The sequence below is a fragment of the Affinirhizobium capsici genome, assembly GCF_977018625.1.
The window spans coordinates 5,001-119,771 of record NZ_CDRNXD010000007.1; the positions used below are offsets into that span (position 1 = coordinate 5,001).

The window sequence follows — 114,771 nt, forward strand, 5'->3', positions numbered from 1 at the left end:
AGATTTCTCTAGAACGAGAAGCTTCGTCGCTAGCAGCGCCGCCGCCCTCGTCAGTGAGCGGACTTATACGCACCACCCCGTAAACCGTCAACTCCCCAAAATACAAAAAATCAGAAAATCATACAACATATTGAAAAGAAACACAAAATTCAGACACACAAACGTCACAAGGGGGAAAACACCACAAGGCGCCGATCAATCCTTATAGAGCAGCAGGCTGTAGGAGGATTGAAATGGGTCAGGAACGCTCATCACGGACTCATCCTCACAATCTCCACATTCGGCCCGTACCGGGGCAGTCCTCACATATGCCGCAGCCGCTTTTTTTGACAGAAGGCCGGGAATTTGGCACACCACTGAAACTGCCGCGATAGACGGCTTGGTAACTGGGGATAGTTCAACATCAATGACTCCGCCTCGTAACATGGCACCGACGCTGGGGAACGATGCACCGATCCTGGCAGACGGTCGCCGCGCACCTGATCGGCGTGAGATTTCGTTGCGGTGGCTATCCGGTACATTCCTGACCGGTATCACCTCTTCAATCTTAATGGGGGTCGCCCTGTTTGCTGCACTTGATGGCAGGCAACAGCTTGCTATCCCTGCAGAGGCGTTCGCTTCCATTCCCTCGCACATCAACGAAGCCGTCACGCGCGGTAAACGGCTCCTGGGCAATAATGTTATTGCCATGCCGACAGACCGGAAGGTCATGGAAGTTTCGACCATGGTGAAAGAGGGCAATAAGGAGGTCGTTCGCCGACAGCCATTTTCCCACGTCCGCATGGTTCTTGCCGCAAACCACGTCGCACAGGAAGACTATCCCTCCTTCGACCCTTTGACGATCTTCTCGACCGGTGAGAAGGAGGCAAGCGGCGCAAGCACCGGTGTCATCTATGGTTCCCAAGTGGAGTCAGAAGTGAGCCTTCAATCACTCCCCTTCCCGACTGCCAAAGCGAGCCTTGACTTTGCCCCGGGCATGACGACGGAAGAGGTTGAGGAAAATGTGCGGTCAAACGGTTCGATCCTAACGGATGGCACTTCGCAGATTGCGGCAATGTATTACGTCGATCCGCAGCGATTTGATGGGGACGAGGACGTTCTTTCGCTTGGCTCCCAGCTTTCGGCACGTATCGTCGAACAGAATATGACAGTTTCCGAGCCAGAGCCGGTCACCAAAAATACACGCGATTACGCGGATGACGTTATCCCCATCCGCCGGCCCACTACAATTGCGGACGCATTGATGAATGTCGGCTATCCGAAGGAGAAAGCCTCAGAGGTTTCAACACAGCTTGCGGCGCAGCTTTCAAAGCCAGATCTGGAACAGGGTGACGTTCTTCGCGTCGGCCTGATTCAGGAAGGAGAGATGGTGTCCGTTGTGCGAACCAGTCTGTACAGAGGTGGCCGACATGTCGCCACGATCGCCCTCGATGACAAAGGCCGCTACACGACAGGCACTGAGCCGACGCATTTGGACGCCGTGGACAGTGCATTTTCCAGCGATACGCCGGTTATCCTGTCCGGTCGGGATCTACCCAGCGTCTATGATGGAATTTATCGTGCCGCCCTATCCTATGGCATGACTCAGGATATGACTTCGCTGTTGGTGAAACTGTTGGCAAGCTCTGTCGATTTGCAGGCGCAGTTGAAACCAAGCGATACGATCGAAGCATTTTTCTCGGCGGCCGACAGCAAAGGAAGTGCCGGACCAAACTCCGAGCTACTCTACGTTAGTGCAAAGTTTGGTGACACTCTCACGCGTTTCTATCGCTTCCAGAACCCGGAAGACAATTCGGTTGATTATTTCGATCAGGACGGAAAGAGCATTCGGCAATTTCTGCTTCGCAACCCAGTACCAAATGGACGCTTGACCTCTGGTTTTGGCATGCGCCGCCACCCCATTCTCGGTTATTCCCGCATGCATACTGGTACGGACTGGGCAGCCCCACGCGGCACCCCGATTATTGCAACGGGCAACGGCGTAGTCGAAAAATCTGGATGGGCTTCAGGTTATGGAAACCAGACCATCATTCGCCATACCAATGGTTACGAGACATCGTACAATCACCAAAGCGCCATTGCGAAAGGCGTGCGTGAAGGTGCACGCATTACCCAAGGGCAAGTCATAGGTTATGTGGGGTCCACAGGATCTTCCACTGGCGCCCACCTGCATTACGAGCTCATCGTAAATGGCACGAAGGTTGACGCGATGAAGGTTCGTCTGCCGGGTGGCAAATCCCTTAACGGGCAATCGCTGGCGAAATTTGAGGATGAGCGCAAACGTATTGATGCTCTACTCGTCTCGAACAATGGCGAACAGGTCGCAAGCCGCTGAACATTCAGATCGATAGTGAAAGGGCCGCCTGATGAAGCGGCCCTTTCGCTTTTTAAGCTGCTTCAGCAACAGCCTTTCGAACATTGAACAACAGCCTGTCGGAACCTGACGATACCTTGACTCGGGAACCATCCGGAACCTGACCGCCCAGTATCTGTTCGGCCAGCGGGTCTTGCACGTATTTCTGAATGACGCGCTTCAGGGGACGAGCGCCGTAAACTGGGTCGTATCCCTTATCCGCCAACCATTCGCGAGCATCTTCGCCAAGCTCGATCGCAATCTTTCGCTCAGCCAGCAGGGACAGAAGCCGCTTCATCTGGATATCCACGATGGCGCCCATTTCACTACGTGCCAGGCGGTGGAACAGAATGATTTCGTCCACACGGTTGAGGAATTCCGGACGGAACGAGGCCTTCACGACATCCATCACCTGTTCGCGAACGCTATCCACATCCTGATGCTCTCCCAAATTGGTGAGATATTCCGCACCCAGATTGGAGGTCATGATGATGATCGTGTTTTTGAAGTCCACCGTGCGGCCCTGACCATCGGTCAGGCGGCCATCATCGAGAACCTGCAGAAGCACGTTGAAGACATCCGGATGCGCCTTTTCGATCTCATCAAAAAGAACAACCTGGTAAGGCTTGCGTCGAATTGCCTCCGTCAGAGCGCCGCCCTCATCATAGCCTACATAGCCAGGAGGTGCGCCGATCAGACGAGATACGGAGTGCTTCTCCATATATTCCGACATATCCAGACGAACCATCGCGGTTTCATCATCGAAGAGGAAGCGCGCCAGTGATTTGGTCAGTTCTGTTTTGCCAACGCCCGTGGGACCGAGGAAGATGAAGGAGCCTATCGGACGGTTTGGGTCCTGCAAGCCAGCCCTTGAGCGTCGAACCGCGCGCGAAACGGCTTGAACAGCATCCCCCTGCCCGACAACAGATTTCGCAAGCTCGTCTTCCATGCGAAGCAGTTTGTCGCGTTCGCCTTCCAACATCTTGTCAACAGGGATACCCGTCCAGCGCGAAACCACATGGGCAATCGCATCGGGCGTTACCACCTCTTGAACCATAGATGTACCGCTGGCATCGCGTTCTTCCGCTTCCTTCAACTCTTTCTCGAGATCAGGAATAACACCGTAAGTCAGTTCACCCGCACGTTGGTACTCGCCTTTTCGCTGGGCAATGGCCAGATCATTGCGAGCTTCATCAAGCTGGCGCTTCAGATCCGCGGCAAGGCCAAGCTTCTGCTTTTCCGCCTGCCAACGCGCCGTCAAGGCATCCGCCTGTTCTTCAAGACCAGTGAGTTCCGTTTCCAGACGCGACAAACGATCAGCAGAAGCCGTGTCTGTCTCCTTCTTCAAGGCTTCCCGCTCAATCTTCAGCTGAATGATTCGCCGATCCAGCTCATCCAATTCTTCCGGCTTAGAATCAACCTGCATGCGCAGGCGGGAAGCCGCCTCGTCCATGAGGTCGATTGCTTTATCCGGTAAAAACCGATCGGTAATGTATCTGTTGGAGAGGGTTGCAGCGGCAACAAGAGCAGAGTCGGAAATCCGAACCTTATGGTGCTGCTCATATTTCTCCTTCAAGCCGCGAAGGATCGAGATCGTATCCTCCACCGTCGGCTCATCAACCACGACAGGCTGGAAACGACGGGCAAGAGCCGGATCTTTTTCAACATGCTTGCGGTACTCATCGAGTGTCGTTGCACCCACGCAGTGCAATTCACCCCGCGCAAGGGCAGGCTTCAGCAGGTTGGAGGCATCCATGGCTCCATCGGCCTTGCCTGCGCCAACCAAGGTGTGCATCTCATCGATGAAGAGAATGATTTCACCGTTTTCCGACTGCACTTCGGACAGCACGCTCTTCAAGCGTTCCTCGAACTCGCCGCGATATTTTGCACCGGCAATCAAGGCCCCCATATCCAGGGCCATAAGCCGCTTGTCCTTCAGGCTTTCCGGAACGTCGCCGTTGACGATGCGGAGCGCCAAGCCTTCCGCGATCGCGGTTTTGCCGACACCTGGCTCACCGATCAGAACTGGGTTGTTCTTGGTGCGGCGGGAAAGAACCTGAATGGTGCGGCGAATTTCATCGTCACGTCCGATCACCGGATCAAGCCTGCCCTCGCGTGCCTCCTGCGTCAGGTCGCGCGCGAACTTCTTAAGCGCATCGAAGCCTTGTTCCGCATTGGCAGAGTCGGCGGTTCGGCCTTTCCGAATATCGTTGATCACTTGATTGAGCGCTTGGGCGGAAACGCCTGCCTTCTTCAAGGTTGAAGAGGTTGAGGCTGTGCCTTCAATGGCGAGTGCCAGTAAAAGCCGCTCCACCGTAACGAAACTGTCGCCAGCTTTTTTCGCAGCATCTTCCGCCGTGGAAAACACACGAGCCAAGGGTTGCGACAGATAAACCTGGCCATTGCCGCCAGAGACCTTAGGCAGTTTAGCAAGCGCTGCATCATTGGCGAGACGGGCTTCCTTGGCATTGCCACCAGCCCGTTCAATCAGGGAGGATGCCATACCCTGATCATCATCCAGCAAGACCTTCAAAACATGTTCAGGCGTGAATTGCTGGTGCCCTTCCGAAAGAGCATGAGTTTGCGCAGATTGAAGAAATCCGCGAACGCGCTCGGAATATTTCTCGATATTCATAACAAGACCTCCATGAGTCGCCCTGCCCTTATAAGGCACAGGCCGACGGTTGGGTTTGAGCTCCCTCAAAAGGCGAGCCCGCTGCATCCGATTTTACCGTCACAGCCACTTTCAGGATAAATATGGGAGGTGATTTTTTGAGTTTAAAGACGGCGCAAACGAAAAACCCCGGTGCAAGCACCGGGGTTGAACTCGAAAGCAGTCCTGCCTCAAACGGTTATGCCATTACTCGGAGGCAACATCCGCAAGAGTTGGTGCGTCACCACCGGTTGCTTCACCCTCACCGCCTTCAGCGGAACGACGAGGACGACGCGGACGGCTGCCCGGAGCACGCCGGCGCGGCTGACGCTCGCGTGGCTGTGCGGCGGTGCTTGCGCCTTCTTCCTCAAGAGCCACTTCTGCGGGCGTTCCATCAATGACGGGTTGAGGGCCGCTGCCATCCACTACAGGTGCCGCTTCCACAACACGCGTTGGAGCAGGGGCAGGAGCCGGAGCCGGAGCCGGAGCAACATGCGCCACAGGTGCAGGCGCTACAGCCGCATCATCCTGTTCCACATTATCGGAATCATCCTGGTCACGCTCATGATAATCATTCCGCTCATCGCGCTGGAAGCGTTCCTGCATCTGAGCTTGGGCCGATGCAATGATGCGGTTGTAATGTTCGGCGTGCTGCAGATAGTTTTCTGCCATGACCCGATCACCAGAGCTCTGCGCGTCACGTGCAAGCGTTGCGTATTTTTCAGCAATATGTTGGGCTGTGCCACGAATTTTGATGTCCGGGCCGGAGCTATCATAGGTCCGGGTCAGCGGGTTAGAGCCCTTGCGGTTGAAATTGTTTCCACCGCCGCCACCGCCGCCATTGTTATTATTGTTGTTGCCGCGCCCCCGACCACGCTTATTCTGCTGCTGTCCTGGCCTCATCGATCTTTCACCTGAATTCTCTGTACTTTTGCTGATTAAGGGCCACGCGACTGTACGGCCATGCCGAAACAAGCCTTCACGTGCCGCAAGCAGGGGGATCATCCATCCTGCTGCTAGTGGAAGTCAGTTTATCTGATGCACGCACTAGGTATTGTTCAACCCGGTAAGCACTCTATCAAAAGAGTAGCTTTGCGATTGAGCTTAACCTGAACGAATCTCCGTCCATTCCCAGCCGCCCAGCGCGTGCCCGCAAACTATCCCGCTTCATCGCCGATTCCAAGCCTTTTCTTTCGCGTGTGCAAAACACTGCTAAGGAGTGGCAAAATCATCGCTTTTTCGCTTGAAAAGCAATGCCCGGTCATTCCCCGCGAGATCGGAAATTTCCTGAAGCAAAGTATATCCATGCTTGCTAAATATATCCGTTACGGATTGCTTTTGATCGTAACCCATCTCCACCGCAAGAACGCCACCTTCCGCCAGGAAGGCATCACAATCGCGGGCGATGATACGATAAGGCTGCAGCCCATCCGGGCCACCATCAAGTGCCGCCAAAGGATCAAAATCCCTGACTTCCGGCTCCAAAGTGTCGATTACACTCGTTCTGATATAGGGCGGGTTTGACACGATTATGTCAAAGGAACCGCAAATATTAGCAAACCAGTCGCTTTGTTGCGTTTCAAAGCGTTCGCCTATCCCATTGAGATCGGCATTGTGCCTCGCCGTTTCAAGGGCATCCGCAGATATATCAACGCCAAGCCCTGAGAAAGGCGGCAACTCATGTAAAAGCGCGAGCGCGATGGCACCTGTTCCCGTACCAAGGTCTAACAGCAGAGGGCGCTCTTTTCTTTGTGCAATGCGCTTGCCATGGGCAATCAGCGCATCCACCAGAACTTCCGTGTCCGGCCTCGGCTCCAGCGTTTCCGGCGAGAGTTCGAGCGTTAGGCCATAAAATTCACGCGCACCCAAAATGCGGTGAACCGGCTCGCGCAATTTGCGCCGTTGGATGGCATCATGCACCTTCCGTCGTTTCTCTGCATCCACTACGCTATCGGGGTTCAACACCAGATCCGTGGGTGTCAGTTGAAGAAGACCAAGCACAAGGGTTCTCGCATCGGTCGCACTATCGGCAATTCCGGCCGCAGCAAGTTCACTTCGGCATTCCGCCAGGAGTTGCGCCAGGCTCTGCGTCAAGTTTGCTCGCCCAATTGTGCGAGCTGACCCGCCTGATAATCGGAAATCAGCGCATCGACCATTTCATCGATTTCCCCTTCTATCATGCGGTCCAGCTTATAAAGCGTGAGGTTAATGCGGTGGTCTGTCACGCGCCCTTGCGGAAAATTGTAAGTGCGAATGCGCTCGGATCGGTCGCCTGAACCGACCTGGCTTTTGCGGTCGGCAGAGCGTTCACTATCCGCCTTTTGTCGCTCGATATCATAGAGGCGCGAACGAAGAACCTGCATGGCTTTCGCGCGGTTCTGGTGCTGCGATTTCTCAGAACTCGTCACGATCAGACCGGTCGGCAAGTGGGTGATTCGCACAGCAGAATCCGTCGTGTTGACGTGCTGGCCGCCAGCGCCGGAAGACCGCATCGTATCGATTCGTATATCCTCAGGCCGAATTTCGATGTCGATATCTTCCGCCTCCGGCAAAACCGCAACGGTTGCAGCAGAGGTGTGGATACGTCCGCCCGCTTCCGTTTCAGGCACACGCTGAACACGATGAACACCCGATTCAAATTTCAGCTTGGCGAAGGCACCCCGCCCGGTCACGGTCGCAATGATTTCCTTGAAGCCACCTGCTTCGCCTTCACTGGAAGAAAGAACTTCGACCTTCCAGCCCTTTGTGCTGGAAAAGCGCTCGTACATACGAAACAGGTCGCCCGCAAAAAGTGCCGCCTCGGAACCACCGGTGCCCGCACGGATTTCTAGAATAGCGCTCTTCTCATCGGCTGCATCCTTTGGCAGCAAGAGAATTTGCATATCCTTTTCAAGCGTCTCAACGCGCTCTTGCGCATCCGGCAGTTCCAGTTCCGCCAGTTCACGCATCTCTCGATCGGTTGCCTTGTCGGCCAAAAGAGTTCGCAGGTCAGCCTCTTCCGCCACCGCCTTCTGATAATCACGAATTTTCACCACAACAGGCTGCAATTCCGAATATTCCGAAGCCAGTTTTACATACACATCCGCGGCAGGGCCCTCAGCCATGCGCGCTTCAATCTCGCTGAAGCGGCGCTCCAACTCGCGCATCTTTTCGACAGGAAGCTTCGCCACCTTACTTAACTCCACATTTTCATGTTCAAGAGCGCCATGCGGACGATCCATGCCCGGCAGGCGCTCTCGTGAATTATTCCATTTTGTAACGGTTCCGAACGGCCGCGCTGGCTTTGCAGCATGACCTCAAAGCGGAATATTATGCGCGGTGGCAAAACTGGTCAGCAATTCGCGAACGGAAACATCCGAGCGCGTGTCATCCAGCACCTGATTGAGTTCTTCGGCCAGCAAATCCACATCAAGCCCCAGCAACATCGCCTTGACCGGTCCGATAGCAGTGGGGGTCATTGAAACAGAGCGAAAGCCGATTGCCAAAAGCGCCATGGCCGAAAGCGGCTTACCGGCCATCTCACCGCAAAGCGTCAGCGAGGTCTTGTTGCGATCGGCTGCACGCACGATATCACGAAGGATGCGAAGGAAAGGCTTGCCGAGAATATCGAAGCGATCCGACACGCGCGCATTGCCACGATCCGCAGCCATGGAAAACTGGAAGAGATCGTTGGACCCGACCGATACAAAGTCAACTTCCGTCATCAGTTCGTCCAGCTGCCACATCAAGGCAGGCACTTCCAACATGGCACCGAATTGCAGCTTGCGTGGCAATCCGTGTCCAAATTTGGAAAGGTGCTGAACTTCCTTCTGCATCAAGTCGCGCACGGCGCGGATCTCCGATACTTCCGTCACCATCGGCAGCATCATTTTCAACTCAGAACCAGATGCTGCTCGTAGCAGCGCCCGCATCTGGGTCCGCAGCAGACCGGGACGATCAAGAGAGAGGCGGATAGCCCGCCATCCAAGCGCTGGATTTTCTTCCTCTTGAGCGCGGAAGTAGGAAACAACCTTGTCGCCACCGATATCGAGCGTGCGGAAAGTGACGGGATGCCCTGCCGCCTGCCGCAAAACGTTGCGGTAAAACGCCTCCTGCTCTTCAAGCTTTGGCATTTGCGAGGCAATCATGAACTGCAGCTCTGTCCGGAACAGGCCAATCCCATCCGCACCTGATTCGGCAAGCTGCGGCAAATCAACCATCAGCCCGGCATTCATGAGAAGCGTGATTCGCTTGCCGTCACGTGTCACGGGATCGACATCACGCAGCGCCCGGAACTGCTCCTGGCGGCGAGCGCGCAGCTTGACCTTTTCCTCGTAGGCTTTGACGAGATCGGCCATTGGGCGAAGATGAACCTGTCCCTCATCGCCATCGATAATGACCGAATCACCGTTCTCCGCCAGCGCCACAACGCCTGCGGCCTGGCCGATAACAGGAATTCCCATGGCTCGCGCAACGATAACGACGTGGCTGGTTACGGCACCGTCTTCCAAAACCAATCCACGCAAGTTGACGCGTGGGTAATCCAGAAGTTCCGCCGCTCCCATGGCGCGGGCAAAGACAATGGCATCCGTCGGAAAGCCCTGATCCATCGCACGGCCTGAAAAGCCTGTCAGCTGGCGCAGTAGCCTGTTCGCGAGGTCGTCGAAATCATGCATCCGCTCGCGCAGATAAGGATCTGTCAGGCGCATCATGCGCGCCTTGGTGTCGCTCTGCACCTTCTCCACTGCTGCTTCGGCGGTCAGGCCGTTGCGAATGGCTTCCTCCATGCGGCGCACCCAGCCCTGGTCGTGCGCAAACATGCGGTAGGTTTCCAGAACCTCGCGGTGCTCACCCTCCTGCGACACTTCGCGGCGGGAAAGCATATCATCGATCGACAGGCGCAAGGAGCCGATCGCCTCTGCCAGGCGCTCGATTTCCTTGTCGGCATCTTCGTTCAAAAGATTGGTCACCACCACGCGAGGTTCGTGCAGAACAACGTGGCCCAGACCTATTCCTTCGTTGTAGCCGTCGGCATCCAGTGTAATGGCGCGGGTGAGGTCAAGCTCCAGACCCGGTTGGGTAATCTTCTTCAATTCTCCGGTCGCAATCATTTCGGCGATCACCATTGCGGTGGTTTCCATCGCCTCTACCTCGTCTTCGCGGTAGTTGCGTTGCGCCTTGTTCTGGACGACCAGAACGCCCAAAGTGCGACCAGCGCGCAATATCGGCACACCAAGGAACGAGTGATAAATTTCTTCACCAGTTTCAGGGAGATAGCGGAAGGCGGGATGCGCCTGAGCATCGGAAAGATTGAGCGGTTGGGCCGAAGCGGCAATGGTGCCGACAAGACCTTGCCCCATTTTCAGCTGCGCAAGGTGAACTGCGTCTTTATTGAGACCTTCAGTCGCGTATAGCTCCAGCACGCCATCGGAACGCAACACATAGACCGAGCAAACCTCGGCCACCATATTGCTGGCAATTTGACGGACAATCCGGTCAAGCCGCTCCTGCGGCTCCAGCGGTTCGGCCATCAATTCCCGCAATCGCTTAAGCAGGACGCGCGGGCCTGCCGACAGGTCTCTCATCGGCATTCATACTCCCGAATCTAAAATCACCATAATCCGGAAGATGATGCGCCGCCCGCAAGAGCGACGCAACCGTGCCGGTTGATTTTCAACTCTTATCGAGACCGTAAGCAGAATGCAAAGTGCGAACTGCCAATTCCGAATAGGCGCCGTCGATGAGAATGGAAATCTTGATCTCGGACGTGGTAATAGCGCGAATATTGATGCCCTTATCAGCCAAGGCCTTGAAAGCTGTGGCGGCAACACCGGCGTGGCTGCGCATGCCGATACCAACAACGGATACCTTGCACATGCCGGTTTCGTTCTGAACAACGTCAAAACCAATGGTGCCCTTGTTCTGGTCAAGAACCTGCATTGCTTTTTCAACGTCGCCGGATGGGACCGTGAACGTCATGTCCGTCTTGGAGCCATCTTCGGAAATGTTCTGCACGATCATGTCGACATTGATGTGCGCTTCAGCCAATGGGCCGAAGATAGCGGCGGAAACACCGGGGCGATCTGCCACGCGTCGCAGAGAAATTTGCGCTTCATCCTTGGCATAGGCGATGCCGGTTACGACTTCCTGTTCCACGATTTCTTCCTCGTCGCAAATCAATGTACCGGGTGGATTGATGAGGTCGCCCATGCCCGGCGCGTCGGGGTCCTCGAAACTGGAGCGAACAAAGGTGCGCACCTTGTGCACCATGGCAAGCTCGACGGAGCGAACCTGCAGCACCTTTGCGCCGAGGGATGCCATTTCCAGCATTTCCTCGAAGGAAATTTTCTTCATGCGTCGGGCCTTTGGCACGATGCGCGGATCGGTCGTGTAAACGCCATCGACATCCGTGTAGATGTCGCAACGGTCTGCCTTCACAGCGGCAGCAATGGCAACGGCAGAGGTATCGGAACCACCACGGCCAAGCGTTGCGATACGGTTATCAGGGCCAAGGCCCTGGAAGCCTGCGACCACAGCCACTTGCCCCTCACCCATGCGGCGGATGATCTCGCTACCGTCGATATCGAGAATGCGGGCTGCGCCATGTGCGTTGTCGGTGCGGATCGGGATCTGCCAACCCTGCCAGGACCGGGCGTTGATACCCATGGATTGAAGCGCAATGGCCAGCAGACCGGAAGTCACCTGCTCGCCCGACGCAACAACAGCATCATACTCGCGCGCATCGTAAAAAGGTGAGCTAGCAGCCGCCACTTTCGGCGTATCCTGCACCCAGCCCACCAATTCATTGGTTTTGCCAGACATCGCGGAAACGACAACGGCCACTTCATGGCCAGCATCGACTTCACGTTTCACATGGCGCGCGACATTATGGATGCGCTCGAGATTGGCGACCGAAGTGCCGCCGAACTTCATGACAATGCGTGCCATCGCTAATCAAAACCACCTTTTCATGCCCCAAACGGACATGGCTTTACATTCCGCCACCCTCAGGTGCCCAAAGCCCCTTTGGCTTGCGGCGTCCTATTAGCGAAAAGCGGAATTGCACGCAATGGAAAAGCGCTTTGTTGCTATCGCTAAAGCGTCTACGCAACAAATGAAAAGGCGTTTCCCAACGGGTATCGCTCCCGCCCGTGGCGGGAGCGGTTTGTAACCTCAATCGCGCGGAAGCGAACAAGGTGCGCCACCTGGAACACAACCGCCTAGATTCCGGTCGAGGTCAGGTGCCGTTCTGTAGCCACCATCATCACCTCGCGGCGGCGGTGGTGCGCGACGCTCATAGTCGGGAGCGCGGCGGTCACGCCAGTTTCCATCATCTGGACGGCCATCGCGCCACTCGCGGTTCTGGTCACGCCATCTGCGCTCTTCCTCAAAGCGGCGGTCGTCACGATAACGTTGTTCTTCCCGCCAACGCTGCTCGTCCCGGTAACGATCTCTGCCCCAATCACGGTCGGGCTCACGCCAGCCCGGAGGCGGTGGAGGCGGCAGATCGCGGCGATAATCCCAGCTTCTCCATCGATCCCGCTCGCGGTAGAAATCGCGGTCGCGGTAGTAGCGGCCCCAATAGGTGTCCACATCGAAGGTGATCGTCGGGATACCGAGCGAGCGATAGTAATTGGGCGCGACATAGACGCGGTTTTGACGATAGGTCGTCTGGATATAGTTTCCAGAAACCCAGCCGCGACCGCGGGCGAATGTCACATCGCACCAGTTAACGTTGCTCAGGCACCCATTGACCGTGATTGGTGCCCCGGCGGGAATGACCACAACGGCTGGGTAACGAGTGCTGGGGCCAGACCGCATGTTCACATTGGCGGTGGCAATGCCGCTGGTTGCCGCCGATGCAACGGCTGGCAAAGCGCAGAAGGCGGTGATTGCCAGAGCCTTCCAAATTTGACGTTTCACAGGTTTCCTCCTGGGGAAAACATTTTTGTCATGCTCAACGTCCCTTCTGCCGCCAAAGGCCAATTTGATTTTGGTTTTTTTAAGTCTCGCGCAGCCGCAAGATGAGTTAGCAGGAGCAGATGGAACTGGATGGACACGAGATATCATCTGCGGCGTAACGACGGACTTGACAAGTGGGCCGCCGCAACCGACTTCAATTGTCGACAGATGAAGGAGCCGACCGATGACCGACACCGCCACAACGATCGACCAGAGTGAAGTGGATCGTTTTTCCGCAATGGCTGCGGAATGGTGGAATCCGACCGGCAAATTCAAACCGCTGCACAAGTTCAACCCGGTGCGCCTTGCATTCATTCGCGATAGGGTGTGCGAGAATTTTGGCCGCGACCCCCGCAGCGCCCGTCCGTTCGAAGGCCTTCGTTTTCTCGATATCGGCTGCGGTGGCGGGCTCCTGTCTGAGCCGATGGCGCGAATGGGCGCAGAAGTGGTGGGCGCGGACGCCTCGGAAAAGAACATCCGCATTGCCCAGACCCATGCGGCAGAAAGCGGTGTCACGGTTGATTATCGCGCTGTGCCTGCCGAAACCCTTGCTGAAGCTGGAGAAACCTTCGATGTCATCCTCAACATGGAAGTTGTGGAGCATGTTTCAGATGTCGACCTCTTTATCAGCAGTTGCGCTTCAATGGTGCGCCCCGGCGGCCTGATGTTCATCGCCACCATCAACCGCACATTCAAAGCCAATGCGCTCGCCATTTTCGCAGCAGAGAATATTTTGCGCTGGCTGCCGAAGGGGACACACTCCTATGACAAGCTGGTTCGCCCGGAAGAACTTGAACGTCCCCTGCAGCGTAGCGGCCTGGACGTGATCGACCGTACCGGCGTCTTCTACAATGTCTTGCAGGATCGCTGGAACCTGTCCCGCGATATGGACGTCAACTACATGCTGCTGTCGAAGCGCCCAGCCTGAACGAATAGGGCGCTTTAGTTGGTATCGTCCGGCAACACCGGCAGCGGTGCCACCTCAATTCCCTCGTCAATCAGTTCGCGAACCTCGTCCGCACTGGCTTGGCCAATGATGCCGCGTGCATCCGTTTCGCCGTAGTGGATTTTTCGCGCCTCTTCGGGAAAGCGCTCGCCGACATCCTCTGAACTTTCCCGGATGGCTTGGACAGCTTCTTTCAACTTGGCCATTGCCTCGCGTCGAACTGTATCCATGGCAACCTGCTGACGTTTCTCTTGAACACGCGACGTCGAAACGGCAGGTGCCATCAGGGCTTTATGGATCGACGTCGAACCACAGGTGGGACAACTCAGAAAACCTGCTGACAATTGCATCTCATAGTCGGCACTCGTTGAGAACCAGCCCTCAAATTCATGGCCCTTATCGCAGTGGAGAGAATAGCGGATCAAGCGAGGTTGCCTCCCGCCAGGTTCGGGCCTTCGCTCAAGCGAAACTCACGCGCATTTTTCAGGTTCGGGATTTTACGGCGCGCGGCGTGGACCTCGCTCACATCCACATCTGCCACCAGAACGGCCTCACCCTCACCACCTGCTTCAGCCAGAATGCGCCCCCACGGATCGATGATCATGGAGTGACCATAAGTCTCGCGACCGTCCTCATGCGTTCCCCCTTGTGCGGCAGCCAAAAGGAAAGCCCCGTTCTCGATGGCGCGAGCACGAAGCAGGATTTCCCAATGCGCTTCGCCGGTTTGCCGCGTAAACGCCGCAGGTACCGTTAGGATTTCAGCACCGGCCAAGGCTTCGGAACGAAAGAGCTGCGGAAAACGCACGTCGTAGCAGATTGCAAAACCAAGCTTGCCAAAAGGCAGCACCTCGACACGAGCCTCTGTGCCCGCCTCATAAGCAGAGCTTTCACGCCAGCTTTCGCCATTGTCCAAATCCACATCGAACATATGGATCTTGTCATAGGCACAAATCTTGGACCCATCGGGTGCAGACAGAAATCCACGGTTGGCAATCTTGCCGTCCGGCCGGGATATGGCGGTGGAGCCCACATGGACATAGATACCGAGTTCGGCAGCCAAAACCTTAGCGCGTGCGATGACGAGATCACTCTCCTCGTCGCGCAGGGCGGCGCGCAGAGCCATGCGATCCCGTTGAAGAGCGCCCGTCATTTCTGGCGTCTGCACATAGATGGCTCCTTGCGCAGCTGCATCCCGAACAAGACGTTCCATCGCATCCGCGTTGCGCTCCACAGATGTGCCAGAGCACATCTGCACCACTGCCAGCTTTGTCATGTCAGAACCTCAAGCGGCCAGAAGCGGGTCCAGCTTTCCATCACGGTCTAGCGCATGAATATCGTCGCAACCGCCAACATGCTGACCATTAATAAAGATCTGCGGGAAGGTGGATTTGCCGTTTGCCTTCTCAATCATTTCCTGGCGCAGTTCCTGCGAGAAGGTTGCGTCATGCTCAGTAAAATCCACCCCTTTCGATTGAAGAAGGGATTTTGCCCGTGCGCAATAACCGCACATCTGCCTGGTATAGATTACGACTTCAGCCATCATCATCTCCTGGAACGCCAATGCTTTCAGCGTTCGCTGTTATCGCCGTCATATAGGATCTGGCAAGGCCATTGCAAAGCTCAAAACAGTGATGTCCGCAGCGCCTGCCCGCCTTAAAGTTTGTGCTGCGGATGATACCGTCGCACCAGTGGTAAACACATCATCGACCAAAATGATCCTCTTGCCGAAGACATCGTTCTCATGACCCGAGACAATGCGAAAGGCGGCGCGCAGATTATCTTCGCGCCTGTTTGCTGTCAGGCCCACCTGCCGTCTCGTGCGTTTTGCGCGACGAAGAGTCGTCGCCAGCATGGGCTTGTCCGCGATCTTCGAGAGATGCCGCCCCAGTTCCGCCGACTGGTTGAAACGACGCCAGAACAATCTCGTCCAATGCAGAGGAATGGGGATAATAGCGTCGCATTCTTTAAGCTCGACCGCACCTGCCCGCGCCATCCATTGCGCCATCATGCGAGCAAGGTCCGTTCGGTCCCTATATTTTAGCGAATGAACAAGACTTCGTGCAGGGCCTTCATGCAGCGCGACGGAGCGTAGCCTGTCGAAAATCGGAGGCTCAGCGATTGCCTCGGCAGAAAGCGCGCCAACGCCTTGGTCCTCCTTGAACGGAATACCCAGAATTTCGCAGTAAGGCCGCTCAATGAACCGCATGCGGCTCCAGCAGTCCGGGCAGATGGCAAAGTGGCGCTGTGTGTAGACGCCGCAAACTGAACAGGCCGGAGGATAAAGAGTGTCCAACAGCGGACGCACCAGCTGAGCTGCTCCCGTTCGCAAACCACCACCCTCGATTTTTTCTGAAACCCATCCCATCTTCTTGACATTACCGCCTTAAACCGCCCCATGCGAGCGACTAAAGCATCTCGTGCAAACTGTTCAGCAGTTTTGCAGCAACGACATGCGCCAGAACAGGGAATTGAAGCGCAGATCGCGAATCAAAACAGTCGCGATTGGCTTTGGATTTTGCAGGATCATATTATGGATATCCTTTTCGACCTTAATCTCGCCACGGCCCGCCGGGAAAAGGCGGCGGGAAATCCTGAATCAGGCGGAGACTTTCTGCTGGACATCGTGGCGCAGGAATTGGCTGATCGCCTGTCCGTCGTGGAAAGACAGTTCGAAAAGGCCGTGGAGTTGCATGGTGCAACAGGCTCCACAGCCCGCCTTGTCGCCCAAACGGGCCGTGTCGGCTCCATGCAGAGAATTGAGACCAGCCAGACCTTCGGCTCTGATGTCCTGGTGGGTGCGCTGGAGGATGTTCCTTTAGAGGAACAATCCGTCAATCTCATCCTTTCGCCGCTCACCCTGCACCTGACCAATGATACCCCTGGCATGCTCATCCGCATCAAGCGAGCCTTGAAGCCGGATGGGTTGCTTCTGGCAGCCATCCCAGGTGCCGGGACGCTACAGGAGCTGCGGGAGGTTCTCCTTGCGACTGAGGCCGAAATGCTTGGGGGTGCCAGCCCCCGCGTCATTCCCTTTGCCGATGTGCGGGATGTCGGTGCCTTGATGCAGCGGGCTGGCTTTGCGCTTCCTGTTGTCGATGCCGAAGCCTATACTGTTCGCTACGACAACCTCTTTGCCTTAATGCGCGATTTGCGCGCCATGGGCATGACAAACCCTCTCGTCAATCGCAGCCGCAAGCCATTGACGCGCCAATTCTTCCTGCGCGCCGCTCAAATTTATGCGGAACGATTCGCGGACCCCGATGGCCGTATCAGAGCGACGTTTTCAATCGTCTACGCCTCAGGTTGGGCACCGCATGAGAGCCAGCAGAAGCCTCTCAAGCCAGGCTCCGCAAAAATGCGTCTGGCCGATGCTTTAAAGATTGCGCCCGAGGAACAATGAGCAGGTCAGCCGGTCAGATAGCTGGCAAGAAGCTCAAAGACCGCCTGAAGCTTATCGGACAGCAATTGGAAGGCGACGATCATCACGCCGCCGATAATGGCCGCGAGCAGGCCGTATTCCACTGCGGTCGCACCTTGTTCGTCTTTGTAAAGCTTGCGTATCAGAGACATTCGCAATCCTGCTTCGGCGCGGTTCAGGGAGTCGAGAAGTAAAGAGCGAAAGCCGAAGCGAACAGATCGCTCCGGCTTGGCCGTTTCTCAACTTATACGCACAACTGCGTTAACATTTCCTCATAGACAATGCTTCAAAGCGAGGAAATGAGTTCTTTATCAGCACGGCGATGATGCGCCGTAACCCTGAACGATGCAGACCGACCCGGGGGTCTCCTGCAATACACTGCGCCGAATCGTATAGTGCTTCGGCGCCTTCTCTTCCGTGCTGATCGAACCGGTCGTGATCTGATCGAACTCTTCCTGCACGTGGGCGAGTTTGCGCGTATCCTGCCGGTTTGCCAGCATGGGTGTCACAATCAATGACAAGGCAATCGCTGCCGTGCCGAAAAGAAGCGCAATGTTCAGAACGCCGGTCTTGCCAGACCTGGTCGATGCCCTCTGCTGGGCACGAACAGTCTTCCAGAATTCCTCTTCCATCAAAGCCTCATGCAAGATCATTAAAGGAAGCGTCATTTTGTCTGAATCCGTTAAAGGATCTGTTAACGCCGTTGGGTCCGGCGCGCATTATCAGACAAAGATTGTGGATAATTTAACGAAAATAAAAACTATCCGGTAAGTCAGCCTGCTCTTCAAACTGACAGGAAGGCCATCGGAATCAGAGAAGATCTTGCAGGAAGGGGATCAGAGGCTCATCCGCAGGCGGCATTGGGTAATCCCGCAACTGCGATGTGCGCACCCACTTGATCGCCTGACCTTCGCGACCTGACGGAATGCCTTCAAAACGACGGCACACATAAAGCGGCATCAAGAGATGAAAATCGTCATAGGTGTGGCTGGCGAAGGTCAAAGGCGCAAGGCAAGGAATCTTCGTTTGAATGCCTAGCTCTTCTTCCAGTTCGCGGATCAGTGTCTCTTCCGGCGTCTCGCCCGCCTCCACCTTGCCGCCCGGAAATTCCCAGAGCCCCGCAAGGCTTTTGCCCTCTGGACGCTGCGCCAGCAGGATTCGGCCATCGGCATCGACCAAAGCACAGGCAGCGACAAGGACGATTCGGCGTGAGACTTGCGTCATGAGACGTCCTTATCGAGAGCCCAGTAATGATAGTCGTAGGCGCGCCGGAAGCCGAACTTGGTGTAGAGGGCCACGGCAGGCGCATTTGTCGCTTCAACCTGAAGCCAGGCCGTGCGCGCTCCGTTAATTCGGGCCCAACGCAATGCAGCCGTCAAGAGCTCCGTTCCGAAACCTTGACGGCGCATACGCTCGATCACCGCGAAAGACAAAATACCAGCCAGATCATTATCCTGCACGCAAAGGGCTGCTGCCATCGGCCCCTCGTCCAGATGTTCAGCGGTAAAAAAGCCGCAGGCTGGTTTGATAGTCGACAAAATTTCCGCCATTGCGGGCTTTAAGCCAGGATCTTCCTGCTGCACGGTCAGATAGACATCAATGAACCGGCCAATATCGTGCGTCGGGATATGATCCAGCGTATCAGGCAGTTCCAGGCCGGTCAGGTCCGCAGTCATTACCAGCACTGTTTCGAAACGCGTCCAACCAGCTCGCGCCAGACCTTCAAGCAAAGGCTGCGGCGCAAGCGGCGTCTCTCGAACCAACAATTGACGACCATAGTGCTCAAAGCGTTTGCGCGCCTTCTCGATACGGATATCCGCATCGCGATAATCCGAAGGATCAAGCGGAACCACGCAATTTAAACGCTTGGAGGGATGAGCGCCGGTCAGGCGAACCTGCCAGCTGCCATCATAAACCACGGAAGCCGCAGGCCATGCCCGGAAGCCAACGGCCTCCAGACGCCTTACCAGCGGCAGATTTCCATGGGGAGAACTTGCCTGCATCAATCCATCAGCTCCGGTAATCGCCATTGATGGCGACATATTCCTTCGTGAGGTCGCATGTCCAGACGGTTGCCGTGCCTTGGCCCAGCCCGATATCGACGCGCACCGGAATATCTTCCTTTTGCATGACGGCGGTTGCCGCAGCTTCGGAATATTCGGGGTCGCGCTCACCCTCAACGGCCACGCGTACGTCACCGAACCAGATTGCCAGACGGTCGCGGTCCGCCATCTCACCGGATTTGCCAACGGCCATGACCACCCGGCCCCAGTTGGCGTCCTCGCCAGCAACAGCCGTCTTCACCAAGGGTGAGTTGGCAATCGAAAGAGCAATGCGCTTGGCAGCGGCATCGCTTTCAGCACCCGTTACCGTAACCGCCACCATCTTGCGGGCGCCCTCGCCATCACGCACCACTTGCAACGCCAGATCCTTGAGCAGATCGTTCAGCGCTTCCCGGAAAGAGGCCAGACGGGAATCGGCAGCATCAGTCACTTCGGCCTGGCCCGCAGCCTTCCCCGTTGCAAACAGGAGAAGCGTATCGGAGGTGGAGGTGTCGCTATCCACAGTCACTGAATTGAATGTCGGACCTACGCCGTCGGAAAGCAGTGTTTGCAGAACCGCTGGCGCAATCGCCGCATCTGTTACCACAAAGGAAAGCATGGTCGCCATGTCCGGCGCAATCATGCCTGCACCCTTGGCGATACCGTTCAGCGTAACCGTCACGCCGCCAATCTCTGCGGTGCGGGTTGCTACCTTCGGATAAGTGTCCGTGGTCATGATGGCCTTGGCTGCTTCTAGCCAGAAATCACCCTTTGCGCTGGAATGCATATCGCCCAGCACGCCTGCAAATTTCGTCGCATCAAGCGGTTCGCCAATAACGCCTGTTGAGGCGAGATAAACCTCGTTGGTAGCGCAGCCCACAGCCTTGGAAGCCGAATCAGCGGTGAGTTCCGTGGCGGCACGGCCCTTCTTGCCGGTGAATGCATTCGCATTGCCGGAGTTGACGACAACCGCTCTCGCCTTGCCGTTCGAGAGGTTCGCACGGCAGAAATCCACCGGAGCCGAAGGGCATTTGGAGCGCGTGAAAACACCCGCCACAGAAGCAGGCTCATCGAACACCATCAGCAACACGTCTGTTCGGTTCTTATACTTGATACCGGCTGCGGCTGTCGCCATGCGCACGCCTTCAACGACCGGCATTTCAGGATAGGATTTAGGAGCAAGTGGAGAAACGGCTGCAGACATGATTTCGGGTTCCGGACAAGAAAAGGCCCGCAGAAGCGGGCCGGGATTGGCTTTTGAACGCTATTACTCGCTCTTGGTCAGCTCGTCATAGCCCTTGCGAAGGTTTTCATCGGTGATTTCGACCTTCTGATCCTTCTTGGCTTCGTCGATGATGGAAGAATACTTCTCCTGCATGACGATCTGGCGAACCTGTGGCTCGACCTGATCGAATGCCGGAGGCTGCGCATCACGCTTATCTTCCAACTTGATGACATGATAGCCAAACTGAGACTTCACAGGGGTCTTCGTGTAAGCACCCTTTTCAAGCGCGAATGCAGCCTGTTCGAACTCAGGCACCATGCGGCCCTTCGTGAAGTAACCGAGATCTCCGCCGTCAGACTTGCTGGAATCCTCGGACTTTTCCTTGGCCAGCTCCGTGAAGTCCTTGCCAGCGTCGAGCTGCTTGATGATGTCTTTCGCTTCGTCTTCTGTCTTGACCAGGATGTGACGCGCGTGAATTTCTTCTTCCTTCGGCATGGCTGCGACTTCCTTGTCGTAGCGAGCCTTAACTTCTTCCGGCTTCAGCTTGTCGAACTGGTCGCGCAGGTAGGCATTGTGCAGCTCACGCTCCTGCAGGAAGGCCATGCGCTTCTTGAAATCGTCGCTGTTCTGCAAGCCAGCCGCTTCGGCTTTCTTGGCAACGAGCTTGATGTCGATAACCTGCGAAAGTGCGGCAACCTTCTTCTGGTCTTCCGGCAGCTGCTGGTATTGCGGGCTCAGGTTGGCCATCGCAGTATCCAGGTCTGACTGGTGAATTTCCACGCCACCAACCTTTGCCACGACAGCATCGTCCTGAGCAAACAGCGGCGTGTGGAAGGTAAACGCTGCAGCCAGAGTCACGGCGGCGACGAATTTGGAACGAAACATAAGGTACGACCTCTTGAGTTTAACACCGGTCTCAGTCTGTCCGATTCCGGCCATAACACCTTCACAAACACCGGATTGTGGCCATTCTGTATCGGCCAGAACCGTTGACATCATTCAACCCCCCTCTTATCTGTCACGCTACTTCGCGTCCAGAACAGTTTCCGGGCGGGCACTGTAATTTGTCTGTGAAAAACCAGAACAGATGTCACAGTAAACCCAAGCCGGTCGCCTGATGCCTTATCTTTAGAAAGGACCATTTGAATGGTCAGCTTCGGTGCTATCGCACGCAAATTTTTCGGCTCCGCCAACGACCGCCGGGTAAAGGGCTATCGTTCGCGCGTGGAAGCCATCGGCGCCCTTGAGGAAAGCATCAAGGCGCTGAGCGACGAACAGCTTGCCGCAAAGACGGTTGAGTTTCGCCAGCAGCTTGCAGATGGCAAGACGGTGGATGATCTTCTGATCCCTGCTTTCGCCGTGGTGCGGGAAGCGGCGCGGCGCGTTCTTGGTATGCGGCCCTTCGATGTGCAGCTGACAGGCGGCATGATCCTGACCCAGGGTGCCATCGCCGAAATGAAAACAGGCGAAGGTAAAACGCTGGTTGCTACGCTGCCGGTCTACCTGAATGCCCTGACTGGACGCGGCGTCCACGTGGTCACAGTCAACGATTATCTGGCCAGCCGCGATGCCGGGATCATGAGCAAGCTCTACGGCTTTCTCGGCCTGACCACAGGTGTTATCGTCCACGGTCTGGACGATGAGCAGCGCCGTGCGGCTTACGCCTGCGATATTACCTATGCCACGAACAACGAGCTAGGCTTCGATTATCTGCGCGACAACATGAAGTACGATCGCGGCCAGATGGTGCAGCGCGGCCATTACTTCGCCATCGTCGACGAAGTGGATTCGATCCTCATCGACGAAGCACGTACGCCGCTGATCATTTCTGGACCGCTGGACGACCGCTCCGATCTTTACACCACGATCGATGGCTTCATTCCCATGCTGTCGGCGGAAGACTACGAAATCGACGAAAAGCAGCGCTCGGCGAACTTCTCTGAAGTTGGAACCGAGAAGCTGGAAAACCTTCTCCGTCAGGCAGGCCTCCTCAAGGGTGAATCGCTTTATGACGTGGAGAACGTTGCAATCGTTCACCACATCAACAACGCGCTCAAGGCCCACAAGCTGTTCCAGCGTGACAAGGACTACATCGTCCGCAACGACGAAATCGTCATCATCGACGAATTCACGGGCCGCATGATGCCAGGCCGCCGTTATTCGGAAGGCCAACATCAGGCACTTGAAGCCAAGGAAAAGGTTCAGATCCAGCCGGAAAACCAGACCCTTGCTTCAATCACGTTCCAGAACTACTTCCGTATGTATGAAAAGCTGGCCGGCATGACCGGTACGGCTTCGACGGAAGCGGAAGAATTCGCCAATATTTACGGCCTCGACGTCGTCGAAGTTCCGACAAATCTGCCCATCCAGCGCATTGACGAGGATGATGAGGTCTACCGCACAGTCGAAGAGAAGTACAAGGCGATCATCGAAGAGATTCGCACGGCCCAGGATCGTGGCCAGCCTGTTCTCGTTGGCACAACTTCGATTGAAAAGTCGGAACTGCTTGCAGCCATGATGAAGCAGGCAGGCTTCACGAACTTCAATGTGTTGAACGCCCGCTATCACGAGCAGGAAGCCTATATCGTCAGCCAGGCTGGTGTACCGGGTGCGGTGACCATCGCCACCAACATGGCCGGCCGCGGTACCGATATCCAGCTCGGTGGCAATATCGAGATGCGTCTCGAGCGCGAGCTGGAGGGCATGGAGCCGGGTCCTGAGCGCGATGCAAAGGAAGCAGCCATTCGTGCGGAAGTGAAGGAACTGAAGCAGAAGGCGCTTGCCGCTGGTGGTCTTTTCGTTCTTGCCACCGAACGTCACGAAAGCCGCCGTATCGACAATCAGTTGCGCGGCCGCTCAGGCCGTCAGGGTGACCCGGGTCGCTCGAAATTCTACCTGTCGCTTCAGGATGACCTGATGCGCATCTTCGGTTCAGACCGAATGGATGGAATGCTGCAAAAGCTGGGCCTGAAAGAAGGCGAGGCCATTGTTCATCCGTGGATCAACAAGGCGCTTGAGCGCGCCCAGAAGAAGGTCGAAGCCCGCAATTTCGACACCCGCAAGAATCTTCTTAAATATGATGACGTGACCAATGACCAGCGTAAGGTCATCTTTGAACAGCGCATCGAATTGATGGATGCAACCGATCTCAGCGAGACGGTTGAAGACATGCGCCACGAAGTGGTGGAAATGCTGGTGACCAAGCATATTCCTGAGCGCGCCTATGCGGAGCAGTGGGATGCGGCTGGCCTGAAGACTGCTGTCGAACAGCTACTCAACCTCGACCTGCCCATCGAAGCCTGGGTGCAGGAAGAAGGCATTGCGGAAGACGATATTCGCGAGCGCATAATGCAGGCAGCTGATGCCGCCGCCAAGGATCGCGCCGAACGGTTTGGCCCCGAGATCATGACATATGTCGAGCGCTCGGTCCTGCTTCAGACGCTCGATCATCTGTGGCGCGAACACATCGTCAATCTCGACCATCTTCGGTCTGTTGTTGGCTTCCGGGGTTACGCCCAGCGCGATCCTTTGCAGGAATACAAGGCTGAAGCCTTTGAACTGTTCCAAGCCTTGCTTGCAAATCTGCGAGAAGGCGTCACCGCACAATTGATGCGTGTGGAGTTGGTGCAGGATAGTGCGCAGACGCCAGAGCCTCCTGTGATGGAGGCGCACCATATCAATGCCACCACAGGCGAAGATGAGTTTGCTTCGGCTGGTTATCAGGCAGTTGCCGCGCCGGAAAACCGCGATCCGAACGATCCGCAGACATGGGGTCGCGTTGGCCGCAACGAGCCGTGCCCCTGCGGTTCCGGCAAAAAGTACAAGCACTGCCACGGCGCATTCGAGCAGGCTTAAACAGCTGCAACTGAATATTGATTCCAAAAAGGGGATGTTCGCTTGAACATCCCCTTTTTACTGCCTTGGCATACGCTTCCTTAACTGTCCGTCATGCAAATTTGGCTAGATCTGATAGCTTACCGTGAGCATCGCCCACCCATGACGGTCATCGAAACAGCGGAGAGATTGCTTCCGCTCAGCGTCAGGCTTCGGCTCATTCCGAAGTTGCGGCGGCTGGGACCGATGCTGCATGGGAGCGATGAGGCAAGTGTGGCACAGCGCATGGCGCTGATCGCCTTCGTCATTCGTATCGTCAGCGCGGGGATAGCTTTCCTTGCCCAGATCATCCAGGCCCGCCTCATGGGCGAGTTTGAGTATGGCATTTTTGCCTTCGTCTGGGTTCTCGTCGTCGTCTTTGGCAATTTATCCTGTCTGGGTTTTCACACGGCCGTTATCCGCTTCCTGCCACAGCATCACAATCGGGGCGAACAGGAACTGGTGCGTGGCCTGCATTGGTCCGCTCGGGTTATTGCGATGGCTTCGGCCACCATTCTGGCCGTTCTTGGTCTCCTGTTTCTTAAATTCTTCAATCATATCGTGCCTGACTACTGGTTGGTGCCGCTATTCCTTGGCCTGTTCACGCTGCCGATGATTGCCCTCGGCGATGTGCTGGATGGAACAGCCAGAGCCAATGGCTGGATCTTCACGGCCCTCACTCCGACTTTCATTATTCGGCCAGTGCTTATTCTTGGCTTCATGTTGCTAGCGGTATGGCTTGGAGAAGATCGCTCAGCCCGCACAGCCATGGTTGCAGCGCTGGCAGCGACCTATCTCACGTCCGTCATGCAGTTCATTCGGGTCAAGATTCGGCTGCATACGCGCTTCGGCGCGGGACCCATGGCCCATACCCTTTCTCCGTGGCTGCGGTTCTCGCTGCCGCTCTTTCTGGTGGATGGGATTGGTTTCCTGCTCACCAATTCGGATGTCGTCGTCGTCGGCCTCTACCTGCCGCCAGATCAAGTCGCGGTCTATTTTGCCGCAGCCAAGACAATTGCGCTGGTTCAGTTCGTTTATTTTTCGGTGAAAGCTGCCGCCGCTCCACGCTTTTCCGCCATCATGGCAAGAGATGATTCGCAGGAACTCGCCACGTTTGCGGGCGAAGCAGCAAGGTGGTCGTTCTGGCCAGCACTTGGCGTCGGTCTTTGCGTGCTCGCTCTCGGTCATGTGCTGCTCGGCTTTTTCGGCGCTGGCTTCACAAGCGGCCATTCCCTCATGGCAATCCTGTTCCTCGGCATTCTTGCAAAAGCATCCGTCGGACCCGGCGAAGTGCTGCTGAACATGGCGGGTAAGCAGAAACTATGCGTTACGCTCTATGCTTGCATTCTCGCCGCGAATATCTGCCTCAACGTCACGCTCATTCCGCTTTATGGTCTTTACGGTGCGGCAAGTGCGACAGCAGGCGCAATGGTGATTGAAGCAATTTTGCTCCATATTGCTGTCCGTCGAACTCTGGGCATAAAGCTATTTGCCTTCGCATCCCCCGCCATGGGGTCCTCCAGACATGAAGGGCAGGATCACAATGGTTGAGATGCCAACACCAAGCCCTTTCCTGACTGAGCTAGAGATAAAGCCAAAGCCGGTGCGACCCGCCATTCCCGATGCGCCACTGAAGGCACAGGTCGGCAGGGATGGCAGAACGCTGTCCATCTATCCAGCGGCCATGGGTTATGACCTGCAAGAGGAGCTGGATTTCCTTTCCAACCGCGCTCTTGAACCGAATGTCTTTTTTGCCGGGCGCCTGCTGGCCCCCGCTATGCCGCGCGTCGAGGATAAGCAGGTTCAACTCGCTCTCATTCGCGATGTCACGGAGCGTTCCAGCCGTATGCGGCTCTTGATGCCGTTCACCACCGAGAAACCAGGTTTTGCCATTGGCGCGTCCATTATTCGCGCCTGGGCAAACCCCTTCGGCCCATTGGGGACACCGCTTCTGGATGCAGAAGATGCCGCGCAGACGCTGGATAATATGCTGGAAGCACTTTCCCGCAGAGATTTGCGCTTGCCCAACATATTGGTGCTGCCAGACCTTAAATTGAACGGCCGGTTTGCCCAATTGATGCGCGCGGTCGCCGTGGGTCGAAACCTTCCCATCACGACCACCAATACTTTCCAGCGGCCTATACTTAAAAGCGATCTGGATGGAGAAACCTATCTTCGCCAAGCCATCACACCTCATCACGTGCGAGAAATGCGCAGACAATGGCGACAGCTGGAGGCCCAAGGCACGCTGACGTATGAAGTTGCCCGCCAGCCAGCAGACATCCGCCGTCGCACCGAAGAATTCCTGAGCTTGGAAGCCAGCGGCTGGAAGGGCCGCAAGCGCTCCGCGCTGATCAGCGACCGTTTTCGTGCCGCCTTTGCTCGCGAAGCCATTTCCAACCTTTCAGAGGCGGATGCTGTTCGCATTCATACGATAGATCTCAACGGCAAGGCGATTGCCTCTCTGGTGGTCTTCGTGATGGGCGGAGAGGCCTATACCTGGAAGACAGCTTATAACGAAGCCTATGCCCGTTTTTCGCCAGGAAAGCTTTTGATGATGAAGCTGACGGAATGGCATCTGGACGACCTGAATATTCAGCGCTCGGATTCCTGCGCCGTGCCTGACCACCCGATCATGAGCCGCTTCTGGATGGAGCGGGAGGATATGGGAACGCTCGTCATCGGACTATCTGAAACAAGCGACCGCGATGTTCGCCAAGTCGGCACACAGCTTCACCTCTACCGCAACACGCGCAACATGGCCCGCATTCTGCGGCAAAAGATCCTGGGACTTGCCGGACGAGATGGCTGATGCTGGATAATGTTTCCTGCAGGCAGGCAAGGCGCTGAAAAACCTTATAAAGTGACGGTCAGAGCAGGATGTAATTCAATCCACTTCCGCGTTCTTTCAGCATGAATCTATCTTTTCTACTACCAGAGCCTGTGCCACAACTAGGAAAAGGAGAAGTTGGAGCATGAAAGCTTGGTCCATCGTCGGTATAATGGTGTATCTGTTGTCGGCGTACAATAGTGCGGCTCAAGATACCATAGACTACGCTCCTTTCCGCCTAATTGATGAGTCTGAGCACATCATAGCTCTCAATGGCATCATAGATTTCCGCGCGCCATTGGCCTTTCGCCGTATTCTCACGGCACGCAAAGATGTAAAGGCTATTTTTTTGAACAGCGCAGGCGGATCCGTTCAAGCGGCGTTACTGATAGCCGAAGAAATTCACGAACGTAAAATAGCTACCATCATTCCACCGGGAGCTAATTGTATGTCTGCCTGCGCTTTTATCTTTTTGGCAGGAGACGCTAGATTAGCTACGGGAAGCCTAGGGGTGCATCAGATTTCAGGCGGCAGCGACCTCAAGGATGCCCAACTTAATTTGTCGGATATACTCGAAACTTTAGATAAGTATGACGTGAGGCAAAGTGTTATAACTAGGATGCTGCGTACCCCGCCTGAGTCAATGTACGTATTTTCCAAACAAGAAGTGATCGACTTCGGAATTAACCGAAAAGAGCAAGAGCATAGGGATACGTCGCGGCCAGATTATAAGCTGGGAGAGGAAGCGTCATCTCCGACATCGCTTTCGCCATCCAATCCGGCAGGGAAGCTGGAATTACAGGAAGAAGCCCAGAAATTCATCTTGACCTTGATTACCGCGTCCGGCTCCCTCCCGAAAAGCGAACTCTTAAAAGTTTCAAATCACATCTACGGTGAAAATGTAGCCTTTTACGGTCGGCAATTAACAAAGCGGGAAGTTCTACAGGACAAAGCAAAATACGCAGATCGGTGGCCCGTTCGTTCAAGCATTACGCGACCTGGCACCGTAAGTACACAATGCAGTGAAGAGCTATGCAGAGTGACCGGCGTCTACGATTGGATGGTATCCGATCCAAAGCGCAACAAGTCTTCCCGAGGGAGCGCCACATTCGAATATCAAATTCGAATGGTCGAAGGCTCAACTATTATTATTAGTGAAGACGGAAAGATTTTGGATCGTAATCCCGCGATTTCGAAGCCTTAGATGATAAAACTCGAAAACACTTTAAGCATTTTCCAAAACAGTGGTGCCCCGTGCCGGAATCGAACCAGCACTCCTTTCGGAACCTGATTTTGAGTCAGGCGCGTCTACCAATTCCGCCAACGGGGCTTCGAAAATGGTGAGAGGCCTCTAGCACAGCCCGAATGGAAAGCGCAAGCCATTTGCCAAGACTTCGTGCTGAAGCCGCTCACGTTTTTTTGGTGTGTCAGTCCCGGAGAAGTAAAGAGTTCTCATTTACAGGCGCCCTCGTCTCACCTAATCAGATGGCAAAGATTTGGTCCTCCCGGAGAGACTTGGCATGAGCGCTGCACCATCCACTGAGACCCGTCGCTTCCTGATGGGCCATTCGCTCATCCTTGCGCTTGGCATGGCAGCAACTGTCGGCACTGCACTGGGTTTCCAGCATATCGGCGGCTACATCCCCTGCGCACTCTGCCTTCTGCAGCGTGAACCCTATTATTGGGCCATTCCTGTCGCTCTGGGTGCTCTGGTCACAGCAGCTTTTCGCCTTCCGCCAGCCGTTACGCGTGTTCTTCTGGGACTCGTGGGCATCATGATGCTGGTTGGCGCTGGGATGGGTGTCTATCACGCCGGTGTGGAATGGCATTTCTGGGCAGGTCCGGCTACGTGCTCGACCACTGCCAATGGCATGACGACCAACGCCGGCAACCTGCTCGGTGATCTGAACAGCGTCCACGGCCCATCCTGCACCGAAGCTGCCCTTCGCGTGCTAGGTCTTTCCTTTGCTGGATGGAATGTCATCGCCAGCGTGATCCTGGCGGGAATTGCCTTTCGCGCCGTTTTCAAGCGCACCTGATCATCAGGGCTGTAGCTCGGTATCCCAGTAGAGATAGTCCATCCAGCTTTCATGCAGATAGTTGGGTGGAAACAGGCGGCCGTTGTTGTGAAGATCCTGCACGGTGGGCGGATAGGGCTTCTGCGCCGGGAACATGCCTGCTTGCTTGGGAAGCTTGCTGCCTTTTTTCAGATTGCAGGGGGAGCAGGCAGCCACCACATTTTCCCAGGTTGTTTCCCCGCCATGGGCTCGGGGTATGACGTGATCGAAGGTTAGATCATCGTGAGAGCCGCAATATTGGCACTCGAATTTATCACGAAGAAAAACGTTGAAGCGGGTAAAGGCCGGGTTTCGAGTGGGTTGTATGTAGGTTTTCAGACTGACGACGCTTGGTAATCGCATCGAGAAGGTGGGAGAAGAAACCGAGTGATCATATTCCGCTATGATGTTCACACGGTCGAGGAAAACCGCCTTGATCGCGTCCTGCCAGGACCAGAGCGACAAGGGATAATAACTCAGCGGCCGGTAGTCAGCGTTCAAAACGAGCGCCGGCAGGGCCTGCGGGGAGACTGCAATCGTCAACGGACGCTCCTCACCGATTCGGGCTTTGTTCCTTCTATATTAGGTCCGTTGTTACAGGAATGTGAAGCCCCTTTGATGTCGCAGCCGAATGATTCGCGAATCAGTCTATCGGCGCTCCAGTTCTTCCCATGAAGTTGGCGTAATAGGCCCAGAAAAGACGGGCGGCGATGGAGCGCCACGGCTGCCACGCTGAAGCGATATTGGCGGTATCGGCAATCGTTGGCCGCGCTTCCAGCTTCAACCCATGGCCGACGGCCGCACGCAGAGCAACATCGCCAGCCGGAAAGATATCCGCGTGGCCTTCGCAGAACATGAGATAAACCTCTGCCGTCCAGAGGCCGACGCCTTTCAGCTGCATCAGTTCGCTGAGTGCCTTAGACGGCGTGAGCGCAGAAAAGCCCGCAAGATCGAGTTTGCCGCTCGTCACTGCCTCCGCAACGCCTAAAAGCGTGGCGAGCTTGGCGCGGGAAAGGCCGAAGCCAGACACCTTTTCGGGCGAACATCCAAGAAAGCCATGGGCCGAGATTGCGCCCGCCGCTTCCATCCGCCTCCAGATGGCCGAGGCCGCAGCCTTGGAGATGACCTGTGAAACGATGATGTTGGCGAGCCCTTCAAAGCCCGGAGAAAGCAAGCGCAACGGCAAGGGCCCTGCCGCCGCCACGATAGGAAAAAGCCGGGTGTCGAGCATCATCAACTCGTTCAATCCAATTTCCAGATCCTGTTCGCTGGCAATCAGAGCCATCGTGTTTGTCTCCATTTCATGGCAGAAGGGAGCATGTCCTTAAATGCGCGTCATCCCGTTTTCCGCTTTGCACCCAGTCCTAACGGGCTTTTGCATCTAGGCCATGCCTATTCCGCCTTGTTGAACCAGAAAATGGCAATGGAGAGCGGCGGCAGGCTGCTGTTACGGATCGAGGATATCGACCAGACGCGCTGCCGCCCTGAACTGGAAGAGTACATTTATCGTGACCTTGCCTGGATCGGCTTCCAGTGGGAAGAGCCCGTACGACGGCAGTCGGATCATCTGGCAGCGTATGCTTCTGCCCTTCAGAGACTTGAACAACAGGGCCTCATCTATCCCGCCTTCCTGACCCGCGGGGAGGTGAAGCAGCGGGTTGCCGCCTGGGAAGTCGAAGGGCAAACCTGGCCGCGTGACCCGGATGGCGCGCCGCATTATCCAGACGATGACCGGCACCGAAGCTCCGTGGAGCGGCAGGAGCTTATAGATAGCGGTAAGCGCTATGCTCTGCGGCTTGATATGGCAAAGGCTGTCGAACTGGCAGGGGCTGGCTTGAGCTGGCATGAGACAGGCGAAGACGCTCGTGGAGCGATTGAAGCCAATCCGTGCGAATGGGGAGATGTGATCCTGTCACGCTCGGATGCACCATCCAGCTATCACCTATCCGTCGTGGTTGATGATGCAGCGCAAGGCGTGACGAACGTGGTTCGCGGGCTTGATCTCTTCAAGGCAACAGCAGTCCATCGTTTACTTCAGCGATTGCTCGACCTGCCAGAACCTGTCTACCACCATCACAGGCTGATCATCGGTGAGGATGGGCGCAAGCTTTCCAAAAGCGAGCAGGCAACCGGGCTGTCGGCTTTGCGGGATGACGGACAATCAGCGATGAATATCCGCCGCCTCCTTGGCTTTTGAACGAATCGTGCTTTCGATGGGTTGCTGCCCTTGCCGTGCATGTTTGAGCGCCGAATAGACACGGTATTTCATCAAAGCTGCGTTCACTTCCGCGCCCAGCATGAAGATGACACCGACCATATAGAGAAACACCAGCACCACCATGACAGAGGCGAGGCCCGCATAGGTCGCCGCATAGTTGGCAAAGGTGGAAAGGTAGGAGGCAAAGGCAAAGGCAAAGCCTGTCCAGCACAACAGCGTCAGCAGGATTCCGGGCAGGATGTCGATGATACGGCGGTTTCCGGCGGGCAGGAATTTGTGGCACACGATCAGCCCTGCAAGCAGAACGATCACAGTGCCAAGGACGCCAAAGTTTGAAACTGCGGAAAGCTCATCCTGCAGCCAAGGAAAGCGCGTTCCGGCAATGCGAATGGCAATGGGAATTGCTACGAGGACGATGCTGATCGCCGCGAAAATAACGACGGCGACGATAACATAGCCAAGGCTCGTCAGGCGCGTCACATACCATGCCCTGTTCTCGGCCACGCGGTAAGCCCGGTTAAGCGAGATGCGCAGCGCTTCCACGCCATTGGAGGCGAAATAGGCGGCAGCCAGAACCGAAATCGTCAGCAGGCCGCCACGCGGTATCTCCAGCACACGGTTGACCTCCGCTGCCAGAGGTTCGGCAATATCGGTGGGCCATGTATCGAAAAGCAGGTGGACCGCCGTGGCCGAGAAGGTGCTTGCGCCCAAAAAACCTGCCAAGGCAGTACCAAAAATCAGAAAAGGAAACAGCGCAAGCAAACCGGAAAGCGCCACATGGCTTGCCATGGCCCAACCGTCGTCATCGTTGAAGTGCCAATAGGCATCGTATAAAACCTTGAAGGCAAGCCGATGCCACCGGATTTGCGCCACGTCGTCTGCCAATGGGAACTCCGTTGTCACTGCTTCCAGAATATGGGAAATGCGGTTGAAATTGTAAGGGAGCAAGGATGTCGCGGCAAAAAAGCATCATCATCACAGGATGCTCCTCGGGCATAGGTGCCTATTGCGCCCGCGCGTTGCAGCGGGATGGGTGGCGGGTCTTTGCTACAGTACGCCGTGAAGCTGATCTTGGACCACTTCAGGCCGATGGTTTCGAAGCGTTGATGATGGATTACACACGCCAGGAAACCATTGATTCCCTGGTTCAGGAGGTCGCTTCCCGCACGGGAGGACAGATCGATGCGCTGTTCAACAATGGTGCCTATGGCCAGCCCGGCGCAGTGGAAGATCTTTCAACCGATGTCCTGCGCCTGCAATTTGAAACCAATGTGTTTGGCTGGCATGAACTGACGCGACAAATCATCCCCTTCATGCGAGCCCAAGGCTCGGGCCGCATCGTCCAGTGCTCGTCCATCCTCGGGCTCGTGCCATATCGCTATCGCGGAGCCTATAATGCCTCGAAGCACGCGATCGAAGGCTTGAGCGTGACGTTACGAATGGAGCTGGACGGAAGCGGCATCTTTGTGAGCCTCATTGAGCCGGGACCCATCGAATCGCGATTTACAGCCAACGCGCTTGCCGCCGTTAACGCGCATATCGATGTGGAAAATTCAGCGCATCGGGAAGAATATCGCCGACAACTGGCGCGACTGGATGGCACAGGCCCAGCTAACAAACATAAACTTGGTCCAGACGCGGTCTACGACGTGTTAAAACACGCCTTGACCGCTCCGCGCCCGCGGCCACATTACATAGTCACCACACCAGCCAAAAAAGGCGTATTGGCAAAGCGTCTGCTTCCGGCAGATCTGCTCTACAAGCTCTTGCGTAAAATGGATTGATACCGAACGGCACCTCCGGGGGAAAGGTTAAGACATCATGTCAAGTTTCACGACGATCCTGACGCTGATCGTCATGGGTCTGGTTGTTCTCGTTCTCATCAAAGGACTCTTCAACATGGTGAAGGGCACCGATGCGAACCGCTCCAACAAACTGATGCAACTGCGTGTCCTGTTGCAGGCCGTCGCCATCATACTCATCATGTTCACGCTCTGGCTGACGGGCGGAGGTCGATAAACCTTGGTAAAGCTGAATAAGATTTATACACGTACCGGCGATGACGGCACGACCGGTCTCGTTTGCGGTCCACGCCGCTTGAAGCACGATCTGCGGGTCGAGGCCTATGGCACGGTTGACGAGACGAATGCGGTGATTGGCGTGGCCCGCCTGCACACAGGCGAACATCTTCAATTGGATGCCATGCTCATGCGCATCCAGAATGACCTGTTTGATCTCGGAGCAGATCTCGCAACGCCGGATACCGGCGAGAAACTCGAATGGGAGCCACTTCGCATCATACAGGCTCAGGTGGACCGGCTGGAGCGAGAGATCGATGAACTGAATGCATCGCTCGATCCACTGACCTCCTTCGTTCTGCCCGGCGGCGCACCTGCTGCTGCCCACCTGCATGTCGCACGCACCGTTTCGCGCCGCGCAGAAAGGCTGATGGTTGAGCTTTCGAAGTCAGAGGGCGAGGTGATTTCCGCACCTGCGTTGAAATACATCAACCGCCTGTCGGACTTCCTGTTCGTCGCCTCCCGCTTCGTCAATGATGGCGGCAAGGCGGATATTCTTTGGGTTCCCGGCAAGAATCGTTAGCCGGTCGGAATCGAGAGCCGCTGCATGTTCATTCCGATCTATGATGTGAACCGCCTGAAATATATCCGGCTGCAATATGTCACAATCGGGCTCATCCTTTTGAACTGCTTGGTGTGGTTGGTTACCCGCGCAATGACGCCCGGCGAGGCGGATTTTGCCACGCTTGCCCTCGGCTTCATTCCAGTCGTTAGCTTCGACTACGCAACCCTGCCCCCGATCTTCGGCCTACTGCCCGATAAGGCATCCTTCCTCACTTACGCCTTTCTCCACGTGGATTTCTGGCATCTTCTGAGCAACATGGTCTTTCTCTGGGTGTTCGGCGATAATGTGGAGGATGCGCTCGGCCACTTTCGTTTCCTGGTTTTCTATCTTGTTTGCGCCGTGGCTGGCGCCCTGCTGCACGGCCTGCTCGATCCGTTTTCCGCAGCACCATTGATTGGTGCTTCCGGTGCCGTTTCCGGCGTGGTCGCGGCCTATCTCATTCTGCACCCGCGCGTGCGACTCTGGACCCTGGTTTTCTTCCGCATCCCCTTGCCACTGCCTGCCTTCATCCCCCTTGCCCTGTGGATCGGCCAGCAATTCCTAATGCTGATATTGGATGTCCGGGGCTTCGTGTCCTGGGGCGCGCATGTTGGAGGCATTGTTGCAGGCGCGTTTCTGGTCATCATCTTGCGCAGAAGTGGCGTGCCGCTCTTCGATCGTGCCGTGGTGACACCGAGTGCCGCCGAAATGAAGGATTGATCTATCCGTCAGGGAATGGGGGGATGACCAAATAGCACAACCGCAAAAACCGAAAACTCTTTGTATTCGGTGCAAAAATGTCTATCCATGTCGCCTATTGACAATCAGCGGCATGGGAGAGGCCGCATTTTCCCCATGGTCAGTTTGAGGAAGGAAGTCATGAAGATCCTTGTGCCTGTAAAGCGGGTGGTTGATTACAACGTGAAGATCCGCGTCAAGGCGGATGGGACGGGCGTTGAGCTTGCCAACGTGAAAATGTCGATGAACCCCTTCGACGAAATTTCCGTGGAAGAGGCCCTTCGCTTGAAGGAAGCCGGTAAGGCGGAAGAGATTGTCGTGGTCTCCATTGGCCCGGCCAAGTCGGAAGAAACGATCCGTACAGCGCTTGCTATGGGCGCGGATCGCGGCATCCTGATCGAGACGGACGAAACCGTTGAGCCGCTTGCTGTGGCAAAGCTCTTGAAGGGCGTGGTTGAGGCGGAAAATCCAGGTCTCGTCATCCTCGGCAAGCAGGCCATTGACGACGATTCGAACCAGACCGGCCAGATGCTCGCTGCCCTTCTCAAGTGGGGTCAGGCCACATTCGCATCCAAGGTTGAACTGGGTGACGGTTCTGCCAAGGTTACGCGCGAAGTGGATGGCGGTCTTCAGACCATCGAGGTCAAGCTTCCGGCAATCGTCACGACCGATCTTCGCCTGAACGAGCCGCGTTACGCTTCGCTGCCGAATATCATGAAGGCCAAGAAGAAGCCCCTCGACAAGAAATCACCGGCCGATTTCGGCGTTGATCTGGCACCACGCCTCAAGGTCCTCAAGACTGAAGAACCAGGCGGTCGCAAGGCCGGCATCAAGGTCAAGAGCGTCGCCGAATTGGTCGAGAAGCTCAAGACCGAAGCAGGCGTGCTGTAAGGAAAGGGATAACGATAATGGCTATTCTTCTTCTCGCGGAACACGATGGCGCAAGCGTCTCCGACCAAACCGCAAAGGCCCTGACGGCTGCTGCAAAAATTGGTGGCGATGTGCATGTGCTGGTCGCTGGCTCCAATGCCAAGGGTGCAGCCGATGCGGCTTCGAAGCTCTCCGGCGTTTCCAAGGTGCTTCTGGCCGATGACGCGGCTTACGCCAACAATCTGGCAGAGCCGGTGGCCGATCTCATCGTCTCGCTGGCTGGCTCCTACGATGTTGTCATCGCTGCGGCCACTGCGTCAGCCAAGAACGTGATGCCACGCGTTGCAGCCCTCTTGGATGTGATGCAGGTTTCGGAAATCATCGAGGTTGTCTCCGCAGACACCTTCAAGCGTCCAATCTATGCAGGCAACGCTATCCAGACTGTTCAGTCGACGGATGCCAAGAAGGTTGTCACCGTTCGTACTGCTGCCTTTGCTGCGACGGCGGAAGGTGGCTCTGCTTCGGTTGAAACCATCTCGGCTGCTGGCAACCCAGGCGTCTCCTCCTTTATTGGCGATGCATTGTCTTCGTCCGACCGTCCCGAACTCACCTCCGCCAAGATCATCGTGTCCGGTGGGCGCGCTCTGGGTTCTTCGGAGAAGTTCAAGGAAGTCATCCTGCCGCTGGCAGACAAGCTGGGTGCCGCCGTTGGCGCATCCCGTGCAGCTGTCGATGCTGGTTATGCACCGAACGACTGGCAGGTTGGCCAAACGGGTAAGGTGGTCGCGCCTGATCTTTACATCGCCTGCGGTATTTCCGGTGCCATCCAGCACTTGGCTGGCATGAAGGATTCCAAGGTTATCGTCGCGATCAACAAGGATGAGGAAGCGCCGATTTTCCAGGTGGCAGATTATGGCCTCGTTGGCGATCTTTTCGAACTTCTTCCGGAGCTACAGAAGTCGCTCTGATAATTCGATAGATCAATCAGTAAATAAGGCCGCGCTAGGCAAACCAGCGCGGCCTTATTCATTTCTGAAACGGGGAGAGATCAAAATTCTTCCCAGTCAGCATCCTTGCTGGTGGCTGTTGCGGAAGCGCTTGAAAAGCTACTGGACAATTTGCTCATCAGCGCCTTGGCTGGAGACGGTGCAGACCGACTTTTCGTATCTGCCGGCTTCACCTTCGCGGCAACTGGACGTGCTGGCACGGAGACCGGAAGCGGGCGATGCTCCGGCGCAATCGGCTGAGACGGTTTGAAGCTCGAAACCGGCGCACGCTCATCGAGACGGAAGCCGGAAATAAGGCCAGACAGGTCCTGCGCGTCGCGCGTCAGCTTGGACATATCCGCATTGGTTTTCTCGGCCATCTGCGAATTTTGCTGGGTCGTGGTTTCCATCTGGCGGATTGCCGAGGAAATTTCACGTACGCTTTCCTGTTGCTCGCCTGCCGCATCGGCGATGGAGGCAATCTGCGCATTGATCCGCGCCACCTGATCGGCAATGCCACCAAGGGCTTCGCCAGTGTTTTCAACCAGGCCAACACCGGTTTTGACCGCATCGCCCGACTTGCTGATCAGCGCCTTGATTTCGCGGGCAGCATTGGCGGAACGTTGCGCCAGTTCTCGCACTTCCTGTGCAACAACCGCAAAACCCTTGCCCGCCTCTCCGGCACGCGCGGCTTCGACACCGGCATTCAGCGCCAATAGGTTGGTCTGGAAGGCAATCTCGTCAATCACATTGATGATTTTCGAAATCTCAAGCGACGCCTGCTCAATCCGCTGCATGGCTTCAACGGCAGTGCTGACGATCTCTCCCGACCGCTCTGTCGAGAGTTTCGCATCGGCAACCATCTGCCGCGCAGAGGCTGCACGCTCAGCCGAAACCTGAATGGCCTCCATGATCTGCGTAATGACTGCCGATGTTTCCTCAATCGCAGCGGCCTGCTGCTCGGAACGGCGAGAAAGATCGTCTGTCGCAGACATCATCTCGTTTGCCGTGGTAGAGATGGAGCCTGTGCTACCGGCTACACGTTGCATGATTTCAGAAAGGTTGCGGATCGACTGGTTGAAATCCAGCCGCAAGCGGTCGAGACCTTCCATGAACGGTCGGTCGATACTGGCGGTCAGATCGCCGGAGGCAAGGCGACGCAAGCCCTCCCCCAGGATCTCGACCGTCTGCTGCAAGCGAGCCGTTTCCTGCGTCCGCGTGGCTTCACGAAGCTGGCGCTCCTGTTCCGCAGTCTGTCGATCCCGATCGGCAGCACTCTGCAGTGCCATTTTTTCAATGGCTGCATCCCGGAAAACGGCAACAGAGCGGGCCATATCTCCCAATTCGTCGCGGCGTCCCTCGCCTTTCAATTCCACAGAGGTATCGCCACCGGCAAGCCCAGTCATGGCGGATACGAGATCGCGGATGGGGTTGGTGATGGTGCGCGAAAAGAAGACAGCTGCGGCAATAGCAGCCACCACCATGCAGGCGGTGATGATAAAGATTACATTGCGCAAATGGCTCAACGCATTCAGCGCTTCTGATTCCTGCATCAGAGCAGCGATAGCCCACTGATTGCCAGCGAAGGTCAGCGGCATGACTGCGGCCAATCTTGTGCCCTGTGCACCAATCACTGCACCAGTTTGCGCCTTTCCGTCCAAGGCGGCCCTGATCACAGGTTGATCCAGTTTTTCTTCCAGAACAGCACCGCCCGGCGAAACAGGGGAGGCGGTGATGAACCTGGCATCGGCGTTCAGCAGTCGCGTCTCACCCGTCTCACCTAACCCGACCCGATTGTTGAAAATCGCATTAAGTCCCTGTGCATCCACTGCAACGGCCAGGACACCCACCTTAACATCGCCCTGAAAAAGCGGCGTCGCCATGAAAAGCATCGGCTGTTTGCCAGCGCCATAGGCCACGAAATCCGACATGGCGAAGGCATCACGATCCTCAACCTCCGCCATCTTGCGGAAGACAGTGCCAAGTGCGCCATCTTTCAAGGCAGGATCGGCAAGGTTAGAGGCATATTCGCTATTCTTCTGGACGCTGTAGAGAATGGTGCCCTTGCCGTCGATGAGAAAGACATCCGCGTAATTCAAGCGCTGCAGGGAAGCGCGCAGAAGAGGGTGATAAAGTGCATGATTACTGTCATAGGTATCGACGCGGGCAGTATCGAGAAGTGCCTTTTTACCGTCAGGATTGGGGTTGTCGGTAATATAGCGCTGCGTCAGCGTAGCCTTTGGGTTTTCGCCGAGGTAGCGCCAGTCACGGCGAAATTTGCCAAGGGCTTCGCCCGTGGTTGGGGTTCCAGCCAGCGCATGCAGATTGGTCACGAGAGATTTGAGATATAGCTGCGTTTCGCTTTGTCGCCCATTCGCAACCGCTTCCAGCTTGGCAACTGCCTGCCCCCGAACGACACTCGCCGTTTCCATGAAACTGGCAACACTAGCTCCGGCAATGGAAAGCAGGGCTACCAGTGTTACGAAGACGGGAAGTTTCCAGGAAATACGCATGAAAGACAACCTCCAACGAAACATCAGAAAGCTGATCGGCCGAACCGCTCAGTTCTTGACGGATTTCCGCCGGAACTTAGCTGCAAGTGCTTTAATTAGACTTAAATTGCGTCAGCAGCTGTCAGCTGATCATATCTCTTCGCGGTTGCGTCGCATTTAAGCTGGCAAATTCGCGCATGCAGCATTATCAATTTATTCAGAGCAAAACGCCATGTGTGTTACAAGAGCAGGCGGAGGCGCGATAAAGCGTGAAGCCGGTTGAAATCACAATTCCGAATGGGGCATTATGATCACGAACGTAGGAATCGTCGGTGCGGGACAGATGGGTTGCGGCATTGCGCATGTATGTGCGCTGGCTGGCTACAAGGTCACGCTCTACGACCTCTCGAGTGAACGCATCGAAGCGGGCCTTGCCACGATCAACGGCAATCTCGCCCGTCAGGTCAGCAACGGAAAATTGAGTGACGAGGACCGTCGAGCCACGTTGTCGCGCATCACAGGCACGGTCAATACCAATGATTTTGCCTCGGCGGATCTGGTGATTGAAGCTGCGACCGAGGACGAATCCGTCAAGCGCAAGATCTTCAACACAATTTGCCCAGCCTTGAAGCCAGATGCCATTCTGGCAACAAACACCTCGTCGCTTTCCATCACACGCCTGGCATCGGCAACCGATCGCCCGGAACGCTTCATGGGTATTCACTTCATGAACCCGGTTCCGGTGATGAAGCTGGTCGAACTCGTGCGTGGCATTGCAACAGAAGAATCAACTTTCGCCACTGCCAAGCAATTTGTCAGTTCACTGGATAAGACGGTCACGGTTGCTGAAGATTTTCCGGCCTTCATCGTCAACCGCATCCTGCTGCCGATGATCAACGAAGCTATCTATACGCTGTATGAAGGTGTAGGATCCGTTGAAGCCATCGATACGGCCATGAAACTGGGCGCAAACCACCCCATGGGGCCGTTGCAACTTGCGGACTTCATCGGTCTCGATACCTGCCTCTCAATCATGCAGGTTTTGTATGATGGGCTAGCCGATAGCAAATACCGCCCTTGCCCGCTGCTGGTCAAATATGTCGAAGCTGGTTGGCTTGGCCGCAAATCCGGTCGCGGCTTTTATGATTATCGCGGCGAAATCCCGGTTCCGACGCGATAATCGAGCTATATCGCCTTACAACGCCGTTACCTTTGCAATAAAGTCCTGTGCATTCTGGCTATCCCAATGCGCAGGTCCATTCATGGCACCGATCATGCAGCCCTTCTTGTTCACCACAAGAGTGACTGGCAGCCCGAAGGCGAGACCCTCTTTCTTGAGAGCGTTAAACACGCCCATGCTGCTATCGCGGTAGTAGGCAAGCGCGTGAACGCCGGTCTCATCCAGAAATACCTTGGGCTTTTCGTCGCTGCCCGTATCGATATTGACGGCCACTACTTCAAACTGATTGCCGCCCTTGGCTTTCTGCAAATTGTTCAGCGCCGGCATTTCCTCGCGGCAGGGCACGCACCAGGTGGCCCAGAGGTTGAGCAGAACCGCGCGCCCTTCAAAATCGGCCAGCTTCAAATCCTTCCCCTCGGCATTTTTGAAGGCAAGCGAGGGAAGCAGGCGGGGCGTATCGACGCCTTTCAAGGCGGCAAGATCACCAGTGGCAAGGTCATTGATGGTCTTGGCCTCCTGAATTGCGCCTTCACAGCCCGTATCGGTCAGCGCTGTGGCATTGCCAGAGAGGGTAGGCTTCACGTATACCGCAACCGCGCCTGCCAGAACTCCAGCGATGGCGGCAATTGTAACCAGACGGGCGGACGGCAGACCCAGCGGTCTCTTGTTCGACATTTGCGACTCCAGGACGGGTAATCATGGCTGACGGCACGAAGGATGCGGGTTCCTCCAACCAGATGTGGGGCGGGCGTTTCGCCTCAGGTCCAGATGCCATCATGGAGGAGATAAATGCCTCCATCGGCTTCGACAAGAAGCTTTATGCCCAGGATATCCGCGGCTCAATCGCGCACGCCACCATGCTGGCGAAACAAGGCATTATTTCCGTCGAAGATAAAGACAAGATTGTCGAAGGTCTGAACACGATCCTGTCAGAAATCCAGGAAGGCCGCTTCGAGTTTTCCCGCAAGCTCGAAGACATTCACATGAATATCGAGGCGAGACTGGCAAACCTGATCGGCCCTGCTGCTGGACGCCTGCACACGGCCCGTTCGCGCAACGATCAAGTCGCGCTGGATTTCCGTCTCTGGGTGAAGGAAGAAATGGGCAAGACAGAAGCTGCCCTTACCGACCTGATCAACGCCCTATTGAACAAGGCGGAAGAACATGCCGATACCGTCATGCCGGGCTTTACGCACCTGCAGACGGCGCAGCCTGTTACATTCGGCCACCATTGCATGGCCTATGTGGAGATGTTCGGTCGTGACCGCGCGCGCGTTCGCCACGCCATCGACCACATGGACGAATCGCCGATTGGCGCCGCTGCTCTAGCGGGCACCGGCTTTGCTATCGACCGTCACATGACCGCAGAAGCGCTCGGCTTCCGCGGCCCGACCCGCAATTCCATCGACACGGTTTCCGACCGCGATTTTGCGCTGGAATTCCTGTCCGTTGCTTCCATCTGTGCCGTTCACCTCTCGCGCTTTGCGGAAGAAATCGTCATCTGGTCCACGCCGCAGTTCGGCTTCATCCGCCTTTCCGATGCCTTCTCCACCGGCTCCTCCATCATGCCACAAAAGAAGAACCCGGATGCCGCTGAACTCGTGCGCGCCAAAACGGGCCGCATCAATGGCTCGCTCGTCGCACTCCTCACCGTCATGAAGGGCCTGCCGCTCGCCTATTCCAAGGATATGCAGGAAGATAAGGAACAAGTGTTCGACGCAGCCGAAAACCTGGAACTGGCCATCGCCGCCATGGCAGGCATGGTGCGCGATATGACCGTTCGCGCCGACCGCATGCGCGCCGCTGCCGGTTCCGGCTTCTCGACGGCAACCGATTTGGCAGATTGGCTTGTGCGCGAGGCGGGCCTGCCCTTCCGCGATGCCCATCACGTAACTGGCCGCGCCGTGGCCATGGCAGAAGCAAAATCCTGCGATCTTTCCGATTTGAGCCTGGAAGACTTGCAATCCATCCATGCCTCGATCACCGACAAAGTATTCGATGTACTGTCCGTGGATGCCTCTGTCGCCAGCCGCACCAGCTTTGGTGGCACGGCACCCAGCGAAGTGCGCAAGCAGATTGCCTGGTGGCGCGGCCGCAATTGAGAACCGAAGAAGTGACTGCACAAGAGGCACGAACTTCGCTATGAACAGGCACGACCTGCTGTTTTTGAAGGATTAGGAATGGCTAACCTGCGAATGATCGCCCGCATTTCTGTCGCCGTTTGCATTGCCGGTCTGGTTGTGACCGGCTGCGGCCGCAAGGGCAACCTGGACAAGCCGAGTACGCCTGTTGAGCAGCAGAACCTGCGTAAAACCGGCAAGGAACAGGCGAAAGAGCCCGTTGCCGACAAGCCATTCCTTCTCGATCCGCTCCTTTAATTTTTCGGTTTTTCATCCGTGAACCATTTCCAGTATATCGACGGCGTCTTGCACGCTGAAAACGTGCCTATTCCTGAAATTGCAAAGGCGGTCGGAACGCCTTTCTATTGCTATTCCACGGCAACGCTGGAGCGTCACTACAAGGTGTTCTCGCAAGCCTTTGCCGATGTGGATGCCATGGTGTGCTACGCCATGAAGGCCAATTCCAACCAGGCTGTGCTGAAAACGCTGGGGCGCTTGGGTGCAGGTGTGGACGTGGTTTCGGGCGGTGAACTTCGCCGGGCGTTGGCAGCAGGCATACCCGCCAACCGCATCATGTTTTCGGGCGTTGGCAAGACGGCTGCGGAAATGGATCTGGCCCTCGACGCCGGCATCTACTGTTTCAACGTCGAATCCGAGCCCGAGCTTGAAGTTTTGAATGCCCGTGCCGTGAAAATGGGCCGCAAGGCGCATGTCTCCTTCCGCATCAATCCGGATGTCGATGCACGCACCCATGCGAAGATTTCGACCGGCAAGAAAGAAAACAAGTTCGGTATTTCCTATCAACGTGCGCGTGATGTGTATGCCCATGCGGCGACATTGGAAGGCATCGAAGTTACCGGTATCGATATGCATATCGGCAGCCAGATCATCGATTTGCAGCCATTCGAGGATGCATTCCGTCTGCTGCGGGAACTGGTTGAAACCTTGAGGCAGGATGGTCACCGCATCGAGCATGTCGATATTGGCGGCGGCCTTGGCATTCCTTATCGCGAAGATAACCAGCCGCCGCCGCTGCCAGATGCCTATGCCGACATCGTCAAGGCGCAGTTGAGAAGCCTCAATTGCAAGATCGTCACTGAACCGGGCCGCCTGATTGTCGGCAACGCCGGGATTCTGGTGACGGAAGTGATCTACGTAAAGGATGCCGGTGAGAAGCACTTCGTCATCGTCGATGGCGCGATGAACGATCTCATTCGCCCGACGCTCTACGAAGCCTATCACAGCGTCCGTCCCGTCCTTCTGGCGCCGACAGATGCGGAGCGCATCAAGGGCGATATCGTCGGCCCGGTGTGCGAAACGGGTGATTATCTGGCGCTTGACCGCGAAATGGCACGGCCTGAACCGGGCGACCTGCTGGCCGTGAGTTCCGCTGGTGCCTATGGCGCGGTACAATCCGGCACATACAACAGCAGGCTTCTCATCCCGGAAGTGCTGGTGAACGGTGACAAGTTCCATGTGGTGCGCCCACGCCGCACCTATGAGGAATTGATCAGTCTCGATAGCGTGCCTGCCTGGCTCTCCTGACGGTTTCGTTCACTTTTTGGAGAATAAGGGGGAAAGAGGCTGGAAAGCACTGGCATCCCCTCGTCTTCGCCACAAAGCTTGGTATCTTTGCTGTTACGTCGCGCAAGGTGTACATGCGCCTTGCGGTCAAGACGCCGGTTGACGCCGCCGCGAACAGGAGACGGACCGCATGAGCTTTCCGCGCAAAGGTGCCACAGATTTGGCCCCTGACTTGGTCCGCCGCATCGCCGCCAAGCGGTGGATGGCGCGCTTCGTTCTGTTTGCGGAACAGCTTCTGCCGCAGCTTCTTCTGCCCGCCTCTCTCATTGCCCTGTTCCTGGCCACTGCATGGTTTGGCCTGTTTCGCCACATGCCGGACCTTTTGCGCTGGGCCGTCGTCTTCCTCTTCCTGTTTGCTTTTTTAAGCTCCCTTCTTTCGCTTGCACGTCTGCGCTGGCCAGCGATTGCCGAGGCGGATCAGTTCCTCGAACGGCGCAATGGCTTGCGTCACCAGCCCTTGGCGGCGCAGGCGGATGAGCCAGCCTTCGATACGCCCTTCGCCAGAGCCCTTTGGAAAGAACACCAGACGCGAATGGCGGAACGGATTGCGCGGCTGGATGCTGGCCTGCCGCAGCCGGATATCGCTAAGCACGACCGCTTCGGTCTGCGTGCTCTTCCAGCCCTCCTCGTCGTGATTGCTTTTGCCTTCTCCTATTCCAACGGCGGCGGCTTCCTCAGCGATGTGGTGAGCCCGGCCAAACCGGCAGGCGAGGCCAACCCGGATCTGCGCATCGATGCCTGGGTCACCCCACCATCCTATACGGGCCGAGCACCGATCTTCTTGACCGGCGCGCAGGCAGGCGCGATGGACAAGGTTCAGATCCCGCAGTTCTCTCAGTTGACCGTTCGCGTTACGGGCGAAGGTTCGGAAAGCGTGAAGTTCCTTCCTGCCGAGGGCGGGCCTGAGCGCGTGGTTCCCTTGCAGGATGAACCCAACAAGCCGGAGACAGCGCAGGAGCAGCAGAAGCCAGCGGCACTCCCCTCCTCCACCGCGCCTCGCACCTATACCCTGAAAATTGCCGAAAGCGGCGATCTGGCCGTCAATGGCCAGCAATGGCTGTTCGATGTGATTGCGGACCGTGCGCCTGAAATCTCCTTCGACAAACAGCCGCGCCGCGCGGTGAACGGGGCCTTGGAAATCGCAGTGCTTGCCAAGGATGACTACGGGATTACCAAGGCTGAGGCCCTGATCGAACCCGTCGATCCGCCTGCCGTGGATGCCAAACCCTTGTTTCCGCCACCGGAGTTCCGGCTGAATCTTCCGCGTCGCGGCACGGAAAAGGAAGTGCGCGGCACGACCAGCCGCGATCTGACAGAGCACCCGCTGGCGGGAAAACGCGTGCGTATTACGCTCGTCGCAACCGACGGCGCAGGTCAGGAAGGCCGCAGTGCGCCCGTCGAAATGACGCTTCCGGCCCGTCGCTTCAATGATCCGCTGGCAGCCGCCGTGGCTGAACAAAGGCAGGTCTTCGCGCTTGATACACGCCAGATCAAGCGCTCAATCGCACTCAATCAGGCATTGGAGCTTCGCCCGGAAGAGACTATCCCCAACCTCAGCCATTATCTGTTGATCCGCTCCGCACTTGGCCGCATGAAGCAGGCGAGAACTGAAGAGCAGTTCAAGGATACAGCGTCCTATCTCTGGGAAATCGCTCTTGGTATTGAGGATGGAGACCTGTCACAGGCGCAAAAGCGTCTGCGGGATGCACAGCAAGCTTTGTCTGATGCACTGGAGAACAACGCTTCCGAAGAGGAAATTGCCAAGCTGATGCAGGAATTGCGCCAGGCCATGCAGAACCTCATGAGCGAGATGGCACAGCGCATGCAGAACATGCCGCAGTCTCAGCAAAGTATGCAGGCGCAGAATGTTATTCGCCAACGCGACCTGCAAAACATGATGGACCAGATCGAGAACCTGGCACGCTCCGGCAACCGCGATGCTGCCCAACAGATGCTGTCCGAACTACAACGCATGATGAACAACCTTCAGGCAGGGCGTATGCAGCGCCCTCAACAGGGCCAGCAACAAAATAGCCCGATGCGTGACCAGATCGACAAGCTGGGCGAGATCATGCAGGAGCAACAGCGCCTGATGGATCAAACCCATCGGTTGAACGAAGCCCTGCGCGACCGCATGCAACGCGGCACGGACCAGCCCTATGATCAAGGCCAGAACCAGCAGCAGGGTGAACAGCAGCAAGGCCAGCAGCAGCAGGGCCAGCAGCAACAGCAAGGTCAAAACGGGCAGCAATCGCTGAACCAGATGACTGAGCAGCAATTGCGCGATGCTCTGAAACAATTGCAGGCACAGCAGCAGGGCTTGGGCCAGAAACTGGAACAGTTGCAAAAGGGCTTGAAAGACCTCGGCATGGACCCAGGCAAAAGCTTTGGGGAAGCTCAGAAGGAAATGGGCAATGCCGGCAAAGCGCTTGGTCAAGGTCAGGGAGATCAGGCCGTCGAGGGACAAGGCAATGCCCTCAACGCCCTTCGTCAAGGCGCGCAAAACATGATGCAGCAGATGATGCAGGCCATGCGCGGGCAGCAGGGCCCAGGTCAGGAACAGGGGGAAGGCATGGCCGGACAAGGCAACCAGACCCGTCGCGATCCATTGGGCCGTGAGACCGGCAACGCCGATGGCCTGCCGGATTCGCGATTGAAGATACCGAACGAGATCGATGCGCAGGCGGCTCGGCGCATTCTGGATGCAATCCGCGAGAAACTGAACGATTCCATCCAAGGCACGATGGGCAGCCCGCTTCTTAACGATATGGAGCGCCGATATCTCGAGCGCCTGCTCGAAACTCGCTGAATTGTTTCCCGCAAAAAGCAAAAGCCCCGGATGATGCGGCAACATCATCCGGGGCTTTTTATTGTGCGTTGATCGATCAGGCGGCTTTTGGTGCGCTGGCCAGAGCCTGCGCCACCGCGCGGCGGATATCCGGCAGCGCGAAAGGCTTGTCCACCACATCGATAATTTTCGCCATCAGATCGTCAGCGCGCTCGCGCTGCTCGGCATAACCGGTCATCAGAAGGATCTTGAGGTGTGGAAACTGGTCGGCTGCCTTGTGCGCCAGCTCAATGCCATCCATCACCGGCATACGAATATCCGATAGAAGAAGATCGTATTCGGCCTCTTCCAGAAGCTGAAGACCCTCGGCACCATCAGCCGCTTCCTGCGTCTCATGCCCATCCAGCCGAAGCGCCCGTGCCACAAAGGAACGTAGCGAATCTTCATCTTCGGTGATCAGGATCTTGGCCATTGCTGTTGGTCTCCCGTGCATCAATTCGAGACCCAGATGACCTGTATTTCCTTTTCGAGGAGTAAATAAAAACATGAACGGGGCGCATATGGTTAACGCCCCGTGACTTTCTCACTGCAGCCTGGGCTGGGCTCGATCAGTCCGCGTCGCCCGTCACGACGCCAACAAATGGCAATTCGCGGAAGGCATAGGCCACATCCATGCCGTAGCCGACAACGAAATCGTCAGGGCATTCAAAGCCCACATAATCCGCTTCAAGTTCTTCCTGGCGCTTCACGCTCTTGTCGAGGAGAACAGCGATGGTTACGTTGCGTGCACCGCGTTCGAACAAAAGCTCCTTTGCAAAACGCAACGTGCGACCGGATTCCAGAATGTCGTCGATGAGAAGAACATCGCGATCCTTCACGTCGGAATCAATGTCCTTCACAATGCGCACACCTTGAGAGACAGTACCTGCACCGTAGCTGGAGAGAGTAATGAACTCCACTTCCGGCGCCAGACCCGTATCATGCAGCGCACGCAGCAAATCTGCCGCGAAGATGAAGGAGCCCTTCAGAATCGCAATGACCAGCAAATCCTTGGTTGGACCGGCAGCAATTTCCTGTGCCAAAACATGGTTGCGCTCGGCAATCTGCTCTGCGGTGAAAAGCGGCTCAATCACTTTGCCGCGAACGATGGGCATCAGCGTCTCCTGGGACTTGCTTGTGCTCTGATAAAGGCGGGCTAACGAAATAGCGGGGCCTTCAAAACGAAAATCGGAGCATACTTGACCTTCGCCAATCCTGCTCCGTTCTACTCGCACTACCACAATCAGGATGTTGTGGCACCCGTTTCCGTGAAGGAAAGCCGCAATTGTGGGCGTTTTCCACCAGGATGGGGAACTCGCGCGACGAAACCGCGGCTTTGATCCTGCCCAATTTGCGTGACAGGCGGATCAATGATCGTGCTAAAAACGATACGGTCATCGACGAGAAGCTCGGCGCGGATCGGGCTTACCTTCTGCGCAACGCCGGTTCTATTTTCAACAATGCCATTGATTTGGAGCACCGGCATGCCGCCCGCTTCCTGCGGAGCCAGTGTTACATGCGTAATATCCAATGTCTTGGGCGGCGCTTCATCGTTCGAGCGGATGAGGGAGAAGCCCCCTGAAAATCCGAAGACCATGACGAAAACGAAGGCCACGATGGCCGAAAAGAAATCGGCAGACATACGCATCAAGGAGGCTTCGAACCTCTCGACAAGGCCATGTTTAGGGATCTTGCCCGTCACGGGTGCCCTGGTTGGCCTCGGGGGCTGCTTGATCCGGTTGTCGTTCTCGAAACGTTGTGGTGCGCGGGAGGTCGGATCAATGGGAAGCGTCACGAAATGGGCATCTTCCACGGGCGTTTGCGAAAGACTGCGACGGGAGGGACGTGATCCCATGGCGTCCGGCGGCAGGATGTCGTAACCGGCATCAGGCTTGGTGCGCCGCTGGCGAAATGCGTTCATGGCTCTCTCCCCGCCCTTCTTCACCGGATCGGCAAATCGGGGGCATTGAAACGAATCCCGCTCAGTCGTAAATTTATATGGTTAATGTTTTGCAAACACTGCATGGAACACAGGCATTCGCGGCGCGGATTCAGTTTCCGTCAACTCTTGCCGTTTACGAACACCTACCGAACCAAGATCCACTGAACTGGATGACGCATTGATTCATTTTGAAAATGTCGGCCTGCGTTATGGCATGGGGCCTGAAATCCTGAGGGACCTGACCTTCGATATTCCCAGCCGCTCCTTTCAGTTCCTCACCGGCCCGTCGGGCGCAGGCAAGACTACGCTTTTGCGCCTTCTCTTCATGTCGTTGCAGCCAACCCGTGGCCTGATCCGCATGTTCGACCGGGATATTTCGCAGATCCCACGCGGCGAACTGCCCATGCTTCGTCGCCGTGTCGGCATTGTCTTCCAGGATTTCCGCCTGCTGGAACATTTGACGACCTATGAGAATGTTGCCCTTCCCTTGCGGGTGCGCGGCAAGGAGGAATCATCCTATCGCAACGATGTGATCGAGCTTTTGAAATGGGTGGGCCTCGGCGAACGGATCAATGTGTTACCTCCCGTACTTTCGGGCGGTGAGAAGCAGCGCGCAGCCATCGCTCGCGCGCTCATGGACAGGCCGGAAATTTTGCTGGCGGATGAGCCGACCGGAAACGTGGACCCGCCAATGGCGAAACGATTGCTGAACCTATTCATGGAACTCAACCGGCTGGGAACGGCTGTCGTAATCGCGACCCATGATCTGGCATTGATGGATCAGGTGGATGCGAGGCGAATGATTTTGACCGAAGGGCGGCTTGATATCTATGAGTGAGATCAAGCGTTCCACCCGCAAATCCCTGACAAAATCCACGCCTCCCAAACAGCCGGTGGAGGCAAAGACGGGCGAGCCGCGCCGCACGGAAATGCGCGTGCGGCCAACAGGGCCTATCCTGCCTCCATCCAATATTCAGGGCAATGCCTTGATGGTTGTCATTGCCATCATGTCATTTCTCGCCTGCCTCACGCTTGGCGCAGTCAGCATGGTGCGCGCCACGGCATCCAGCTGGGAAAGCCAGATTTCCCGCGAGGTAACCATTCAGGTCAAGCCGCAGGATGGCTTGGATATGGATGCCACTTTGCGCAAGGCGCGTGATCTGGCTCTAACCTTCGTTGGCACCAAGCAGGGCACCATCATGGATGATGCGGCGACAGCACGCTTGCTGGAACCTTGGCTGGGTGCAGGGCTGGACCTGAAAGAACTTCCCGTCCCCCGATTGGTGATCATCACTATTGATGAAAGCAATCCGCCTGATTTTACGGCCATGCGTGAACTGCTCCGCTCCGAAGTGCCGCAAGCTATTCTGGATGATCACCGCACTTGGGTGGATCGGCTTGTTTCCATGGCGCACACCACGGTCCTGATCGGCATGAGTATTCTCATCCTGGTGTTCACCGCCATGATTCTGACTGTGATCTTCGCTACGCGCGGTGCGCTTTCCGGTAACCGTCATATTGTGGAAGTGCTTCACTTCGTTGGTGCAGAAAGCGGTTTCGTCGCCACCGAGTTTCAAAAGCACTTCCTGAAAATCAGCTTGAAGGGATCAGCGACAGGGGGCGCCCTGGCCGCTTTGCTGTTCGCCTCCGCCAGCCTTTGGCAAAGCAATTCGCTGGCCACGCCGCAAAGCGATCAGGCCACGGCCCTTTTTGGGACTTTCACCATAGGTTTCGGAGGCTATCTCGGTATCCTGGCCACCATGATTGTAATTGCGCTGCTGACAACCCTGACCGCTCGCTTCACCGTGATGCGGACCATTGATGAAATCGACCTTATCCGCTCCGACCCGGCGCGGTCGGATGGTGTGCCCAGTTCCTGATAGGGAGAGGTCTGTTCACTGCTCCCAAGTCAGGCTATGGACATATGAAGAGAATCGCACTCCACATCAAAGAGTGACGATGGAACGGTGGAAGCAATTTCAACATTCTCCAGACGTTGTAATGCGGATAGTGGCAGATGATATCGCTTCAGCCGACACAAAAGGGGTGGTTTCGCCGCAAGGGCCCCTTGCGGCGCGCGCTTCGCTACATCGGCGTGTCGCTTATCCTTCTGATGGCTCTGCTGTTCGGCGGTTTCCTCTGGTTTGCCGATGCCGTTACCTCCTTGAAAGCGCCCGATGGCGTAAAAGCAGATGCCATTGTTGTATTGACCGGCGGTTATCAGCGCATAGATCAGGCAATCGGCCTTCTGCGGGATGGCGCGGGCCAAAGACTTTTGATTTCTGGCGCACATCCTTCCGCCTCGCCCGGCTCCATTCGCCGGGCAACGCAGGCATCTCCTGATCTTTTCAGATGCTGCGTTGATATTGGCTACGAGGCAATCGATACAATCGGCAATGCCAACGAGATCACGCGCTGGATCAGCGACCACAATTACAAGACCGTTCTCGTCGTCACCAACAATTACCATATGCCGCGAAGCCTGCTGGAACTGCGGCGTCGCGACCACCGAACCGACTTCATACCCTACCCTGTCATCAACTCCGATCTGTCGAGAAAAGCCTGGTTCATAGAGCCGGATGTATTACGGCTGATGCTTGCTGAATATGCGAAGATGGCGGCTGCCAGCCTGAGGGCCGTCATCGGCTACAGTCAGGGAGATGGATTGAGATCTGAAGAGCAGATTGAAAGCGAAAGCACGCATCCAAAACGCTGAACGGCTTTCGCTAGTCCATGCGATGGTGTAGGGACCGGAAATCCCGCCTTTTCGGATTGGTCCTGATGCTGGCTCTACGCTCGACTCTTTTCAATGTTGCCTTTTACGCCAACCTGATCCTTCGCATGATCGTGTTGACGCCCTATTATTTCCTGGTGCCACGCAAAAAGGCCTACTCCGTGCCGAGAGCTTGGGCGCGATCGAACCATTGGCTGATGGAAAAGATTGTCGGCACCACCTTTGAGATTGAGGGACTGGAAAACATCCCGAAAACCGGCTGTATCTTCGCGCCAAAACACCAGTCATTCTGGGACACTTACGCCCTGCTGCCGTGGATGGAAGACCCGGTCTATATTCTCAAGCGCGAACTGACCTGGATTCCCCTCTTCGGCTGGTACATCAAGAAGCAACGCATGATCCCCGTGGATCGCGGTGCGCGTGGCAGGGTCATGGTCGATGTCATGAAGCGCACCAAGGCCGAGATGGAAAATGGCCGCCAGTTGATCATCTATCCCGAAGGCACGCGCCGCCAACCGGGCGATGAGCCGCATTATCGCTATGGTATTGCACGCATCTACCGCGACGTTCAGGTGCCCGTCGTTCCCATTGCCATGCATCCCGGCCTCTTCTGGCCGCGCCGTAGCACGATGCGCTATCCCGGCCATTTCAAGGTCAAAATTCTTCCCGCCATCCAGCCGGGCATGGACCCGGATGCCTTTTACGAGCACCTGATCGAGGTTCTGGAAAAAGCAAGCGACGAGCTTTTGCTCGAGGCGGCGGCGACAAATCCAGATCTGCCATTGCCTCCCACGGCCCAGAAAAGGATCGCTGAACTCAAGCAGGTTGAGCGGCAGGCTTAATTTCCTGAGCTCACTTTTGCAGCAACGCTTTCCAGCCAGAGATCACGAATACCGAGTTCGCGCAGATGCGCGACCGTATTCACCACGTATCCATCGTTGGGGCCGGATTGGCCCACAGCGGTGCGTACGATGGCTGCAGCCTCATCGGTGTCCAAAGCACCAGCATATTGCTCATGCGCGCGATCCACGACATAGCCTGTCGCCTTGACCTGACGTCCATTTTCCAACAGCAGCGAAAGTTGACGTTCAAGATAAACGTTCGTCGGAAGCTCTCTCTCCCGAAGATAGTCCAACACGCGCGGCCAGTCATCGCTGCTGACGCGGAAAGCCACCCCACGGCAGGAACCGCCGCGATCCAGCCCTAAAACCAGCCCCGGACTTTCTGGTGTACCGCGATGAACGACAGAGCGGATACACAACGAGCGGCGATATCCGAATGTCTTGGCCGCCATTCGCTCTTGAAACGCAAAGCCCGGGTTCCACATCAGGGAGCCGTAGCCAAAGACCCAAAATTCGTCCATATCGCACGCCAAATCATACATAAAACCGCAAAGCACCATTGGAGATCATCATGGCAGCGTCAAGCCGAAGTGGCGTGAGTTCAAAGGTTTGGGCCCTCGCCGCCGGCATCGTCCTCGTCATCGGTCTCTATACCGCTGGCTGGTTCTATGCAGCCTCCGTCCTGAAAGAAAAAACACTTGCGCTTCTGGGAGCGCAAAAACAGCACGGCGTGACCGCCGAATGCCATGATGCGGAATATCGGGGCTACCCCTTCCGCATCGGCCTATTCTGCTCAAAAGTCACCATTGATGACAGCGCCAATGGCGTTTCTGCAAGCTTCGGCGCCTTGCGCTCCGCGGCACCGGTTTACCAGCCCAGCCACATTGTTTGGGAACTGGATGGACCGGCCGAAACCCGCACAAGCACTGGCATCACGGCATCCTCTACCTGGAACGCCTTGCAATCCAGCCTCGTCACCAGCCTACGTTCTTTAGATCGCAGTTCCACGGTGATTGAGGGCCTCTCAACCAGCATCATCTCTTCTCAGACCAATCAGGCCTTCGATGTGAAGATCGGCCATACCGAGGCTCACCTTCGCCAGAACGGTAACGATCTCGATGCCGCCCTGACCTTGAAGGATACGGATATTGTTCAGAAGGGCGTGCCGCAGTTGATGCCGCGCTTCACAGCAACAGGCGATGTAACCCTTGCGGGAAAGGCAGCCCTTCTCGCCGGTCAGGATACAGGCCGCGGCCTTTACGGCTCCGAAGGTGAGATGCGCAAGCTAGCGCTCGACCTCGGCAATGGCCAAGTCGTCAACTTGACTGGACCCTTCTCAATTGATGATGAGGGCCGCATTTCCGGCAAGCTGCGCATCGAGGTGGAGAAAATTGGCGCTTGGCGCGACCAGTTGAAGAATTCCATGCCGCAACTGGCAAAGAGCATCGATACGGGTTCAAAAATGCTCTTTGCCCTCACCGGCGGCGGTGATCGTGCGACGCTGGATCTCACCATCAATCGCGGCAAGATCCTGATCGGCGGCTTCATTGCCGTTGGCGAAATTCCGCCGATCTGATCGAAAGGATTACTTGTCGAGCGCGTGACGACCGAAGTCAGGCGCATCGACATCTTGGCCCGCCTGCACAATCGAGCGGCGAATTGTGCGCGTGCGGGCAAATAGCTCGAATAATTTGTCGCCTTCGCCCCAGCGAATTGCACGCTGAAGATAGGCCAGATCTTCCGAAAAACGCGCCAGCATTTCCAGGATGGCATCCTTGTTGTGCAGGCACACATCCCGCCACATGGTGGGATCGGATGCCGCCAGACGGGTGAAATCGCGGAAGCCTGAAGCCGAATATTTGATCACTTCCGATTCCGTCACCGTCTCCAAGTCATCCGCCGTGCCAACGATGTTATAGGCGATGATGTGCGGCAGATGTGAAACGATGGCCAGCACCTTATCGTGATGCTGCGGGTCCATCTCATCGATCTTGGAACCGAGTGCGGTCCAGAAATCGCGCAACTTGCCAAGCGCTGTCTCGTCCGTTTCCGGCAGCGGCGTGAAAATGCACCACCGCCCACGGAAAAGCCCAGCAAAACCCGCATCCGGGCCAGATTTCTCCGTTCCCGCTAGCGGATGCCCGGGAATAAAGTGAACGCCCGCAGGCACATGCGGTGCCATTTGCGCAATGACCGAGGCCTTGGTGGAGCCAACATCGGTGAGGATCGCGCCGGGCTTCAGGTTGGGCGCGATTTGCTCCGCCACCGTGCCGGATGAACCAACCGGAACCGAGACGATGATGAGGTCGGCATCACGCACCGCCTCAGCGGCAGACACTGTGTATCGGTCTCCCAGCCCCAGTTCTTCCGCACGTTTCAGCGTTGCCTCACTGCGGGTGGAAATCACCAACTCGCCAGCCAGACCCAAGGCCTTGATGTCACGCGCGATGGATGAGCCAATCAAACCAATGCCGATCAGCGTGATGCGGTTAAACAGGATCGTGGTCATGCCTTGCCCATAAATTCCCGCAGAGCGGCTATCACACCAAGGTTCGCCTCTTGCGAACCGACGGTCATGCGAAGGGCATTGGGAAAGCCGTAGCCCTTTACCGCCCGCAAGATATAGCCACGGCTGGTGAGGAAATCATCGGCTTCGGGCGCACGCTTGCCTTCCGCATCCGGGAAGTGGATCAGCACGAAATTGGTGACAGAGGGCGTTACCTTAAGACCAAGTGCCTCGAAAGCCTCGGTCAGCTTCACCCGCCATTCGCTGTTATGCTCCACGGCCTTGGCAATGAAAGCCTGATCCCGAATGGCAGCACTACCCGCAGCGATCGCTGGCGCGTTGAGGTTAAAGGGGCCACGAACGCGGTTCAGGGCGTCCAGAATATCCGCCGGGCCATACATCCAGCCAATGCGAAGTGCCGCAAGCCCGTAAGCCTTCGAGAAGGTGCGGGACATCACAACGTTATGGCTGGAAGAGACCAATTCAATCCCGGCCTCAAAATCATGCGAGCGCACATATTCGGCATAGGCCGCATCCAGAACGAGGATCACATTCTTGGGCAAACCGGCATGCAGACGGCGAATTTCGGAGGCAGGCACATAGGTGCCGGTCGGATTGCCCGGATTGGCAATGAAAACAAGCTTTGTCTTGTCGGTCACAGCCGCCAGGATGGCATCCACATCGACGCGGCAATCCTTTTCCTTCACCGTCACGGGCGTCGCACCGGCACCCATGATCTGGATCTTGTAAACGAGGAAGCCGTGTTCCGTGATGATGGCTTCATCACCAGCGCCAAGATAGACGTGGCAGATCAGGCCCAAAAGCTCATCCGAGCCATTGCCGCAGATCAGGTTTGCGGGATTAAGACCATGGGTCTCCGCAATCGCCGTGCGCAATTGCATAGCCTGACCGTCAGGATAGATTTCCAGATGACCGGCGCATTGGCGGAAAGCATCCAGTGCCTTCGGGCTTGCACCAAGCGGCGTCTCGTTGGAAGAAAGCTTGAAGACACGGGCAACACCCGGCGCATGTTCCTTGCCCGGCACATAAGCTGCGATATCCATAATTCCGGGGCGGGGAACGGGCTTCAGCATGGCAGTATCCATAGGGCAAGAACCTTCGAACGATTGACCCATCGGCCATAATCCCGTCAGCCGCTTTTGTCGAGGGCAGAAGCCTTCAACTGCGGCTTCGTGTCGTCGGAACACCTTGTGCGCCAAGCACCGGAACAAAGACGCGCCGCGAGGCCCGCGCAGCAACCGGAAGCCCTTGATAAAGCCGCTTCTGCGCTTCCAAGATCAGCACGCCGGAAAAAGCGGGCCATAGCCTTCTGCCAATGCGCTCGAAACCATGCCGCAATTTCAGCATGGCCCGCACCTTGGACGGCGGGAAAAACAGGGCTTCGGCGCTGGCCGCTGGCGTGAAGTTGGTTTCCCGCAGCAGATTGGTCAATTGCCGCCGCGAATAGGGCCGACCGGAGCCGAAGGGCGTATGCTCCATGCGCGCCCACACGCCCTTGCGGTTCGGCACGACAATCACCAGACGCCCACCGGGCGCCAGCACCCGCCATAACTCCTTCAATGTTTCGCGAGGATTTTCCGCAAACTCCAGCGAATGCACCATCAGAACGCGATCTATGGAGGAATCCGGCAGCGGCAGTTCCTCGTCGAACACAAGGGCAGTGGTGGATTTCTCGCCCACCGGCCAGTTCACTGCTCCCTGCCCGGCAGGCATGAAGGCGAAGGTTCGCTCCGTATCCGCACGGAAGCGATCCAGATAAGGGACCGCATAGCCCAGGCCCACCAGCCGCTCATCCGGCAGACGCTCCCAGAGCGAACTCAAGGCCATGGCAATGGAGTGCTCGGCAAAATGCCCAAGCGGTGAGTGATAGAATTCGCGCAGGTCAACGATATCGGCGTGCATGACTACAAGCTAGGTTGGACTTCATGCGGTAGCAACCTACATTGTGCGTCAAAATGACAGAAGGACAGGTTGGGCGAATGAAACCTCTCGAAATCGAAGTCTTTATGTGCCGCAGCGATAATTATGGCGTACTGGTACACGACCCGGAAAGTGGGCTGACAGCCTCAATCGATGCTCCTGAAGAAGCCCCTATTCTGGAAGCCGCAAATCGACGTGGTTGGAAGATCACGCATATCTTCACAACCCACCACCACACAGACCATGTGGAAGCCAATCTTGCGCTGAAAGAAAAGTTTGGCTGCGAAATCATTGGTCCTGTGAATGAGGCAGTCGCCATCCCCGGCCTTGATCGTACAGTTGCCGATGGCGACGAATTTCTGTTTGGCGAACATCCCGTTCGCGTATTTGAGACCCCTGGCCATACGGCAGGCCACATCTGCTTCCATTTCGCGGAAGACAAGATCCTGTTTTCTGCCGATACGTTGTTTGCCTTGGGCTGCGGGCGCCTGTTTGAGCGGTCGGCGGCGGATATGTGGCACTCATTCCAGAAGCTGGCCGTGCTGCCGGATGAGACGGCCATCTACTTTGGCCATGAATATACGCAGTCCAACGCTCGCTTTGCGCTCAGTGTCGATGCTGGCAATGAGGTGCTGCAACGTCGCGCAAAACAAATCGACGAGCTTCGTGCCGAGGGCCGCTTCACTATCCCGACGATGATGGGACTGGAGAAGGAAACCAACCCTTTCCTGCGCGTAGCAGACCCAGATATCCGCCGCCATCTGGTGATGGAAGGCGCATCCAATGAGGATGTGTTTGGCGAGCTGCGCAAGCGCAAGGATAACTTCAAGTGACCGCGGAAGAGATTATCGCCAAGCTGAATTTGCAGCGCCACCCGGAAGGCGGGTGGTATGTCGAAACGTTTCGCGACAAGGCAGGCGGAGGACGCGGCCATTCAACTGCCATTTATTACCTGCTTGAACAGGGCGAAAGATCGCATTGGCATCGCGTGAAGGATGCGGTCGAGGTCTGGCATTTCTATGCGGGAACCCCACTCAAACTGCGCCTTGCGAAAGACGGCGAGGCCGCTCGGGACATCATCCTCGGAACAGATCTTGCAAAAGGTGAGCGACCGCAGGTGATCGTAGAGGCCAATGAGTGGCAATCGGCAGAACCGCTGGGCGCCTTTACCCTTGTCGGCTGCACGGTTTCTCCCGGCTTCCAATTCTCGTCCTTCGAAATGGCTGAACCCGGCTGGGAGCCCGGACGGTAATCAGCGAGACGGCTTGCGCCGGATCATATCTTTGGCGGCGAGCGCCGCACCGCCCGTGATCAACAGGCAGGCAAGGCCGATCCTGAGGCTCGGCTCGGCAAAACCAAACAGAACCAGGATCAAGGTCGAGAGCAAAGGCGCGGCATAGCTTGCCGCACCAAGGATCTGGATATCGCCGTTCTTCACGCCGTAATCCCAGGCATAGAATGCCGCACCGACGGGCAGCAGCCCAAGGCCGATCACCGCCGCCCATTCGCTTGCCCCTTCAGGCCAGATAGTCACCTCCAGTGCCAGATGGCAGATCAGCGAAAGAAGCGAGGTCCCAAGGCAAAAGCCGGTGACGACATCCGTAGACACCGCATCGAACCGGCGGGTCAGCAGTGAATAGCCCGACCAGGTGAAGGCACAGGCGAGTGCCGCCCCATACCCCACCAGATAAGATTGATCGAAATTCAAGCCCGCACGGGAAATGATGGCAAAGGTTCCGCAAAGGCCCGCCAGCGCGCCAGCAATGTGGAACCAGCGAAGACGTTCACCGGGCAGAAGTGCTGAACCGACAACAATCAAAAGCGGCCAAAGATAAGCAATCAGCCCCGCCTCGACCGCCGGCGCGTTTCGAAGTGCTGTGAAATAGAGAAAGTGATAGCCGAAGAGACCGCCGATGCCGATGATCCAAACCTTCGGCGGCTGGCGCAACAGGCGAAGTCGTTCCGGGCGCAATGCCAGCAGAATAAGGCCGGGAAGACTGCCAATTGCGAAGGTTACAGCGGAAAGCTGAAAGGGCGGCATCTTGCCGGAGGCCGCTGTCATCAGCGCAAGCAAAGACCACATCAAAATGGCTGTGAAGCCAATCAGCGTTCCCCGAACTTTCACGTTTGCTTTCCCCTCAGCCACCATACTTGACAGCGGTGACATACACGTCGCCAACCCGGGTGGGAATACGGGCATAGACAGGAGCGTAGACATTGGCGCCTTCCGCCTTGGCGAACCAGACTTCCATGCGCTGTTTTTTCAGAAATTCAATGTCACTACGCCCCTTCTTGTAGCCGGATTTCGGCTCGTAGCGAACCTCGCAAACAATCGTATCACCCTTGAAGCCATCCGTGGAGAAAGGCTTGCTGCCCTTGGCCGACAGCACCAGATCAAGCCGCGACTCGCCATCATAGATCGGCAGGCGCGTTGGGCAGACCTGCGATCCTTCGGGGAAAATCAGGCCCGATAACGGGTCCATCACTGAGCGCAGATCACCCGGCGACACCGGCACCCAGCTTGCCGGTCTCGTTCCCGGCTCTGGTTTGATCGTGGTTGAAACCACGCTGCCGCCGCGATAGCTCACATCATAGACGCGGGTTTTCTTGCCCTGCGTATACACCAGCGAATAGCTGTTGGTTTGCAGGCGCTTGCCCGAGACCGCGCCAGAGACCTTGGTATCGGCAGACACGCGCGTGAAGAGATTGACAAGGCCGGAGGACTTGAAGGAGCCGGCAATCGTGTAGCTTCCGCCGTTGAATTCGCTAGCGAAAGAGGCTCGCGCGATAGGCAAAAGGCCAAGCGAAATATCGTATTCACTGACATGGCGAATACTGGCCGGGATGGCCGGAGTAACGGCAAGCCCGAGTGCGATGGGGGTGGCGGCAAGAAGCAAGCGGCTTCTCTTGAGCATGGCGTTATCCTGTTGGATGAAGGTTTCCGGTACTTTATAACGAGCGCACTGTGGCAACAAAATAGCGGCGGCGCCTCCCATAGCAGTGGTTTTTCGAGTCTTTCAGCCATGTTTGGCTTGACGCGGGCTGTCCCACTGACTATAGAACCGCAACTTTCCAATCAGGACCAGTTGGATCGGCAGGCCGGACTTTGTCCGAAACCCCATTCGATTGCAGAGAAGAACAAAGGTGTACCCATGTCCCGTGTTTGCGAATTGACCGGTAAGGGCGTCCAGTCGGGCAACAATGTCAGCCACGCCAACAACAAGACGAAGCGTCGGTTCCTCCCGAACCTGTGCCACGTTACGCTGATTTCCGATGCTCTCGGCCAGCGTTACCGTCTGCGCGTTTCCGCGCATGCCCTGCGCTCTGTTGAGCACCGTGGCGGCCTTGATGCTTTCCTTCTGAAGGCCAGCGAAGGCGAACTCTCCATGCGCGCTCGTCTGCTGCGCCGCCAGATCGTGAAGAAGACGGCTGAAGCCGCTTAATCTTTACGTCGCATTCGGAATTCTGATAAGGCTTGGCGGATAAAACCGTTCAAGCCTTTTCTATTGGTTATCCTCTAGCTGGTGGCATCACCCAGGGTAAAAAAATGCAGTACCTTCGCGCGACCTTTATTTACATTTCGCTGATGACGCTGGTTGTCGTTTCGTCGAACTTCCTCGTGCAGTTCCCGATTCCGGGCACTTTGTTCGGCATCAACCTGAGTGACCTGCTAACCTGGGGTGCCTTCACCTATCCGGCAGCGTTCCTGGTGACCGATCTCACGAACCGCCAGTTTGGCCCGCATATTGCGCGGCGCGTGGTGTTTGCGGGCTTCGTCGTCGGCGTTACACTCTCGATCTTTACATCGCTGCCCCGCATTGCCATGGCATCCGGCACGGCCTTTCTGGTTGGGCAGCTGTTGGATATATCGGTGTTCAACAGGCTCCGCCGTCAAACTTGGTGGCAGGCACCTTTGGCTGGCTCCATGTTGGGCTCGGCGCTGGATACGCTGCTGTTCTTCTCGCTTTCCTTCGCGCCTGCCTTTGCCTTCCTTGGCGGCAATGATGATTTTGCCATAGGCTCCGCACCCATTCTCGGTATCTTCGCAACAGAAGCACCACGCTGGATTTCCTGGGCCGTGGGCGATTTCGCGGTCAAATTGATCGTGGGCCTCGTGATGCTTCTGCCATACGGCGCGCTGATGAGCATTCTGAAGCCCATGCCACCCGCCAAGACGGCGTGAGCCATCAATCCACCACGCCTATAACGGGGTGAGCCAGAACCTGGCTCACCAATTCTACCACTGGCACAGCGCTGTCGAGCCGAAGAATAGGTGTTTGCTGTTTGGCAAGCCATGCCTCATGCAGGGCGCGGCTTCTCTGTTCAGGTCCGGCAGTGTCATAGGCGGCCGCCCAAGCCAGAAATTCCGCACTGATCTCAACCATGTCGCCGCCGGGCAGAATGCGCGCGCCATAGCGCTTGGCCTCCCTCTGCCGGATTCTTTCCATGCGGATGTCAGGATCGAGTGTGAGGAATACGATCAAATCGTAGTGCGACTCAAGAAACTCGCCCCACTTCATGGCTGAACCGGAAAGAACCCAGCTGTCGTCGGGCTTCGCCTTCCTTTTAAGCAGTGCAATACGCTCCGCCACCTCCCGCCTCTCCTGAAAAGGGGGATCGGTCGGCTTCCAGAAGAAGTGATCACTATCGAAGTGCGGAATATGCAGCTTGCGGCTCAGGGCCTCGCCGAGGGTGGTCGTGCCAGATCCACTTGCGCCGGTGATATGAATTCGCATCTGTCCCTCAATCAGTTTGCCGGAACTTCAGCTTCACACGCAGTTCCCCGAGTCGAAAGTTTACTCGCTCTTATGCGCATCCACGGAAAAAATCCCTCACATCTTGCAGTGGATGCCACAACCAATGCGACGTAACGTGGTTGTGGGACCGGCTTGAACGGGTCTGTCCTGGGGCCTAGAAAACCCCTCACGTGACGGCTGGCATCCACCGCATGAGATGCCCCCTCGGCCATTCTAGAGTGGCTGAGTGCTTGTGATTGCCCTATAAGGCTCTCCTACCCTCTATGGCTGGGGAGGCCCCGACGCATGTTCAAGGTGCTTGCACCTAAAGGTCGGGGCGGTCGTTTACGTGCGATTTTTCTACTCCCCGGCCGCCAGGGGCCTTATCCAAGCAACTGGCCTTTGGCGCGCCAAACCCGTTCTTGAGTGTCGCATTCCGTAGTGATGGGCAGCGCCGGTTTCGGCTGTTGCGCATTCCCGTGCCGAATGCACTGACCGGGAGCCATAAGGGTCATGGATGACTACAATTTTCTTGCCGATCTGCTCGCGACCTTCCGTGCCTCACCGGATGCCATCAAGGCGCTTTTGGTGCTGGTGCCACCAGCATTTGCTCTCGCTGCCATCAAAATCCTTGTCGCCAGCAAGGATCGAAAGCACACCCTGCAGGGTATAGCGTCCGGCTATTTCAACGCGGAAAATTCCCGAACACGAAGCAAAGATTTGCGGGAGCTGGAAAAAGAACTCATGCCGCTATTCGATCAGCCGAAACTCCAGCATGAGGTTCCGTTGAAGGATCGAGTGATTATCATCGGAAACAAGGATGATATGCGGTAAGCCATCGGCACCCACCACAATGTCTATGCCTTCCATATTGTCGATCTGGAAACTGCCATCCGCCTCAATCTGCACCGGGCCATCGATGATCGCTCCGGGCTTGATGGAAGCGGCTTCGATCCGTCGAATGCGCATTCCGACACCGGCGAGAAAGTTGAACCGACGCTCTAGCAGCAACAAATCGCCATTGGCCAAAAAGGCACCATCTGTCACATCCCAAGGGTCATTCTTGCGAACCTTGAACTGACCTTTCAGCGGACCATCGAGAATGGCAGCGTAGAGATTGCCATTCGTATCCACGCTCTTTTCCGCAATCGTCAAGGCGCCACCCTTGAGGGGGCTCGTTTCGGGCGAAACCACAACCGTCTCCAGCCCACCATTGCCCCGCAACTCGTCCTTCGGGATCAGAATATCCAACCCCTCGATTGGCTTGGCCGTCTCAAAACCCGGATCTGGATAGACATCCACCCGATGAAGCCGCTCAAAGCTGACGAGGATTTGGCCACGGCGCAAAGCGAGGCTTTCCGCATCAATGGCCCCCTTCCAACGCGGCGTCTCGCCAGAGGCATCGCGCATGGGGGAAATCGTCAGGCCATGCAGATTGGCCAGGCGTCCTTGCGCATCGCGCTCGATCTCGCCTGTCAGCCAGTGGCCGGTATCTAGTATGGATACGAAATGCACACCATCGGCGCGAAAGCGAATGCCGGACAGCGAGCCAAGAAGCGGCTCCTTTGAGGTGAATTCCAATCCGCCCACGAACTGCAACGTCCCGAAACGGCTCTCATCCGAACCTGACTTGAACGTATGAATCGGCAGAACCTGCACAGGCGCAGCAACACTCGTCTCAACCGCAGACGCCGGAACCGAAGCTCCGCATAGCCCGAGCGCAATAGTGAACCGAAAAATGCTGGTTTTGATGCTCATGCGGACCGATCAGCCCGCACGGCGCACACGGCCCTTGCCTGCGTTTTCATCAAACAGCGATGCCAGCTGTTCGGTCATGGCGCCAGCCAACTCGTCCGCATCCACGATTGTCACCGCACGCTGGTAATAGCGCGTCACATCATGGCCGATACCGATTGCCAGAAGCTCGACCGGCGATTTGGTTTCGATCTGCTCGATCACCGCCCGCAAATGCCGCTCAAGATAGTTGCCGGGATTGACCGAAAGCGTCGAATCATCCACCGGCGCGCCGTCGGAAATCATCATCATGATCTTGCGCTGCTCTGGCCGACCAATCAGGCGATTATGCGCCCACATCAGCGCTTCGCCGTCGATGTTTTCTTTCAGCAGGCCTTCGCGCATCATCAGGCCAAGGTTGCGGCGCGACCGCCGCCATGGCGCATCGGCAGATTTGTAGATGATGTGCCGCAGATCGTTGAGACGGCCCGGCATGGGTGGCTTGCCACTGGCCAGCCACTGCTCGCGGCTCTGCCCACCCTTCCAGGCCTTGGTCGTGAAGCCCAGAATTTCCACCTTCACGCCGCAGCGCTCCAACGTACGCGCCAGAATATCGGCGCAGGTTGCGGCAACCGTAATGGGCCGTCCGCGCATGGAGCCTGAATTATCGATGACCAGAGACACGACGGTATCGCGGAATTGCGTATCGCGCTCGCGCTTGAAGGAGAGCGGCTGCATGGGATCGATCACCAGACGCACGAGGCGAGCCGGGTCAAGATAGCCCTCTTCCAGATCGAAGTCCCAAGAGCGGTTCTGCTGCGCCATCAGGCGGCGTTGCAGCCGGTTTGCCAGCCGGCCCACCGCACCTTGCAAATGCGAAAGTTGCTTGTCGAGGAAGGCACGAAGGCGGTCAAGCTCTGCCTCGTCGCAGAGTTCTTCTGCCGTGATCTCCTCATCGAAGGCCTGGGTGAAGATGTTGTAATCCACCTTCTCGTTGAAGTCATCGAAGGGCAGATTGGGGCGGCGCGTTTCACCGGGGGTCTCGGATTGGTCGTCATCATCATCCGACATATCGTCATCGGAGATTTCCGCACCATCCATCTCGCCTTCGTCCAACTGCTCCTCAGCAGCCTGACTTTCCTCTGCCGGAGCGGCATCGGAGCCCGCATCTTCCTCGACTTCTTCGTTCTCGGTCTCGTTGCTGCGTGGCTGTTCGTCGTCGTTCTCGTTTTCGGCGTCTTCCGGTTCGTTCTCCTCGTCGCCGTAATCTTCCGCCATCTGCATGGAGGACAGCATATGGCGAACGAGCTTGCCGAAAGCCTGCTGATCCTCAACAACGCTTCTCAGGTTATCCAGGTCGCCGCCGATCTTTTCATCAAAGAAGGGACGCCAGAGATCGAGAACCTTGCCAGCACTGGCCGGTGGTGCAGTGCCTGTCAGCTTTTCGCGCACAAGCATGGCCATGGCCTCGCCAATCGGCGCATCTTCCTGCCGCTGCACGCCGGAAAAATTTGCCTTCGCATATTTTTCCGAGTTCATGCTGCTGATATTGGAAGCCACGCCGGACATGCGAAGAGAGCCGATCGATTCCACGCGCGCCTGCTCGACAGCGTCGAATACAGCGCGGGCATCGGTCCCCTGCGGGGACATGGCGGCATGAACATTCGTATCGTGGCAGGCAATGCGCAGCGCCATGGAATCGCCAAGCCCGCGAGTCACGGCCAGTTCATGGGCAGTCGGACGCTTGGAAATTTCCGGCAGGCGAATGCGCTCTCCCGCCATGCCTGGGCGCTCATTGGCAAAGGAAACCTCCACCTCCCCGTTTCCGGCGATGGAACGAACGCAGCCGGTTATAGCGCGGCGTAGTGGCTCGGTATCCACCGGACCACCACTTTTTGCCTGGGAATTATCGCCGCGGCCTGCCATGTTTTTCTACCTTGCTTGCCTGCCTGTGCTTGCCTTGATTGTCAGCCTCACGCACCCAGAACAATGTTTGCAGCGCTTTCCTTCAGTTCCACACCAAAGGCACGCTGATATTGCTCGGCCACCAAGGTCCGTTCCAGCTCATCGCACTTGTTGAGGAAGGTGATACGGAATGCGAAGGCGACATCGCCGAAGATGGCCGCATTTTCCGCCCATGTGATGACGGTACGTGGGCTCATGACGGTCGAAAGGTCGCCGTTCATGAAGGCGGCGCGAGTCATATCGGCCACGCGCACCATCTTGGACACGGTCTCGCGACCTTCAGACGTTGCACCGAAGCTCTTCACCTTCGCGGCAACGATATCGACTTCCTTCTCATGCGGCAGATAGTTCAGCGTTGTAACGATAGACCAGCGGTCCATCTGCGCCTGGTTGATCTGCTGCGTACCGTGATAAAGACCCGTCGTATCGCCAAGGCCAACCGTGTTGGCTGTCGCGAACAGGCGGAAGGCTGGGTGAGGACGGATAACACGGCTCTGGTCGAGCAGCGTCAGGCGGCCCGAGCTTTCCAGAACGCGCTGGATCACGAACATCACGTCTGGACGGCCCGCATCATATTCATCGAAAACCAGAGCGACATTGTGCTGGTAAGCCCAGGGCAGAATGCCATCCTTGAATTCGGTCACCTGCTTGCCGTCTTTCAGGACGATGGCGTCCTTGCCGACGAGATCGATACGGCTGACATGGCTATCGAGGTTCACGCGAACGCAAGGCCAGTTCAGGCGCGCTGCAACCTGCTCGATATGGGTGGATTTACCCGTGCCGTGATAACCGGACACCATGACGCGGCGGTTGTGCGCGAAACCGGCAAGAATCGCCAGCGTCGTGTCACGGTCAAACAGGTAGTCCGGGTCCATCTCAGGCACATAAGGGTCGCCGTTGCTGTAAGCGGGAACCTTCAAATCCGTGTCGATGCCGAAAACGTCACGGACAGAGACGGTTGTGTCCGGAAGGTTGGAAATATCAAGATCGATTTTGCTCATCACCACTCCACGCCAAACCGCGTCCCGGTCCGGTCGCAATCCTCACTGCCATGTTGCCTTGCACCAGAACGGCTTAGCAGAAACCTGACTGCTTTAACAATTGGTAGGCTTGTATCACAGCCCTAAATCGTTCTTCCGATCCGCGATCGCCGCCATTCGCGTCCGGATGGTGCTTCTTGACCAGTTCCTTGTAGCGGCTCTTGATTTCGGCTGCGGTTGCACTCGCAGTCAAGCCCATTGTGTCGAAAGCTTTCGCTTCCAACGTCTTTACTTTGCGCATTGGCTGCGCCGCACCACCAGCAGCACCCTGGCCTTCACGTACGAAGCCGAACGGATCCTTCACCCGGTTGAAGCTTGCCGCAGAACCTGAGCGTGCAGTGGAATGCAGCGGAGACTGCTTTGCCGATTTGTTGACGCCAATGGTCCAGGTGGGGCGGTGTCCGGTAATTGCTTCCTTCTGGTAGCGCGCGATTTCGCTATCGGAGAGGCCGGAGAAATAGTTGTAGCCCTTGTTGTAATCCTTCACATGCTCAAAGCAGAAAAGGAAGAACTGGCCCTCAGCGTTGCGTCCAACAGGTGCGCGGTGGGCGCCCGGCCTGTCGCACCCATCCCACTGGCAGGTCGGCGCCTGTGGTGGCGCTTCCTGCTCGCGTTTCCGGCGCGTCCGGATGCGATCGAAATATTTGGAATCGAGTTTCATCTAGCCACATTATGGGGTGCCAGCAGAATGAGGACAAGAATTGACAAAGCGGATTCTTGCTGCTTTCTGGGTTCCCCTTTCACGAAAGAAAGTTCAAGAACATGACGGTCCGCTCACGCATCGAAGCGACGCTTTCCGAACACCTCGCACCAGAACGTCTGGAGGTGATAGACGAAAGCCATCACCATGCGGGACATCAACCCGGGATAACGGGGCAGGAAGAGTCTCACATGCGGGTGCGTGTGGTCTCGGCACGTTTTTCTGGCCTCAGCCGCCTTCAGAGGCACCGTCTTGTCAACGATCTCCTGAAGCCTGAACTGGATGCCGGATTGCATGCTCTGGCGGTGGAACCAGCGGCACCGGGCGAGCCGACCCGCTGGTAACTAAATAAGGTCTTAGCCCAGGTTTTGCGAGAGGAAGGTTTGAACCTCAGAGGTTGCAACATCGTCTGCAACGAAGCTTTGGCCGATACCCCGCGTCAGGATAAAGGTCAGCTTGCCGCTTTTCACCTTCTTGTCCTGCGCGATGGCATCCATCAAAACCTCAGCTGACGGCAGCTCACCTGGAATATCTGAGATTTCGGTCGGGAGCCCGACAGCCTTCAAATGTGCTTCCACACGGATAGCATCATCCGGGCTTGCCAGGTTGAGGCGCGCGGAAAAACGGTGCGCAAGCACCATTCCAATGGCAACACCCTCCCCATGCACTAGGCGGCGGCTATCATATTGCGTGGCTGCTTCCAGCGCATGGCCGAATGTGTGGCCAAGGTTGAGAAGCGCGCGCCGACCTGTCTCGCGCTCATCCTCAACCACCACATCCGCCTTGGACTGGCAGCTGATGGAAATGGCTTCTGCACGCGCTGCACCACCGGCGAATACGTCTTTCCAGTTCTTTTCCAGCCATTCGAAAAAATCGGGCCGGTCGATCAGGCCGTATTTCGCCACTTCCGCATAGCCAGCGCGAAATTCACGCTCGCTTAAACTATCCAGCGCGCTCGTATCCGCCAGCACGAGATCTGGCTGGTGGAAGACACCGAGAAGGTTCTTGCCATGTCGGGTGTTGATTCCGGTTTTGCCGCCGACAGACGAATCCACTTGCGCAAGCAGGCTCGTCGGCACCTGAATGAACCGCACGCCTCGGCGAACGATGCCCGCCGCAAACCCCGCAAGATCGCCAATAACACCGCCACCAAGTGCGATGACTGCATCATTGCGCTCAATCCGCGCAGACAGCACGAGATCGCAAACGGTGGCCAGATGCTCCAGGCTTTTTGTCTTTTCACCCGCCGGAAGCGTCAGCGAAACGGTTTCCACGCCATCTGTCTGAAGGCTATCGACCAGGCGGTCGAGATAGAGCGGCGCTACGTTCTCATCCGTGATGATGGCGGCCTTGCGTACCTTCAGGCGAGAGGTAATTTCTCCGCCTGCATGGGCAATCAGGTCAGGCCCGATCAGGATATCATAGGCGCGTTCGCCTAAGGGAACATGGACAAGGCGTTCATTGTCACGAGAAATTGTCGACTTCACTTTTCCTGCCCCTCGGCCATTGCTGCGATGGCAGCCAGAACCTCGGCTGTCACCGTTTCCTTGCGCACATCGCGGGATTCCACCGTCAAATCGGCTTCCGCGTAAATCGGGTAACGCTGGTTCATCAGGTTTTCCAGCGTCTGCTTCGGGTTTTCGGTCTTCAGCAAGGGCCGATGCTCGCGGCGGCTGACGCGCTCCCACAGGATTTCCAAATCCGCCCGCAACCAGACGGAGACACTGTCACGCTTGATGGCGGCGCGGGTGCGCTCGTTGATAAAGGCACCGCCGCCCGTGGAGATGACACGCGGCCCGCCCTTCAGCAAACGCTCCATCACCCGCGTTTCAAGGGCCCGGAACTCCACTTCACCGTAACTGGCAAACAATTCGGAAATCGTCATGCGGGAAACACGCTCGATCTCGGCATCCGTGTCTATGAAAGGCAGAGACAATTGCTGGGCGACCATGCGACCGATCACCGATTTTCCCGCCCCCATGAGACCGACAAAAACGAGATTACGCCGCCCGATGGCGAGACGTGCCTGCTCAGCCAGCGGTGTTCTTGCCGGCGGAGACTTCAAAAGATCAGTCATGGAATTCGGCATGGCCCTCTCGCAGTCTATGCTGAGAACCCTATCGACAAATGACCGACCAGCGTCAAGCAAAAGCGCTTGCAAAAGCATACATTCCCGCTTCTTGCGCTTATCAGCCGCATTCCTCATAAAGAGCGAAGGTCGAATCGGAGTGAGACATGCCAACCCTATTCCGCTTCCTGTTCATTCTGGCTGTGATTGCCGGAGTGATCTATGGAGGCCTCTCCGCACTGGCACTGCTGGTAGAGCCGCGTGAACGCGACATTACCGTTCGCATTCCCTCGGAACGCCTCAACCCGCCACAGCCCTCAACCCAGCCTGCGCCAGCCAAGCCATGAGCGATCTCTCCCACGCACAGGTGGAGGCATTTCTCGAAATGATGAGTGCGGAACGTGGCTCCGCCGCCAACACGCTGATGTCCTATGAGCGTGATCTGGATGATCTTTCCGCCCATCTGCGGGAAAAGAAAACCACATTGGTCCGTGCGACCAGCGAGGATCTTGCGGCCTATCTGGGCCATCTTTCGGCACAAGGTTTTGCAGCATCCTCCCAGGCCCGTCGGCTTTCCGCCATGCGCCAGTTCTATAAGTTTCTCTATGCCGAAGGGATCAGGACCGATGACCCCTCCTCCATTCTGGATGCGCCGAAGAAACGCCAGAGCCTGCCCAAGACCCTGACGGAAGCCGATGTGACCAAACTGCTTCAACGGGCACAGGATGAAGCAAAAGAAGATGGGCCGGGCCGATATATGCGGCTTCGCATGCTGGCTCTGATGGAACTGCTCTATGCCACTGGCATGCGTGTGAGCGAACTTGTGTCGCTGCCGGCCAAGGTTCTGGATCAGGAAGGGCGCTTTCTCATCATCCGTGGCAAGGGCAACAAGGAGCGGCTGGTTCCGCTTTCTCGCTCTGCGGTCAGCGCCTTGGCCGATTATGCCGATGCTCGCAAATCTGCAATCGCGGCAGGAGAACCTGACAGCCAATGGCTCTTTCCCTCAGGCGGAAAAGAGGGCTTCCTGCCACGACAGGTCTTCGCGCGTGACCTGAAAGGTCTTGCCGCACGGGCCGGAATTCGCACCGCCACAATTTCTCCCCATGTGCTTCGCCATGCCTTTGCCAGCCATTTGTTACAGAATGGAGCAGACCTTCGCGTGGTGCAGGAACTATTGGGTCACTCCGATATATCGACCACCCAGATCTACACACATGTGCTTGAAGAAAGGCTGCGGGAAGTGGTGGAAACGCATCACCCTCTTGCAAAAAGCAAGAAAAACCCCGATTAGAGCCCGGGCGGAGCGCGGCATGGCCGCCTAACGATCGGAAAACGGAGCTCATGCATAACGATCTCGACTTCGAAAAGCCCATCTCCGACCTGGAGGCGAAAATCCACGAGTTGAAGAAACTCGCCTCGGAAGATGAAAGCATCGATACTTCTGATGAAATTCAGCGCCTGGAAAGCAGGCTGCTGGAAGCCACGCGCGAAGTTTATTCAAAACTGACCCCGGCGCAGAAGACGATGGTGGCCCGCACGGCCCGCCGTCCGCACTTTCTGGATTACGCCAAGCGTCTGTTCACGGAATTCACGCCTTTGGCCGGTGATCGCTCCTTCGGCGAAGATGCCGCCATTCAGGCAGGCCTTGCACGGTTCCGTGGCCAGCCGGTTGCGGTTCTCGGCCAGGAAAAAGGCAACGACACGAAATCGCGCATCAAGCACAATTTCGGCAGCCCGCGCCCTGAAGGCTATCGCAAGGCCATCCGCGTCATGGAAATGGCGGATCGTTTTGGCCTGCCGGTGATTTCGCTTGTCGATACCGCAGGCGCCTATCCCGGCGTTGGCGCGGAAGAACGCGGCCAGGCGGAAGCCATCGCGCGCTCGACCGAAATGTGCCTTGGCATCAAGGTGCCTATGGTCTCCGTGGTGATCGGTGAAGGTGGCTCGGGCGGCGCAATTGCCATTGCCGCAGCCAACAAGGTCTACATGCTCGAGCATGCGATCTATTCGGTCATTTCGCCGGAAGGCGCTGCATCCATTCTCTGGCGCGATGCGACCCGCTCACGCGAGGCGGCAACTGCCATGAAAATTACCGCGCAGGATCTCAAGGCGCTCGGCGTCATCGATGACATTATCCCCGAACCTCTGGGCGGTGCGCATCGTGATCCGGAAGCGGCCATCGACGCGGCAGGCGATGTCATCAACGCTGCCATTGCGGAGTTGAGCAAGCTGTCGCCAGACGATGTTCGTAAAGTGCGTCGCGAGAAATTTCTGGCCATCGGCCGCAATCTCTGATGTTATAGCGCTGTCCGGTCACTCGAAAGAGATGATCGGCCAGCGGCCTCTTCTTGATAGGACATGCCGGAACTACGCGCCTCTGGCGCAAGCGGTTAAGAGAATGTAAACCTTACCGCTTTATTATCGCAGACAAATTGGCTATGCAGGATAGCCTGCACCGTTGCTCGATTATACGTGAACCGTACCGATGCGCTTAAAACACGTCGCTTACATTCTTCTGATGGCAACCGCGCTCGCTGGCTGCAACGATACGATTGACACCGCCGTTGACCTCTCGAAGGTCAAGAACAAGGTGGAACAGCCTCTGCCGTCCCGCATCGTTGCGGAGATGCAGAAAAAGAATATGCCGCGCAATTCCCCCATCTCGATCCGCGTCTTCAAGGAAGAAGGCAAGATGGAGATCTGGAAAGCAAAGGCCGACAACCGTTTCGACAAGATTGCGGAATATGACATCTGCGCCTGGTCCGGCAAGCTCGGCCCCAAGGTGAAGGAAGGCGATCGCCAGGCACCGGAAGGTTTCTATAACCTCACGCCTGCGCACCTCAATCCGAATTCCAAGTACTACCTGGCCATCAACACAGGCTTTCCAAACCGCTATGACGCTGTGAACGGTCGCTCCGGCTCCAACCTGATGATCCATGGTGCCTGCTCGTCATCCGGCTGCTATTCGATGACGGATGAACAGATCCTCGAGATCTATGCTTTTGCGCGCGATGCCTTCAAGGGCGGACAGTCCACCATTCAGCTGCAAGCCTTCCCGTTCCGCATGACCGCGGAAAACATGGCGCGTCACCGCACCAGCGAAAACTATGATTTCTGGAAGATGCTGAAGGTTGGCTACGACAATTTCGAAGTGACCAAGCGTCCGCCGGATGTTGGCGTTTGTGAGAAGAAATACGTTTTTAACCAGCAGTCTCAAGCCTCTGGCCCTGGCGCTGCCTGCCCGCCATCATCTACGCCGCCGGCCCTGACAGCAGCCCTCAGCGCCTACGAAAAGCAGTATGATCTGGCCTATGCCAAGGCAGTTGAAAAACTGAGCGGCATGGTGTGGTACGAGCCGACCGAGGCAGAGCGCAAGGCCGTTGTGGCCAGCAAGCGCAAGGGCAAGGATTTGGCCTATGCGCCAACCGGAACCTCCCTTGCCGCTGGCAAACTGGTGAAGCAGGAAGAGTTTGATGCGCTTATGGCCTCGCGGCTGGATAAGGCGAAACCTGCCGGCACGATGCTGGCCTCTGCCGCTCCGGGCGCTGCAGCCAAGCAGGGCCGCCTTGGCACTGTTTCTGCCACCACCGTTGCCTCCGCGGCTCCTGGCAGCCGTTCCACCATGTCGGTGACAACCGCCATGGCCGCGCCAAGCGATATGAAGCGCCCAGGTGCATCCACACAATCGCAAATGGCATCCAATGCGGCACCCGCTGCGGCTGGCCAAGTGGTCAACGGCATTCCAGTCCCAGCCCACAATCCGCTTGCTTACGCCTCCGCTCAGCCTGCATCTGCACCCGTGGAAGATGAGAAGAAGCCGTTCTGGAAGCTCTGGTAAGCTCTATGCGCTCCGATGAGGAGTATGATCTGCGCGGGCTGAAATGCCCGTTGCCGGTTCTGAAGACTCGCAAGAAGATGGCCAGCCTCGCCTCAGGCGCTCAACTTACATTAAGAACTACTGATCCTTTGGCAGGTATCGATATCCCGCACTTCTGCCGCGAAGACGGCTATGAACTCGTCCAGATTGAGCGAACCGAGAGCGGCCACCGGTTCGTGATACGCAAGCCTTGAGGCTTGCCCCGCCATTCCTGCCAATCAGAACTTCATGCCGGGCACTGCCAGGGGATTATCTTCCAGAGCGGCACGGTCTGGCCTGTCCACCTGCGGCTGACCCGTGAAGGCTGCAAAGAGATCCCGTACAAATTCCTCAGGCAGGCCTTGTGTGATCAGCACCATGCGCGTGCGGTGGTCAGAACCTTCGGGCCACCGTGGCAGGCGCTCCGGCGAATGAAAGATACTTTGCACACCATGCAGAACCAGCGGGCGGTCCGGATCGTCGCTCAACTGCACGATCGCCTTCATACGCAGCAGCTTTTCACCATGGGCAGAGCGCAACAGATCAACGAACATTTCCACCGCCATAGGGTGGATGGGCTGATCGTGAATGATGGAGAAGGATCGAATGTCAGCACCATGACGGTTCACATCGTGATGGTGGTGATGGTCGGCGTGTTCTTCATGATGGTCATGGTCTTCGTGATCATGGTCATGATGATGCCCATGGTGACCGTGACCTTCATGGTGGTGATGGTCATGCGCCTCTTCTTGCATCAGCCAACGCGCCACGTCCGGCACCTTGGTATCGGCATCGTAGAGGCCGTTGACCAACAGGGCGATCTGATGGGCAACCTCGCTGTCACCATTCACGATTTGTGCATGTGGATTGAGGCTGCGCAATCGCTGCATCAGTTGCTGAACGGCCTGCGGCTCACTCATGCCCTGTTTGCTCAACACCAACCGGTCAGCGACCGCCACCTGCTTTAACGCTTCCGGGTGACGGGCAATGGTGGAAAGCCCGTGAACCGCATCGACCACGGTCACGACGCCATCGAGACTGAAGCTTTGTGCGATGACGGGATTGCCCATCACCGCCTGCATGACAGGGGCCGGGTCCGCAAGGCCGGTCGTTTCAATCACAACGCGGCGGATCGGCTTCATCCGCTTGGTCTGGATCTGGTCCACCAGAGAGGCCAGCGTTTCTACCAGCTCTCCACGCACGGTGCAGCACAGGCAGCCGTTGGACAATTCCAGAAGCGTATCGCCGGACGTTTCAACCAGGAAGTTATCAATACCAACTTCACCGAATTCGTTGATAATCACAGCCGTATCATGCGCAGCCGGATCTTTAAGAATACGGTTGAGAAGGGTCGACTTTCCCGCCCCCAGGAAGCCCGTGAGGATGGAAACGGGAATACGGTCACTCATGGTTGGCATCGGCAATCCAGTCCTGGCAGCGCTTTTGCTGCCCTGTTTAACGCGAAGTCAGGAGAGAAACCATATACCAGTGCTTGTCAAAACGTGGCGGGCCGTGGAATGGGCACCGGCACATTGGAGGGCTGGCCGCCCGCACTTACCGGTTTTTCTGGCGCAGCCACAGCTACAATGCCTGCATAGGTAAACTGCGGCGGACGCGTCATTTCATGCACGTAAGGCGAATGCAGGACCATGCGGCCTTCATCATCCCGCCCTTCGCTACGCACCTTGGCGGCCTTGGGATTGCATATCTGCGTGCTGATATCCACAACCTGATCCTGATCGGGTCCATAAGGGGCCAATGACGCCAGTGGCTGGCCCTGGTTGGCAGGAGCAGTCAGGCCCTTTTGCAGAAGTTCAGCAGATTCATCGGCACGCCCGCCAAGACTATCCGATCCGAGGACAATCGATATGACGCTGCGGCCATCACGCGTGGCAGAAGAAACCTGATTGAAGCCGGAGGCGCAGATGAAGCCGGTCTTCATTCCGTCTGCCCCATCGAAGCGGCCAATCAGCATATTGTAATTCGGATATTCCTTTGCGCCGGTGGTCACACCTTCTAGCGAAAAGTAACTGGCATATTCAGGAAACTCGCGCTTCAACTGCATGGTCAACACAGCCAGATCGCGAGCAGTCGTATATTGCCCCTTGCCGGGCAAACCGTGCGGATTGATGAAGTGGGACGAGCGCATGCCAAGGCGGGCTGCCTCGGCGTTCATCATATCCACGAACTGTTCCGTTGAACCGCCCACCGTTTCTGAAACTGCAACCGCAATATCATTGGCGGATTTGACGAGAAGAATTTTCATGGCCGCGTCGAGCGTCATGGATGAGCCCGGGCGCAAGAACATCTTGCTCGGCGGCTGGTCGGCCGCACGCTTGCTCATCACCACCGGTGTGTCTAGGGTCACGCGTCCGCTCTTCAAGGCGCGGAAGGTCACATATGAGGTCATCAGCTTGGTGAGCGAGGCGGGATACCAGCGACGGAAAGCTTCCTGATGAGCAATAACGCGGCCCGTTTGCACATCCACAACCATTTTCGGGTTGGCTGAGGCAGTCTGCGCGAGGGCTGATGCGGTAACCGCCGCAGCCAGCAAGACTTGGATGGACCGACGAACGGACGGCATGACATTTAACCGATATGGCAAGGATAGACCTCGTCTGGATAGCGCGCGAGAAGGTGCAGCGGGCGCAAACTCAAGTGGTAGACATGGCAAAGATGATTGATTCCGTCAATTCCGCAGCGCAATATCGAATTGCTTCGCCTATCAGTGTCACAGGTCAGGAATTGCAATGCCGATTTTGAATAGAGCCGCCGAATTGCAGCAGGAAGTCATGGAATGGCGGCATCACATCCATCAAAATCCAGGCATTCTCTATGATGTGGAGGAGACTGCCGCCTTCGTGGAAGAGCGGTTAAAGAGCTTCGGCGTTGACGAGATTGTGACCGGCCTTGGCCGCACAGGCGTAGTTGGTCTTATCCATGGCCGCGAAAAAAGCAACCGGGTGATCGGTCTTCGGGCGGATATGGATGCGCTGCCATTGCAGGAGATCACTGGCAAATCCTATGCATCCTTGTCTCCGGGAAAGATGCATGCCTGCGGGCATGATGGACATACGGCCATGCTGTTGGGCGCGGCCCGCTATCTGGCGGAAACTCGCAACTTTGCCGGCACCGTCGCCGTCATCTTCCAGCCTGCGGAAGAAGGTGGCCGGGGCGCGCTGGCCATGGTTGAGGACGGACTGATGGAGCGCTTCGATATTCAGGAAGTCTATGGCATGCACAACATGCCGGGCATGGCACTTGGCACTTTTGCCATTCGCAAGGGCGGCATCATGGCGGCGCCCGACAAGTTCTCGATTACCATCAAAGGGCGCGGCGGCCATGCAGCAGAGCCGCATCGTACGGCAGATCCGATTGCAATCGGCGCACAAATCGTAAATGGGCTGCAATTGATTGCCGCGCGCAATGCCAATCCCCTGCGTTCGGTCGTCGTGTCCATCACGCAGTTTCACGCAGGCACGACACACAATATCATTCCCGAAGAAGCCTATCTTGCTGGCACGGTGCGCAGCCTGGATGAGAGTGTTCGTGATATGGCCGACATGCGCATTCGCCAGATTGCCGAAGGCATTGCCGCAGCGAACGATGCTATTGCAGAAGTGGAATACGAACGCGCCTGCCCCGTTACAGTCAACCACGCGCAAGAAACCATGCATGCGGCCCGTGCCGCCATGGAAGTGGTGGGTGAGCCTCACGTCAACACTGAAGTCGATCCCAGCATGGCGGGCGAGGATTTCGCCTTCATGCTGCAAGCGCGGCCCGGCGCCTATATCATGATCGGCAACGGCGACAGCGCACCGCTTCATAACCCTGCCTATGATTTCAACGATGAGGCGATTGCCTACGGTATTTCCTACTGGGTAAAACTTGCCGAACAGCGGCTGCCAGTGTGATCTTGGCAAGGCGAATGGTCTGGGCTATGTAGCTGATAGAGTGTCCACGTAGCTCAGCAGGATAGAGCACAGGATTCCTAATCCTGGGGTCGGAGGTTCGAATCCTCTCGTGGACGCCATTTTACAGGGTAGCGTTACCTTCGTCGCCCCAGCCCATCCAGCCGCTGATAATCCACCATCCGCCTAGAAAAATGAATGCTGAGAAGGCGATCGCACCTATTCCGAAAGCGATGCCGATCAGGATCGCCACGCCATCGCGTTGAGCAAGTCCAAGCGCGACAAAGAATATCGCAAGACCCGGAAGAACGTTGCCGAAGGGAATAGGCAGCGCAATCAGGACCGACATCACCAGCACGAACAGCCCATGCAAACGTATCGTGGCCTTTGATGTCAGGCCTACAAGCCTTGGACGCAGCCAACCCTCCAACCATGCCAGCTTCGGCGCAAGCCATACCTGCATGGCTTTCAACAGGGTGTCAGATAGCTCAATCCGTGCCAGCCGCTTCGGCAGATAGAATTTCTCGGCTCCCACGATCAGCTGGAACGAAAGGATGGCCAGCGCCGTCCCGAAAACCATTCCTGCCGGAATGCCCGGTGTTGGCACGATAGCAGGGATAGAGAAGACCAATAGAATAGAAGCGGTTGCTTGAGGTCCAAGCGAATTCAAGAGATCAGCGAGACTGAATTTTCGCCCAGCCCAGTGAGACGCGAGATCATCGAGCATCCGCGAAATAGCTTTGGGCTGGGCCGAATGATGATCAACCATCGCATTCAGCCCTCTCCCATTCCGGGAAGTTCCCAACACAGCAGGATTGAGGCTTGAACCGAAAATCTATACTTATGAAAAACTTCATGCACCTAAATTGTGGACCGCACGCAGAATTTCCAGTCCTGCATGAGAAAGATATTTGTTAGCGCTAACAGAATAGCTTCAATTGTGCTCGCTGGACTTGAGAGCCTCAAGGAACAGGCTGCTTTGCTGGCTCAACCGCGCTTCATCGATGAAAGCATCCAGGCACTCCAACAGTCGCCCGCGTCGATGCGCCACTTCCTGCTCCGGTAGGGGTGCCCTGTTAAATGCACCTATCCCAATAAGGAACGAATGTGCAGTCGCACTCAAAGAAGGAACGAGATCAATAAGATAGACGTTCGGTTCCCGCGCATCGAGTACGGAACTGATGTAGGAAAACAGAAGTTTTGGAAGATTAAGTGCGCTCCTCCAATCGCAGGAGGCCACCAATTCGCGTACCAGCGCGCCATCAAGCGGTTGCGAGTTCATGGTCATTCCTCGCCATGGAGAATGCGAGCCAAGAGAAGATCCATCGTTGAAGCCTTTCATCGCTCCCTCCTCGTTTCTGCCAAACATCCCGCACGAGCCAAAACTGGTGAAACTGAGACATTACCAGTTATGGCAGCTTAAAGTAAAAAATTCGGAAAAAATAACTACAACGAACACGCAATAAGTCAACCTGCTACCAAGAGCATTGATATGTCTAGGTTTTATTCGTCTCATTGTAGAACAGTGACGTACGGAACCTACACCCAGCGGATGTATAGATGCCTCGTTTCTACCCAGGCGCCATTAATCGGTTCGATTTGCGACATGTTCCATCCGGAAGCCGAGACCAATCAATCGACCTGCAAGATGGGATAAAAGCGGGAAACGAGCGATTCCCCGAATAAATGCTGGTGGTCCTTTTCGGCGTTCAGCGCTGGCTTGGTCCTTGCGACGGCTGGACCGCATCATCAACTGCAATTTCTGCGTTGCCTTTGTGGGGAAAAGACGGCGCTTTTCAACCGCGGCAAGATGTGCGTCCAAAAGAGTTCCGGTCCGCAGCGGTTCTGCCAAGATATTGGCCGCGGCCACCGCATCCTGAATGGCAAGGTTTACCCCTACCCCACCAATGGGAGACATAGCGTGAGCGGCGTCGCCAATGGCCAGCAGCCCCGGCTTCCACCAGCTTTCCAGCCGATCGATGCGCACCTGCAACAGGCTTACATCATTCCAGCTTTGAATTTCCGCCATGCGCTCCGGCGGCAGGGGCGAAACCTGCCGCACCAGATCGCGAAAGGCTTCCAGTTCACCCGCTTGAAGCTCTTCGAAGGTGCCGCGTCGAACAATGAAGCCACACTGCCAGTAATCGCCGCGATCAATGAGAACGAAGCCCTGCCTTGGGCCCGCATGTCCCATGGTTTCCGCCGGGTCTCCCGGTTGCTTGGACAACTTCATCCACACCACTTCGCTCGGGACTCCGAAGCTCATCACCTTTAATCCAGCCTTTTCGCGCACCACCGAATGGCGACCATCAGCGGCAACCACCAGATCGGCACGGAGGGTCAGTGGTCCGTCTTCCGTTTCGAGGCAAAGACCGCGAACGCGCCCGCCGGTTTCAAGGACATCGCTCACCTTTGCGCTCATCAGCAGACGAAAATTCGGATAGCGCGCTGCCTCACCGGACAGGAAGTCGAGAAAATCCCATTGAGGCATGAAGGCAATGAAGCGGTTGCGCACTGGGAGACGAGAGAAATCCGCCATGGTAATCGTACGCCCGCCCATCTCGGCTGAAAGCTTGGCCGCACGGGTATGGGGCAGTTTAAGAAACTTTTCCTCCAACCCCAATTCGTGGATGACTTCCAAGGTGGATGGATGGATCGTATCCCCACGAAAATCGCGCAGAAAATCTGCGTGCTTTTCAACAACGGTCACGTCCACGCCCGCTCGCGCCAGCAGTAGACCCAGCATCATCCCCGCAGGCCCACCGCCCGCAATCGCGCAGGATGTCGTCAATTCCGTTTCCGCCATACTGCCTCTCCAAAGCCGTCGGTCACCCGCAATTGTAGCGCATGTGGCACTGGTTGAAACGCGTTTCAATGAGCACTTCGAGCAATGGGCCTTGTGAGCGGTTGCAGCCAACTGTAAACGATTTGCAAAGAAGGGAAACGCATTCAGCATGACCAGACGCAGCATCAGCATTCTCGGCTCCACCGGCTCTATTGGCACAAACACGCTGGATGTGATTAGCCAGGCGGAGGAAGCAGATGCCTTTGAGGTGGTTGCGCTGACGGGTTCCGGCAATATCGAGCTTCTGGCAGCCCAAGCGAAACAACATCGCGCACGCCTTGCGGTGACTGCCGATGAAAGCCAATATGTGGCGCTGCGCGATCTTCTATCCGGCTCCGGCATTCAAGTAGCGGCTGGCCAGAACGGCCTTCTGGAAGCAGCCTCCGCTGAAGCCGATATGGTGATGGCAGCTATCGTCGGCACCGCCGGCTTGCGCCCCACGCTGGCTGCTGCCAAGCGCGGAGCCGACATTGCACTTGCCAACAAGGAATGCCTCGTCTCAGCAGGTGATCTTTTCGTTTCCGCCGTTAGCCAAGGTGGTGGACGTCTGCTGCCTGTCGATAGCGAGCACAATGCCATCTTCCAGGTGCTTGAGGAGAATCAACGTCACGCCATTGAACGCGTTATCCTGACGGCCTCCGGCGGCCCTTTCCGCACCTATAGCAAGGCGCAGATGGCTGACGTCACCATGGAAACGGCGCGGGCGCACCCCAACTGGTCGATGGGCCTGAAGATTTCCATCGATAGCGCCTCCATGTTCAACAAGGCGCTGGAAATGATCGAAGCGAAGCACCTGTTCGGCCTATCACCGGAGCAAGTGGAAGTGATCGTCCACCCCCAATCGATCATCCACTCCATGGTAGGTTATACGGATGGTTCCGTGCTGGCTCAGCTTGGCTGTCCGGACATGCGCCACGCCATCGGCTATGCGCTTCACTACCCGCGTCGCGGTAAACTGCCAGTCGAGCGATTGGATTTTGCCAAATTGGCGCGGCTGGATTTCGAAGCACCGGACGAGAACCGTTTCCCGGCGCTGAGGTTGGCGAAGCTCGCCATGACCCGGGGCGGCGTGCAAGGGGCCGTGCTGAACGGTGCCAAGGAAGTGGCGCTGGAGGCCTTCATTGCCGGCGAAACCTCGTTCCTCTCCATGGCGGAAATCACCGAGGCGGTGATGGAAGAACTCGCAGATCTTCCCCACGCAAGCACGATGGAAGATGTGTTTGCTGCAGATCTCGAAGCGCGCCATCGGGCGAAGGCACACCTTAGCTGATCTGTCAGGCGTTCCTGCGCCGTCCTTCCATCAGGTCCAGGATGGCACGGGCGGCATCCAGAACATTGGTGCCGGGGCCAAACACGGCGGCAACACCGGAATCCAGCAGGAACTGGTAATCCTGTCGGGGAATGACGCCACCGACCACCACGATCACATCCTGCGCACCTTTTGCTTTCAGCGCCTGCACCAGTTGAGGTGCGAGCGTTTTATGACCGGCAGCCAGCGAGGACATACCAACCACCTGCACCTTTTCCGAAATCGCCAGATTCGCCGCCTCTTCCGGGGTTTGGAATAGCGGACCCGCCACCACCTGGAAACCGATATCGCCGAAAGCAGAGGCGATGACCTTCGCGCCCCGATCATGTCCATCCTGGCCAAGCTTGGCGACCAGCATTTTGGGTTTGATCCCCGTCGCTTGCGCGTAAGTGGAAAGACGGCTCGTCAGCGTCTGATATTCGGGATCGTCTTCATAGGCAGGCCCGTAAATATCGCTCACCACTTCCGGCACGGCCGAATGATCACCAAAGACAGAGCGCATGGCATCGGAAATTTCGCCAACACTGGCACGAGCACGGGCGGCCTCCACTGCCGCCTCGAGCAGATTTCCTTCGCCCGTTTGCGCCACCTCGGTCAGCGCGGCAAGTGCTGCCTCCACGCGCTTCGGATCACGCTGGCGGCGAAGCTGCTCAAGCCGCTTGATCTGCGAATTGCGCACTGCGGTGTTGTCGATATCCAGAATGTCGATCGGCTCTTCGTTCTCGAGCCGGTACTTGTTGACGCCGACGATGATCTCCTCGCCGCGATCCACCCGCGCCTGTCGCCGCGTTGCCGCCTCCTCGATCAGCCGCTTCGGCAGGCCGTCCGCCACAGCCTTGGTCATGCCACCCAGCGCCTCGACCTCTTCGATCAGGGCCCAGGCCTTGTCTGCCAGTTCCTTGGTGAGGCTCTCGACATAATAGGAGCCGGCCAGCGGATCGACGACTTTCGTGACACCCGTTTCGTGCTGGAGAATGAGCTGCGTGTTGCGGGCAATGCGCGCCGAAAACTCCGTCGGCAGGGCAATGGCCTCATCCAGCGCGTTGGTGTGCAGCGACTGCGTGCCGCCGAGCACCGCCGAGAGCGCCTCGTAAGCCGTGCGGATGACGTTGTTGTAGGGGTCCTGCTCCTGAAGCGAGACGCCGGATGTCTGGCAATGCGTGCGCAGCATCAGCGAACCCGGCTTCTTTGGCTCGAACTCTTCCATAATGCGCGACCAAAGCAGCCGCGCTGCCCGCAGTTTCGCCGCTTCCATGAAGAAGTTCATGCCAATGGCAAAGAAGAAGGATAAACGCCCGGCAAAATCATCCACGTTCAGCCCACGCGCCAGCGCAGCGCGAACATATTCACGGCCATCCGCCAGCGTGAAGGCCAGTTCTTGCGTGAGCGTCGCACCCGCTTCCTGCATGTGATAGCCGGAAATCGAGATGGAATTGAAGCGCGGCATCTCCTTTGCCGTATAGGCAATGATATCCGCAATGATCCGCATCGAAGGCTCGGGCGGATAGATATAGGTGTTGCGGACCATGAACTCCTTCAGGATATCGTTCTGAATGGTGCCGGAGAGTTGGTCGCGCGAAACGCCCTGCTCCTCCCCCGTCACAATGAAGTTGGCAAGGATCGGGATGACCGCGCCGTTCATGGTCATGGAAACCGAGATATCCTGCAACGGAATGCCGTTGAACAGGATCTTCATGTCCTCAACACTATCGATCGCAACGCCCGCCTTGCCGACATCGCCTACGACACGAGGATGATCGGAATCGTAACCGCGATGGGTGGCGAGATCGAATGCAACGGATACGCCCTGCTGACCGGCAGCCAGCGCCTTGCGATAGAAAGCATTGCTCTCTTCCGCCGTCGAAAAGCCCGCATATTGCCGGATCGTCCAGGGCCGCCCCGCATACATGGTGGCACGCGGCCCCCGCACAAAGGGCTTGAAGCCGGGCAGGCTTTCCAGATGCTCCATGCCCTCAAGGTCCTCAGCCGTATAGAGCGGCTTTACCGGTATGCCTTCCGGCGTATTCCACACCAGCTTTTCCGGTGAAGCTTTCAGCTCCTTTTCGGCCAGCGCCTGCCAGTCTGCGACGGTTTTCTTGGACATGGAACGGCCTCCCCCTGATGACTTTACTTAGCTGCTGAATGCGGCGGACTATTCGAATTCCATAATCAGTTCATCCACCGCAAGGCTTTGGCCTGCGCTGGCTGCAACGCGCTTCACCACACCCTTGCGCTCCGCCTTCAACACGTTTTCCATCTTCATGGCCTCAACCGTGGCAAGCATTTGACCGGCCTCCACCGTATCGCCCGCCTTCACCGCAACGCCTGTAATGACACCCGGCATAGGGCAAAGTAGCATTCTGGATGTATCGGGTGGCAGCTTGACCGGCATGAGTTTTGCCAGTTCCGCGACGCGGGGAGAGCGCACACGGGCCAAGACATCCATGCCGTTGGCGCGAAGGCGAATGGCAGAACCAACGAGATCTACCTTTACGCCTAGCTTCTCACCATTCAGCTGGAAATGCGCATGGGTTTGACCCGGCTGCCATTCACCGGAGACGGTGATACTGGTTCCCGCTTCATCGAAACGCACCACATCTGCATCCAGTGACACCGCATGGCCAACATCGCCAAGCTGCACCACCCATTCCTTGCCGATCTTGCGGGCGTGGTTGCCAATCGTGCCGGAAATCTGCGCTGCCCGAGCCTGAAGCTTGGCATTGATAAGCGCAGCAATCGCCGCAAGCTTCTGCGAGGAAACGGCATCGGGCGCAACGCCTGAAAAGCCTTCCGGAAACTCCTCGGCAATATAGGCCGTGGTCAACCTGCCGGAGCGAAAACGCTCCTGCCCCATCACGGCTGAGAGGAATGGAAGGTTGTGGCCAATGCCTTCCACCTCGAAATCATCCAACGCCGCGGCCATGGCGTCGATAGCGACCTCCCGTGTCTCGCCCCAGGTACAGAGCTTGGCGATCATCGGATCGTAATACATGGAGATCTCGCCGCCCTCATAGACGCCGGTATCGTTGCGCACCACGGTGCCGTTTTCCCGCTTGCCTTCGACGGGCGGCCGATAGCGGCTGAGACGCCCGATGGAGGGCAGGAAGTTGCGGAACGGATCTTCCGCATAAAGGCGGCTCTCAATAGCCCAGCCGTTCAGCTTCACATCCTCTTGCTTCAGTGCCAATGTCTCACCAGAGGCCACGCGGATCATCTGCTCGACCAGGTCGATGCCCGTAACAAGCTCAGTCACTGGATGCTCCACCTGCAAACGGGTGTTCATCTCCAGGAAATAGAACTTGTTGGCCTTGCCATCGACGATGAATTCCACCGTGCCAGCCGAGTGGTAACCAACCGCCTTGGCCAGCGCCACCGCCTGCTCGCCCATGGCGCGGCGGGTCGCTTCATCAAGGAAGGGCGATGGCGCTTCTTCGATCACCTTCTGATTTCGGCGTTGGATCGAACATTCGCGCTCACCCAGATAGAGGCAGTTGCCGTGCTTATCGCCCAAAACCTGAATTTCGATATGGCGCGGCTCCGTGACGAACTTCTCGATAAAGATACGGTCATCGCCGAAGGAGCTTTTCGCTTCATTTTTGGACGACTGGAAACCTTCGCGCGCTTCCGCGTCATTCCATGCAATGCGCATACCCTTGCCGCCGCCGCCAGCAGATGCCTTGATCATGACGGGATAGCCGATGGAGGCAGAAATCTTCACAGCCTCGTCCGCATCCTCGATCAAGCCCATGTGGCCAGGAACAGTGGAAACGCCCGCTTCCGCCGCAATCTTCTTGGAGGTGATCTTGTCACCCATGGCCTGAATGGCACCAACCGGCGGGCCAATGAAGGTAACGCCCGCCTTTTCCAGCGCTTCGGCAAAAAGCGGATTTTCTGAAAGAAAACCGTAGCCCGGATGTACGGCATCCGCTCCCGTCTGGCGAATGGCATCCATGATCTTGTCGATCACGATATAGGACTGTGAGGATGGAGCCGGTCCGATATGCACTGCCTCATCGGCCTCGCGCACATGCAGCGCATTGGCGTCCGCATCGGAATAGACGGCAACCGTCTTGATGCCCATTTTCTTTGCCGTGCGGATGACGCGGCAGGCGATTTCACCACGATTGGCAATCAGGATCTTCTGGATTGGCATCACGTCACCCTTGAACGACATCTTCAAACACACCCGGAAAACTCTTTCGAGCGGCAGCCTCGTTGATCTTCAACTTTGCGAAATAGGAGGCCGGATCGAAACCGCGCTCTGCGGCGACCACCTCACGCCCGAAAAGACGGCTAAGCCTCTCCCCATCCAGATTACCACGCTCGAAGGGTTCGGCCCCGAAGAACTGCCAGAGCGCCTGTAAGAAGCCTTCATCAGCCAGAGCCACCGTCTGGTCCATTGTGCGATAGCGCGGCATGGCGGTAAGTTTGGTCACCTTGGAATTAGCGCGGCGCAGTGTGTACTGCCACTGTGTTCCAGGAAGCCCTAAAGGGAAACCGCGATGCTTCGGCATTTCAGGGGTTTTGGCCATCAGCTTTGTTTCTCGATCAGTAAGAAGCTCACCACGCGTCACACCTCGAACACATCGTCAAAGGATTCGGGAAAATTCTGCCGTGCGACCCGCTCATTGATTTGCAGCATGGCTTCATAAGACAGCGGATCGAAGTCCTTGTCGGCTGGGACGACTTCGCGCCCGAACAGAAGGCTCAAGCGTGCTGCATCCAGATTGCCGCGCTCGAAAGGCTCTGCACCAAAATGATGCCAAAGGGCATGCAGAAAGGCCGCATCGATGCGGTGTTCCTTGGTGCCCGGGCGAGCCTTTCGCGGAATTGCCTTCAGCGGCGTCACGCCCTTCGGGTTGGCGCGGCGAATGGTGAACTGAATGCCCGTTCCCGGCATGCCACCCGGAAATCCTCTGTGTTTTGTCATCTCGGGCAGATTGGCCACGGCAGTCTCCAGTTCATCGGTTGTCTCAGGTCTGCCCCTCCCGGTCAGGAGAGGCAGAATATTTTTCGATTAGATCTTCAGGCCGTCGAAATCGGAGGCTGAATGGCGCTCGGGCAGGAAGGTACCAGGATCGCCCGACGCCTTGTTGACGATACCGCCGCGTTTAACACCCGGACGTTCCGCCAACTGCTTTGCCCAGCGCACCACATGCTCATATTCGCTGGTGGATAGGAATTCGCCCGCATTCGGATAGGAGGAATTCAAGGCGAGTCGGCCATACCAGGGCCAGATGGCCATATCAGCAATGGTGTATTCGCTACCGGAAACGAACTCATTGTTGGCCAGTTGGCGGTTCAGCACATCCATCTGGCGCTTGGCTTCCATCGCATAGCGGTCAATGGCGTATTGAATCTTCATCGGCGCATAGGCGAAGAAGTGGCCGAAACCGCCACCCACGAAGGGTGCGGAACCCATTTGCCAGAACAGCCAGTTCATGGCTTCTGTACGGGCGCGCAAATCGCTAGGCAGGAAAGCCCCGAATTTTTCCGCCAAATAGACAAGGATGGAACCGGATTCGAACAGGCGAACAGGCGCGCCGCCATCCTTCGGCTGGTGGTCCATCAAAGCCGGGATCTTGGAATTCGGGTTCACGCCCACAAAACCAGAACCAAACTGGTCACCCTTGCCGATATTGATGAGCCAAGCATCATATTCCGCACCGGAATGTCCTGCCTCCAGCAGTTCTTCCAGCAGGATCGTTACCTTCTGGCCGTTTGGCGTGCCAAGCGAATAGAGCTGCAGCGGATGGTTACCAACGCTCAGCGCCTGTTCTTGCGTGGCACCAGCGGTCGGGCGGTTGGTGCTGGCAAAAGCGCCGCCATTGCCTGGCTCCCAGGTCCACACCTTTGGCGGCTCATAGCCTGCGGGCAGGTTCTTTTCCGGCGGAAATTTGGAATCGCTCATGGGAATTCAGATCCTTGTTTCGTAAGGGGAGCGCCGGGAGGTTGGCGCGACCCTCAAGATATAGGCGATGTTTAACAACACGCGAGGTTCAAAGCGGAATCGTATCGTGCTTTTTCCAATGCGTTGTAATTTGCTTGTTGCGCAGCGATGCAAATGCCCGCGCAATGCGGCGGCGAGAGGAGTGCGGCATGATGACCTCATCGATAAAGCCGCGTTCAGCCGCCACGAACGGGTTTGCAAAGCGCTCCTCATATTCCTTGGTGCGTGCCGCGATCTTTTCCGCATCGCCCAGCTCCGAACGGTAGAGAATTTCGGTCGCCCCCTTGGCACCCATGACGGCGATTTCAGCGCTCGGCCAGGCATAGTTCACATCCGCGCCGATGTGCTTGGAAGCCATCACGTCATAGGCACCGCCATAGGCCTTGCGGGTGATGAGTGTCACCATCGGCACGGTTGCTTCCGAATAGGCGAAAAGAAGCTTGGCACCATGCTTGATCACACCGCCATATTCCTGCGCCACGCCCGGCAGGAAGCCCGGGACATCCACCAGCGTCAGAATGGGAATGGAGAAGGCATCACAGAAACGCACGAAGCGCGCCGCCTTGCGTGATGCGTCAATATCCAGGCAGCCTGCCAGCACCATGGGCTGATTGGCGACGACGCCCACCGTCTGCCCCTCCAGGCGCAGAAAGCCGGTTACGATGTTCTTGGCAAAGGCTTCCTGAATTTCGAAAAAATCACCCTCATCCGCCAATGCGTAGATGAGTTCTTTCATGTCGTAGGGTTTGGTTGGCGAATCGGGGATCAGGCTGTCGAGCCGCATCTCAACCCGCGCCGGATCATCGAAGAAGGGCCGCACCGGCGGCTTTTCGCGGTTGTTGAGCGGCAGGAAGTCGAATAGCTGGCGCACGGCTTCAAGCGTCTCGATATCGTTCTCGTAAGCCGCATCGGCGACGGAGGATTTCTTCGTATGCGTCGAAGCCCCGCCCAGTTCTTCAGCCGTGACGATTTCATTCGTTACCGTCTTCACCACATCCGGACCGGTAACGAACATGTAGGAGCTGTCACGCACCATGAAGATGAAATCGGTCATGGCAGGCGAATAGACAGCGCCGCCCGCGCACGGCCCCATAATGACAGAGATCTGCGGAATAACGCCGGAGGCTTCCGCATTGCGGCGAAACACTTCCGCATAGCCCGCCAGCGAAGCCACACCTTCCTGAATACGCGCGCCGCCCGAATCGTTCAGCCCGATCACTGGCGCACCAACGCGCACGGCCATATCCATGATCTTGCAAATCTTCTGCGCATGGGTCTCGGACAGAGAGCCCCCGAGAACCGTGAAATCCTGGCTGAACACATAGACCTGACGCCCGTTGATGGTTCCCCAGCCGGTCACTACACCATCGCCTGGCACTTTCTGCTCACCCATGCCAAAATCGACACAGCGGTGAGTGACATACATGTCATATTCTTCGAAGGAGCCTTCATCGAGCAGAACCTCGATGCGCTCCCGCGCTGTCAGCTTGCCCTTGGCATGTTGCGCATCGATGCGCTTCTGCCCTCCGCCCAACCGAGCCTCGGCCCGCCGTGCTTCCACTTCGTTCAAGACTGCGCGCATGTCGCCTCCACTTTTTGTTGGATGAGTTTTATCGCGTTGAAGTCATAGACGAAATAGCGATTTTCCTTGAACGCGTGCCGATGTGTAATCTATAAAAATGCAAATTGAATTTTGCGAAGTTGCAAACATGGCGATTGGAAAGCTGTATATCGGGCGTAAAGTTCGGGAAGTGCGTGACACAGCACGAGCTACGCAGGCGCAATTCGCCGAGAGGCTGGGGATCTCGACCAGTTACCTGAACCAGATCGAAAATAACCAGCGTCCCGTTTCCGCCGCGGTTCTCTTGGCTCTCGCGGAAAAATTTGGCGTTGGTATTGGTGAGCTTTCCTCCGGCGAAGGGGATCGCCTTCTTTCGGCACTCTCAGAGGCACTTTCCGACCCTCTTTTCGAGAGTTACAGCGCAAATTTGCAGGAACTGAAACTGGTTACGCAAAACGCGCCAGGCCTTGCCCACGCACTGATTACCGCCCATCAAGCCTATCGTCGCTCCAGCGAACAGCTTGCCAGCATGGACGACCGGCTGGACCGCGCTGCTTTGACGGAAGCTACGCCTTATGACGAGGTGCGGGACTACTTTCACTTCGTCGATAACTACATCCACGAACTTGACGTAATGGCGGAACGGCTAGCCGGTGAAATGGGCCTGGGTAGCGGAGATAATCACGCTGCTCTCCAACATTTTCTCCTGCATCGCTTCGGCGTGCGCGTGGAACGCACGGCGCTGAAAGACGAGTTGATCCGCAGCTTTGATCCCATTGCCCGGCGACTTTCGCTGAACGCCTACGCCGCGCCGGCCACCCGCGATTTTCAAATGGCACTGCAAATCGCGCAGCTTCACGCCTCATCCGTGATCGACACGATTGCCCGCGAAGCAGGCTTTCGTGCGCCGGAGGCGGTGGAAATCTGTCGCATCGGCTTGGCAAATTATTTCGCCGGAGCGCTGTTGCTTCCTTACGAAAGCTTCCTGAAGCGAGCTCGCGAACTGCGCCACGATCTCGATCTTCTGGCCGCCCATTTCGGGGCGAGCCTGGAGCAGATCTGCCACCGCCTCAGCACGCTGCAAAGGCCGGGACAAAAGGGCATTCCTATATTCTTCGCCCGTGTGGATCGCGCCGGCAACATCACCAAGCGCCACAGCGCCGCCAAGCTACAATTTGCCCGTTTCGGCGCTGCCTGTCCGCTCTGGAATGTGCATCAGGCCTTTGAAATGCCGGGGCGCATCATTCGCCAGCTTGCCGAAACGCCGGATGGCGTCCGGTATCTCTGCCTCGCCACCCAGATCACCAAGGGAAGCGGTGGCTTTCGGGCTGTCCAGCCGCGTTATGCCTTGGCACTTGGATGCGAGATGTCTTATGCCGACAGCTTCGTCTATGCGGATGATCTCGACCTGACAAACCGCGCCGCTTTCGAACCCATCGGCATTTCCTGCCGCATTTGTGAGCGGCATAACTGTCCGCAACGCGCCGTCCCGCCACTCAAAAGTCGGCTGGCTGTCGACCACGACAACCGCTCCATCGTGCCGTACAGGATTGTTTGAGATAGAAAAAGCGGACCGTGTTGCCACGATCCGCTTTGGGGATTAATCGCTCGCTCGGAAACTTACGCGACAGCGCGAGCAAGAGCGCAACGCGACCACAGCTGGTGCAGGGCGCCAACAAGATGCTCAATATCGCCATCCGTATGCAATGGCGTCGGCGTAATGCGCAGGCGCTCGGTCTTGCGTGGCACGGTCGGATAGTTGATCGGCTGCACGTAGATGTCAGAATGGTCGAGCAGCAGATCGGAAATCCACTTGCACTTGGCAGCATCACCCACCATGACCGGCACGATATGGCTCGGGTTCATCATGTGCGGGATGCCATTGGCATCCAGCGAGGCACGCAGTTTGCGCACGCGATCCTGATGGCGAGCCCGTTCAAACGGGCTGTGCTTCAAATGACGGATAGAGGCAACAGCACCGGCAGCCAGAGCTGGTGGAATGGCCGTGGTGAAGATGAAGCCGGATGCGAAAGAGCGAATGAAATCGCAGACAACATGTGAGCCAGTGATATAGCCGCCCATAACACCGAAGGCCTTGCCCAGCGTGCCTTCGATGATGGTGATGCGATCCATCAGGCCTTCGCGTTCAGCAATGCCGCCGCCGCGCGGGCCGTACATGCCAACGGCATGCACTTCATCGAGATATGTCATGGCACCGAATTCATCGGCGAGATCACAGATTTCCTTGATCGGCGCGATGTCGCCATCCATGGAATAGACGCTTTCAAAAGCGATCAGCTTCGGAGCCTTCGGATCAGCCGCAGCCAGCTTTGCGCGCAGATCGTCGAGATCGTTATGCTTCCAGATCACGCGCTCGCATTTGCCGAAGCGAATGCCTTCGATCATCGAGGCGTGGTTGAGCGCATCCGAGAAAATGATGAGGCCAGGGATTTTCGCGCCAAGCGTTCCAAGCGTCGCCCAGTTCGAAACATAGCCTGACGTAAAGATGAGGGCAGCTTCCTTGCCGTGCAGATCGGCAAGTTCCTGCTCCAAGAGAACATGGTAGTGGGTGGTGCCAGAAATATTCCGGGTGCCGCCAGCACCCGCGCCACAGTGATCAATGGCTTCGTGCATTGCCGCAACCACTGCCGGATGCTGGCCCATGCCGAGATAATCGTTGGAACACCAGACCGTTACGTCACGCTTGCCTTCTGGAGTATGGCGCGTCGCACGCGGAAAGCTTCCGCGATGACGCTCGAGATCGGCGAACACGCGGTAGCGGCCTTCCTGATGAAGGCTGTCCAGTTCGCCTTTGAAAAATGCCTCGAAATCCATTCTTTCACTCCAGAACCTGCCACCGTCTTTTGGGTCCTCGTCTGACACACGTCAACCCTGCAACCGGCGATTCCCTGCCACCTGCGGCATTTGGCCCATTTCTTTGAATTATTCCAATATAGATTTACGAAGGAAGCGATAATAAAAATTGATCCACGTCAATCTGGGTAAAAAAAGAGCGGCCGAAGCCGCCCAAATTGCTGTCACGTAAAGTCATTTTGCGGCAGCCACAGCTCGCTTGGCCATCACCTTTACAAGATTGGCGCGATACTCCGCCGTGCCGTGCATGTCTTCCATCATCATCGACGGATTAATGCGGACGGCAGAAAGTGCCTCGGCAGACCAATCGGATGCCAGCGCTTGCTCGATCTCCGTTGCCCGGAAAACACCGGTTGATCCGGCACCCGTTACGGCAACACGAACCCCGGTTGCCGTTTTCGCCACGAACACGCCGGTCAGCGCATAGCGTGAGGCAGGATTCGGGAACTTGGCATAACCTGCCTTTTCAGGTGCCTCGAAGGAAATGGCGGTAATCAGTTCGCCCTCCTCCAGCGCCGTATCGAACATGCCCTGAAAGTAATCGGCTGCGGTAATTTCCCGCCGGTCGGTGATGACAGTGGCGTTGAGAGCGAGAACAGCGGAAGGATAATCCGCCGCAGGATCATTGTTGGCGACAGAGCCACCAATGGTTCCCATATGCCGCACATGCGGATCGCCAATCATGCCCGCCAATTCGCAAATGGCGGGGCAAACGGCTCTCAGCGCCGCCGAAGCCGCCACTTCCACATGAGGTGTTGCCGCCCCGATGCGAACCCGGCGACCTTCCACCGTAATACCCTTCATGCTCTCGATGTGCCGTAGATCCACCAGATCCGAAGGCGCGGCCAGCCGCTGCTTCATGGTGGCGATCAGCGTCATGCCGCCGGAAAGATAGCGGCCTTCTTCATTGGCCGAACGCAGTTTAACAGCATCCTCGACGGAGGAGGCACGATGATAATTGGTCTCGTACATAGCCCGTCCCTCCCTTACTCGGCAGCCATGCGCGGCTGCGCATTCTGCAATGCTGTCCATACTTTCAGCGGCGTCGCGGGCATGGCGATTTCCATGCCGATTGCGTCGGTAATCGCATTTATCAGTGCCGGAGGCGAACCGATGGCCCCGGCCTCGCCGCAGCCCTTGATGCCCAAAGGATTGCCGGGGCACGGGGTATTTTGATGCGACAGTTTGAAGGAGGGAAGATCATCGGCGCGTGGCATGGCGTAATCCATGTAGCTCGCCGTCAGAAGTTGGCCGCTCGTCTCATCGTAGCGAACCTCTTCCAGAAGCGCCTGCCCGATGCCTTGCGCCAAACCACCATGCACCTGGCCTTCCACGATCATCGGATTGATGATGTTGCCGAAATCGTCAGCTGCCACGAACTGGATAATCTCCGTCTTGCCCGTATCCGGATCGATCTCCACTTCCGCAATGTAGCAGCCAGCCGGGAAGGTGAAGTTGGAAGGATCGTAGAAGGCGGTCTCCTTCAATCCCGGCTCCATGCCCGCTGGCAGGTTATGGGCGGTATAGGCAGCCAATGCCACCTGGAACCATGGCAAGGTCTTATCCGTGCCTGCCACTTTCAACTCACCGTTTTCGATGACGATATCGCTCTCATCGGCTTCCATCAGATGTGCGGCGATCTTCTTCGCCTTCATCTCCACCTTGTCGAGAGCCTTCACGATGGCAGACATGCCAACCGCCCCTGAGCGGGAACCATAGGTACCCATGCCCATCTGCACCTTATCCGTATCGCCGTGGACGATATTGATGCTAGCCAGAGGAACACCCAAACGATCCGCCACCAACTGCGCGAAAGTGGTTTCATGGCCCTGACCGTGGCTGTGCGAGCCGGTCAGAACCTCAATGGTGCCAACCGCATTCACCCGCACTTCGGCAGATTCCCACAGGCCGACACCGGCACCGAGCGAACCGACGGCCTGAGACGGTGCAATGCCGCACGCTTCAATGTAACAGCTCATACCGATGCCGCGCTTCTTGCCACGGCTTTCGGCCTCAGCACGGCGGGCCGCAAAACCATCCCAATCAGCCGCCGCCATGGCAGCACTGAGAGAAGCCTCATAGTCGCCGGCGTCGTAATTCATGATAACCGGCGTCTGATAGGGGAAGGTCCGAACAAAGTTCTTGCGACGCAGTTCCGCTGGCGAAACACCCAGTTCGCGTGCTGCGATTTCCATTGTTCGTTCAAGCAGATAGGTTGCCTCAGGCCGCCCTGCCCCACGATATGCATCCACTGGCACAGTGTTGGTATAGACGGTGCGGACATTCGCATGGATGGCCGGAATGGCGTATTGGCCGGAAAGAAGCGTCGCATAAAGATAGGTCGGTACAGCCGAGGAGAAGAGCGACATGTAAGCGCCGAGATTGGCAATCGTTTCCACCTTGAGGCCAATGACGCGATGTTCCTTGTCGAAAGCCATCTTAACTTTCGATACATGGTCACGGCCATGGGCATCCGTTAAAAATGCTTCCGTGCGGTCGGAGGTCCATTTCACCGGCACGCCGGTCTTTTTAGAGGCCCAGAGACAGACGATCTCTTCCGGATAGATATAGATCTTGGAACCAAAACCACCGCCGACATCCGGCGCAATCACCCGCAGTTTGTTTTCCGGTGCGACATTATAAAAGGCGCTCATTACCAGTCGCGCCACATGCGGGTTCTGGCTTGTGGTATAGCAGGTGTAGTGGTCTTCGGCAGAATCGTAGATACCAAGTGCTGCACGTGGCTCCATCGGATTGGGAGACAGGCGGTTGTTGAGGATTTCAACTTCCGTCACATGCGCAGCCTCAGCAATGGCCTTGTCGGTCGCGGCGGCATCGCCGATATCCCAGTCGAAAATAAGGTTGCCGGGTGCTTCCGGGTGAATCTGAGGAGCGCCGCCTTCCAATGCCGCAAGGCTGGTTATTACGGCAGGCAATTCGTCATAATCCACGACTACTGCTTCCGCCGCATCGCGCGCCTCTGCCACGGAATCGGCGACAACAATGGCCACTGCATCGCCGACATAGCGCACCGTATCCACGGCGAGCGGCCGCCATGCGCCCATCTTCATGGGAGAGCCATCCTTGGAATGGATCATCCAGCCGCAAATCAGGTTTCCAATGCCATCGGCCAGCAACTGGCGGCCATCCAACACATCAATAACGCCTGGCATGGCTTTCGCCGCAGACACATCAATGCCGTTAATCCTGGCATGCGCATGCGGGCTTCGAACAAAACAGGCATATTTCATGCCCGGCACAACCATGTCGTCGGTGTAGCGGCCCTTGCCCGTGAGGAAACGCTTATCCTCCTTGCGGGCAACGCGCGCACCAATCCCTTCCATACCCATGTCATCTCCTCCCGAGAGCGCTCGATGAGAGCGAAAGAACAGTAATGATAGGCGCAACGGCGCGGCGAGATCTTAAAGCTCCCGGGTGCGCCGAATGCTGGATTCGAAACCTGATTATTCGGCCGCTTGGCGCTGGGCGCCGTGCATTTCTTCATTGGCGGAAAGCACAGCCTTCACGATGTTATGGTAGCCGGTGCAGCGACAGATATTGCCTTCCAGCTCCTGGCGAACTGTCGCCTCGTCCAGTTCGCCGCCATGACGGTTGATCATGTCGACCGCCGTCATCACCATGCCGGGCGTGCAGAAACCACATTGCAGCCCGTGATGCTGGTTGAACGCTGCCTGCACCGGATGCAATTCACCCTGTACTGCAAGCCCCTCAATGGTGGTAATGGTTGCTCCAGATGCCTGCACGGCCAAGACGGAACAGCTTTTCACCGATTTTCCATCCATATGGATAACGCAGGCTCCGCACTGGGTCGTATCGCAACCCACATGGGTTCCCGTTAGTGCCAGTTTGTCCCGAATGAAATGAACGAGCAGCGTGCGATCGTCGCACTCGCCCGACATCGTCCGGCCATTGACCGTCAACGTCACTTTCGTCATGAACTCCTCCAAATCCTAGACGAGGCGCGTGTCTCCTCAAACACGCAAGGCCCATCATTCGTCTTTTTTCATGTACGATCAATAGATAGTTTTGGTGGCGACAAGTTATCGCAGAAGATGAGGCAGGCTCACTTCAATAGATTCTTAGCCGAGCCATCTGGACTTCACACTGGAGAGTCATATCCTTCCGTTCAAGCTGCGTTAATGTTTGATCGGCTTAGCGTATACGGGACCGGTCGAAGAGCCGGGACACGCTCGTAACATTTGGAGAGAGTGATGAAGAAGGCGATTATGCTTCTGATGGTGGGCCTGACCATGGCAGGCTGCACGCAGACCGAAAGAGGCGCTGGCATTGGCGCAGGCGCAGGCGCAGTGATTGGCGGCCTGGCAACGGGCAACGTTCGTGGTGCAGCTGTGGGTGCTGCTATCGGCGGTCTGTCCGGCGCTGTGATCGGTTCCGTTTCCGAACAGCCGGGCCAGTGCTACTACCGTGACCGTTACGGTCGCCGTTACGTAGACTCCTGCCCACGCGGCTACTGATCATTTCCGCCATTTGAGGCGTTGAGAATTCGAAGCCCCGGGAAAACAGCCGGGGCTTTTTGATGACTGTGTGACAGAAACATGGTACCGCATGATTGAGAATTCGGTTAGATTGACTGCTAATATAGAAGTGACGCTCGCGTCTTAAGGGTGGGAATACCAAACTGCGTACGAGCAATGAAATGCCCGTCCAGGAACGCATGAAGGCGGTCCGGAAGCTGAGTCTCGTAGCGGTCCTGCTCGCGGGAGCCTCATTGATTCCAGGTTACACAAGCGAAGCACACGCTTTCAAACTGTTCGGCATCAACCTCTTCGGCAGCGATGAGGATGAAAAAGCCGATGTCATTGATCCCGTTCGCTACTCTGCCACCCTCGATACAACCAATGCCTCCGGTGACTTGAAGGATCGGTTGGACAATACCAGCGCGCTGAAATCTGACGAGGAGCAGCCTGTTTCGGGCGATTTGGGACTGGTCATCAAAGCCCGTGAAGATCGTGACCGCCTTGTCGCCATCCTCTACGAAGAAGCCCGTTATGGTGGCGTGGTGCGCATCACCATCGACGGACAGGAATTAGACCGCCTGCCACCTATACCGCAATTTGATCACACCAAGCCCGTTCCCGTCGTCGTCACCGTAGAGCCCGGCCCGGAATTCACGCTCGGGCAAGTACGCTTTGAAGGCGATGCTACTGCCATTCTGCCGGACGATGTAGGCCTGAAAGCGGGACAGAAAGCTGGCTCGGTTTCCATTATTCAGGCGGGAGAGCGCGTGGTTCAGGCTCTGAAGAAACAGGGCCGTCCTCTTTCAAAAATCAACAAGCGCGATGTTGTCGCCGACCACGCAACGAATACGGTTGCTGTGACGATTTCGGCCACCAGCGGACCTGTGGCACCCTTTGGAGCAGTCACCGTCAAAGGCTCTCAGGGTGTCGATGAGAATTTCATCCGCCGCTACTCTCGCCTTGACCGTCGTGAAACATATTCGCCAGAGCAGTTGAAGAAGGCGGGCGAACGCCTGCGCGAGCTGGGCGTCTTTTCCAGCGTCAATATTCGTGAGGCAGACAAGCTGGCTGCTGATGGTTCGCTGCCATTGACCATTGAAGTATCGGATGGAAAATTCCGCTACTTCGGTTTTGGCGCCGAATATTCCTCGCTCGATGGTGCCGGCCTTTCTGGCTATTGGGGTCATCGCAACCTGTTTGGACAGGCTGAATCGCTGCGGCTGGAGGCACAGGTTTCCGGTATCGGCGCGACGACCGACCTCACCACCTTCGATTATTCGGCAGGCATCATCTATTCGGAACCGGGCTTCAAGATCCCTGAGCTAACCCTCGATGCCAGCCTTAAAGCAAAGCGTGAAACGCCGGATGTCTACACCGCCAATTCGATAACCGCCCTGACAACATTGACTTACGAATTGAGCGATCAGGACAAGGTGACAGGCGGCGGCGAAGTGGCATGGACCCAAGCCGAAGACGCCTTTGGCAAGAACGAATATCTTACCGTCTCCCTTCCGCTGACCTATGACCGCGACGCACGCAACAACAAGCTAGAACCGACGGAAGGTTATCGCTTCACTGCATCCACCAAGCCAAGCTACGAAACCTATCGCGGCACATTCTTCTCCTCATTTGAGGGATCGGCCTCGGGCTATCTTGGATTTGGCGAAGAAGATCGCTTCGTGTTGGCAGGCAAACTTTCCGCCGGAACGATCGTCGGCGGGGATGAACTTGCCGATATACCCACAACCAGACGTTTCTTTGCCGGTGGCGGGGGGTCAATTCGTGGTTATACGTTCCGGGAAGTCTCGCCCTATAACGCGGCAAATGAGGCAACGGGCGGACGCTCCTACGCTGTTGCGAACCTCGAGGCACGTATCAAAGTTACTGATAAAGTTGGAATTGTCCCGTTTTTTGATGTCGGAAGCGTTTCCACCGAAATCGTGCCTGATTTTACCGATATCCGCATGGGCGCCGGTATCGGGCTGCGCTATGCAACTCCGTTCGGTCCGTTAAGGTTAGATGTCGCTGTTCCATTGAATCGCTATGACGGCGGCAGCCAATACGGTATTTACGCGGGCATCGGGCAGTCATTCTGATGTCGCAAAAAACTGTAGTTCAGGATAAGGAATCCGACAGCTTGCCAAAGGTGAACCCGCGTTCATGACATCACCGCGTCGAACACACTGGATTTTGCGCGCCGCGCTTGCCGTGGTGGCGCTTGCCGTTGTTCTGGTGGTGGCACTGGCGCTGTTTCTGGGCTTTACCGCCGCTGGCAATCGGTTAGCCGGAAACCTTGTTTCCTCACTTATCTCTTCTCTAGACCAGACAATCACCATCTCGCCTCCGCGTGGCCTTCTCACGGGTCACCTCAAGCTTGACACTGTGACGCTGGCGGATCGGGATGGCGTTTACGCGGAAGCCTCAAACATTGCTGTTGACTGGTCACCGCTTTCACTTCTGCGCGCAACTTTCCATGCGGAGCGGATCGAAATTGGCGCATTGAAAGCCATACGTGCCCCGCTTGCTTCCACAACACCCGCCCAGAACCAGACAGACAGTTCCGGCAACGGATTTTCCCTGCCCGTTGCTGTTCAGATCGATAGCTTTCGACTGCCAAACGTTGCGCTGGAACCGGCGCTGACAGGGCGTCATTTCGATCTGGAAGCAGAAGGTGCGGCCAATGCGACGGGAGAGCGCGTAGGTCTGAAATTTTCGGGGCGTCGGAAAGATGTTCCCAATGCCGTTGCCCAGGCTGATCTCGTATTTGCGCCTCAACAGAACGAGTTGAAACTCCAGGCCCAAGTTTCAGAACCGCAAGGCGGCCTGCTTGCGCGGCTTCTGCATCTGCCCGGATCGCCTTCGCTGGCGCTGGCGCTCGACGGCCAGGGGCCACTTTCCAACTGGTCCGGTCAGCTGCGTGGTACCGTAGATGGCAAGCCCGTTATCAGCCTGGATGGACAGCATAGCCTTAGTGCAGAAGGTGCGCACCAGGTGCAACTTCGTGGCGGTGGCGAGTTGACTTCGCTTCTGCCTCCAAGCCTGCGCCCGCTTTTCCCGGATCGCACCGACCTCAACCTCGGCGCTGCGATAGCATCCTCTGGCCGAATTGAGATCAAGACGGGCGAATTGACGACTGGTTCGATGAAACTTCAGGCATCTGGCGCGCTCGATCCCTCTGGCGACAACAGCCTGACCGGCAGTGCGACGGCGACGAATGGCCCGATCAACCTTGAATGGCCGATGGATCCACAGCCTGCACGGATTTCGATCGACAACTTCAATTTTACGCTGACGGGACCGGCGGAATCCTCGCGCTTCAATGCAACGGCTGCGCTGAAGTCCCTGTCTGCCAGTGGGGCCACCTTTGGACAAATCCGTCTTCAGGCGGAGAGTGAAGATCTCAACCTTGTTGACAAGACAGGCAGCATCCGCACCCGCCTTAGCATTGCTCAGGCAGATTTCGACAATCCCGATCTTGATCGGCTGATCGAAGGCCCGATCCGTCTGGATGCGCCTATTCGTCTTGCGCCTCCTGCCATTGGGCTTGATGCATCGACCTTTGAGAGCGCCAATCTTTCCGGCACGATCAGCGGTGCATACAACACCTCCAAGCAATCGGTGACCGGCAATATCCGCATGTCGCTCAACCCGAGCGGTATGCCAGAAGCGGCAAGTCAATACTTTGAGGACATGGTTGGCATCGAAGGCTATGTGGATGCCGTGATCGGCGGGCGCATGAGCCTGGAAAACCTGGTCGTAAAATCCAATGTCGTGGAGGGACACGGCAACCTGCTTCTCGATGGCGGCAAGCTGGAAGCGCGCTTGGCCGGTCGTGTGGCCGAAATCGCCAAGTTCCGCCCGGATGCAAAAGGCGCTGCTGGCTATGACGTGACACTCAACGGCCCACTGGAGGCCCTCGGTGTGAAGGCCGTGGTTAACGCTGCGGAGGCTCGCTACAGCGGCCGGATGCTGGAAGCCGTCAGCGCCCGGTTTGACGGAACAGTCGGCAGTGGCAAAACAGCAGGCACGGCCATCGTGTCAGGTAGGGTCGATGGTAAGCCACTGAAGCTCGATGCAGAAATTCGTCAGGAAAACGATCTTTATAAGCTGCCTCGCATAGCGCTCGATGCAGGCGCAAACCGCATTAGCGGCGCTCTCGATCTTTCCAACAATTTCCTGCCACAGGGACAACTCGCTTTCGATTTGCCCGACATCGGCCTACTGGCCTCACTTGCAGGTCAACAGGCAAGCGGCGACCTTCGCGGCTCCCTTTCGCTGGGCAATGATAACGGCAAAATGTCCGCGACCATCAATGCCACTGGCCAATCGGTTGTGGCGAACGGCGGCGTAATTGAAGCACCAGCCATTGATCTGGCCAGCACGGATGTGATGGCGCTGATTGCACAAGGTACGGTTCGCGCCAATGCGATCACGGTCGCGGGGCAAAAGCTTCAGGATGTAAATCTCAAGCTTGAGGGCGATGCGAAGCGCACGAACCTTGATCTGGAAGCTCGCTATTCCGATGCTCCCCTGGTGATGCAGGGCGTTGTGGACCGCACGGCACCCGACCAGATCACAATCGAGATCAACCGCTTGGCTGCAAAGCCAAATGGCATTGACATTGCACTCGCCGAACCGGCGCGGGTTCGTTTGGCTTCAGGCAGCGCTGCTCTTGGCACGATTACTCTGAATGCGGGCGGTGGCAAAGTCGTAGTGGAAGGCACAGCCGGGCCGCAATTGAACGTCGCCTTGCGTGTTAGTGATCTTCCAGCTGCCATAGCCGATAGCTTTGTGCCGGGTCTTGGCGCGGAAGGTAAAATCGGTGGCGCTGCGACGCTTGCCGGACGTTCGTCCGATCCTGTTATTCGCTACAGCCTCGCATGGAACAGTGCCCAGGTTGGCGAAACCCGCACTCGCAACCTCGGCGCTTTCACGCTTTCCAGCCGAGGCCGTATGCAAGGCAGCTTGCTGACGGTGGAAGACGCGGCCCTGACCGGACGCGACGGCCTCTCCTTGCATGCAAACGGTACCGTTTCGACAACCACACCGCAGACCTTGAACCTGAAAGCGGACATCGCTTCCATTCCGGCCAGCATCGCCAACAGCTTCGTGCCGAACCTGGACGCGAAAGGCCAGATAACAGGCACAGCAGCGGTTACCGGCACGGTTGGCGCACCTGTCGCAACTGCTCAACTGGCTCTTGGGGAAGTTTCCACCGTTCAAACCCGCGCAGGCGGGATCGAGGCGGTGCGCGGACGGTTGGATGGCCGCTTTGAGAACAATAGGCTGACGGTCAATGAATTCGTTCTGCAAGGCGGCAAGGATCTCGCCGCACGCGTGACAGGCAGTCTCAACCTTGCCGATGACCGGGCCATCAACCTTCAGGCCGATCTTTCGTCCATTCCTGCAAGTCTTGCCAATGCGTTGCGCCCCGATCTTGGCGCAGTCGGCACCCTTTCCGGCACTATCAACGCGTCTGGTACGCTGGCTGCTCCTAAGGCCTCCTTCCAGGCCAAGCTGGCGGATGCTTCCTTTGAACAGACGCGCAAGGCTGGCCTGCCCAATCTCAACCTGATCGCCAACGGTACAGTTGAGAACCAGATCCTGACACTTTCCCAAGCAGAGCTTGTTGGCGGCGACAATGTTTCCTTGAAAGCCAGCGGCACGGCGGCCCTTGATGGGGACAGGGCGCTCAATATGCGCCTGGATCTTGTCAATCTGCCCCTGTCGCTCGCGGATGTGTTGCGTCCAGGGCTGGATGCGAAGGGGCAGTTGAAGGGTCGTGTGACACTTGGCGGCAATGTTGCGGTTCCAGTCGTGCGCTACGATCTTTCAGGCTCTGATCTTTCGATAGCAGAAAGCCGTCAGGCAGGCGCAAACGCCATCGCGCTGCGCGCTCTCGGAAGCCTTGAAAACAACACGCTGACACTGGACGATACGTCCCTTACCGATCCTTCCGGCCTTTCGGTCACGGCAAAAGGTCGCGTTCTGCTGAATAGTCCGCAAGGGCCGGTGCTGAACGTCAATGGCAATATCGCCTCACTGCCGGCTGCACTGGCGAATGCATTCGTACCCGGACTTGACGCAAGCGGGGTCATTTCGGGCTCCGTTCAATCCAGCGGAACGGCAGAAGCACCCGTGGCCGATTTCAATCTCGCCTGGAGGGATGCTGCCACAGCGCAAACGCGAGCAGCAGGCATTCAAGGCTTGGCTTTTAATGCAAAAGGCAGACTGGAAAACGGGGCTTTGACCATTGCCGAATCCGGTTTGACGGGTCCGTCTGGCCTATCGGCAAAGGCCAATGGTACCATCGGCCTGACGGGCGAGCGAGAGTTGAACCTGCAAGCCGCCCTTGACGCTTTTCCAGCTGCGCTTGCCAATGCCTTTCTTCCCGGCATGCAGGCTTCCGGCATTGTTTCTGGCACGGCTGCAGTGTCGGGCACGACGGCTGCACCGGCTATTCGTTACGATCTGCAATGGGCCGATGGCTCGATTCGCCGCAGAGGTGATGCAGGTGTTGGACCGCTGAACCTGCGAGCCCAAGGGTCGTTTGAAAACCGCAAGCTGACTTTGGGCGAGACCCGCCTTAGCGGCCCAAATGGCCTTTCTGTCACGGCAAATGGCGATGTGACCTTGCCTAGCGACGGAAAAGGTCTTCCTACAACCAATCTGAATGCGGATATCGCAGCCCTTCCCGCCAATCTGGCCAACGCCTTTGTTCCAGGCCTTGGCGCAACCGGCGTTATCTCGGGCAAAGTCACTGCCCTGCCGGGTGCGGGTGGAGCTGGCGCGCGCTTTAACCTCACCTGGGCCGATGCCTCCCTGGCGCAGATCAGAAGCGCCGGGCTCCAATCCTTTCGTATTGGTGTGAACGGCAGCCTTGAGAACAATGCGGTCAACTTCCAGACCGAGTTGAGCGGCGCTGGAGGTTTGAACCTTTCCGGCGGCGGCACGGTTGGGCTGGCGGGCGATAGACCGCTGAACCTGCAGTTTCGCGGTGGCCTTCCCTTTGCCCTCCTGGCCACGCAGTTGTCAGCACAAGGCTTCGTTCCTTCCGGCACCGGCAATGTAAATGTTTCGATTGGCGGCACGGCGAGCGCACCTCAGATAACGGGAACGGCCTCAACGAGCGATGCTCGTTTGATCGATGTGCGCCGAAACCTCGCGCTCAACAAAATCAACGCGCAGGTGCATTTCAACCGAGACCGCGCGGAAATCTCCAGCGCAACGGCTGCTCTTTCCACGGGCGGCACGATCAGCGCTCAAGGATCTGTTGGGTTGACGGATGGCTTTGCCGCTGATCTTCGGATCGCGCTCAACAATGCGACCTATGTGGATGGCACTCTGGTAACGGCAACGGTCAACGGCAACCTGACGGTGACTGGCCCGCTGCTTCAAGACCCACGCCTTGGTGGAACCGTGACGCTTGTCAAAGCCAACATCACCGTTCCGGCAAAGCTGCCTGCCTCGCTCGCCGAAATCAACGTCAAGCATAAGAATGCACCTGCGGACGTACGCGCACTGCTTGCGTCTCTTGCGCCAAAGGGCGGAGAAGGCACAAGCCGAAGCCTCAGTCTTGATCTGACCCTCAATGCTCCAAACGGCATCTTCGTTCGTGGTCGTGGCATTGATGCGGAGCTGGGCGGCAATCTCACTGTGCGTGGCACCACCGCAGAACCCATCGTATCTGGCGGATTTGAGATGCGGCGCGGTCGTATCGTCATCCTCACCAAGCGGCTGGATTTCACCACGGGAAAGATCACCTTCGGCGGCAGTTTGATTCCGGTGCTTGATATGGTGGCGGAAACAAGCTCCAACCAGACCACGATCACCATTAATGTGTCTGGCGTGGCTAACGACCCGGATATCACCTTTGGTTCCTCCCCTTCCCTGCCGCAGGATGAAGTGCTGGCCCGGTTGATCTTCGGTCAGTCCATGTCTCGCCTCTCGGCCCTACAGATTGCGCAACTGGCAGACGCGGTGAGCCAACTTGCAGGCGGCGGTGATAGCTCTCTCTTCCAGACCCTTCGTGGGCGGCTGGGCGTGGATGATCTGGATCTGAAAACTGATGACAATGGCCAGACCAGTGTATCCGTGGGTCGCCGCCTGAACGACAAGACCTATTTTCAGCTGGAACAGGGCGGCAGCAGCGGTGCGAAAGCTTCGATCAATCTCGATGTAGGTCGAGGCGTGAAACTGAAAGGTTCAGCTGGCAGTGAAGGTGGCTCTGCCGGGATTTTTTACGAGAAAGAGTATTGACGAAAGCCAAGCTCGCTCCACTTCCCACCCGAAATCGATCTTATAAGAAACTATGCATGTAACTTAGTGTGCGGATTCTTCCATTCGAGTTTGAAACTGCTCATCGAATGGTTGTCCTAACACGTCGTATTTTAGAAGTTTTTTGCATACAAAACAGCAGTTTAGGCAGTTTATCAGGAATTGCTTTTAGTTCTTATTAAGAGTTCACTGCTAATTATTCCTCTCACACAAATAAAAGTGAACCTGCGTCCATGCGGTTGCGTATTTTGTGCCTTATGGGGAACAGTCGCATGAACTTTAGCCTTACATCTCTCACAAATTCCAAATCACTTCTGACAGCCATCGGTCGATCACAAGCACTGATCGAGTTTGATCTTGATGGAAAGATTTTGGATGCCAATGAAAACTTCTGCAACGCGCTGGGTTATAGTTTGGCTGAGATTAAGGGGCGCCATCACAGCATGTTCTGTGATCCCTCTTACGTAAGCACACCTGCCTACAAAGAATTCTGGTCACGGCTTAAGCAGGGCGAGTTTCAGGCAGCCGAATACAAGCGAATTGGCAAGGGTGGACGCGAAGTCTGGATTCAGGCCTCATACAATCCGGTTATGTCTGGCGGCAAGCCTACCAAGGTGGTGAAGATCGCAACCGATATTACTGCGGCGAAGCTGAAAGCTGCGGAAGATGCTGGCAAGATCGCTGCAATTTCCCGCACGCAAGCTGTCATCGAGTTTCTTCCGACCGGCGAAATCTTGCAAGCCAACGAAAACTTCCTGAACTGTCTTGGTTACTCTGCGGCAGAGATCCAAGGTCGGCACCACAGCATGTTCTGCGATCCGACCTGGGTACAAAGTAAAGAATACAAAGAATTCTGGGCACGTTTGGCGGGCGGAGAAGCCTCTTCCGCCGAGTACAAAAGAATTGGCAAGGGTGGGAAGGTCGTTTGGATTCAGGCGTCCTACAATCCGATCCAGGACAGTGATGGCCGCGTCTTCAAGGTCGTGAAATTTGCCACCGACATTACGGAGCGCGTACGCGCATGTGATGAGCTTGGTGAAGGGCTGATGTCGCTTTCACGGGGCGATCTTAGAGTTCGATTGCAGCGCCCGTTCATTCCAAGCCTGGATGGAATTCGCCAAGACTTCAATGCCTCCATTGAAACGCTTTCAAACGCCATGGAAGCTGTTGCGCACAATGCGTCCGCCATCGCTGCCAGTTCGGGTCAGGTGCGTGAAGCCTCTGGCAGTCTTGCGCATCGCACCGAACGGCAAGCTGCGGCCGTTGAGCAAACAGCAGCTGCGTTAACTCAAGTCTCCCAAACCGTTGCCACAAGCGCCAAGCGCGCAGAGGAAGCCGGTCAATTGGTGGAACGTACGACCAAGGGTGCCACCCGGTCCGGCGAAGTGGTTACCTCGGCCATCGAGGCCATGGGGCAAATCGAAAAATCCTCTGGCGAAATTTCCAATATCATTGGCGTGATTGATGAAATCGCTTTCCAGACCAATCTGCTTGCGCTCAATGCAGGCGTTGAGGCTGCGCGCGCGGGAGAGGCTGGCAAGGGCTTTGCCGTGGTTGCTCAGGAGGTACGCGAGCTCGCACAACGCTCCGCCAAGGCCGCCAAGGAAATCAAAGCGTTGATCAACACCTCCACCTCGCAGGTTCAGCAGGGCGTCTCGCTTGTTGATCAGACCGGTCGAGCATTGCAGGCGATCATCACCGAGGTCGATGATATCAATTCCAATGTCAAAGCCATCATCGAGGCAAGCCGCGAGCAGTCTGTCGGCCTTCGCGAAATCAGCAATGCCATCAACCTCATCGATCAAAACACGCAGCAGAATGCCGCCATGGTAGAGGAATCCTCAGCGGCCAGCCATAGCCTCGCAGGAGAAGCAAATTCTCTGCGCGAAATGCTTCAGAGATTTAGCTTTGAGAAACGAACTTCCGCTAAAGTAGAACCGATTGCGCGAACTGATGCCACACATACAGCATCATCCCCGCGCCAGAGGGCGGTAACGGTTGCACGCGGGCGTTCCGGCGCGGCTGCAGCCTTGGCATCGGAGAGTTGGGAAGAATTTTGATGGCTACGACAATTACATCAAACAGTTTCAGTGGTGACACGCTCGAAATCATCGCATTCCGTCTGCATGATCAGGAGTTTTGTGTGAAGACAACCACGATCCGCGAAATTCGCGGATGGGCACCTTCAACTCCAATCCCACATGCGCCAGCCGATGTCATTGGCGTCATGAACCTGCGTGGCTCGGTTATTCCGATCATCGATCTGGCCTTTAAGCTGGGCATGAAAAGCACAGTGGCCAACGAGCGTTCAGCAATCGTGGTGACCGAAGTGCACAACATGGTCATCGGAATGCTGGTGGACCGGGTTTCGGATATTCTCACCATCAGCTCGACCCAGATCCAACCGGTTCCTGAAGTTTCGGCATCCTTCGACAAGTCATTTTCAGAAGGTATCATTGCCAGCGAAAACGGCATGATCTGCTTCTTGAACCTGTCTAAGATGTTCAAGGGTTCCGATCTGGAAGACTTGGCAGCCTGATCTATCAAAACGAAATTTGAGGGGCGGTCCTACGGCAATGTCGTGGGCCGCCTTTTACATTAGCATTATCTATGTTTCATGGGCTCATATTGATCTCAGGGGCCAGCTTCGATAAAAAACCTGACAGTTTTGAAGGGGATTTTTTTGTGGCCCGATTGCTTCTTATTCATACTGGCGGAACAATTGGAATGGCGCCTAGCCCCGAAGGGCTTGCCCCATTAAAAGGGCTGGTGGAAAGCGCGCTGAGCGCCAGGTTGCCGGAAGGCATTACCTTGGTTGCCAATGTCTTCAATCCGCTGCTGGACAGCGCGAATGTTGGCCCCACCCACTGGAACGCCATGTTGGAAGCGATCCGCGCCCACCCTGGTGTGCCAACGATCATTACGCATGGAACGGACACCATGTCCTTCACCGGAGCTGCACTCTCGCAGGCGCTTGTTGGAGAAGGAAGACGTGTCATTCTCTGCGGCTCCATGGTTCCTCTTGGCGAGGATGGGGATGCAGAAGCAAATCTTTCGCTGGCCATCGAGGCCAGTCAGCAGGAAGGTGAAGGCGTGTTCCTGGCCTTCGCGGGCGAGCTGTTGCGCGCTGAGGGACTGGTCAAGCATCACAGTCATGACCCTATCTCCTTCAGGGCCCAACCGCAGGCACCTTTAGCGCAACCCAAGCTCCGAAACTTTGACGATCGTAAGCTCGCCATATTGGCACTGAGCCCTGGCGCACCGGGCGAAATGTACGAAGCGGCATTGAAGACATTGGATGGCGCTGTTTTGCGCGTCTTCGGCGCAGGCACGGTCATGGCCTGCCCGTTGGTTCTCAAGGCATTTCAGGATGCCGTAAAAGATGGCAAGCGCATTCGCGCCGTCAGCCAATGTGAAGGCGGCGGCATTATTCCAGGTTCCTATGCTGCAGGCGCAGTCCTTTGGGAAGCGGGTGTTGAAAACGGCGGCGACGATACGCCAGAGGCAGCGCTGATCAAACTCTGGCTCAACTAAAGCATGTCGCGCAAAAGTGTGCAGCGGTTTTGCGATGACGACTTGCGTAAAAACAAGAAGTTGAAGCACGTTGCATGAAGCTGATAAGCGGCCATCTGCTTTAAGCGCTCTGCAATCTCATACAGACACGAAAAAGGCGGGCCAATCGACCCGCCTTTTCTGTTTCAGCAAAGCGTTTTGGGGTCACCCGAAGAGCACCAGGCTGCTCTTCAGCGTGACCCAGACTCCCCAAAGCAATGGAATACCCACCACAGCCCAGGCCAAAGCGGCCTTGGCATCAAAGCCGCCTTTTCCAATGCCGAAGGATCCAGTCGGTCCAGCATTGGCAGCAGCCGTTTTAGCTTGCAGCGAAGCCACTTCCTCATCCGACATGAACCATTTGTCGGAAAGAGGCCGAACAAAGGCGTTTGCAACAAGACCGAGCGCCAGCATACCTGCGAGGATGTACATGGTGCTGGTGTAAAGCTCAGGCCCCGGAGCAACACCAGCCGCGATCTGTGCTTCGCGGATGTAGTTGACGACGACCGGACCAACAATACCAGCGGTCGCCCAGGCAGTGAGCAAGCGACCGTGGATAGCGCCGACGAATTGCGTGCCGAAAATATCCGCCAGATAGGCGGGAATGGTTGCGAAACCACCGCCATACATTGAAAGGATGATGCCGAAAGCCAGAACAAAGAATGCCTTGGACCCCATCATGGCGAGCGTTGGAGCCAGTGCATAAAGCACGATGCCGAGAATGAAGAAGCAGAAGTAAGTGTTCTTGCGGCCAATCTTGTCAGACATGGAAGCCCAGAAGAAGCGGCCACCAATATTGAAGAGAGATAGAAGCCCCGTAAAGCCTGCCGCAATTGCCGCGATCTGCGCCTTTTGAGCCGCATCGAGCTGCGCAAAGGCAACACCTGGCTGACCGATCAACGAACCGGCGAAGATTTCCTGCAACATGGGCGAAGCCATGCCGATTACGCCAATGCCCGCCGAAACGTTGAGGCAGAGCACGGCCCAGATCAACCAGAACTGCTTGGTCTTGTGCGCATCGCGCAGATGCACGTGACGCGTCGTAATCATCGTGCTTTTGGCCGCGGGCGGTGTCCAACCCTCAGGACGCCAACCCGCTGGCGGAATGCGATAGCCGAAAGCGCCACCCATCATGAAGACGAAGTAGATGAGGGCCATCACGACGAAGGTCTGCCAAACGCCGACGGATGCATCCGTCTTGAAGGTGCCCATCAGCAAGTTGGCGAGGGGTGCCCCAATCATGGCACCGCCACCAAAGCCCATGATAGCCATGCCGGTTGCCATGCCGCGACGGTCCGGGAACCACTTGATCAGGGTGGAGACCGGAGAAATATAGCCAAGGCCCAGGCCCACGCCGCCAATGACGCCTGCCCCAAGCCACATGAGCCACAATTGGTGCGTCATGACGCCGACCGCTGCAACGAGAATACCGCCGCACCAGCAGCAGGCAGACACGAAGCCAGCCTTTCGCGGACCGACGCGCTCCAGCCAGCCGCCCCACATAGCCGCAGAGCAGCCGAGAAGAACGAAGAAAAGCGTGTAGATCCAGCCGAGATCCGCCACACGCCAATTGCAGGCCGTGGTGAACAAGGCACCCGCCAGCGTCAGGCTTGAGCAGCTTGGGTCTGTGGCTGGTAGCGCCTTGGAAAGCGGCAGCCAGAACACGCTGAAGCCATAGGCCATGCCAATGCAAAGATGGATGGCAAGGGCTGCCGGCGGCACAAGCCATCGGTTAAAGCCCGGTTGCGCAATGATGCGCTCTCTTTCGAGAAGCCCCGCCTGCGGCGCTGCTCCTCCTGTCACTCCTGCTATCGCCATTGCCACGACCTCCCTTGCAATGTCTGGCCCATGCCTATTGAAAGATGCTGCCCCAGCATCTTCATCTCATTAAGCTGTCTGTTCTGGAACGCTTGGTTCCGACAATGATTCACCCGCAGCAGGCCCCTTCCCGCCGGGTGCGCCATTGGCGGCATCTGCACCAAGACCAACAGCTGGTTCTGAACTATCCGGTCGCTTCACCTTCTCCGCAGCGGCAACCACCAGCGGCATGAACCCGCCGATACCAGCATCGATCATTTCGAAAAAGCGCCGCCGCATGCGCGGCTCCCAGAACTTGTTGATGTGAGTGGCTACACCATCCACTCGAACCTCTTCCGGCTGCGACTGGAAGAAAGTCGCAATCTGGTTGGCCATGCGGACAAGCTTGTCGTCCGTGTTACTGTGCAACATAGCGATCTCCTCCGATCGAAAGCCGATCAGGCCTTGTAAACACTTCGAATTCCTCACCACGCGCAATGCCAATCAGACACATACCTGCCTGTTCCGCCGTCTCAATGGCAAGCGCTGTCGGGGCGGAAATTGCAATGAGAAAGGGACATCCGAGAAGCGCCGTCTTCTGGATCATCTCCACAGAGAGGCGGCTCGTGACGACCACCGCCCCCTCCTCCGGGTTGATCTTCTCCCGCAGCAGGCTGCCGACGAGCTTATCGAGCGCATTGTGACGACCCACATCTTCGCGCACCGCCAGCATTCCCCGTTGGGAATGATAGAACCCGGCACCATGCACTGCGCGGGTCTCCCGGTTCAGGTCCTGGTTCTTACCGAGTTCCGCAATCGCATCGGCAATGAAGCGGGCGGATGGTGAAAAGGCGGGCTCGCGAACCGCTTTGATTTGACGTGCGGCCTGCTCGATAGACTCGATGCCGCAAAGGCCGCAGCCTACGGGGCCAGCCATGCGCCTGCGCCGCGACACCAGCGCTTCTGCACTATCATCAGCCAAAGTGATCTGAACATCGATACCGGCACCGGCCTCGATGGGTTCTACCTCGACGATCTCATTAGCGGAGCGGATGATCTCTTCCGCCAGCGAGAAGCCATAAGCAAAGTCGATCAAATCAGCAGGCGTTCCCATCATCACGGCATGGGTGGAGCCACCGTAGGAGAAGGCGATTGGCACCTCCTCCGGCACGAGGCGGCTGCCAGGCGCAAGCTGCCCCTGGCGAAACGCCAACTCATTGATGCGGCGGCTGGTTGTTCTCTTCACCCGCCTATTCCGCCGCTTCAAGCTTGCCCGCGATCCGGCGTGACCGGCGGCTCAGCTCATCATAATCCTCTTGCCACTCGGTCGGGCCGTTGGAAGGCGAAATCTGTACCGCCGTCACCTTGTATTCAGGGCAGTTCGTTGCCCAATCCGAGAAGTCGGTGGTGATGACGTTCGCCTGCGTGCCGGGGTGGTGGAAGGTGGTGTAAACCACACCCGGCGCAACACGATCCGTAATCAAGGCACGAAGCGTCGTATCCCCGGAGCGGCTGGCGAGTTTCACCCAATCGCCATCCTTGATACCGCGTTGTTCGGCATCATGCGGATGAATTTCCAGCCGGTCTTCCTCATGCCAGACGACGTTTTCGGTACGCCGGGTCTGCGCGCCAACGTTGTACTGAGACAGGATGCGGCCGGTTGTCAGCAGCAGCGGGAAGCGTGGGCCTGTGCGTTCATCCGTCGGCACATATTCCGTGCGTATAAACTTACCCTTGCCGCGCACGAAGCCATCGGTGTGCATGATGGGCGACCCGTTCGGGAACTGCTCATTGCACGGCCACTGAACGGAACCTTTCTCTTCCAGATAGGCATAGGAGACACCGGCAAAGCTTGGCGTGGAGAGCGCAATCTCATCCATGATTTGCGACGGATGCGAATAGTTCCAGTCCAGCCCCATGGCCTGCGCCAGCTTCTGGGTCACTTCCCAGTCTGCATAGCCATTCTTCGGCGTCATGACCTTGCGCACTCGGTTGATGCGGCGCTCGGCATTGGTAAAGGTGCCATCCTTCTCCAGGAAGGTCGAACCGGGCAGGAAGACATGCGCATAGTTTGCCGTTTCGTTGAGGAAGAGATCGTGAACCACGACACATTCCATGGCAGCGAGACCGGCCGACACATGCTTGGTATCCGGATCAGACTGAAGAATATCCTCGCCCTGAATATAGATGCCCTTGAACGAACCATCGACAGCGGCATCCAACATGTTGGGAATGCGCAGTCCCGGCTCGTTATTGAGCGTCACGCCCCAAAGCTTCTCGAAAGTTTCACGCGTCGCGTCATCCGAGATGTGACGGTAGCCGGGCAGTTCGTGCGGGAACGAACCCATATCGCACGAACCCTGCACGTTGTTCTGGCCTCGGAGCGGGTTCACGCCAACGCCCGGACGACCAATATTGCCGGTTGCCATGGCAAGGTTGGCAATGGCCATGACAGTGGTGGAGCCCTGGCTGTGCTCTGTTACGCCTAGGCCGTAATAGATCGCACCATTGCCGCCCTTGGCGTATAGCCTTGCTGCCCCGCGCAGCTCCTCTGCCGGAACGCCGGTAAACTTCTCGGTTTCCTCTGGCGAATGCTGGGCTTCCGACACGAAAGCTGCCCAATCCTCAAACTCGGACCAATCGCAACGTTCACGAATGAAGCGCTCATCAAACAGGCCCTCCGTCACGATGACATGGGCAAGAGCAGTCAAAACCGCAACGTTCGTGCCGGGCTTCAGCGGCAGGTGGTAGGATGCTTCAACATGAGCCGAGCGCACGAGATCGATGCGACGTGGATCGATAACAATGAGCTTTGCACCCTTGCGAAGACGCTTCTTGAGGCGTGAGCCGAAAACCGGATGGCCATCGGTCGGATTCGCTCCAATGACGACCACGACATCGGTTTCTTCCACACTATCGAAGTTCTGCGTGCCTGCCGAAGTGCCGAAAGCCTGCCCAAGACCGTAGCCGGTCGGCGAATGGCAAACACGGGCGCAGGTATCGACATTGTTATTGCCAAAGCCAGCACGGATCAGCTTCTGAACGAGATAGGTTTCCTCATTCGTACAGCGCGAGGACGTGATGCCACCAATGGCTTCGCGACCATACTGGTACTGTATGCGACGGAACTCGGAAGCGATGTGAGAGAAGGCCTCCTCCCAGCTCACTTCCCGCCATGGATCGGTGATCTTCTCGCGAACCATAGGGTTCAAAATGCGGTCATTATGGCTTGCATAGCCGTAAGCGAAGCGACCCTTGACGCAGGAGTGGCCGCGATTGGCCTGGCCATCTTTCCACGGCACCATGCGCACCAGCTCTTCGCCGCGCATTTCCGCCTTGAAGGAGCAGCCGACGCCGCAATAGGCGCAAGTTGTGACCACGGAATGTTCCGGCTGGCCGATTTCGATGACGGATTTTTCCGTCAGCGTTGCAGTGGGGCAGGCCTGAACGCAAGCACCGCATGATACGCATTCGGAGGAAAGAAACGCTTCATGCGCGCCAGGAGATACGCGGCTATCGAACCCGCGGCCTTCAATGGTCAGCGCGAACGTGCCTTGCACCTCCTCGCAGGCCCGCACGCAGCGGGAGCAGACGATGCACTTGGAAGGATCATAGGTGAAGTAGGGGTTCGATTCGTCTTTCGGCATCCACTGGGCGTTGACTTCGCCAACCGCCGAGCGCGCCTTCACATGGTTATCACCCTCGTAGCCATAGCGCACATCGCGAAGGCCAACGGCACCTGCCATGTCCTGCAGCTCGCAATCGCCATTGGCCGCGCAGGTCAGGCAGTCCAATGGGTGATCGGAAATATAAAGCTCCATCACGCCCTTGCGGATGGCCTTCAACCGCTCGGTCTGCGTATGCACAACCAGGCCAGGCGCAACTGGCGTCGTGCAGGAGGCAGGGGTGCCATTTCGCCCCTCCACCTCGATAAGACAGAGACGGCAGGAACCAAAGGCGTCCACCATATCGGTCGCGCAAAGCTTTGGCACCTGTATGCCAGCTTCCATGGAGGCCCGCATGATCGACGTGCCAGCCGGCACCGTGATCTCGCGACCATCGATGGTCAGCGTTACAAGCTCTTGCGACTTGGAAGCCGGTGTGCCGAAGTCAATTTCAGGAACAAGGGTCATGGTTATCACTCCGCCGCTTCAACAAGTGGGGTGGGTGCAAAATCTTCCGGGAAATGCGTCATGGCGCTCATGACTGGATAGGGCGTGAATCCGCCGAGAGCGCAGAGCGACCCGAACTTCATGGTGTTGCAGAGGTCCTCCAGCAGCACCTTGTTCTTTTCCGGCTCGATGCCACGGGCAATCCTGTCCACGACCTCGACGCCACGGGTGGACCCAATGCGGCAGGGCGTGCACTTGCCACAGCTTTCGACCGCGCAGAACTCCATGGCAAAGCGGGCCTGCTTCAGCATATCTACGCTGTCATCGAACACCACGACACCCGCATGGCCGATAAGACCGCCTGCCGCCGTGAAAGCCTCATAATCGAAAATCGTATCGAACAACGAAGGCGGGAAGTAAGCGCCGAGCGGCCCACCCACCTGAACAGCCTTTACAGGCCGACCAGAAATCGTTCCGCCACCAATCTCATTCACAAGCTCACCGAGAGGCAGGCCAAAGGCGGTTTCATAAAGCCCGCCATGCTTCAGATTGCCCGCAAGCTGGATCGGGATTGTGCCATGCGAACGGCCCACGCCGAAATCGCGATAGAATTCGGCACCGCGATCCATGATGACCGGAATGGACGCCAGCGACATGACGTTATTGACGACAGTCGGTTTGCCGAAAAGGCCTTCCAGCGCCGGCAACGGCGGCTTTGCCCGCACGACGCCCCGCTTGCCTTCCAGACTGTTCAGAAGTGAGGTTTCCTCACCGCAGACATAGGCGCCCGCCCCGACCCGCACTTCCATATCGAAAGCGTAGGCAGAGCCCATAACGGACGTACCGAGAATGCCTTCTCGACGGGCAATCTCAATGGCTTCCTGCATCACGGCAACCGCATGCGGATATTCTGAGCGCGTGTAGACATACCCCTTGGTCGCGCCAACCGCGATGCCAGCAATCGCCATGCCCTCGATGAGAACGAAGGGGTCGCCTTCCATGATCATGCGGTCGGCAAAGGTGCCGCTATCGCCTTCATCAGCAT

At 56.8% G+C, this 114,771-nt stretch carries 103 protein-coding genes and 2 tRNA genes (1 of these 105 cut by a window edge); 46 read left to right on the plus strand and 59 right to left on the minus strand.

The window, feature by feature from the left end:
* Positions 1 to 406: 406 nt before the first annotated feature.
* A complete protein-coding gene (locus AC0JZ1_RS18245) occupies positions 407 to 2,335 on the plus strand; it encodes a M23 family metallopeptidase (RefSeq protein WP_471883865.1) in 1,929 nt (642 codons plus the stop codon).
* 52 nt (positions 2,336 to 2,387) lie between these two features.
* Here the strand turns inward: AC0JZ1_RS18245 and clpB are convergent, their stop codons facing one another.
* The 7 genes from clpB to AC0JZ1_RS18280 form a co-directional block, all read right to left on the minus strand.
* Positions 2,388 to 4,988, minus strand: a complete 2,601-nt coding sequence (clpB, locus tag AC0JZ1_RS18250; RefSeq protein WP_471883866.1) for an ATP-dependent chaperone ClpB — start codon at positions 4,986 to 4,988, stop codon at positions 2,388 to 2,390.
* Positions 4,989 to 5,213: 225 nt separating this feature from the next.
* Positions 5,214 to 5,909 carry a DUF4167 domain-containing protein gene (locus AC0JZ1_RS18255; protein ID WP_471883867.1) on the minus strand — a complete coding sequence of 232 codons (696 nt, stop codon included), beginning with the start codon at positions 5,907 to 5,909 and terminating at the stop codon, positions 5,214 to 5,216.
* A 309-nt stretch (positions 5,910 to 6,218) separates the two neighbouring features.
* Positions 6,219 to 7,100: a peptide chain release factor N(5)-glutamine methyltransferase gene (gene prmC / locus AC0JZ1_RS18260; RefSeq protein WP_471883868.1), complete on the minus strand. Its 882-nt coding sequence runs from the start codon at positions 7,098 to 7,100 to the stop codon at positions 6,219 to 6,221.
* Complete coding sequence (prfA, locus tag AC0JZ1_RS18265; protein WP_471883869.1) at positions 7,097 to 8,176, minus strand: peptide chain release factor 1; 1,080 nt, start codon at positions 8,174 to 8,176, stop codon at positions 7,097 to 7,099. The genes prmC and prfA overlap by 4 nt, the downstream gene beginning before the upstream one ends.
* A 126-nt stretch (positions 8,177 to 8,302) precedes the next feature.
* Positions 8,303 to 10,570 (minus strand): phosphoenolpyruvate--protein phosphotransferase, encoded by a 2,268-nt coding sequence (gene ptsP, locus AC0JZ1_RS18270; protein WP_471884177.1) that lies wholly within the window; start codon positions 10,568 to 10,570, stop codon positions 8,303 to 8,305.
* Positions 10,571 to 10,658: 88 nt separating this feature from the next.
* Positions 10,659 to 11,933 carry an aspartate kinase gene (locus AC0JZ1_RS18275; RefSeq protein ID WP_471883870.1) on the minus strand — a complete coding sequence of 425 codons (1,275 nt, stop codon included), beginning with the start codon at positions 11,931 to 11,933 and terminating at the stop codon, positions 10,659 to 10,661.
* Positions 11,934 to 12,158: 225 nt separating this feature from the next.
* Positions 12,159 to 12,908, minus strand: a complete 750-nt coding sequence (locus tag AC0JZ1_RS18280) for an SH3 domain-containing protein (RefSeq protein ID WP_471883871.1) — start codon at positions 12,906 to 12,908, stop codon at positions 12,159 to 12,161.
* A gap of 223 nt (positions 12,909 to 13,131) precedes the next feature.
* Here AC0JZ1_RS18280 and ubiG point away from each other — a divergent pair, with 223 nt between their 5' ends.
* The gene (gene ubiG / locus AC0JZ1_RS18285; protein WP_471883872.1) at positions 13,132 to 13,875 is read left to right on the plus strand and encodes a bifunctional 2-polyprenyl-6-hydroxyphenol methylase/3-demethylubiquinol 3-O-methyltransferase UbiG; all 744 of its coding nucleotides are present in this window, start codon (positions 13,132 to 13,134) and stop codon (positions 13,873 to 13,875) included.
* Between the two features lie 14 nt (positions 13,876 to 13,889).
* On the opposite strand, the gene AC0JZ1_RS18290 is transcribed toward ubiG, so the two are convergent.
* The 4 genes from AC0JZ1_RS18290 to AC0JZ1_RS18305 are packed head-to-tail and all read right to left on the minus strand — an operon-like array spanning position 13,890 to position 16,258.
* On the minus strand, positions 13,890 to 14,318 hold the full coding sequence (locus AC0JZ1_RS18290) for a DUF1178 family protein (RefSeq protein ID WP_471883873.1): 429 nt from the start codon (positions 14,316 to 14,318) through the stop codon (positions 13,890 to 13,892).
* A complete protein-coding gene (locus AC0JZ1_RS18295) occupies positions 14,315 to 15,166 on the minus strand; it encodes a carbon-nitrogen hydrolase family protein (protein WP_471883874.1) in 852 nt (283 codons plus the stop codon). The genes AC0JZ1_RS18290 and AC0JZ1_RS18295 overlap by 4 nt, the downstream gene beginning before the upstream one ends.
* 9 nt (positions 15,167 to 15,175) lie before the next feature.
* The gene (gene grxC / locus AC0JZ1_RS18300) at positions 15,176 to 15,433 is read right to left on the minus strand and encodes a glutaredoxin 3 (RefSeq protein WP_471883875.1); all 258 of its coding nucleotides are present in this window, start codon (positions 15,431 to 15,433) and stop codon (positions 15,176 to 15,178) included.
* A 48-nt stretch (positions 15,434 to 15,481) separates the two neighbouring features.
* Positions 15,482 to 16,258 (minus strand): ComF family protein, encoded by a 777-nt coding sequence (locus AC0JZ1_RS18305; protein WP_471883876.1) that lies wholly within the window; start codon positions 16,256 to 16,258, stop codon positions 15,482 to 15,484.
* A 165-nt stretch (positions 16,259 to 16,423) separates the two neighbouring features.
* Here AC0JZ1_RS18305 and AC0JZ1_RS18310 point away from each other — a divergent pair, with 165 nt between their 5' ends.
* A complete protein-coding gene (locus AC0JZ1_RS18310; RefSeq protein ID WP_471883877.1) occupies positions 16,424 to 17,293 on the plus strand; it encodes a methyltransferase domain-containing protein in 870 nt (289 codons plus the stop codon).
* A 5-nt stretch (positions 17,294 to 17,298) separates the two neighbouring features.
* On the opposite strand, the gene AC0JZ1_RS18315 is transcribed toward AC0JZ1_RS18310, so the two are convergent.
* The 6 genes from AC0JZ1_RS18315 to AC0JZ1_RS18340 all read right to left on the minus strand — a co-directional run bounded on the left by AC0JZ1_RS18315 (position 17,299) and on the right by AC0JZ1_RS18340 (position 21,463).
* Complete coding sequence (locus tag AC0JZ1_RS18315) at positions 17,299 to 17,463, minus strand: Flp family type IVb pilin (RefSeq protein WP_471883878.1); 165 nt, start codon at positions 17,461 to 17,463, stop codon at positions 17,299 to 17,301.
* 159 nt (positions 17,464 to 17,622) lie between these two features.
* Positions 17,623 to 17,943 carry a hypothetical protein gene (locus AC0JZ1_RS18320; RefSeq protein WP_471884178.1) on the minus strand — a complete coding sequence of 107 codons (321 nt, stop codon included), beginning with the start codon at positions 17,941 to 17,943 and terminating at the stop codon, positions 17,623 to 17,625.
* 178 nt (positions 17,944 to 18,121) lie between these two features.
* Complete coding sequence (mutT, locus tag AC0JZ1_RS18325) at positions 18,122 to 18,535, minus strand: 8-oxo-dGTP diphosphatase MutT (RefSeq protein ID WP_471883879.1); 414 nt, start codon at positions 18,533 to 18,535, stop codon at positions 18,122 to 18,124.
* Entirely contained in the window at positions 18,532 to 19,341 is an 810-nt protein-coding gene (locus AC0JZ1_RS18330) for a GNAT family N-acetyltransferase (protein WP_471883880.1), read from the minus strand. Before AC0JZ1_RS18330 ends, mutT begins: the two co-directional genes overlap by 4 nt.
* A complete protein-coding gene (argJ, locus tag AC0JZ1_RS18335; protein ID WP_471883881.1) occupies positions 19,322 to 20,557 on the minus strand; it encodes a bifunctional glutamate N-acetyltransferase/amino-acid acetyltransferase ArgJ in 1,236 nt (411 codons plus the stop codon). The genes AC0JZ1_RS18330 and argJ overlap by 20 nt, the downstream gene beginning before the upstream one ends.
* Before the next feature lie 63 nt (positions 20,558 to 20,620).
* A complete protein-coding gene (locus AC0JZ1_RS18340; protein WP_471883882.1) occupies positions 20,621 to 21,463 on the minus strand; it encodes a peptidylprolyl isomerase in 843 nt (280 codons plus the stop codon).
* Positions 21,464 to 21,724: 261 nt separating this feature from the next.
* On the opposite strand from AC0JZ1_RS18340, the gene secA reads away from it, so the two are divergent.
* The 4 genes from secA to AC0JZ1_RS18360 all read left to right on the plus strand — a co-directional run bounded on the left by secA (position 21,725) and on the right by AC0JZ1_RS18360 (position 28,485).
* On the plus strand, positions 21,725 to 24,433 hold the full coding sequence (secA, locus tag AC0JZ1_RS18345) for a preprotein translocase subunit SecA (protein WP_471883883.1): 2,709 nt from the start codon (positions 21,725 to 21,727) through the stop codon (positions 24,431 to 24,433).
* Between the two features lie 141 nt (positions 24,434 to 24,574).
* Positions 24,575 to 26,002: a lipopolysaccharide biosynthesis protein gene (locus tag AC0JZ1_RS18350; RefSeq protein ID WP_471883884.1), complete on the plus strand. Its 1,428-nt coding sequence runs from the start codon at positions 24,575 to 24,577 to the stop codon at positions 26,000 to 26,002.
* Positions 25,995 to 27,263: a GNAT family N-acetyltransferase gene (locus AC0JZ1_RS18355; RefSeq protein WP_471883885.1), complete on the plus strand. Its 1,269-nt coding sequence runs from the start codon at positions 25,995 to 25,997 to the stop codon at positions 27,261 to 27,263. The genes AC0JZ1_RS18350 and AC0JZ1_RS18355 overlap by 8 nt, the downstream gene beginning before the upstream one ends.
* A 163-nt stretch (positions 27,264 to 27,426) precedes the next feature.
* On the plus strand, positions 27,427 to 28,485 hold the full coding sequence (locus AC0JZ1_RS18360; RefSeq protein ID WP_471883886.1) for a COG3904 family protein: 1,059 nt from the start codon (positions 27,427 to 27,429) through the stop codon (positions 28,483 to 28,485).
* Positions 28,486 to 28,526: 41 nt separating this feature from the next.
* On the opposite strand, the gene AC0JZ1_RS18365 is transcribed toward AC0JZ1_RS18360, so the two are convergent.
* Positions 28,527 to 28,611 (minus strand) — tRNA-Leu (locus AC0JZ1_RS18365).
* Positions 28,612 to 28,801: 190 nt separating this feature from the next.
* Here AC0JZ1_RS18365 and AC0JZ1_RS18370 point away from each other — a divergent pair.
* The gene (locus AC0JZ1_RS18370) at positions 28,802 to 29,320 is read left to right on the plus strand and encodes a disulfide bond formation protein B (protein WP_471883887.1); all 519 of its coding nucleotides are present in this window, start codon (positions 28,802 to 28,804) and stop codon (positions 29,318 to 29,320) included.
* A 3-nt stretch (positions 29,321 to 29,323) separates the two neighbouring features.
* Here AC0JZ1_RS18370 and AC0JZ1_RS18375 read toward each other — a convergent pair whose 3' ends face one another.
* Complete coding sequence (locus tag AC0JZ1_RS18375; protein ID WP_471883888.1) at positions 29,324 to 29,881, minus strand: HNH endonuclease; 558 nt, start codon at positions 29,879 to 29,881, stop codon at positions 29,324 to 29,326.
* Between the two features lie 100 nt (positions 29,882 to 29,981).
* Positions 29,982 to 30,623 (minus strand): DNA-3-methyladenine glycosylase family protein, encoded by a 642-nt coding sequence (locus AC0JZ1_RS18380; protein WP_471883889.1) that lies wholly within the window; start codon positions 30,621 to 30,623, stop codon positions 29,982 to 29,984.
* Positions 30,624 to 30,641: 18 nt separating this feature from the next.
* Between AC0JZ1_RS18380 and gluQRS the strand changes: the two genes are divergently transcribed.
* Positions 30,642 to 31,535: a tRNA glutamyl-Q(34) synthetase GluQRS gene (gene gluQRS, locus AC0JZ1_RS18385; protein WP_471883890.1), complete on the plus strand. Its 894-nt coding sequence runs from the start codon at positions 30,642 to 30,644 to the stop codon at positions 31,533 to 31,535.
* Here the strand turns inward: gluQRS and AC0JZ1_RS18390 are convergent.
* Entirely contained in the window at positions 31,500 to 32,441 is a 942-nt protein-coding gene (locus tag AC0JZ1_RS18390) for a YihY/virulence factor BrkB family protein (protein ID WP_471883891.1), read from the minus strand. The two genes, gluQRS and AC0JZ1_RS18390, sit on opposite strands and share 36 nt — an antisense overlap.
* 65 nt (positions 32,442 to 32,506) lie before the next feature.
* On the opposite strand from AC0JZ1_RS18390, the gene AC0JZ1_RS18395 reads away from it, so the two are divergent.
* The 6 genes from AC0JZ1_RS18395 to AC0JZ1_RS18420 all read left to right on the plus strand — a co-directional run bounded on the left by AC0JZ1_RS18395 (position 32,507) and on the right by AC0JZ1_RS18420 (position 36,754).
* Positions 32,507 to 33,340: an SDR family oxidoreductase gene (locus AC0JZ1_RS18395; protein WP_471883892.1), complete on the plus strand. Its 834-nt coding sequence runs from the start codon at positions 32,507 to 32,509 to the stop codon at positions 33,338 to 33,340.
* Between the two features lie 37 nt (positions 33,341 to 33,377).
* Positions 33,378 to 33,575 carry a twin transmembrane helix small protein gene (locus AC0JZ1_RS18400; protein ID WP_471883893.1) on the plus strand — a complete coding sequence of 66 codons (198 nt, stop codon included), beginning with the start codon at positions 33,378 to 33,380 and terminating at the stop codon, positions 33,573 to 33,575.
* 3 nt (positions 33,576 to 33,578) lie between these two features.
* A complete protein-coding gene (locus AC0JZ1_RS18405) occupies positions 33,579 to 34,157 on the plus strand; it encodes a cob(I)yrinic acid a,c-diamide adenosyltransferase (RefSeq protein ID WP_471883894.1) in 579 nt (192 codons plus the stop codon).
* Positions 34,158 to 34,181: 24 nt separating this feature from the next.
* The gene (locus AC0JZ1_RS18410; protein WP_471883895.1) at positions 34,182 to 34,898 is read left to right on the plus strand and encodes a rhomboid family intramembrane serine protease; all 717 of its coding nucleotides are present in this window, start codon (positions 34,182 to 34,184) and stop codon (positions 34,896 to 34,898) included.
* A gap of 159 nt (positions 34,899 to 35,057) precedes the next feature.
* On the plus strand, positions 35,058 to 35,807 hold the full coding sequence (locus tag AC0JZ1_RS18415; RefSeq protein ID WP_471883896.1) for an electron transfer flavoprotein subunit beta/FixA family protein: 750 nt from the start codon (positions 35,058 to 35,060) through the stop codon (positions 35,805 to 35,807).
* Between the two features lie 17 nt (positions 35,808 to 35,824).
* Positions 35,825 to 36,754 (plus strand): electron transfer flavoprotein subunit alpha/FixB family protein, encoded by a 930-nt coding sequence (locus AC0JZ1_RS18420; RefSeq protein ID WP_471883897.1) that lies wholly within the window; start codon positions 35,825 to 35,827, stop codon positions 36,752 to 36,754.
* Between the two features lie 80 nt (positions 36,755 to 36,834).
* Here the strand turns inward: AC0JZ1_RS18420 and AC0JZ1_RS18425 are convergent, their stop codons facing one another.
* Positions 36,835 to 39,285, minus strand: coding sequence for a methyl-accepting chemotaxis protein (locus AC0JZ1_RS18425; protein ID WP_471883898.1), 2,451 nt, complete (start codon positions 39,283 to 39,285; stop codon positions 36,835 to 36,837).
* Between the two features lie 286 nt (positions 39,286 to 39,571).
* On the opposite strand from AC0JZ1_RS18425, the gene AC0JZ1_RS18430 reads away from it, so the two are divergent.
* Entirely contained in the window at positions 39,572 to 40,444 is an 873-nt protein-coding gene (locus tag AC0JZ1_RS18430) for a 3-hydroxybutyryl-CoA dehydrogenase (protein ID WP_471883899.1), read from the plus strand.
* Between the two features lie 15 nt (positions 40,445 to 40,459).
* Here AC0JZ1_RS18430 and tlpA read toward each other — a convergent pair whose 3' ends face one another.
* On the minus strand, positions 40,460 to 41,119 hold the full coding sequence (tlpA, locus tag AC0JZ1_RS18435; protein WP_471883900.1) for a thiol:disulfide interchange protein TlpA: 660 nt from the start codon (positions 41,117 to 41,119) through the stop codon (positions 40,460 to 40,462).
* Positions 41,120 to 41,142: 23 nt separating this feature from the next.
* On the opposite strand from tlpA, the gene argH reads away from it, so the two are divergent.
* The 4 genes from argH (at position 41,143) to AC0JZ1_RS18455 (ending at position 46,957) form a co-directional block, all read left to right on the plus strand.
* Complete coding sequence (argH, locus tag AC0JZ1_RS18440) at positions 41,143 to 42,546, plus strand: argininosuccinate lyase (RefSeq protein WP_471883901.1); 1,404 nt, start codon at positions 41,143 to 41,145, stop codon at positions 42,544 to 42,546.
* A gap of 78 nt (positions 42,547 to 42,624) precedes the next feature.
* A complete protein-coding gene (gene lptM, locus AC0JZ1_RS18445) occupies positions 42,625 to 42,822 on the plus strand; it encodes an LPS translocon maturation chaperone LptM (RefSeq protein ID WP_471883902.1) in 198 nt (65 codons plus the stop codon).
* Positions 42,823 to 42,840: 18 nt separating this feature from the next.
* Positions 42,841 to 44,109 (plus strand): diaminopimelate decarboxylase, encoded by a 1,269-nt coding sequence (gene lysA / locus AC0JZ1_RS18450; RefSeq protein WP_471883903.1) that lies wholly within the window; start codon positions 42,841 to 42,843, stop codon positions 44,107 to 44,109.
* A gap of 169 nt (positions 44,110 to 44,278) precedes the next feature.
* A complete protein-coding gene (locus tag AC0JZ1_RS18455) occupies positions 44,279 to 46,957 on the plus strand; it encodes a TIGR02302 family protein (protein ID WP_471883904.1) in 2,679 nt (892 codons plus the stop codon).
* Between the two features lie 76 nt (positions 46,958 to 47,033).
* Here the strand turns inward: AC0JZ1_RS18455 and AC0JZ1_RS18460 are convergent, their stop codons facing one another.
* The 3 genes from AC0JZ1_RS18460 to AC0JZ1_RS18470 all read right to left on the minus strand — a co-directional run bounded on the left by AC0JZ1_RS18460 (position 47,034) and on the right by AC0JZ1_RS18470 (position 48,896).
* Complete coding sequence (locus tag AC0JZ1_RS18460; protein ID WP_471883905.1) at positions 47,034 to 47,408, minus strand: response regulator; 375 nt, start codon at positions 47,406 to 47,408, stop codon at positions 47,034 to 47,036.
* Positions 47,409 to 47,544: 136 nt separating this feature from the next.
* On the minus strand, positions 47,545 to 48,090 hold the full coding sequence (gene hpt / locus AC0JZ1_RS18465) for a hypoxanthine phosphoribosyltransferase (RefSeq protein WP_471883906.1): 546 nt from the start codon (positions 48,088 to 48,090) through the stop codon (positions 47,545 to 47,547).
* 128 nt (positions 48,091 to 48,218) lie between these two features.
* The gene (locus tag AC0JZ1_RS18470; protein ID WP_471883907.1) at positions 48,219 to 48,896 is read right to left on the minus strand and encodes a hypothetical protein; all 678 of its coding nucleotides are present in this window, start codon (positions 48,894 to 48,896) and stop codon (positions 48,219 to 48,221) included.
* A gap of 199 nt (positions 48,897 to 49,095) precedes the next feature.
* Between AC0JZ1_RS18470 and ftsE the strand changes: the two genes are divergently transcribed.
* The 4 genes from ftsE to AC0JZ1_RS18490 all read left to right on the plus strand — a co-directional run bounded on the left by ftsE (position 49,096) and on the right by AC0JZ1_RS18490 (position 52,493).
* Positions 49,096 to 49,755, plus strand: coding sequence for a cell division ATP-binding protein FtsE (ftsE, locus tag AC0JZ1_RS18475; RefSeq protein WP_471883908.1), 660 nt, complete (start codon positions 49,096 to 49,098; stop codon positions 49,753 to 49,755).
* A 91-nt stretch (positions 49,756 to 49,846) separates the two neighbouring features.
* Positions 49,847 to 50,797 (plus strand): cell division protein FtsX, encoded by a 951-nt coding sequence (locus tag AC0JZ1_RS18480; protein ID WP_471884179.1) that lies wholly within the window; start codon positions 49,847 to 49,849, stop codon positions 50,795 to 50,797.
* 137 nt (positions 50,798 to 50,934) lie between these two features.
* Positions 50,935 to 51,633, plus strand: coding sequence for a YdcF family protein (locus AC0JZ1_RS18485; RefSeq protein ID WP_471883909.1), 699 nt, complete (start codon positions 50,935 to 50,937; stop codon positions 51,631 to 51,633).
* A 65-nt stretch (positions 51,634 to 51,698) separates the two neighbouring features.
* On the plus strand, positions 51,699 to 52,493 hold the full coding sequence (locus tag AC0JZ1_RS18490; protein ID WP_471883910.1) for a lysophospholipid acyltransferase family protein: 795 nt from the start codon (positions 51,699 to 51,701) through the stop codon (positions 52,491 to 52,493).
* Here AC0JZ1_RS18490 and AC0JZ1_RS18495 read toward each other — a convergent pair.
* On the minus strand, positions 52,490 to 53,014 hold the full coding sequence (locus tag AC0JZ1_RS18495) for a gamma-glutamylcyclotransferase (protein WP_471883911.1): 525 nt from the start codon (positions 53,012 to 53,014) through the stop codon (positions 52,490 to 52,492). The genes AC0JZ1_RS18490 and AC0JZ1_RS18495 overlap by 4 nt on opposite strands.
* A gap of 50 nt (positions 53,015 to 53,064) precedes the next feature.
* On the opposite strand from AC0JZ1_RS18495, the gene AC0JZ1_RS18500 reads away from it, so the two are divergent.
* The gene (locus tag AC0JZ1_RS18500) at positions 53,065 to 54,069 is read left to right on the plus strand and encodes a DUF2125 domain-containing protein (protein ID WP_471883912.1); all 1,005 of its coding nucleotides are present in this window, start codon (positions 53,065 to 53,067) and stop codon (positions 54,067 to 54,069) included.
* 9 nt (positions 54,070 to 54,078) lie between these two features.
* Here AC0JZ1_RS18500 and AC0JZ1_RS18505 read toward each other — a convergent pair whose 3' ends face one another.
* The 3 genes from AC0JZ1_RS18505 to AC0JZ1_RS18515 all read right to left on the minus strand — a co-directional run bounded on the left by AC0JZ1_RS18505 (position 54,079) and on the right by AC0JZ1_RS18515 (position 56,922).
* On the minus strand, positions 54,079 to 55,002 hold the full coding sequence (locus AC0JZ1_RS18505) for a prephenate/arogenate dehydrogenase family protein (RefSeq protein ID WP_471883913.1): 924 nt from the start codon (positions 55,000 to 55,002) through the stop codon (positions 54,079 to 54,081).
* Positions 54,999 to 56,105, minus strand: a complete 1,107-nt coding sequence (gene hisC, locus AC0JZ1_RS18510; RefSeq protein WP_471883914.1) for a histidinol-phosphate transaminase — start codon at positions 56,103 to 56,105, stop codon at positions 54,999 to 55,001. Before hisC ends, AC0JZ1_RS18505 begins: the two co-directional genes overlap by 4 nt.
* Before the next feature lie 73 nt (positions 56,106 to 56,178).
* Positions 56,179 to 56,922: a class I SAM-dependent methyltransferase gene (locus AC0JZ1_RS18515; RefSeq protein ID WP_471883915.1), complete on the minus strand. Its 744-nt coding sequence runs from the start codon at positions 56,920 to 56,922 to the stop codon at positions 56,179 to 56,181.
* A 77-nt stretch (positions 56,923 to 56,999) separates the two neighbouring features.
* On the opposite strand from AC0JZ1_RS18515, the gene gloB reads away from it, so the two are divergent.
* Positions 57,000 to 57,773, plus strand: a complete 774-nt coding sequence (gloB, locus tag AC0JZ1_RS18520; protein WP_471883916.1) for a hydroxyacylglutathione hydrolase — start codon at positions 57,000 to 57,002, stop codon at positions 57,771 to 57,773.
* A complete protein-coding gene (locus AC0JZ1_RS18525; protein WP_471883917.1) occupies positions 57,770 to 58,192 on the plus strand; it encodes a cupin domain-containing protein in 423 nt (140 codons plus the stop codon). The genes gloB and AC0JZ1_RS18525 overlap by 4 nt, the downstream gene beginning before the upstream one ends.
* Here the strand turns inward: AC0JZ1_RS18525 and yddG are convergent, their stop codons facing one another.
* Together yddG and AC0JZ1_RS18535 are read right to left on the minus strand one after the other, a co-directional pair.
* A complete protein-coding gene (yddG, locus tag AC0JZ1_RS18530) occupies positions 58,193 to 59,065 on the minus strand; it encodes an aromatic amino acid exporter YddG (protein ID WP_471884180.1) in 873 nt (290 codons plus the stop codon). It abuts the gene before it with no gap.
* Between the two features lie 13 nt (positions 59,066 to 59,078).
* A complete protein-coding gene (locus tag AC0JZ1_RS18535) occupies positions 59,079 to 59,855 on the minus strand; it encodes a DUF3108 domain-containing protein (RefSeq protein ID WP_471883918.1) in 777 nt (258 codons plus the stop codon).
* Positions 59,856 to 60,092: 237 nt separating this feature from the next.
* Between AC0JZ1_RS18535 and rpmB the strand changes: the two genes are divergently transcribed.
* Positions 60,093 to 60,383 carry a 50S ribosomal protein L28 gene (gene rpmB, locus AC0JZ1_RS18540; RefSeq protein WP_471883919.1) on the plus strand — a complete coding sequence of 97 codons (291 nt, stop codon included), beginning with the start codon at positions 60,093 to 60,095 and terminating at the stop codon, positions 60,381 to 60,383.
* A gap of 104 nt (positions 60,384 to 60,487) precedes the next feature.
* Positions 60,488 to 61,123, plus strand: coding sequence for a queuosine precursor transporter (locus tag AC0JZ1_RS18545; RefSeq protein WP_471883920.1), 636 nt, complete (start codon positions 60,488 to 60,490; stop codon positions 61,121 to 61,123).
* A 4-nt stretch (positions 61,124 to 61,127) separates the two neighbouring features.
* Here the strand turns inward: AC0JZ1_RS18545 and AC0JZ1_RS18550 are convergent, their stop codons facing one another.
* The gene (locus tag AC0JZ1_RS18550; protein ID WP_471883921.1) at positions 61,128 to 61,676 is read right to left on the minus strand and encodes an ATP-binding protein; all 549 of its coding nucleotides are present in this window, start codon (positions 61,674 to 61,676) and stop codon (positions 61,128 to 61,130) included.
* A gap of 513 nt (positions 61,677 to 62,189) precedes the next feature.
* Here AC0JZ1_RS18550 and AC0JZ1_RS18555 point away from each other — a divergent pair.
* Positions 62,190 to 62,510 carry a hypothetical protein gene (locus AC0JZ1_RS18555; protein WP_471883922.1) on the plus strand — a complete coding sequence of 107 codons (321 nt, stop codon included), beginning with the start codon at positions 62,190 to 62,192 and terminating at the stop codon, positions 62,508 to 62,510.
* Here AC0JZ1_RS18555 and AC0JZ1_RS18560 read toward each other — a convergent pair.
* The 4 genes from AC0JZ1_RS18560 to AC0JZ1_RS18575 form a co-directional block, all read right to left on the minus strand.
* Positions 62,427 to 63,434: an esterase-like activity of phytase family protein gene (locus AC0JZ1_RS18560; RefSeq protein WP_471883923.1), complete on the minus strand. Its 1,008-nt coding sequence runs from the start codon at positions 63,432 to 63,434 to the stop codon at positions 62,427 to 62,429. The genes AC0JZ1_RS18555 and AC0JZ1_RS18560 overlap by 84 nt on opposite strands.
* 9 nt (positions 63,435 to 63,443) lie before the next feature.
* Entirely contained in the window at positions 63,444 to 65,336 is a 1,893-nt protein-coding gene (cobT, locus tag AC0JZ1_RS18565; protein WP_471883924.1) for a cobaltochelatase subunit CobT, read from the minus strand.
* Between the two features lie 47 nt (positions 65,337 to 65,383).
* Positions 65,384 to 66,376: a cobaltochelatase subunit CobS gene (cobS, locus tag AC0JZ1_RS18570; protein WP_471883925.1), complete on the minus strand. Its 993-nt coding sequence runs from the start codon at positions 66,374 to 66,376 to the stop codon at positions 65,384 to 65,386.
* A 73-nt stretch (positions 66,377 to 66,449) separates the two neighbouring features.
* On the minus strand, positions 66,450 to 67,076 hold the full coding sequence (locus AC0JZ1_RS18575) for a J domain-containing protein (RefSeq protein ID WP_471883926.1): 627 nt from the start codon (positions 67,074 to 67,076) through the stop codon (positions 66,450 to 66,452).
* Positions 67,077 to 67,177: 101 nt separating this feature from the next.
* On the opposite strand from AC0JZ1_RS18575, the gene AC0JZ1_RS18580 reads away from it, so the two are divergent.
* Positions 67,178 to 67,459: a BolA family protein gene (locus tag AC0JZ1_RS18580; RefSeq protein WP_471883927.1), complete on the plus strand. Its 282-nt coding sequence runs from the start codon at positions 67,178 to 67,180 to the stop codon at positions 67,457 to 67,459.
* 12 nt (positions 67,460 to 67,471) lie between these two features.
* Here the strand turns inward: AC0JZ1_RS18580 and aroB are convergent, their stop codons facing one another.
* On the minus strand, positions 67,472 to 68,602 hold the full coding sequence (gene aroB, locus AC0JZ1_RS18585; protein ID WP_471883928.1) for a 3-dehydroquinate synthase: 1,131 nt from the start codon (positions 68,600 to 68,602) through the stop codon (positions 67,472 to 67,474).
* Positions 68,599 to 69,204 carry a shikimate kinase gene (locus AC0JZ1_RS18590; protein ID WP_471883929.1) on the minus strand — a complete coding sequence of 202 codons (606 nt, stop codon included), beginning with the start codon at positions 69,202 to 69,204 and terminating at the stop codon, positions 68,599 to 68,601. The genes aroB and AC0JZ1_RS18590 overlap by 4 nt, the downstream gene beginning before the upstream one ends.
* Before the next feature lie 146 nt (positions 69,205 to 69,350).
* On the opposite strand from AC0JZ1_RS18590, the gene AC0JZ1_RS18595 reads away from it, so the two are divergent.
* The 5 genes from AC0JZ1_RS18595 (at position 69,351) to AC0JZ1_RS18615 (ending at position 73,254) form a co-directional block, all read left to right on the plus strand.
* Positions 69,351 to 69,530, plus strand: a complete 180-nt coding sequence (locus AC0JZ1_RS18595; RefSeq protein WP_471883930.1) for a hypothetical protein — start codon at positions 69,351 to 69,353, stop codon at positions 69,528 to 69,530.
* Positions 69,527 to 70,474: a site-specific tyrosine recombinase XerD gene (xerD, locus tag AC0JZ1_RS18600; protein ID WP_471883931.1), complete on the plus strand. Its 948-nt coding sequence runs from the start codon at positions 69,527 to 69,529 to the stop codon at positions 70,472 to 70,474. Before AC0JZ1_RS18595 ends, xerD begins: the two co-directional genes overlap by 4 nt.
* 50 nt (positions 70,475 to 70,524) lie before the next feature.
* Positions 70,525 to 71,478: an acetyl-CoA carboxylase carboxyltransferase subunit alpha gene (locus tag AC0JZ1_RS18605; protein WP_471883932.1), complete on the plus strand. Its 954-nt coding sequence runs from the start codon at positions 70,525 to 70,527 to the stop codon at positions 71,476 to 71,478.
* Between the two features lie 190 nt (positions 71,479 to 71,668).
* Entirely contained in the window at positions 71,669 to 73,021 is a 1,353-nt protein-coding gene (locus AC0JZ1_RS18610; RefSeq protein ID WP_471883933.1) for a L,D-transpeptidase family protein, read from the plus strand.
* A gap of 5 nt (positions 73,022 to 73,026) precedes the next feature.
* Positions 73,027 to 73,254 (plus strand): sulfurtransferase TusA family protein, encoded by a 228-nt coding sequence (locus AC0JZ1_RS18615; RefSeq protein WP_471883934.1) that lies wholly within the window; start codon positions 73,027 to 73,029, stop codon positions 73,252 to 73,254.
* 24 nt (positions 73,255 to 73,278) lie between these two features.
* Here the strand turns inward: AC0JZ1_RS18615 and AC0JZ1_RS18620 are convergent, their stop codons facing one another.
* Entirely contained in the window at positions 73,279 to 74,457 is a 1,179-nt protein-coding gene (locus tag AC0JZ1_RS18620) for a CobW family GTP-binding protein (protein WP_471883935.1), read from the minus strand.
* A 77-nt stretch (positions 74,458 to 74,534) separates the two neighbouring features.
* The gene (locus AC0JZ1_RS18625) at positions 74,535 to 75,623 is read right to left on the minus strand and encodes a D-alanyl-D-alanine carboxypeptidase family protein (protein WP_471883936.1); all 1,089 of its coding nucleotides are present in this window, start codon (positions 75,621 to 75,623) and stop codon (positions 74,535 to 74,537) included.
* 166 nt (positions 75,624 to 75,789) lie between these two features.
* Here AC0JZ1_RS18625 and AC0JZ1_RS18630 point away from each other — a divergent pair, with 166 nt between their 5' ends.
* Together AC0JZ1_RS18630 and AC0JZ1_RS18635 are read left to right on the plus strand one after the other, a co-directional pair.
* Positions 75,790 to 76,953 carry a M20 aminoacylase family protein gene (locus AC0JZ1_RS18630; RefSeq protein ID WP_471883937.1) on the plus strand — a complete coding sequence of 388 codons (1,164 nt, stop codon included), beginning with the start codon at positions 75,790 to 75,792 and terminating at the stop codon, positions 76,951 to 76,953.
* Between the two features lie 42 nt (positions 76,954 to 76,995).
* Positions 76,996 to 77,072 (plus strand) — tRNA-Arg (locus AC0JZ1_RS18635).
* A gap of 2 nt (positions 77,073 to 77,074) precedes the next feature.
* Here AC0JZ1_RS18635 and AC0JZ1_RS18640 read toward each other — a convergent pair.
* From AC0JZ1_RS18640 to AC0JZ1_RS18650, 3 genes are all read right to left on the minus strand, one after another.
* Positions 77,075 to 77,719, minus strand: coding sequence for an exopolysaccharide biosynthesis protein (locus tag AC0JZ1_RS18640; protein WP_471883938.1), 645 nt, complete (start codon positions 77,717 to 77,719; stop codon positions 77,075 to 77,077).
* Positions 77,720 to 77,884: 165 nt separating this feature from the next.
* Positions 77,885 to 78,292 carry a hypothetical protein gene (locus AC0JZ1_RS18645; protein WP_471883939.1) on the minus strand — a complete coding sequence of 136 codons (408 nt, stop codon included), beginning with the start codon at positions 78,290 to 78,292 and terminating at the stop codon, positions 77,885 to 77,887.
* Positions 78,293 to 78,535: 243 nt separating this feature from the next.
* On the minus strand, positions 78,536 to 79,756 hold the full coding sequence (locus tag AC0JZ1_RS18650) for an FAD-dependent oxidoreductase (protein WP_471883940.1): 1,221 nt from the start codon (positions 79,754 to 79,756) through the stop codon (positions 78,536 to 78,538).
* Positions 79,757 to 79,904: 148 nt separating this feature from the next.
* Here AC0JZ1_RS18650 and dxr point away from each other — a divergent pair, with 148 nt between their 5' ends.
* Positions 79,905 to 81,065: a 1-deoxy-D-xylulose-5-phosphate reductoisomerase gene (gene dxr, locus AC0JZ1_RS18655; protein WP_471883941.1), complete on the plus strand. Its 1,161-nt coding sequence runs from the start codon at positions 79,905 to 79,907 to the stop codon at positions 81,063 to 81,065.
* Positions 81,066 to 81,069: 4 nt separating this feature from the next.
* On the opposite strand, the gene scpA is transcribed toward dxr, so the two are convergent.
* The 6 genes from scpA to AC0JZ1_RS18685 all read right to left on the minus strand — a co-directional run bounded on the left by scpA (position 81,070) and on the right by AC0JZ1_RS18685 (position 88,636).
* Complete coding sequence (scpA, locus tag AC0JZ1_RS18660) at positions 81,070 to 83,208, minus strand: methylmalonyl-CoA mutase (RefSeq protein WP_471883942.1); 2,139 nt, start codon at positions 83,206 to 83,208, stop codon at positions 81,070 to 81,072.
* A 48-nt stretch (positions 83,209 to 83,256) separates the two neighbouring features.
* Positions 83,257 to 85,278 carry an acetyl-CoA carboxylase biotin carboxylase subunit gene (locus AC0JZ1_RS18665; protein WP_471883943.1) on the minus strand — a complete coding sequence of 674 codons (2,022 nt, stop codon included), beginning with the start codon at positions 85,276 to 85,278 and terminating at the stop codon, positions 83,257 to 83,259.
* Positions 85,262 to 85,636 carry a hypothetical protein gene (locus tag AC0JZ1_RS18670; protein WP_471883944.1) on the minus strand — a complete coding sequence of 125 codons (375 nt, stop codon included), beginning with the start codon at positions 85,634 to 85,636 and terminating at the stop codon, positions 85,262 to 85,264. The genes AC0JZ1_RS18665 and AC0JZ1_RS18670 overlap by 17 nt, the downstream gene beginning before the upstream one ends.
* A 38-nt stretch (positions 85,637 to 85,674) precedes the next feature.
* Entirely contained in the window at positions 85,675 to 86,052 is a 378-nt protein-coding gene (locus tag AC0JZ1_RS18675; RefSeq protein ID WP_471883945.1) for a hypothetical protein, read from the minus strand.
* Between the two features lie 69 nt (positions 86,053 to 86,121).
* Positions 86,122 to 87,015, minus strand: coding sequence for a glutathione-dependent disulfide-bond oxidoreductase (yghU, locus tag AC0JZ1_RS18680; RefSeq protein WP_471883946.1), 894 nt, complete (start codon positions 87,013 to 87,015; stop codon positions 86,122 to 86,124).
* Positions 87,016 to 87,103: 88 nt separating this feature from the next.
* On the minus strand, positions 87,104 to 88,636 hold the full coding sequence (locus AC0JZ1_RS18685; protein ID WP_471883947.1) for an acyl-CoA carboxylase subunit beta: 1,533 nt from the start codon (positions 88,634 to 88,636) through the stop codon (positions 87,104 to 87,106).
* Positions 88,637 to 88,763: 127 nt separating this feature from the next.
* On the opposite strand from AC0JZ1_RS18685, the gene AC0JZ1_RS18690 reads away from it, so the two are divergent.
* On the plus strand, positions 88,764 to 90,173 hold the full coding sequence (locus tag AC0JZ1_RS18690) for a helix-turn-helix domain-containing protein (protein WP_471883948.1): 1,410 nt from the start codon (positions 88,764 to 88,766) through the stop codon (positions 90,171 to 90,173).
* Between the two features lie 62 nt (positions 90,174 to 90,235).
* Here AC0JZ1_RS18690 and hemA read toward each other — a convergent pair whose 3' ends face one another.
* From hemA to AC0JZ1_RS18710, 4 genes are all read right to left on the minus strand, one after another.
* Positions 90,236 to 91,450, minus strand: a complete 1,215-nt coding sequence (gene hemA / locus AC0JZ1_RS18695) for a 5-aminolevulinate synthase (RefSeq protein ID WP_471883949.1) — start codon at positions 91,448 to 91,450, stop codon at positions 90,236 to 90,238.
* 213 nt (positions 91,451 to 91,663) lie between these two features.
* On the minus strand, positions 91,664 to 92,461 hold the full coding sequence (locus AC0JZ1_RS18700; protein ID WP_471883950.1) for an FAD binding domain-containing protein: 798 nt from the start codon (positions 92,459 to 92,461) through the stop codon (positions 91,664 to 91,666).
* A gap of 14 nt (positions 92,462 to 92,475) precedes the next feature.
* Positions 92,476 to 94,839 (minus strand): xanthine dehydrogenase family protein molybdopterin-binding subunit, encoded by a 2,364-nt coding sequence (locus tag AC0JZ1_RS18705; RefSeq protein ID WP_471883951.1) that lies wholly within the window; start codon positions 94,837 to 94,839, stop codon positions 92,476 to 92,478.
* 114 nt (positions 94,840 to 94,953) lie between these two features.
* Positions 94,954 to 95,445: a (2Fe-2S)-binding protein gene (locus AC0JZ1_RS18710; protein ID WP_471883952.1), complete on the minus strand. Its 492-nt coding sequence runs from the start codon at positions 95,443 to 95,445 to the stop codon at positions 94,954 to 94,956.
* A 276-nt stretch (positions 95,446 to 95,721) separates the two neighbouring features.
* Here AC0JZ1_RS18710 and AC0JZ1_RS18715 point away from each other — a divergent pair, with 276 nt between their 5' ends.
* From AC0JZ1_RS18715 to AC0JZ1_RS18740, 6 genes are all read left to right on the plus strand, one after another.
* Positions 95,722 to 95,985: a YMGG-like glycine zipper-containing protein gene (locus tag AC0JZ1_RS18715; protein WP_471883953.1), complete on the plus strand. Its 264-nt coding sequence runs from the start codon at positions 95,722 to 95,724 to the stop codon at positions 95,983 to 95,985.
* A gap of 182 nt (positions 95,986 to 96,167) precedes the next feature.
* Entirely contained in the window at positions 96,168 to 98,084 is a 1,917-nt protein-coding gene (locus tag AC0JZ1_RS18720; protein WP_471883954.1) for an autotransporter assembly complex protein TamA, read from the plus strand.
* 64 nt (positions 98,085 to 98,148) lie between these two features.
* Complete coding sequence (locus AC0JZ1_RS18725) at positions 98,149 to 104,247, plus strand: translocation/assembly module TamB domain-containing protein (RefSeq protein WP_471883955.1); 6,099 nt, start codon at positions 98,149 to 98,151, stop codon at positions 104,245 to 104,247.
* Between the two features lie 290 nt (positions 104,248 to 104,537).
* On the plus strand, positions 104,538 to 106,325 hold the full coding sequence (locus AC0JZ1_RS18730; RefSeq protein WP_471883956.1) for a methyl-accepting chemotaxis protein: 1,788 nt from the start codon (positions 104,538 to 104,540) through the stop codon (positions 106,323 to 106,325).
* Positions 106,325 to 106,804, plus strand: a complete 480-nt coding sequence (locus tag AC0JZ1_RS18735) for a chemotaxis protein CheW (RefSeq protein WP_471883957.1) — start codon at positions 106,325 to 106,327, stop codon at positions 106,802 to 106,804. Before AC0JZ1_RS18730 ends, AC0JZ1_RS18735 begins: the two co-directional genes overlap by 1 nt.
* A 146-nt stretch (positions 106,805 to 106,950) precedes the next feature.
* Positions 106,951 to 107,799 (plus strand): asparaginase, encoded by an 849-nt coding sequence (locus AC0JZ1_RS18740; protein ID WP_471883958.1) that lies wholly within the window; start codon positions 106,951 to 106,953, stop codon positions 107,797 to 107,799.
* 183 nt (positions 107,800 to 107,982) lie between these two features.
* Here the strand turns inward: AC0JZ1_RS18740 and AC0JZ1_RS18745 are convergent, their stop codons facing one another.
* From AC0JZ1_RS18745 to AC0JZ1_RS18765, 5 genes are all read right to left on the minus strand, one after another.
* Positions 107,983 to 109,635: an OFA family MFS transporter gene (locus tag AC0JZ1_RS18745; RefSeq protein WP_471883959.1), complete on the minus strand. Its 1,653-nt coding sequence runs from the start codon at positions 109,633 to 109,635 to the stop codon at positions 107,983 to 107,985.
* Positions 109,636 to 109,704: 69 nt separating this feature from the next.
* Positions 109,705 to 110,046 (minus strand): formate dehydrogenase subunit delta, encoded by a 342-nt coding sequence (locus tag AC0JZ1_RS18750; RefSeq protein WP_471883960.1) that lies wholly within the window; start codon positions 110,044 to 110,046, stop codon positions 109,705 to 109,707.
* Entirely contained in the window at positions 110,033 to 110,860 is an 828-nt protein-coding gene (fdhD, locus tag AC0JZ1_RS18755) for a formate dehydrogenase accessory sulfurtransferase FdhD (protein ID WP_471883961.1), read from the minus strand. Before fdhD ends, AC0JZ1_RS18750 begins: the two co-directional genes overlap by 14 nt.
* Positions 110,861 to 110,864: 4 nt before the next feature.
* Positions 110,865 to 113,747, minus strand: a complete 2,883-nt coding sequence (gene fdhF / locus AC0JZ1_RS18760; RefSeq protein ID WP_471883962.1) for a formate dehydrogenase subunit alpha — start codon at positions 113,745 to 113,747, stop codon at positions 110,865 to 110,867.
* 5 nt (positions 113,748 to 113,752) lie between these two features.
* Positions 113,753 to 114,771 carry the 3' portion of a formate dehydrogenase beta subunit gene (locus tag AC0JZ1_RS18765; RefSeq protein WP_471883963.1) on the minus strand. 538 nt of this gene lie beyond the right edge of the window, so the window shows 1,019 of its 1,557 coding nt (coding positions 539-1,557); its start codon lies beyond the right edge, outside the window — the gene reads right to left on this strand; the stop codon is at positions 113,753 to 113,755.

Coding starts and splice junctions, on each gene's coding strand:
- AC0JZ1_RS18420 (WP_471883897.1), top strand. CDS start 35,825: ATGGCTATTCTTCTTCTCGCGGAACACGATGGCGCAAGCGTCTCCGAC.
- gluQRS (WP_471883890.1), top strand. CDS start 30,642: ATGGCAGAAGGGAGCATGTCCTTAAATGCGCGTCATCCCGTTTTCCGC.
- AC0JZ1_RS18705 (WP_471883951.1), bottom strand. CDS start 94,839: ATGGGTATGGAAGGGATTGGTGCGCGCGTTGCCCGCAAGGAGGATAAG.
- AC0JZ1_RS18480 (WP_471884179.1), top strand. CDS start 49,847: ATGCGCGTGCGGCCAACAGGGCCTATCCTGCCTCCATCCAATATTCAG.
- AC0JZ1_RS18690 (WP_471883948.1), top strand. CDS start 88,764: ATGGCGATTGGAAAGCTGTATATCGGGCGTAAAGTTCGGGAAGTGCGT.
- tlpA (WP_471883900.1), bottom strand. CDS start 41,119: ATGTCGAACAAGAGACCGCTGGGTCTGCCGTCCGCCCGTCTGGTTACA.
- AC0JZ1_RS18455 (WP_471883904.1), top strand. CDS start 44,279: ATGAGCTTTCCGCGCAAAGGTGCCACAGATTTGGCCCCTGACTTGGTC.
- AC0JZ1_RS18330 (WP_471883880.1), bottom strand. CDS start 19,341: ATGGCGATTACCGGAGCTGATGGATTGATGCAGGCAAGTTCTCCCCAT.
- AC0JZ1_RS18605 (WP_471883932.1), top strand. CDS start 70,525: ATGCATAACGATCTCGACTTCGAAAAGCCCATCTCCGACCTGGAGGCG.
- AC0JZ1_RS18625 (WP_471883936.1), bottom strand. CDS start 75,623: ATGCCGTCCGTTCGTCGGTCCATCCAAGTCTTGCTGGCTGCGGCGGTT.
- AC0JZ1_RS18640 (WP_471883938.1), bottom strand. CDS start 77,719: ATGGTTGATCATCATTCGGCCCAGCCCAAAGCTATTTCGCGGATGCTC.
- AC0JZ1_RS18735 (WP_471883957.1), top strand. CDS start 106,325: ATGGCTACGACAATTACATCAAACAGTTTCAGTGGTGACACGCTCGAA.
- mutT (WP_471883879.1), bottom strand. CDS start 18,535: ATGACGCAAGTCTCACGCCGAATCGTCCTTGTCGCTGCCTGTGCTTTG.
- rpmB (WP_471883919.1), top strand. CDS start 60,093: ATGTCCCGTGTTTGCGAATTGACCGGTAAGGGCGTCCAGTCGGGCAAC.
- AC0JZ1_RS18470 (WP_471883907.1), bottom strand. CDS start 48,896: ATGAACGCATTTCGCCAGCGGCGCACCAAGCCTGATGCCGGTTACGAC.
- AC0JZ1_RS18535 (WP_471883918.1), bottom strand. CDS start 59,855: ATGCTCAAGAGAAGCCGCTTGCTTCTTGCCGCCACCCCCATCGCACTC.
- dxr (WP_471883941.1), top strand. CDS start 79,905: ATGACCAGACGCAGCATCAGCATTCTCGGCTCCACCGGCTCTATTGGC.
- AC0JZ1_RS18620 (WP_471883935.1), bottom strand. CDS start 74,457: ATGCCAACCATGAGTGACCGTATTCCCGTTTCCATCCTCACGGGCTTC.
- AC0JZ1_RS18490 (WP_471883910.1), top strand. CDS start 51,699: ATGCTGGCTCTACGCTCGACTCTTTTCAATGTTGCCTTTTACGCCAAC.
- clpB (WP_471883866.1), bottom strand. CDS start 4,988: ATGAATATCGAGAAATATTCCGAGCGCGTTCGCGGATTTCTTCAATCT.
- AC0JZ1_RS18305 (WP_471883876.1), bottom strand. CDS start 16,258: ATGGGATGGGTTTCAGAAAAAATCGAGGGTGGTGGTTTGCGAACGGGA.
- AC0JZ1_RS18670 (WP_471883944.1), bottom strand. CDS start 85,636: ATGGCCAAAACCCCTGAAATGCCGAAGCATCGCGGTTTCCCTTTAGGG.
- AC0JZ1_RS18545 (WP_471883920.1), top strand. CDS start 60,488: ATGCAGTACCTTCGCGCGACCTTTATTTACATTTCGCTGATGACGCTG.
- AC0JZ1_RS18730 (WP_471883956.1), top strand. CDS start 104,538: ATGAACTTTAGCCTTACATCTCTCACAAATTCCAAATCACTTCTGACA.
- AC0JZ1_RS18315 (WP_471883878.1), bottom strand. CDS start 17,463: ATGTCTCTGATACGCAAGCTTTACAAAGACGAACAAGGTGCGACCGCA.
- AC0JZ1_RS18590 (WP_471883929.1), bottom strand. CDS start 69,204: ATGCCGAATTCCATGACTGATCTTTTGAAGTCTCCGCCGGCAAGAACA.
- AC0JZ1_RS18415 (WP_471883896.1), top strand. CDS start 35,058: ATGAAGATCCTTGTGCCTGTAAAGCGGGTGGTTGATTACAACGTGAAG.
- AC0JZ1_RS18430 (WP_471883899.1), top strand. CDS start 39,572: ATGATCACGAACGTAGGAATCGTCGGTGCGGGACAGATGGGTTGCGGC.
- AC0JZ1_RS18410 (WP_471883895.1), top strand. CDS start 34,182: ATGTTCATTCCGATCTATGATGTGAACCGCCTGAAATATATCCGGCTG.
- AC0JZ1_RS18710 (WP_471883952.1), bottom strand. CDS start 95,445: ATGACGAAAGTGACGTTGACGGTCAATGGCCGGACGATGTCGGGCGAG.
- AC0JZ1_RS18595 (WP_471883930.1), top strand. CDS start 69,351: ATGCCAACCCTATTCCGCTTCCTGTTCATTCTGGCTGTGATTGCCGGA.
- AC0JZ1_RS18310 (WP_471883877.1), top strand. CDS start 16,424: ATGGATATCCTTTTCGACCTTAATCTCGCCACGGCCCGCCGGGAAAAG.
- ubiG (WP_471883872.1), top strand. CDS start 13,132: ATGACCGACACCGCCACAACGATCGACCAGAGTGAAGTGGATCGTTTT.
- lptM (WP_471883902.1), top strand. CDS start 42,625: ATGGCTAACCTGCGAATGATCGCCCGCATTTCTGTCGCCGTTTGCATT.
- AC0JZ1_RS18720 (WP_471883954.1), top strand. CDS start 96,168: ATGCCCGTCCAGGAACGCATGAAGGCGGTCCGGAAGCTGAGTCTCGTA.
- AC0JZ1_RS18340 (WP_471883882.1), bottom strand. CDS start 21,463: ATGTTTCGTTCCAAATTCGTCGCCGCCGTGACTCTGGCTGCAGCGTTT.
- hpt (WP_471883906.1), bottom strand. CDS start 48,090: ATGCCCATCGTTCGCGGCAAAGTGATTGAGCCGCTTTTCACCGCAGAG.
- grxC (WP_471883875.1), bottom strand. CDS start 15,433: ATGGCTGAAGTCGTAATCTATACCAGGCAGATGTGCGGTTATTGCGCA.
- AC0JZ1_RS18395 (WP_471883892.1), top strand. CDS start 32,507: ATGTCGCGGCAAAAAAGCATCATCATCACAGGATGCTCCTCGGGCATA.
- AC0JZ1_RS18615 (WP_471883934.1), top strand. CDS start 73,027: ATGCGCTCCGATGAGGAGTATGATCTGCGCGGGCTGAAATGCCCGTTG.
- AC0JZ1_RS18460 (WP_471883905.1), bottom strand. CDS start 47,408: ATGGCCAAGATCCTGATCACCGAAGATGAAGATTCGCTACGTTCCTTT.
- AC0JZ1_RS18725 (WP_471883955.1), top strand. CDS start 98,149: ATGACATCACCGCGTCGAACACACTGGATTTTGCGCGCCGCGCTTGCC.
- AC0JZ1_RS18745 (WP_471883959.1), bottom strand. CDS start 109,635: ATGGCGATAGCAGGAGTGACAGGAGGAGCAGCGCCGCAGGCGGGGCTT.
- AC0JZ1_RS18350 (WP_471883884.1), top strand. CDS start 24,575: ATGACGGTCATCGAAACAGCGGAGAGATTGCTTCCGCTCAGCGTCAGG.
- AC0JZ1_RS18750 (WP_471883960.1), bottom strand. CDS start 110,046: ATGTTGCACAGTAACACGGACGACAAGCTTGTCCGCATGGCCAACCAG.
- AC0JZ1_RS18380 (WP_471883889.1), bottom strand. CDS start 30,623: ATGGCTCTGATTGCCAGCGAACAGGATCTGGAAATTGGATTGAACGAG.
- scpA (WP_471883942.1), bottom strand. CDS start 83,208: ATGTCCAAGAAAACCGTCGCAGACTGGCAGGCGCTGGCCGAAAAGGAG.
- AC0JZ1_RS18645 (WP_471883939.1), bottom strand. CDS start 78,292: ATGAAAGGCTTCAACGATGGATCTTCTCTTGGCTCGCATTCTCCATGG.
- AC0JZ1_RS18575 (WP_471883926.1), bottom strand. CDS start 67,076: ATGAAACTCGATTCCAAATATTTCGATCGCATCCGGACGCGCCGGAAA.
- AC0JZ1_RS18610 (WP_471883933.1), top strand. CDS start 71,669: ATGCGCTTAAAACACGTCGCTTACATTCTTCTGATGGCAACCGCGCTC.
- AC0JZ1_RS18255 (WP_471883867.1), bottom strand. CDS start 5,909: ATGAGGCCAGGACAGCAGCAGAATAAGCGTGGTCGGGGGCGCGGCAAC.
- AC0JZ1_RS18650 (WP_471883940.1), bottom strand. CDS start 79,756: ATGGCGGAAACGGAATTGACGACATCCTGCGCGATTGCGGGCGGTGGG.
- secA (WP_471883883.1), top strand. CDS start 21,725: ATGGTCAGCTTCGGTGCTATCGCACGCAAATTTTTCGGCTCCGCCAAC.
- AC0JZ1_RS18425 (WP_471883898.1), bottom strand. CDS start 39,285: ATGCGTATTTCCTGGAAACTTCCCGTCTTCGTAACACTGGTAGCCCTG.
- AC0JZ1_RS18515 (WP_471883915.1), bottom strand. CDS start 56,922: ATGCACGCCGATATCGTTGACCTGCGCGAATTCTATCACTCACCGCTT.
- xerD (WP_471883931.1), top strand. CDS start 69,527: ATGAGCGATCTCTCCCACGCACAGGTGGAGGCATTTCTCGAAATGATG.
- AC0JZ1_RS18320 (WP_471884178.1), bottom strand. CDS start 17,943: ATGGAAGAGGAATTCTGGAAGACTGTTCGTGCCCAGCAGAGGGCATCG.
- AC0JZ1_RS18630 (WP_471883937.1), top strand. CDS start 75,790: ATGCCGATTTTGAATAGAGCCGCCGAATTGCAGCAGGAAGTCATGGAA.
- yghU (WP_471883946.1), bottom strand. CDS start 87,015: ATGAGCGATTCCAAATTTCCGCCGGAAAAGAACCTGCCCGCAGGCTAT.
- AC0JZ1_RS18700 (WP_471883950.1), bottom strand. CDS start 92,461: ATGTACGAGACCAATTATCATCGTGCCTCCTCCGTCGAGGATGCTGTT.
- AC0JZ1_RS18500 (WP_471883912.1), top strand. CDS start 53,065: ATGGCAGCGTCAAGCCGAAGTGGCGTGAGTTCAAAGGTTTGGGCCCTC.
- AC0JZ1_RS18360 (WP_471883886.1), top strand. CDS start 27,427: ATGAAAGCTTGGTCCATCGTCGGTATAATGGTGTATCTGTTGTCGGCG.
- argJ (WP_471883881.1), bottom strand. CDS start 20,557: ATGTCTGCAGCCGTTTCTCCACTTGCTCCTAAATCCTATCCTGAAATG.
- AC0JZ1_RS18295 (WP_471883874.1), bottom strand. CDS start 15,166: ATGACAAAGCTGGCAGTGGTGCAGATGTGCTCTGGCACATCTGTGGAG.
- cobS (WP_471883925.1), bottom strand. CDS start 66,376: ATGAGCAAAATCGATCTTGATATTTCCAACCTTCCGGACACAACCGTC.
- AC0JZ1_RS18355 (WP_471883885.1), top strand. CDS start 25,995: ATGGTTGAGATGCCAACACCAAGCCCTTTCCTGACTGAGCTAGAGATA.
- AC0JZ1_RS18495 (WP_471883911.1), bottom strand. CDS start 53,014: ATGGACGAATTTTGGGTCTTTGGCTACGGCTCCCTGATGTGGAACCCG.
- argH (WP_471883901.1), top strand. CDS start 41,143: ATGGCTGACGGCACGAAGGATGCGGGTTCCTCCAACCAGATGTGGGGC.
- hemA (WP_471883949.1), bottom strand. CDS start 91,450: ATGGATTTCGAGGCATTTTTCAAAGGCGAACTGGACAGCCTTCATCAG.
- ptsP (WP_471884177.1), bottom strand. CDS start 10,570: ATGAGAGACCTGTCGGCAGGCCCGCGCGTCCTGCTTAAGCGATTGCGG.
- hisC (WP_471883914.1), bottom strand. CDS start 56,105: ATGGATACTGCCATGCTGAAGCCCGTTCCCCGCCCCGGAATTATGGAT.
- cobT (WP_471883924.1), bottom strand. CDS start 65,336: ATGGCAGGCCGCGGCGATAATTCCCAGGCAAAAAGTGGTGGTCCGGTG.
- AC0JZ1_RS18370 (WP_471883887.1), top strand. CDS start 28,802: ATGAGCGCTGCACCATCCACTGAGACCCGTCGCTTCCTGATGGGCCAT.
- gloB (WP_471883916.1), top strand. CDS start 57,000: ATGAAACCTCTCGAAATCGAAGTCTTTATGTGCCGCAGCGATAATTAT.
- fdhF (WP_471883962.1), bottom strand. CDS start 113,747: ATGACCCTTGTTCCTGAAATTGACTTCGGCACACCGGCTTCCAAGTCG.
- AC0JZ1_RS18580 (WP_471883927.1), top strand. CDS start 67,178: ATGACGGTCCGCTCACGCATCGAAGCGACGCTTTCCGAACACCTCGCA.
- AC0JZ1_RS18245 (WP_471883865.1), top strand. CDS start 407: ATGACTCCGCCTCGTAACATGGCACCGACGCTGGGGAACGATGCACCG.
- AC0JZ1_RS18550 (WP_471883921.1), bottom strand. CDS start 61,676: ATGCGAATTCATATCACCGGCGCAAGTGGATCTGGCACGACCACCCTC.
- AC0JZ1_RS18685 (WP_471883947.1), bottom strand. CDS start 88,636: ATGCGCGCAGTCTTGAACGAAGTGGAAGCACGGCGGGCCGAGGCTCGG.
- AC0JZ1_RS18505 (WP_471883913.1), bottom strand. CDS start 55,002: ATGACCACGATCCTGTTTAACCGCATCACGCTGATCGGCATTGGTTTG.
- AC0JZ1_RS18665 (WP_471883943.1), bottom strand. CDS start 85,278: ATGTCGTTCAAGGGTGACGTGATGCCAATCCAGAAGATCCTGATTGCC.
- AC0JZ1_RS18555 (WP_471883922.1), top strand. CDS start 62,190: ATGGATGACTACAATTTTCTTGCCGATCTGCTCGCGACCTTCCGTGCC.
- AC0JZ1_RS18400 (WP_471883893.1), top strand. CDS start 33,378: ATGTCAAGTTTCACGACGATCCTGACGCTGATCGTCATGGGTCTGGTT.
- AC0JZ1_RS18275 (WP_471883870.1), bottom strand. CDS start 11,933: ATGGCACGCATTGTCATGAAGTTCGGCGGCACTTCGGTCGCCAATCTC.
- AC0JZ1_RS18485 (WP_471883909.1), top strand. CDS start 50,935: ATGATATCGCTTCAGCCGACACAAAAGGGGTGGTTTCGCCGCAAGGGC.
- AC0JZ1_RS18715 (WP_471883953.1), top strand. CDS start 95,722: ATGAAGAAGGCGATTATGCTTCTGATGGTGGGCCTGACCATGGCAGGC.
- AC0JZ1_RS18560 (WP_471883923.1), bottom strand. CDS start 63,434: ATGAGCATCAAAACCAGCATTTTTCGGTTCACTATTGCGCTCGGGCTA.